General features: G+C 73.4%; 88 protein-coding genes, 1 tRNA gene, 1 pseudogene and 1 riboswitch. Of the genes and pseudogenes, 57 read left to right on the top strand and 33 right to left on the bottom strand.

Annotated features, from left to right (window positions below; genetic code table 11):
- The coding region (locus OEB99_RS07585; protein WP_263509403.1) for a TIGR03089 family protein at positions 1–530 on the bottom strand (530 nt) is incomplete at its 3' end.
- Positions 531–686: 156 nt separating this feature from the next.
- Here OEB99_RS07585 and OEB99_RS07580 point away from each other — a divergent pair.
- From OEB99_RS07580 to OEB99_RS07570, 3 genes are read left to right on the top strand one after another with little or no spacing between them, the layout of a single operon-like run.
- Positions 687–1010 (top strand): WhiB family transcriptional regulator, encoded by a 324-nt coding sequence (locus OEB99_RS07580; protein ID WP_263509402.1) that lies wholly within the window; start codon positions 687–689, stop codon positions 1008–1010.
- Between the two features lie 53 nt (positions 1011–1063).
- On the top strand, positions 1064–4357 hold the full coding sequence (locus tag OEB99_RS07575) for a glycosyltransferase (protein ID WP_263509401.1): 3294 nt from the start codon (positions 1064–1066) through the stop codon (positions 4355–4357).
- Positions 4354–5889 (top strand): DUF5719 family protein, encoded by a 1536-nt coding sequence (locus tag OEB99_RS07570; protein ID WP_263509400.1) that lies wholly within the window; start codon positions 4354–4356, stop codon positions 5887–5889. Before OEB99_RS07575 ends, OEB99_RS07570 begins: the two co-directional genes overlap by 4 nt.
- A gap of 3 nt (positions 5890–5892) precedes the next feature.
- Here OEB99_RS07570 and OEB99_RS07565 read toward each other — a convergent pair whose 3' ends face one another.
- Entirely contained in the window at positions 5893–6252 is a 360-nt protein-coding gene (locus tag OEB99_RS07565) for a metallopeptidase family protein (RefSeq protein ID WP_263509448.1), read from the bottom strand.
- 140 nt (positions 6253–6392) lie between these two features.
- Between OEB99_RS07565 and OEB99_RS07560 the strand changes: the two genes are divergently transcribed.
- The 6 genes from OEB99_RS07560 (at position 6393) to OEB99_RS07535 (ending at position 10438) form a co-directional block, all read left to right on the top strand.
- Positions 6393–6746, top strand: coding sequence for a DUF3499 domain-containing protein (locus tag OEB99_RS07560; protein ID WP_263509399.1), 354 nt, complete (start codon positions 6393–6395; stop codon positions 6744–6746).
- A 62-nt stretch (positions 6747–6808) separates the two neighbouring features.
- Positions 6809–6952: a hypothetical protein gene (locus tag OEB99_RS07555; protein WP_263509398.1), complete on the top strand. Its 144-nt coding sequence runs from the start codon at positions 6809–6811 to the stop codon at positions 6950–6952.
- A 74-nt stretch (positions 6953–7026) separates the two neighbouring features.
- Entirely contained in the window at positions 7027–8508 is a 1482-nt protein-coding gene (locus OEB99_RS07550) for a phosphomannomutase/phosphoglucomutase (RefSeq protein WP_263509397.1), read from the top strand.
- The gene (locus OEB99_RS07545) at positions 8505–8684 is read left to right on the top strand and encodes a Trm112 family protein (RefSeq protein WP_263509396.1); all 180 of its coding nucleotides are present in this window, start codon (positions 8505–8507) and stop codon (positions 8682–8684) included. Before OEB99_RS07550 ends, OEB99_RS07545 begins: the two co-directional genes overlap by 4 nt.
- Positions 8685–9605, top strand: a complete 921-nt coding sequence (locus OEB99_RS07540; protein WP_263509395.1) for a cation diffusion facilitator family transporter — start codon at positions 8685–8687, stop codon at positions 9603–9605.
- On the top strand, positions 9605–10438 hold the full coding sequence (locus tag OEB99_RS07535) for a M15 family metallopeptidase (protein WP_263509393.1): 834 nt from the start codon (positions 9605–9607) through the stop codon (positions 10436–10438). Before OEB99_RS07540 ends, OEB99_RS07535 begins: the two co-directional genes overlap by 1 nt.
- A 42-nt stretch (positions 10439–10480) precedes the next feature.
- On the opposite strand, the gene OEB99_RS07530 is transcribed toward OEB99_RS07535, so the two are convergent.
- Positions 10481–11296, bottom strand: coding sequence for an RDD family protein (locus OEB99_RS07530; protein WP_263509392.1), 816 nt, complete (start codon positions 11294–11296; stop codon positions 10481–10483).
- A 51-nt stretch (positions 11297–11347) separates the two neighbouring features.
- Here OEB99_RS07530 and OEB99_RS07525 point away from each other — a divergent pair, with 51 nt between their 5' ends.
- Positions 11348–12346, top strand: a complete 999-nt coding sequence (locus OEB99_RS07525) for a stage II sporulation protein M (RefSeq protein WP_263509391.1) — start codon at positions 11348–11350, stop codon at positions 12344–12346.
- Positions 12347–12357: 11 nt separating this feature from the next.
- On the opposite strand, the gene OEB99_RS07520 is transcribed toward OEB99_RS07525, so the two are convergent.
- The 5 genes from OEB99_RS07520 to OEB99_RS07500 all read right to left on the bottom strand — a co-directional run bounded on the left by OEB99_RS07520 (position 12358) and on the right by OEB99_RS07500 (position 18094).
- On the bottom strand, positions 12358–13650 hold the full coding sequence (locus OEB99_RS07520) for a DUF58 domain-containing protein (RefSeq protein ID WP_263509390.1): 1293 nt from the start codon (positions 13648–13650) through the stop codon (positions 12358–12360).
- A 2-nt stretch (positions 13651–13652) separates the two neighbouring features.
- Positions 13653–14690 (bottom strand): AAA family ATPase, encoded by a 1038-nt coding sequence (locus tag OEB99_RS07515; protein ID WP_263509389.1) that lies wholly within the window; start codon positions 14688–14690, stop codon positions 13653–13655.
- A gap of 137 nt (positions 14691–14827) precedes the next feature.
- Positions 14828–16015: a DUF4350 domain-containing protein gene (locus OEB99_RS07510; RefSeq protein WP_263509387.1), complete on the bottom strand. Its 1188-nt coding sequence runs from the start codon at positions 16013–16015 to the stop codon at positions 14828–14830.
- A complete protein-coding gene (locus OEB99_RS07505) occupies positions 16012–16674 on the bottom strand; it encodes a DUF4129 domain-containing protein (RefSeq protein WP_263509385.1) in 663 nt (220 codons plus the stop codon). Before OEB99_RS07505 ends, OEB99_RS07510 begins: the two co-directional genes overlap by 4 nt.
- 7 nt (positions 16675–16681) lie before the next feature.
- Positions 16682–18094, bottom strand: a complete 1413-nt coding sequence (locus OEB99_RS07500; protein ID WP_263509384.1) for a hypothetical protein — start codon at positions 18092–18094, stop codon at positions 16682–16684.
- A 113-nt stretch (positions 18095–18207) separates the two neighbouring features.
- Between OEB99_RS07500 and mtrA the strand changes: the two genes are divergently transcribed.
- The 9 genes and pseudogenes from mtrA (at position 18208) to OEB99_RS19775 (ending at position 29100) form a co-directional block, all read left to right on the top strand.
- Positions 18208–18891, top strand: a complete 684-nt coding sequence (gene mtrA / locus OEB99_RS07495) for an MtrAB system response regulator MtrA (protein WP_263509383.1) — start codon at positions 18208–18210, stop codon at positions 18889–18891.
- Positions 18888–20570: an MtrAB system histidine kinase MtrB gene (gene mtrB, locus OEB99_RS07490; protein WP_263509382.1), complete on the top strand. Its 1683-nt coding sequence runs from the start codon at positions 18888–18890 to the stop codon at positions 20568–20570. Before mtrA ends, mtrB begins: the two co-directional genes overlap by 4 nt.
- The gene (locus OEB99_RS07485) at positions 20567–22252 is read left to right on the top strand and encodes an LpqB family beta-propeller domain-containing protein (protein ID WP_263509381.1); all 1686 of its coding nucleotides are present in this window, start codon (positions 20567–20569) and stop codon (positions 22250–22252) included. Before mtrB ends, OEB99_RS07485 begins: the two co-directional genes overlap by 4 nt.
- Positions 22253–22313: 61 nt before the next feature.
- On the top strand, positions 22314–23060 hold the full coding sequence (locus OEB99_RS07480; protein ID WP_263509380.1) for a ComF family protein: 747 nt from the start codon (positions 22314–22316) through the stop codon (positions 23058–23060).
- A 205-nt stretch (positions 23061–23265) separates the two neighbouring features.
- The gene (gene hpf, locus OEB99_RS07475) at positions 23266–23892 is read left to right on the top strand and encodes a ribosome hibernation-promoting factor, HPF/YfiA family (RefSeq protein ID WP_263509379.1); all 627 of its coding nucleotides are present in this window, start codon (positions 23266–23268) and stop codon (positions 23890–23892) included.
- 81 nt (positions 23893–23973) lie between these two features.
- Positions 23974–25236, top strand: coding sequence for a winged helix-turn-helix domain-containing protein (locus tag OEB99_RS07470; RefSeq protein WP_263509378.1), 1263 nt, complete (start codon positions 23974–23976; stop codon positions 25234–25236).
- Positions 25233–26150, top strand: a complete 918-nt coding sequence (locus tag OEB99_RS07465) for a DMT family transporter (protein ID WP_263509377.1) — start codon at positions 25233–25235, stop codon at positions 26148–26150. The genes OEB99_RS07470 and OEB99_RS07465 overlap by 4 nt, the downstream gene beginning before the upstream one ends.
- Before the next feature lie 76 nt (positions 26151–26226).
- Positions 26227–28693: pseudogene (gene secA / locus OEB99_RS07460) on the top strand (preprotein translocase subunit SecA); the annotation flags it as partial.
- Positions 28684–29100: an SEC-C metal-binding domain-containing protein gene (locus OEB99_RS19775; protein ID WP_411910677.1), complete on the top strand. Its 417-nt coding sequence runs from the start codon at positions 28684–28686 to the stop codon at positions 29098–29100. The pseudogene secA and the gene OEB99_RS19775, both read left to right, overlap by 10 nt.
- Here OEB99_RS19775 and OEB99_RS07455 read toward each other — a convergent pair whose 3' ends face one another.
- The 3 genes from OEB99_RS07455 to dinB all read right to left on the bottom strand — a co-directional run bounded on the left by OEB99_RS07455 (position 29101) and on the right by dinB (position 31912).
- Positions 29101–29616 carry an Rv3235 family protein gene (locus OEB99_RS07455; RefSeq protein ID WP_263509375.1) on the bottom strand — a complete coding sequence of 172 codons (516 nt, stop codon included), beginning with the start codon at positions 29614–29616 and terminating at the stop codon, positions 29101–29103.
- Entirely contained in the window at positions 29613–30458 is an 846-nt protein-coding gene (locus OEB99_RS07450; RefSeq protein ID WP_263509373.1) for a LysM peptidoglycan-binding domain-containing protein, read from the bottom strand. The genes OEB99_RS07455 and OEB99_RS07450 overlap by 4 nt, the downstream gene beginning before the upstream one ends.
- Positions 30459–30658: 200 nt before the next feature.
- Positions 30659–31912, bottom strand: a complete 1254-nt coding sequence (gene dinB, locus OEB99_RS07445) for a DNA polymerase IV (RefSeq protein ID WP_263509372.1) — start codon at positions 31910–31912, stop codon at positions 30659–30661.
- A 76-nt stretch (positions 31913–31988) separates the two neighbouring features.
- On the opposite strand from dinB, the gene OEB99_RS07440 reads away from it, so the two are divergent.
- Positions 31989–32519, top strand: a complete 531-nt coding sequence (locus tag OEB99_RS07440; protein ID WP_263509370.1) for a hypothetical protein — start codon at positions 31989–31991, stop codon at positions 32517–32519.
- Between the two features lie 78 nt (positions 32520–32597).
- Here the strand turns inward: OEB99_RS07440 and OEB99_RS07435 are convergent, their stop codons facing one another.
- A complete protein-coding gene (locus OEB99_RS07435) occupies positions 32598–32903 on the bottom strand; it encodes a helix-turn-helix domain-containing protein (RefSeq protein WP_263509369.1) in 306 nt (101 codons plus the stop codon).
- Between the two features lie 109 nt (positions 32904–33012).
- Here OEB99_RS07435 and OEB99_RS07430 point away from each other — a divergent pair, with 109 nt between their 5' ends.
- From OEB99_RS07430 to OEB99_RS07420, 3 genes are read left to right on the top strand one after another with little or no spacing between them, the layout of a single operon-like run.
- Positions 33013–33657, top strand: a complete 645-nt coding sequence (locus OEB99_RS07430) for a hypothetical protein (protein ID WP_263509368.1) — start codon at positions 33013–33015, stop codon at positions 33655–33657.
- A 50-nt stretch (positions 33658–33707) separates the two neighbouring features.
- Positions 33708–34889 (top strand): CpaE/TadZ family protein, encoded by a 1182-nt coding sequence (locus tag OEB99_RS07425; protein ID WP_263509366.1) that lies wholly within the window; start codon positions 33708–33710, stop codon positions 34887–34889.
- A 4-nt stretch (positions 34890–34893) separates the two neighbouring features.
- Entirely contained in the window at positions 34894–35343 is a 450-nt protein-coding gene (locus tag OEB99_RS07420; protein ID WP_263509364.1) for a DUF6912 family protein, read from the top strand.
- Positions 35344–35347: 4 nt separating this feature from the next.
- Here the strand turns inward: OEB99_RS07420 and hisN are convergent, their stop codons facing one another.
- The 4 genes from hisN to OEB99_RS07400 form a co-directional block, all read right to left on the bottom strand.
- Complete coding sequence (gene hisN, locus OEB99_RS07415; protein WP_263509363.1) at positions 35348–36151, bottom strand: histidinol-phosphatase; 804 nt, start codon at positions 36149–36151, stop codon at positions 35348–35350.
- 9 nt (positions 36152–36160) lie between these two features.
- Positions 36161–37213: a ribosome small subunit-dependent GTPase A gene (gene rsgA, locus OEB99_RS07410; protein WP_263509362.1), complete on the bottom strand. Its 1053-nt coding sequence runs from the start codon at positions 37211–37213 to the stop codon at positions 36161–36163.
- A gap of 21 nt (positions 37214–37234) precedes the next feature.
- A complete protein-coding gene (gene aroA / locus OEB99_RS07405) occupies positions 37235–38527 on the bottom strand; it encodes a 3-phosphoshikimate 1-carboxyvinyltransferase (protein ID WP_263509361.1) in 1293 nt (430 codons plus the stop codon).
- Positions 38528–38596: 69 nt separating this feature from the next.
- Positions 38597–39160, bottom strand: coding sequence for a DoxX family protein (locus OEB99_RS07400; RefSeq protein ID WP_263509360.1), 564 nt, complete (start codon positions 39158–39160; stop codon positions 38597–38599).
- A 167-nt stretch (positions 39161–39327) separates the two neighbouring features.
- Here OEB99_RS07400 and OEB99_RS07395 point away from each other — a divergent pair, with 167 nt between their 5' ends.
- Positions 39328–39996: a sigma-70 family RNA polymerase sigma factor gene (locus tag OEB99_RS07395; RefSeq protein WP_411910676.1), complete on the top strand. Its 669-nt coding sequence runs from the start codon at positions 39328–39330 to the stop codon at positions 39994–39996.
- A complete protein-coding gene (rsrA, locus tag OEB99_RS07390; protein WP_263509358.1) occupies positions 39993–40244 on the top strand; it encodes a mycothiol system anti-sigma-R factor in 252 nt (83 codons plus the stop codon). Before OEB99_RS07395 ends, rsrA begins: the two co-directional genes overlap by 4 nt.
- Before the next feature lie 89 nt (positions 40245–40333).
- On the opposite strand, the gene OEB99_RS19770 is transcribed toward rsrA, so the two are convergent.
- Positions 40334–40408, bottom strand: coding sequence for a 50S ribosomal protein bL37 (locus OEB99_RS19770; protein WP_411910675.1), 75 nt, complete (start codon positions 40406–40408; stop codon positions 40334–40336).
- Between the two features lie 99 nt (positions 40409–40507).
- On the opposite strand from OEB99_RS19770, the gene OEB99_RS07385 reads away from it, so the two are divergent.
- The gene (locus OEB99_RS07385) at positions 40508–41596 is read left to right on the top strand and encodes a type IV pilus twitching motility protein PilT (RefSeq protein ID WP_263509356.1); all 1089 of its coding nucleotides are present in this window, start codon (positions 40508–40510) and stop codon (positions 41594–41596) included.
- A 1-nt stretch (position 41597) separates the two neighbouring features.
- On the opposite strand, the gene OEB99_RS07380 is transcribed toward OEB99_RS07385, so the two are convergent.
- Together OEB99_RS07380 and OEB99_RS07375 are read right to left on the bottom strand one after the other, a co-directional pair.
- Positions 41598–42227 carry a GDSL-type esterase/lipase family protein gene (locus OEB99_RS07380; protein WP_263509354.1) on the bottom strand — a complete coding sequence of 210 codons (630 nt, stop codon included), beginning with the start codon at positions 42225–42227 and terminating at the stop codon, positions 41598–41600.
- Between the two features lie 60 nt (positions 42228–42287).
- The gene (locus tag OEB99_RS07375) at positions 42288–42440 is read right to left on the bottom strand and encodes a hypothetical protein (RefSeq protein WP_263509352.1); all 153 of its coding nucleotides are present in this window, start codon (positions 42438–42440) and stop codon (positions 42288–42290) included.
- 93 nt (positions 42441–42533) lie between these two features.
- On the opposite strand from OEB99_RS07375, the gene OEB99_RS07370 reads away from it, so the two are divergent.
- Positions 42534–43511, top strand: a complete 978-nt coding sequence (locus tag OEB99_RS07370; protein ID WP_263509349.1) for a GlxA family transcriptional regulator — start codon at positions 42534–42536, stop codon at positions 43509–43511.
- Between the two features lie 4 nt (positions 43512–43515).
- On the opposite strand, the gene OEB99_RS07365 is transcribed toward OEB99_RS07370, so the two are convergent.
- From OEB99_RS07365 to OEB99_RS07345, 5 genes are all read right to left on the bottom strand, one after another.
- A complete protein-coding gene (locus tag OEB99_RS07365) occupies positions 43516–47436 on the bottom strand; it encodes a multifunctional oxoglutarate decarboxylase/oxoglutarate dehydrogenase thiamine pyrophosphate-binding subunit/dihydrolipoyllysine-residue succinyltransferase subunit (RefSeq protein ID WP_263509348.1) in 3921 nt (1306 codons plus the stop codon).
- A gap of 239 nt (positions 47437–47675) precedes the next feature.
- Complete coding sequence (locus OEB99_RS07360) at positions 47676–48491, bottom strand: ABC transporter permease (protein WP_263509346.1); 816 nt, start codon at positions 48489–48491, stop codon at positions 47676–47678.
- Positions 48488–49456 carry an ATP-binding cassette domain-containing protein gene (locus tag OEB99_RS07355; RefSeq protein ID WP_263509345.1) on the bottom strand — a complete coding sequence of 323 codons (969 nt, stop codon included), beginning with the start codon at positions 49454–49456 and terminating at the stop codon, positions 48488–48490. The genes OEB99_RS07360 and OEB99_RS07355 overlap by 4 nt, the downstream gene beginning before the upstream one ends.
- A gap of 62 nt (positions 49457–49518) precedes the next feature.
- Positions 49519–50586, bottom strand: a complete 1068-nt coding sequence (locus OEB99_RS07350; protein WP_263509344.1) for a HAMP domain-containing sensor histidine kinase — start codon at positions 50584–50586, stop codon at positions 49519–49521.
- 7 nt (positions 50587–50593) lie between these two features.
- Positions 50594–51313, bottom strand: coding sequence for a response regulator transcription factor (locus OEB99_RS07345; RefSeq protein WP_263509342.1), 720 nt, complete (start codon positions 51311–51313; stop codon positions 50594–50596).
- Between the two features lie 43 nt (positions 51314–51356).
- Between OEB99_RS07345 and OEB99_RS07340 the strand changes: the two genes are divergently transcribed.
- The 3 genes from OEB99_RS07340 (at position 51357) to OEB99_RS07330 (ending at position 54769) form a co-directional block, all read left to right on the top strand.
- Complete coding sequence (locus OEB99_RS07340; protein WP_411910668.1) at positions 51357–52697, top strand: hemolysin family protein; 1341 nt, start codon at positions 51357–51359, stop codon at positions 52695–52697.
- A complete protein-coding gene (locus OEB99_RS07335) occupies positions 52694–53755 on the top strand; it encodes a hemolysin family protein (protein WP_263509340.1) in 1062 nt (353 codons plus the stop codon). The genes OEB99_RS07340 and OEB99_RS07335 overlap by 4 nt, the downstream gene beginning before the upstream one ends.
- Positions 53756–54088: 333 nt before the next feature.
- Positions 54089–54769: a M15 family metallopeptidase gene (locus OEB99_RS07330; protein ID WP_263509339.1), complete on the top strand. Its 681-nt coding sequence runs from the start codon at positions 54089–54091 to the stop codon at positions 54767–54769.
- Positions 54770–54822: 53 nt separating this feature from the next.
- Here OEB99_RS07330 and OEB99_RS07325 read toward each other — a convergent pair whose 3' ends face one another.
- The 4 genes from OEB99_RS07325 to adhE all read right to left on the bottom strand — a co-directional run bounded on the left by OEB99_RS07325 (position 54823) and on the right by adhE (position 59819).
- Entirely contained in the window at positions 54823–55326 is a 504-nt protein-coding gene (locus tag OEB99_RS07325) for a hypothetical protein (RefSeq protein ID WP_263509337.1), read from the bottom strand.
- A 66-nt stretch (positions 55327–55392) separates the two neighbouring features.
- Entirely contained in the window at positions 55393–56313 is a 921-nt protein-coding gene (locus OEB99_RS07320) for an aldose 1-epimerase family protein (protein WP_263509335.1), read from the bottom strand.
- A gap of 122 nt (positions 56314–56435) precedes the next feature.
- A complete protein-coding gene (locus OEB99_RS07315; protein ID WP_263509333.1) occupies positions 56436–56852 on the bottom strand; it encodes a hypothetical protein in 417 nt (138 codons plus the stop codon).
- 252 nt (positions 56853–57104) lie between these two features.
- Positions 57105–59819, bottom strand: coding sequence for a bifunctional acetaldehyde-CoA/alcohol dehydrogenase (gene adhE / locus OEB99_RS07310; protein WP_411910667.1), 2715 nt, complete (start codon positions 59817–59819; stop codon positions 57105–57107).
- A 354-nt stretch (positions 59820–60173) separates the two neighbouring features.
- On the opposite strand from adhE, the gene OEB99_RS07305 reads away from it, so the two are divergent.
- Positions 60174–60605 carry an Hsp20/alpha crystallin family protein gene (locus tag OEB99_RS07305; RefSeq protein WP_411910674.1) on the top strand — a complete coding sequence of 144 codons (432 nt, stop codon included), beginning with the start codon at positions 60174–60176 and terminating at the stop codon, positions 60603–60605.
- 90 nt (positions 60606–60695) lie between these two features.
- Here OEB99_RS07305 and OEB99_RS07300 read toward each other — a convergent pair whose 3' ends face one another.
- Positions 60696–61874 (bottom strand): MalY/PatB family protein, encoded by a 1179-nt coding sequence (locus tag OEB99_RS07300; RefSeq protein ID WP_263509331.1) that lies wholly within the window; start codon positions 61872–61874, stop codon positions 60696–60698.
- A gap of 248 nt (positions 61875–62122) precedes the next feature.
- Positions 62123–62197, top strand: a riboswitch (cyclic di-GMP riboswitch).
- A gap of 18 nt (positions 62198–62215) precedes the next feature.
- Here OEB99_RS07300 and OEB99_RS07295 point away from each other — a divergent pair.
- Positions 62216–62446: a BldC family transcriptional regulator gene (locus OEB99_RS07295; protein WP_263509329.1), complete on the top strand. Its 231-nt coding sequence runs from the start codon at positions 62216–62218 to the stop codon at positions 62444–62446.
- A gap of 174 nt (positions 62447–62620) precedes the next feature.
- Here OEB99_RS07295 and OEB99_RS07290 read toward each other — a convergent pair whose 3' ends face one another.
- The gene (locus OEB99_RS07290; RefSeq protein ID WP_263509327.1) at positions 62621–64267 is read right to left on the bottom strand and encodes a GGDEF domain-containing protein; all 1647 of its coding nucleotides are present in this window, start codon (positions 64265–64267) and stop codon (positions 62621–62623) included.
- A 155-nt stretch (positions 64268–64422) separates the two neighbouring features.
- Positions 64423–65016 carry a DedA family protein gene (locus tag OEB99_RS07285; protein WP_263509325.1) on the bottom strand — a complete coding sequence of 198 codons (594 nt, stop codon included), beginning with the start codon at positions 65014–65016 and terminating at the stop codon, positions 64423–64425.
- 372 nt (positions 65017–65388) lie between these two features.
- Between OEB99_RS07285 and OEB99_RS07280 the strand changes: the two genes are divergently transcribed.
- Together OEB99_RS07280 and OEB99_RS07275 are read left to right on the top strand one after the other, a co-directional pair.
- Complete coding sequence (locus tag OEB99_RS07280) at positions 65389–66678, top strand: hypothetical protein (protein WP_263509323.1); 1290 nt, start codon at positions 65389–65391, stop codon at positions 66676–66678.
- On the top strand, positions 66678–67229 hold the full coding sequence (locus OEB99_RS07275) for a hypothetical protein (protein ID WP_263509322.1): 552 nt from the start codon (positions 66678–66680) through the stop codon (positions 67227–67229). Before OEB99_RS07280 ends, OEB99_RS07275 begins: the two co-directional genes overlap by 1 nt.
- Before the next feature lie 49 nt (positions 67230–67278).
- On the opposite strand, the gene OEB99_RS07270 is transcribed toward OEB99_RS07275, so the two are convergent.
- Together OEB99_RS07270 and OEB99_RS07265 are read right to left on the bottom strand one after the other, a co-directional pair.
- Positions 67279–67351, bottom strand: a tRNA-Arg gene (locus tag OEB99_RS07270).
- 103 nt (positions 67352–67454) lie between these two features.
- Positions 67455–68105 carry a FadR/GntR family transcriptional regulator gene (locus OEB99_RS07265; protein WP_263509320.1) on the bottom strand — a complete coding sequence of 217 codons (651 nt, stop codon included), beginning with the start codon at positions 68103–68105 and terminating at the stop codon, positions 67455–67457.
- Positions 68106–68277: 172 nt separating this feature from the next.
- On the opposite strand from OEB99_RS07265, the gene argS reads away from it, so the two are divergent.
- From argS to nucS, 23 genes are all read left to right on the top strand, one after another.
- A complete protein-coding gene (gene argS, locus OEB99_RS07260; protein WP_263509318.1) occupies positions 68278–69957 on the top strand; it encodes an arginine--tRNA ligase in 1680 nt (559 codons plus the stop codon).
- Positions 69954–71345: a diaminopimelate decarboxylase gene (gene lysA, locus OEB99_RS07255; RefSeq protein WP_411910666.1), complete on the top strand. Its 1392-nt coding sequence runs from the start codon at positions 69954–69956 to the stop codon at positions 71343–71345. The genes argS and lysA overlap by 4 nt, the downstream gene beginning before the upstream one ends.
- Positions 71346–71403: 58 nt before the next feature.
- Positions 71404–72459 carry an aminotransferase class V-fold PLP-dependent enzyme gene (locus tag OEB99_RS07250; protein ID WP_263509316.1) on the top strand — a complete coding sequence of 352 codons (1056 nt, stop codon included), beginning with the start codon at positions 71404–71406 and terminating at the stop codon, positions 72457–72459.
- A 114-nt stretch (positions 72460–72573) separates the two neighbouring features.
- A complete protein-coding gene (locus OEB99_RS07245; RefSeq protein ID WP_263509314.1) occupies positions 72574–73875 on the top strand; it encodes a homoserine dehydrogenase in 1302 nt (433 codons plus the stop codon).
- Positions 73876–74952: a threonine synthase gene (gene thrC, locus OEB99_RS07240; protein ID WP_263509312.1), complete on the top strand. Its 1077-nt coding sequence runs from the start codon at positions 73876–73878 to the stop codon at positions 74950–74952.
- Positions 74949–75875 (top strand): homoserine kinase, encoded by a 927-nt coding sequence (thrB, locus tag OEB99_RS07235; RefSeq protein WP_263509310.1) that lies wholly within the window; start codon positions 74949–74951, stop codon positions 75873–75875. Before thrC ends, thrB begins: the two co-directional genes overlap by 4 nt.
- Positions 75876–76126: 251 nt before the next feature.
- Positions 76127–78037, top strand: a complete 1911-nt coding sequence (gene rho / locus OEB99_RS07230; protein WP_263509308.1) for a transcription termination factor Rho — start codon at positions 76127–76129, stop codon at positions 78035–78037.
- A gap of 131 nt (positions 78038–78168) precedes the next feature.
- Positions 78169–78387, top strand: a complete 219-nt coding sequence (gene rpmE, locus OEB99_RS07225) for a 50S ribosomal protein L31 (protein WP_263509306.1) — start codon at positions 78169–78171, stop codon at positions 78385–78387.
- Between the two features lie 129 nt (positions 78388–78516).
- Positions 78517–79575: a peptide chain release factor 1 gene (gene prfA / locus OEB99_RS07220; RefSeq protein WP_263509444.1), complete on the top strand. Its 1059-nt coding sequence runs from the start codon at positions 78517–78519 to the stop codon at positions 79573–79575.
- 32 nt (positions 79576–79607) lie between these two features.
- Entirely contained in the window at positions 79608–80549 is a 942-nt protein-coding gene (gene prmC, locus OEB99_RS07215; protein ID WP_263509305.1) for a peptide chain release factor N(5)-glutamine methyltransferase, read from the top strand.
- A complete protein-coding gene (locus tag OEB99_RS07210) occupies positions 80549–81187 on the top strand; it encodes an L-threonylcarbamoyladenylate synthase (protein WP_263509443.1) in 639 nt (212 codons plus the stop codon). Before prmC ends, OEB99_RS07210 begins: the two co-directional genes overlap by 1 nt.
- Positions 81188–81206: 19 nt before the next feature.
- Positions 81207–82316 (top strand): MraY family glycosyltransferase, encoded by a 1110-nt coding sequence (locus tag OEB99_RS07205; protein ID WP_263509303.1) that lies wholly within the window; start codon positions 81207–81209, stop codon positions 82314–82316.
- A complete protein-coding gene (locus tag OEB99_RS07200; RefSeq protein ID WP_263509302.1) occupies positions 82313–82774 on the top strand; it encodes a Cg1360 family ATP-synthase-associated protein in 462 nt (153 codons plus the stop codon). The genes OEB99_RS07205 and OEB99_RS07200 overlap by 4 nt, the downstream gene beginning before the upstream one ends.
- Positions 82775–82917: 143 nt before the next feature.
- On the top strand, positions 82918–83772 hold the full coding sequence (gene atpB, locus OEB99_RS07195) for a F0F1 ATP synthase subunit A (protein WP_263509300.1): 855 nt from the start codon (positions 82918–82920) through the stop codon (positions 83770–83772).
- 69 nt (positions 83773–83841) lie between these two features.
- Entirely contained in the window at positions 83842–84072 is a 231-nt protein-coding gene (gene atpE, locus OEB99_RS07190) for a F0F1 ATP synthase subunit C (RefSeq protein WP_263509298.1), read from the top strand.
- A complete protein-coding gene (locus tag OEB99_RS07185) occupies positions 84072–84638 on the top strand; it encodes a F0F1 ATP synthase subunit B (protein ID WP_263509297.1) in 567 nt (188 codons plus the stop codon). Before atpE ends, OEB99_RS07185 begins: the two co-directional genes overlap by 1 nt.
- Positions 84638–85453, top strand: a complete 816-nt coding sequence (locus OEB99_RS07180) for a F0F1 ATP synthase subunit delta (RefSeq protein WP_263509295.1) — start codon at positions 84638–84640, stop codon at positions 85451–85453. The genes OEB99_RS07185 and OEB99_RS07180 overlap by 1 nt, the downstream gene beginning before the upstream one ends.
- A 71-nt stretch (positions 85454–85524) precedes the next feature.
- Positions 85525–87156 (top strand): F0F1 ATP synthase subunit alpha, encoded by a 1632-nt coding sequence (gene atpA, locus OEB99_RS07175; protein WP_263509293.1) that lies wholly within the window; start codon positions 85525–85527, stop codon positions 87154–87156.
- Between the two features lie 2 nt (positions 87157–87158).
- The gene (locus OEB99_RS07170; protein WP_263509292.1) at positions 87159–88052 is read left to right on the top strand and encodes a F0F1 ATP synthase subunit gamma; all 894 of its coding nucleotides are present in this window, start codon (positions 87159–87161) and stop codon (positions 88050–88052) included.
- 48 nt (positions 88053–88100) lie between these two features.
- Complete coding sequence (gene atpD, locus OEB99_RS07165) at positions 88101–89576, top strand: F0F1 ATP synthase subunit beta (protein WP_263509290.1); 1476 nt, start codon at positions 88101–88103, stop codon at positions 89574–89576.
- Positions 89576–89851, top strand: coding sequence for a F0F1 ATP synthase subunit epsilon (locus tag OEB99_RS07160; protein ID WP_263509288.1), 276 nt, complete (start codon positions 89576–89578; stop codon positions 89849–89851). Before atpD ends, OEB99_RS07160 begins: the two co-directional genes overlap by 1 nt.
- Positions 89852–89854: 3 nt before the next feature.
- Positions 89855–90277: a DUF2550 domain-containing protein gene (locus OEB99_RS07155; RefSeq protein ID WP_263509286.1), complete on the top strand. Its 423-nt coding sequence runs from the start codon at positions 89855–89857 to the stop codon at positions 90275–90277.
- Positions 90278–90973, top strand: coding sequence for an endonuclease NucS (nucS, locus tag OEB99_RS07150; RefSeq protein WP_263509285.1), 696 nt, complete (start codon positions 90278–90280; stop codon positions 90971–90973).
- Positions 90974–91073: the final 100 nt, after the last annotated feature.

The following is a 91073-nucleotide window of genomic DNA, read 5'->3' as shown; positions in this document are numbered from 1 at the left end:
GCGCACCGCCCCGCCGCCCGGGGGGGCGGGGGGGCGCTCCCCCCCCCCCAGTCGACCAGGTCGCCGTGCCGCACAGCACCGAACGCCGGGGCGTCCGACGGGACCGGCGGCCACGCGCCGGGTCGGTCGGGGTAGGTCATCACGGCGGCGTTCGCGTCGACCGCACCGGGCGGCACGGACCCGGCCGTGCGGGCGAGCGCGGGCAGTGCCACGACCACCAGGTCGGCCGTCCGGGGCCAGCGCTCGGGGTCGTCGGTGACGACGACGGCGTCGGGCGCGGGCTCGAGCACGGCGCCGGCCCGCAGCGCGGCCAGCGACCAGACGATCGCGCGCCAGTGCACCGGCAGGTCCACGACCACCCGGCGGCCCGGGGTGACGTCGAGCTCGTCGACCAGCAGATGCGTGGTCTTGGTCACCCAGTTGTCCAGGACGTGGCGGGACAGCTCGACCCGCTCGTCCTCGCAGTACCAGGTGAGCCTCGGCCGCCCATGGCCACCGAGGCGACTGAGCAGCGCGGGCAGGTCGGTCACGCGCACAGGGTATCGGGCGGAATTCACCCGGTCGGACCTGCCGGATTCGTCCCCTTTAGCACGGTCGGGCTTGACTGTGACGGATGACACGCGTGTAATTCCACTCATGGTGTTCCGTGCCGCAGCCGCGGCGCACCCTGCAGGAAGGCTGGACACATGTGGAACGTGCTCGATGACGACGCACCCTTCCCCAGTGACCTGAACCGACCCGCTGTCGCGCCGGTACTGCCCCTGTTCGGCGATGACGCACTGGACGAGACCGCGCTCAGCTGGCAGGAGCGTGCCCTCTGCGCCCAGACCGACCCCGAGGCATTCTTCCCGGAGAAGGGCGGATCGACGCGCGAGGCCAAGAAGGTGTGCACCGGGTGCGAGGTACGAGCCGAGTGCCTGGAGTACGCGCTCGCCAACGACGAGCGGTTCGGGATCTGGGGCGGCCTGTCCGAGCGTGAGCGGCGCAAGCTGAAGCGGCGGGTGGTCTGACCACCGTCGCGTCCGCCGTGGCCACGACGGCGGCCACGGGTGCGGGAGCCGCCATGACAGCAAGCCGTGACCCCGCCGCTCTGACGGCGGCGGCGGTCGTCGTGACGCACGGCGTCACGGGCTTCCTGGCGGAGACCCTCACCGCCCTCGCCGCGCAGGATCGCGCACCCGAGTCCGTCCTCGTGGTGGACGTGGCCGGGACGCCGGACGCCGTCACCGACGCCGTGGTCGACGCATGGCCCGAGGGACGGCGTCCCACGGTCGTCGACGCACCCGGCGCCCGGACGTTCGGCGAGGCGGTGCGCCGGGCGCTCGCCGCCGTCGACCTGGACGCCGGATGGCTGTGGCTCCTGCACGACGACTCCGCGCCCCGCCCGGAGGCGCTCGGTCGCCTGCTGCGCGCCGTCGAGATCGCCCCGTCGGTCGCGGTCGCGGGGTGCAAGCAGGTCGACTGGGACGACCCGGCGCGTCTGATCCAGGTCGGTCTGTCGACGTCCCGGTTCGGGCGACGGATGACCGGTCTGGACGACCACGAGGTCGACCAGGGTCAGCACGACGGTCGCGAGGACGTGCTCGCCGTGGGGCTGGCGGGTGCCCTCGTGCGTCGCGACGTGTGGGACGTGCTCGGTGGACCCGACCGCGCGCTCGGCCCCTACGGCGACGGGCTCGACCTGTGCCGGCGTGCCCGGCTCGCGGGGCACCGGGTCGTCGTGGTGCCCCGTGCCGAGGTCCGGCACGCGCAGGCCAGCCTCCGTGGCGCTGCGGTCCGGCCCGGCTGGGACGCGCGGCGCAGCGTGCAGGCCCGGCGCGAGGCCTTCCTGCACCAGCAGCTCGTGGGCGTCCCCGCGCTGCTGGTCCCGGTCGTGGCGCTGCTGGCGCTGGGGTCGTCCCTGGTCCGAGCCGGGATGCGGCTGACGACCAAGGAGCCGCACCTGGTGCTGGCCGAGCTCCTCGCGCCGTGGGTGGTTCTCGCCCGGCCCGGGCGCGTCCTCGTCGCGCGACGTCGTGCGGCGCGCGTGGCCGTGCAGCGCCGGTCCGCCCTGCGGCCGCTGCAGCGCGACACCCGCAGCGTGCTGCGGCAGGTTCGCGACCGCCGGCTCGCCGCGGCGGAGGCGCGACGCACCCGCAACGCGCCGAGCGAGCTCGAGCTGCGCGAGCTCGCCGCGCTGCGCACCCGGCGGCGTGCCGGGCTGGCCGTGGTCGTGCTGGCCGGGATCGCGCTCACGGTCCTCACGGTGGGTTCGGCGATCGGCGCGGTCCTGTCCGGCGCACGCCTGAGCGGCGGGACGCTCGCGTTCGGCGACGCCGGGCCGGGTGAGGTGTGGTCGGCGATCGGGTCCTGGTGGGTGCAGGCCGACCTGGGACACCCCGCCGCCCCGGACCCGCTGCTGACCGTGCTCGCCCCGGCGACGGCGCTGCTCGGGACGATCGGCGGGGCGTCCGCGCTCGTCGTGCTCGGGGCCTGGGTGCTCGCGGGGGTCGGGGCGTGGTTCGCGGCCGGCGCCGCGACGCGATCGGTCGTGGTGCGCCTGTGGGCCGCCGCCACCTGGACGGCCGCACCGGCGCTGCTGGTCGGGCTCGACCAGGTTCGGCTCGGCGGCCTGCTCACCCACGTCGCGCTGCCCTGGGTGCTCCTCGGGGTGGCCCGTGCGGTCGGGGTCGCGCGGGTCGACGCCGTGGCCTCCGGCCTGGTCGGCGCGCAGCACGTCAGCCGGGACGACACCGACGGCGGCGCGGACGACGAACCGCGGACGGGCGACGCGCCCGACGAGGCCGCAGAGACCGCCGAGACCGCGCTGGTGCAGGCCGGTCCTCGCAGCGACGGGACGGCCGAGCGGCCGGCACCGCAGCCGGTCGAGACCGCCGAGCCCTCGTTCGCGGCCGCTGCCGGCGCCGGACTCGCTGCCTGCGTGGCGACCGCGGGCACCCCCGCCCTGCTGCCCGTGCTCCTCGTCGCCCTGGTCGCCGTGGCGGTGCTGCGCCCGCGACGCCGGCTGTGGTGGGTCGCGGTCCCGCCGCTGGTGCTGAGCGGGCCGCTGCTGGTGTGGGTCGCCGTCGACCCGCAGCGCTGGCGCGCCCTGGTCGCCGCCCCCGGCCTCGCGGTACCCGCCGCCCCCGCCGTCGCGTGGCAGCAGGCGCTGGGCTGGCCGGTCCCGGTCGACACCGTGCCCCTGTGGGTCGCCCTGCTCCCCGGTGCGGTCCTCGCGGTCGTGGCGGTGCTCTCCCTCGCGATCCGACCGCCGGCGGTGCGGGCGGTCCGGCTCGGTTGGCTGGTCGCGGCCCTCGGCCTCGCCACGGCGATCGGCCTGGGTCACCTGGGCGTCGTCCTGGGCGACGGCCTGCTCGGGCCGACCTGGACGGGTGGTGCGGTCAGCACGGTGCTCGCGGGGCTGCTCGTCGCGGCGCTGGTCGGCGTCGGGCGCTTGCGCCAGGCGCTGACCAGGGTGGCCTTCGGCTGGCGGCACGTCGGCGCGGGCCTGCTCGCGGCGCTCGCGCTGGCCGCTCCGGTCGCCCTCCTCGGCACGTGGGTCGTACGCGCGTCGCACCCGAGCGCGCTCGAGGTGAGCGACACCGCCGTCGTGCCCGCGGTCGGGCTGCAGCTGCAGGCCTCGGACGATGCCGCACGCGTCCTCGAGCTCGTCCCGAGCGGTTCCGAGCTGCACGTCACGCTGCTGCGCGGCGACGGCGTCCAGCTGATCGACACCTCGCGAGCGGTCACGGGCACCGCGGTCACCGGCGACCCGCTCGCCCCGGAGCCTGCCGCGCCGGACGACGCCGAGACCGAGCTCGCCGATGCCGCCGCCGGGCTCACGGTCGGCGCGCAAGGGGTCGCCGACCAGCTGGCCGACCTCGCGGTGGGTGCCGTGCTCGTCCCGCCCTCGCAGGACCCGGCGCGGGCCGAGCTGGTCGGTCTGCTCGACGCGACCGACGGGCTCGAGCGGGTGACCGAGACCGAGGCCGGTGTGATCTGGCGGGTCGCGAGCGACGACCGGACCGTGGCGTGGGCCCGCGTGGTGCGCGGTTCGGCGGAGCAGTTCGGTGAGGTCCTGGAACCGGTCGCCTCGAGCGACGGGCGGATCGCGACCGAGCTCGACGCCGGGCCGTCGGACCGGCTCCTGGTGCTGGCCGAACGTGCCGACCCTGGGTGGCACGCCTGGCTCGACGGCGTACCGCTGCGCTCGGTGGAGACCGGGTGGCGCCAGGCGTTCGAGCTGGGCGGCGACAGCGGACGGCTCGTCGTCCGCCACGAGGAGACCGGTCAGCACGTGTGGCTGCTCGTGCAGCTCGTCGTGCTCGGTGCCACGGTGCTGCTCGCCGTCCCGACCCGCCGCAGGAGGACGCGATGAGACGCCTCGGCTCCGTGCTGATCAGGTTCGCCGGCGCGCTGCTGAGCGTCGGCCTGGTCGCCGGGCTCCTCGTGCTGCCCGGGTGGGGCCCGCTGCCGACCGCGGCGACCGAGCCGCTCGCCGTCGCGGTGCCGGCCGCCCCGACGGATCTGGTGTGCCCCGGCACCGCGCGGCTGCCCACCGAGCCCGAGGCGGGCGACGACGTGGCCTACGACCCGCAGTTCGACCCGGCGCCTGTCGACGCGGTCACCGGCCTCGTCGCGCTGAGCGTCGACCGACCGCAGGCGACCGCGGTCGAGGCCCAGGTCCGTTCGCTCGCCGATGGCACCGCGGTCGCCGACGTGGTCCCGGCGGCAGGCGGCGGGGCGACCGCCGTCTCGCCGGTCGACGCCGGCACCGTGGTCCACGCCGACGCTTCCGACGGCGGTCCGGCCTGGTTGGCCGGCAGCGTCGCCGTCACGACCACGGCGGGTGACCTGCGGGGGCTGGTCGCGGCGTCCTGCCGACCGGCGAGCACCGAGGCCTGGCTGGTCGGCGGGGCCACGACGCTCGGGTCGAGCGCGCGGCTGGTGCTGGCGAACCCGGGTCGTACGGCGGCTCAGGTGACCATCGAGCTGTGGGGCGCCGCGGGCCCGATCGACCTCACCGGGGCGGCGGAGTACCTCGTCCCGCCCGGCGCCGAGCGCGCCGTGCTGCTCGAGGGCACGGCGGCCGAGCAACCGCGCCTGGTGGTGCACGTGACGGCGTCCGGGGGCGCGGTCGCCGCGTACCTGCAGGACTCCGAGCTCCGAGGGCTCACCCCGGCCGGGGTCGACGACGTGGTGCCGGGGTCCGCGCCCGCCCTGGAGCAGGTGGTCCCCGGCGTCGCGGTGGCCGGGACGGACGCGGACGGCGCCGACCCCGGCATGCTGCGGTTGCTCGCCCCCGCGGAGTCCGGGACCGCCCACGTCCGGGTGCTCGGCCCCGACGGTGAGGTCGACCTGCCCGGCGCCACGGACCTCGAGCTGGACGCCGGAGCGGTGCTGGACGTGCCGCTGGACGGCCTCGCCGAGGGCACCTGGACGATCGTCGTGGACGCCGACGTCCCGGTGGTGGCCGGCGCGATGATCACGCGCGGCAGCGGTGTCGGCGCCGCCGAGGTCAACACCGGCCTGCCGCTCGACCGGGCCTGGGCGGCGGCCGTGGACCCGGCCGCGTCGCCGCTCGCGCTGCCCTCGGGCGCGTCCTGGGAGCTGTCGCTGGCCAACCCGGGCGACCAGGCCCAGCCGGCCGAGATCACGGTGCTCGACGACTCGGGTTCGGCGGTCGCCACGTCCGTCGTGGACGTCGCGGCAGGCAGCGCGCTCGCGCTGGTTCCCGCCGACCTCGACGTGCCGGACGGCGCCTCGGTCGCCGGCGTGGTCCTGCGGGGGGAGGGGGTGTCCTGGGCTGCGGTGCTCGAGGTGCCGGATCCCGCCGGGCCCCTCGTCGGCGTGCTCAGCCCGGTCGCGCCCCGTGAGCCGCGCGACGCGGTCGAGGTGCGGCTGGACTGAGGGTCACATCCGGTAGCCGGGGTCGATCTCGTCGGGGGAGCGGGCGAGCAGGTGAGCGACCTGCTCGACGACGACGTCGTGCACCAGCACGGCGAGGTCGGCCTCGTCGACCGCGCGGCTCTCGACCGGCCGGCGGTACACCACGATCCGGGCCGGCAGACCCGCGTCGGCGGGGAAGTACCGGCCCAGGGGCACACCGCCGTGCTCCCACGGCGCGGGCCGGGACGGCGGCACCTCTTCGACCGCGAACTCGGTGCCCTCGAGCTGGCGCGCCCAGCGCCGTTCGAGCCGTTCCACCGAGTCGAGCACCGCGTCGTCGAACCGTTCGGCACGGGTGCGGTGCGCAGGCAGGTCGGGCGGCAGCAGCAGACCGCGCGGGCCGCGTCCACGGCGGTCGCGGCGGCGGACCGGCGCCGGCCGACGGTGGATCCTCACCGCGCCAGCCTACGTCGCTCGGCGTGGGCTGCACCGGAGCGGTCGTCCGCGCCGGGTACCCTCATGGGGTGAGATCCGGACGCCAGTGCACGCGCAGCGCGTGCGGTCGTCCTGCGGTCGCGACCCTCACCTACGTCTACGCCGACTCCACAGCCGTGCTCGGCCCTCTCGCCCAGCTCGCCGAGCCGCACTCGTACGACCTGTGTGCCGAGCACGCGACGAGGCTGACCGCCCCGCGCGGGTGGGAGGTGGTCCGGGTCGCCCCGGAGTTCGTGCCGACCGGGCCGACCCCCGACGACCTGCTCGCCCTCGCCGACGCGGTCCGGGAAGCGGGCCGGCCGCGCGAGGAGGCCCCCGCGATCCAGCCGGACGCCCCGAGGCGCGGCCACCTGCGGGTGCTGCGCGGCGAGGGCGGATCGTGACCGGGGAGCCGAGCCCGGACCGCTGTCCGACCTGCGGGTCGGCCTCGTTGACGCGTCTGCCGATGGTCCTCACCGACGGCACGGACGTCCTGTTCGTGTCGTGCCAGGCCTGCGAGAACCGCCAGTGGCTGACCGAGCACGACGGCGGCTGGCAGGCGCTGCCGATCGACACCGTCCTGCAGCGCGCGACGCGCAAGACCACCTGAGCCACGCTCGGTGTGACCCGCCGCACGACGGACGAACGGGGCGCAACCGCCCCGCAACTGGCTACGCTGCCCCGGTGCGCGACATCGATCTGAGCTCCCTGGTCAAGGCCTACGACGTGCGTGGGGTGGTCCCGGACGACTGGGGCCCGGCCACGGCCGAGGCGCTCGGTGCGGCGTTCGCCGAGGTCGTCGTGCTTCCCGGGGCGCCGAACGGGCCGCTGTCCGCGCGGCGCAGCGTGGTGCTCGGCCGGGACATGCGTGAGTCGGGTCCGAGCCTGGTGGACGCGTTCGCCCGGGGCGTCACGAACCGCGGCGTGAACGTCGTCCGGATCGGGCAGTGCTCCACGGACGGGCTCTACCACGCCTCCGGCGTGCTCGACGTCCCCGGCGCGATGTTCACCGCGAGCCACAACCCGGCCAAGTACAACGGCATCAAGATGTGCCGGGCCGGTGCCCGGCCGGTCGGTGAGGCCACCGGCCTCGCCGAGGTCCGCTCGCTGGCCGAGCGCTACCTCGCGGAGGGCCTGCCGACCCCGGTCGAGGACCCTGGGGTGGTCTCCGACCGCGAGATGCTCGCGGACTACGCCCGCTTCCTGCGCTCGCTGGTGGACCTGAGCGCGATCCGTCCGCTCAAGGTCGTCGTGGACGCCGGCAACGGCATGGCCGGCCTGACCGTCCCGGCCGTGCTCGGGACGGAGGGCGGGCAGCCCGAGCTGCCGCTCGACGTCGTGCCGCTCTACTTCGAGCTGGACGGCTCGTTCCCGAACCACGAGGCCAACCCGCTCGAGCCGGAGAACCTGCGGGACCTGCAGGCCGCGGTCGTCGAGCACGGTGCGGACCTCGGCCTCGCGTTCGACGGCGACGCGGACCGCTGCTTCGTGGTGGACGAGACCGGCCGTGCGGTCAGCCCCTCCGCGATCACGGCGCTCGTGGGCCTGCGTGAGGTCGCCCGCGAGCGTTCCGAGGGCCGGACCCCGGTCGTGATCCACAACCTGATCACCTCACGTGCGGTCCCTGACCTGCTGACGTCGGCGGGCGCCACGACGGTGCGCACCCGGGTCGGCCACTCGTTCATCAAGGCCGAGATGGCCGAGCACACCGCGGTGTTCGGCGGCGAGCACAGCGCCCACTACTACTTCCGGGACTTCTTCTTCGCCGACACCGGCATGCTCGCGGCGATGCATGTGCTCGCGGCACTGGGCTCGGCGCGGGACGCGGCCGGAGACCCGGTCGCCCTGTCCGCGCTCGCGGAGGCCTACGAGCCGTACGTGGCGAGCGGGGAGATCAACTCCCGGGTCGCCGACGTGCCGGCAGCGCGCGCTCGCGTGATCGACGCGTACGTCACCGAGCAGGGAGCCGGGCCGGTCGACGTCGACGAGCTCGACGGCATCACGATCAGCCACTGGGACACCACCCCCCGCTGGTGGTTCAATCTCCGGGCGTCGAACACCGAGCCGCTGCTGCGGCTCAACGTCGAGGCCGAGGACGAGGACGTCATGGTCAAGGTTCGGGACGACGTCCTCGGGCTCGTGCGGGCGGAGGCCGGCCCGGCATGACCGAGCTGCCCGGCTGGGCCCGAGAGCTGCTGCGCTGCCCGGCCTGCCACGCCACCCTGGCCGACGCCGACGGGTCGCTCGCGTGCACCGGCTGCGCGCGGGTCTACCCCGTGCGGGACGGGGTGCCGGTGCTGCTGGTCGACGAGGCGGAGCCCGGGCCCACGGGCGAGGTCTGAGTGTCGACCTCGGGCGGCACCCGCGCGATCCTCGCGGCGCTCGCCGCGAACCTCGGGATCGCCGTGACGAAGTTCGTCGCGTTCCTGCTCACGGGGTCCTCGGCGATGCTGGCCGAGTCGGTGCACTCGGTCGCCGACTCGGGGAACCAGGTCCTGCTCATCGTCGGCGGCCGGCGCGCGTCGCGCCGGGCCGACACCGAGCACCCGTTCGGGTACGGCCAGGTCCGGTACTACTACGCGTTCCTCGTCGCGATCGTGCTCTTCACGCTCGGCGGGCTCTTCGCGCTGTTCGAGGCCTGGGAGAAGTTCCACGACCCGCACCCGATCGAGGGCCCGTGGTGGTGGGTGCCGCTCGCGGTGCTCGGCGCGGCGATCGTCATGGAGGGTCTGTCGCTGCGCACCGCGATGCGTGAGGCGACGCCGCACCGGGGTTCTCAGGGCTGGTGGCGGTTCATCCGGACGTCGCGCTCGCCGGAGCTGCCGGTCGTGCTCCTGGAGGACAGCGGGGCGATCGTCGGTCTGCTCTTCGCGCTCGTCGGTGTCTCGATGACCCTGGTGACCGGCGACGGGCGGTGGGACGCCGTGGGGTCCGCGGCGATCGGTCTGCTCCTCGTGGTGATCGCGGTGGTCCTCGCCCGGGAGACCCAGTCGCTGCTGCTCGGCGAGGCCGCGACGCCCGAGCACATCACCGCGATCCGCACCGCCCTGGTCGGTGATGGCGTGGACTCCGTGATCCACCTGCGCACGATGCACCTCGGTCCCGAGGAGCTGCTCGTCGCGGCCAAGATCGCGGTGCCGGCGGCCTCCACCGCAGCCGAGGTGGCCGACGCGATCGATGCCGCGGAGGCGCGTGTCCGGGCCGCGGTGCCGCTGTCCAGGCTCATCTACCTCGAACCGGACCTGCGACGCCGGACTCCCTGATGTCGCCGGTGCGGTGGGTCGCGGTGGTGGTGACGCTCGCGCTCGCGGGATGCACCTGGCCGGGCACTGCGTCCGTCGACTCATCCGCTCCGGCGAGCCCGGCGGGCTCGACCGGCGTGTCGCAGAGCACCGCCGTCACCGGCTCGGCCTCCGCGGCGGCGAGCCCGCGAGCGAGCGCGCAGGCGACGTCGCCGGCCGTGCCGCCCGCGAGCGGCACCGAGTGGGCAGGCGACGTGCCGCCGACCCGGCCGCGCGGCGCCGGTGCGACAGGTGCCTCGATCATCGAGATCGGCCCGGCCCTGGCCGCCCGGATGTCGTCGTCGTGGCGACCGGGGTGCCCGGTGCCGCTGGCGGACCTGCGCTACGTCCGGGTGCCGTACCTGGACCCGGACGGGCGGACGCGGGTCGGCGAGCTCGTGGTGCACGCCGACCAGGCGGAGGCGATCGCCGGGGTCTTCCTCGAGCTGTGGCGGATCGGGTACCCGATCGCGTCCATGCGGCTGGTGGACGACTTCGGCGGCTCGGACGACGCCTCGATGGCCGCCGACAACACCTCGGCGTTCAACTGCCGGCCGATCACGGGTGGCACCGCGTGGTCCGAGCACGCCTACGGGCGGGCGCTGGACCTCAACCCGGTCGAGAACCCGTACGTGCGTGGTCGGCACGTCGCGCCGGACGCGGGCTCGGCGTTCGTCGACCGTCCCGACGAGCCGATGGTGCTGCACGCCGGGGACCCGGTGGTCGAGGCGTTCGCCGCGGCCGGGTGGCTCTGGGGTGGGGAGTGGACCGGCGGCGTGCTCGACTACCAGCACTTCTCGGTGACGGGACGTTGACGGCCCCGCGGGGCGCCCACGGCCTGCGCTCCGCCGAGCCGCTCAGTACGGGTCGGGCACCCCGTGCGGGAGGCGGGCGACCTGCTGCTCCTCCGCGGCGGTGCGCGCCGCGACCCGGGACGCGTGGGCGAACTCCCGGTCCCGGCGCTCGGCGAGCACGGCTGCGATGAACCGCTCGGGGTGCGTGCCGAGCGGTGGCCCGGGGGCGACGTACTCCTCGACGCGGGCGGCGAGCTCGGTGCCCAGCGTCCGGCGGGAGGCCGGGTTGAGCTTCGTGGTCCGGCCGAGGAACTGCCGGGCGCTGAGTGCCAGACCGTCGGGCAGCCGTCGGATGTCGGCCGCGTGCGCCCACCGTGCGAGCTCGGGCGGCATCACGACCGGTGGGAGCGCCCGCTGCCCGCCGCGGATGCGCACGGCGTAGGTGCCGGCGAGCAGATCGCCGACCCGCTTGCCCTTGCGGTTCACCAGCGACGTGATGAGCGCGACCGAGCCCATCGTGATCCAGAGCTCGAAGACACCGACCAGGGCGCGGATGAGCGCGTGCCGGAAGCGGATCGGCCCGCCGTCGTCGCGAACGATCCGCAGCCCGACCGCGAGCTTGCCGAGCGACCTGCCGCGGCTGAGCGTCTCGACCGCGGTCGGCGCGCCGACCAGGAGCATGACGACGAGGACGAGCGACCAGGCGGTCGCTGCCGCCTGGTTCATGCCACCGCCCGCGGCGAACCCGACGATCACGACCACGAACCCGACCGTGAGGGTCACGGTGGCGTCGATCAGCGCGGCGAGGATCCTGGACGCGAACGACGCAGGTCTGGCGTCGAGCGCGACACCCTCGCCGATGAGGATCTCGTCCGACATGCTCCTCCTGACGTCGCGGTTGGGTCGCCTCGCTGTGGCAGGCTACCCGCCGTGGACCTCGACGCGTTCTCCGCCGTGCACGCAGCCAGCTGGCGACGCCTCGACGAGCTCGTTCGGCGCAAGCGGCGCACCGGCGCGGAGGCCGACGAGCTGGTCCGGCTCTACCAGGAGGTGGCGACGCACCTGTCGATGGTGCGCTCGGCCGCTCCCGACCCCGCGGTGATCTCGCGCCTGTCCGAGCTGCTCGGGCGGGCCCGGGCGGCGATCGCCGGGTCGCACGACCCGTCGTGGCGTGACGTCGGCCGGTTCTTCGTCGAGACCCTGCCGGCCGCGCTCTACCGGGTGCGGTGGTGGAGCATCGCGGTCACCGTCGCCTCGGTGGCGATCGCGGTCGTCGCGGGTGCGTGGTTCGTCAGCTCGCCCGAGGCACAGGCTGCAGCCGGCCCGCCGGGTGCGCTGCGCAGCTACGCCGAGCAGGCGTTCCAGAACTACTACGTGGAGTACGACGGCGCGAGCTTCGCGGCCATGGTGTGGACCAACAACGCCTGGATCGCGGCCACCTGCGTTGCCTTCGGCATCACGGGTCTGTGGCCGCTGTACGTGCTGTTCAACAACGCCGTCAACGTCGGTGTCGCGGGCGGCATCCTCGCGCTGCACGACGGCCTGCCGGTCTTCTTCCAGCTGATCCTGCCGCACGGGTTGCTGGAGCTCACCGCGGTGTTCGTCGCCGGGGGTACGGGACTGAAGCTCTTCTGGACGATGGTCGACCCCGGGGGCCGGCCGCGGTCGCGCGCCCTCGCCGAGGAGGGCCGAGCGCTGTTCACGGTCGCGATCGGGCTCGTCGCCGTGCTGGGTGTCTCGGGGCTGATCGAGGGCTTCGTGACGCCGTCCACGGTGCTGCCGTGGTGGCTGAAGATCGTCGTCGGGGTCGTCGCGTTCGGCCTCTTCTGGGCGTACGTGTGGATCGTGGGGCGCGCGGCCGTGCGGGCGGGTGCCACCGGCGACCTGCGCCGCGGCGAGGGCGCCGACCTCGTGCCGCTCGCCGCCTGACGCTCGAGGCGTCACAGGCGTCCGGCGGCCTTGAGCGCGAGGTAGGTGTCGGCGAGCCGCGGTGCGAGGTCGTCGGGGAGCGCGTCGACCACCTCGACGCCGTAGCGGCGCAGCCGGAGGGTCACGGCGGCCCGCTCGAGCTCGGTGCGCTCGGCAGCGGCGGCGTCGTAGACCTCGGCAGCGCTCCCGCGGCTCGTCGCGAGCTCGGCCACCTCGGGGTCGGCCACCGAGGCGAGCACGACCGTGTGGTCGTGCGCCAGGGGAGCGACCACCGGCAGGAGCCCGTGGCTCACGGCGGCCGGCTCGAGCGCGGTGAGCAGCACGACGAGCGAGCGCTGGGAGAGCCGCTGGTCGATCGCCGAGATCGTCGCCGGCCAGTCCATCTCGACGAGGGTCGGGTCCACCGGCGCGAGCGCGTCGGCCAGTGCGGGCAGCAGCCGAGGCCCGGCCGCGCGCGCGACCTGGGCCCGGACCCGCCGGTCGTGCGCGATGAGGTCGACGCGGTCGCCGGCGTGCGAGGCCAGTGCGGCGAGCAGGAGGGCGGCCTCGATCGCCGCGTCGACGCGCGGCAGCTCGCCGATCCGGGCTGCGGCCGTGCGTGAGGTGTCGAGCACGATGAGCACGCGGCGGTCGCGCTCGGGCCGCCAGGTCCGCACGACGACCTCGGAGCGGCGGGCCGTGGCGCGCCAGTCGATCGAGCGCACGTCGTCGCCGATCACGTACTCGCGCAGCGAGTCGAACTCGGTGCCCTGGCCGCGCACCTGGACCGCGGCCCGGCCGTCCATCTCACGCAGTCGTGCCAGCCGGCTCGGCAGGTGCCGGCGGGAGGCGAACTCGGGCAGGACGCGCAGCCGCCCGGGCACGTCGGCGGACAGCTGGCGGGCGGCCATGCCCATCGGGCCGAACGAGCGCACCGTGACCCGGTCGGCGGCGCGGTCCCCGCGTCGGGTCGGCAGCAGGGGGGTGACCAGGCGGGCCGACTCGCCGGCCGGCAGGCTCACCCGATGGCGGTTCGACGTCGCCCCGGCCGACGGTTGCCACGCGTCCCGGACGACGCCGCGCAGCCGTCGGGCGCCCGTGTTGGTCACCACCAGGCTCGAGCTCGTCGGCTGGGTCAGGCGGACCGAGGCCGGAACGGTGCGGCGCACGACGACGTCGCGGGGTGAGGCGGCCAGCGACAGGTCGACCAGCACCACCAGGAGCACGACGAGCGCCCAGCCGAGCACCACCGCGTACTGCGGGACGAGCAGCACCGGGATCGCACCGAGGGCCGCCAGGACGACGGCCCGCCAGGAGACCGCCATGCTCAGCGCGGCACCGGAACGGCGCCCAGCACGGTGTCCAGGACGCTCTCCGCGGTGACTCCCTCGAGCTCGGCCTCGGCGCGGAGCTGAACCCGGTGCCGCAGCGTCGGGTGGGCGAGCGCCTTGATGTCGTCCGGGGTGACGTAACCGCGGCCGGCGAGCCAGGCCCAGGCCCGAGCCGTCGCGAGCAGCGCGGTCGCCCCACGAGGCGAGACGCCGAGGGACAGCGACGGGGACGAGCGGGTGGCCCGGACCAGGTCCACGGCGTAGCCGAGGACCTCCGGTGCGACCTGCACGCGCGCGACCTCGTGGCGCGCGGCGGCGAGCTGGGCCGCGTCCGCGACCGGGCGCACGCCGGCTGCCGCGAGATCCCGCGGGTCGAAGCCCGTCGCGTGCCGGCGCAGCACCTCGATCTCGTGGTCGCGCTCGGGCAGCGGCAGGGTGAGCTTGAGCAGGAACCGGTCGAGCTGGGCCTCGGGCAGCGGGTAGGTGCCTTCGTACTCGACCGGGTTCTGGGTCGCGATCACCAGGAAGGGGTCGGGCAGCGGACGGGGCTGGCCGTCCACCGACACCTGACGCTCCTCCATCGCCTCGAGCAGCGACGCCTGGGTCTTCGGCGGCGTCCGGTTGATCTCGTCGGCGAGGAGCAGGTTGGTGAACACCGGACCTTCGCGGAACGAGAACTGCGCGGTGCGCGCGTCGTACACCAGCGAGCCGGTCACGTCACCGGGCATGAGGTCCGGGGTGAACTGCACGCGGGTGGTCTCCAGGTCGAGCGCCGCCGACAGCGTGCGGACCAGGAGCGTCTTGGCGACGCCCGGGACACCTTCGAGCAGCACGTGCCCGCGGCACAGCAGCGCGATGACCAGGCCGGTCACCGCCGCGTCCTGACCGACCACGGCCTTCGCCACCTCGGCGCGCAGCGCCCCGAGACCGGCGCGCAGCTCCGTGGACGGCGTGAACCCGGCGGGTGCCTGCGGTGCTGCGTGGACCGCGGCCGCCTGGGCGGGAGCCGTCGGCGCCGGTGCCTGCTGGGGCATCGACGGCTGCACGGGCTGCGGCGCCGTCTGCGGTGGCGCCGTCTGCGGTGCGGGTTGGGCTGTCGGCGGCTGGCCGGAGGGCGCGAGCGGGGCGGGTGTCCCGGCGCCGTCGCCGGCGGGCGGGGGAGGGTAGTCGGTCACGTGCGATGAACCTCGCTCTCGAGCTGGTCGAGCGCCCTGGTCAGCACCAGGAGCTCCGCGTCGTCGGACGGTGGTGGGCCGTACAGCAGGCCGGCGACGTCGTGGGTCGGACGACCCGTCGCGGAGGCCACGGCCTCGATCATGGTGGGGGCATCGGCGGAGGCCGGCAGGCCGAGCCTGACCGCCGTGCGTCGAGCCACGGCGGCCCGCAGGGCCGCGGCAGCGTGCCCGCGGCTGCGGGCCCGGCGGTAGAGCCGGCCCCGGCCCCGGGTCGTCTCGGCAGCGCGAACGGTGACCGGCAGCGGTTCGCTGACCACCCGACCCAGCGCGCGGCCGCGCCACACCGCGGCGACCAGCACCACGAGCCCGAGGAGCGCGGCGAACGGCCCCGCCCACGGCGGCAGGTTGGCGAAGCCCGTGGCGGACCCCTCGCTGGTCCCGGTGCCCAGCAGCGACGGACGGAACCAGATCAGGTGGTCGTGGTGCCCCAGCATCCGCAGACCGAGCGCCGCGTTGCCCTGCTCGGTCACCGACCCGTTCGTCAGGATCGTGCTGTCGGCGAGCACCCGGACGGTTCGGCCGCCGGCCTCGACCACGGCGTAGCCGCCGGTCTGCGGGTCGTTGGTGGCGGTGAAGCAGAGCTGACCCGACCCGCCCGTCAGGGTGACCGAGTACACCAGGTCGGACACCAGCTCCGCGGCGGTCGCGTCCGGGTCGTCGCAGTTGGCCGAGCGAAGCTGTGCGCTGGGCGCCCAGGTCTCCGCGACCTGCCCGTCGGTGAGGACGTCCAGGGCGTAGGAGTCGCCGTCGATGACCACGAGGTCGGCTCCGGTCCGGGCGAGCTGGTCGAGGTCGGCGTCGGTCAGCAGCAGCGAGCCGACGATCGCGAGGGTCGTGCCGGGCTGGGCGAGGGCGACGGCGTCGGCCGTGGTCTGCACCTCGTGCACGACGACACCCTGGTCGCCGAGCACCTGTGCGAGCGCGCGGACACCGGTGCTGCCCGGGTTGTCCACCGCGAGCGGCTCGCGCGACACCTGCGGCTGGATGAGGGCCGCGAGCAGGGCGGCGGTCAGCAGCAGCGCTCCGATCAGCACGGGCAGCCGCCAGCGACGCCAACGTCGTCCGGCGACGCTGCGTGGCGGCTCGCCGCCCAGCCGGACGGGCTCGGAGGTCGTCTGGCTCATCCGACGGCCGCCGGTTCGGGTGCCACGGGGCGGGTCCGGGTGACCGCCTGGTCGAGGTCGCGCATCCACGCCGCCGCGTCGGCGTCCGGCGTGAGGTCGCCGTAGCACACGTCGTCGAACAGCCGGCCCGCCGAGGTGAGATCGTCGGCCAGCGACGGAAACCGCTGCGACGCGACGGACGCGGCCTCGTCCGCGGTCCTGCCCGGCCGCGGGTCGAGCACGGCACGTTCCTCGAGCGAGCGCAGGATGGCCCGGAACCGGTCGAGGACCGCGTCGGCCCAGCGGCCCGCGGCTGCGTGCTTCTCGGCGTCGGCGCGCAGCTGGGCGGCCGTGCGGGTGTCGTCGACGAGCACCTCGTGCGAGACGCGGGCTGCTCGTCGGGCCCGCCGGATCGGGCCGGCCACGAGCAGCGCGATGACGACCACGACGGCGACGACCACGACCGTGACGAGCGCCGCGGCTCTCTGGTCGATGGCACCGAGGGCCTGCTGGGCCTGGCCGAGCTGCTCGAGGAGCCAGTCGAGGAAGCGCTGCAGGAGGCTGGGCTGCTCGTGGTAGATCGGGTCGAGGAGCTCGGCCTCCAGCCAGGCGCGAGCCTGGTCGGCGTCGGGATCCACCGGCACGTCGAGCAGCACGGCGGCGGCGACCGCGAACGTCACGCGCGCGTCACCCGACCTCTGCCGCGTGCCCGAGCTCGATGTCGAGCCCCTCGCGGCGCATCCGGACGTCGATGTAGAGCAGCGCCACGACGGGGGCGAGGAACGCCAGCGAGACGACCATGCCGAGCGCGTTCGCCGCGATCGTGACCACGACGTAGACGAACTCCGAGGCGCCCGTGGCCAGGATGAGGCCGGCCACCAGGCCGATCGGCGTGGCGATCAGCTGCTGGACGATGTACACGAGGAAGGAGGCGACGACGTAGATCCCGAGGATCCGCCAGAACGACCCCCGGCTGAGCTTCCAGCCGCGCACCACCGACGCCCACATGCCGCGGCCTTCGAGCACCAGGGCAGGCGGCACGAGCAGGGTGCGGATCGTGAACCAGACGGTGAGCGCGAGGCCGGCCAGGGCACCGAGGACCAGGAGCGCGACTCCCGCACCGGTCGTCCCGCCGGCCAGCAGCGCGATGCCGGGCAGCAGGATCAGCGCCCAGCCGAGGAGCTGGACGATGCCGACCACGATCAGGTACGGGATCAGCAGGAGCGCGCGCTTGCCGTACTGCGCCCAGACCTCGCCGACCGACACCCGCTGACCGATCACCGAACGGCTGACCGATGCCGTGAGGAGGCCGGTGAGCACCGTGGTCGCGACGAACTGGACGAGCAGCGCACCCGGCAGGGTCCCGACGCTCGCGCTGTAGACATCGACCAGCTGCCCCGTCTCGGTGGGGCTGGCCCCGAGCGTGCCGAAGACGTCGGTGAACCAGCCGCTCAGCCGCGGCATGACGGCGTAGGCGAGGGCGATGCCGAGCAGCGAGCCGATGGCGACCACGATCGCCGGCAGCCCGAACATGACGCGCGGGTTGTCCCGGACGGAGCGGAAGGCGCCGTCGAAGATCTCGCCGAAGCCGAGTGGCCGCAGCGGCACGATCCCGGGCTGGACCGGGGCGGGCTCGTAGCCGATCGGTTGGCCGTGCTGGGGCTGGCCGTACTGGGGCTGGCCGTACTGGGGCTGGCCGTACTGGGGCTGGCCGTACTGGGGCTGTCCGTACTGGGGTTGGCCGTACTGCGGCTGCCCATATCCCGGCGGCGCGGGCTGGGGCTGTCCGTACCCGGGCTGCCCGTACCCGGCTCCCCCCCACTGGCCCGGAGCCGGTTGCCCGTACTGGGGTTGGCCGTACTGCGGTCCGCCGTACTGAGGCTGTCCGTACTGGGGCTGTCCGTACTGGGGCTGTCCGTACTGCGGTTGGCCGTACTGCGGTTGGCCGTACTGCGGTTGCCCACCCTGGGGCTGAGCAGGCTGACCTGCGCCGTACCCCGGGACGCCCTGCGGCTGGCCCCAGCCCGTCGGGGCGGGCTGGGCAGGCTCGGCCGGGGCGCCCTCGGGCGTCGCGTCGCCGTTGCCCGGCTGCTCGCTCATCTGCTGTCCCCCTCGAGGTCGGAGCTGACCGGCGACCATCGTGCCACGCCTGGGAGGGTCAACTCCGGCGCCACGTGCACGCGGTGCCGCCAGGGGGGTGACACCATGGGTGCATGAAGGGACGCATTCTCGTGGTCGACGACGACGTCGCCCTGGCCGAGATGATCGGGATCGTGCTGCGCTCCGAGGGCTTCGAGCCGCAGTTCTGCGCACACGGCGACGAGGCCATGGACGCCTTCCGGGCCGGGCAGCCCGACCTCGTGCTGCTCGACCTCATGCTGCCGGGCAAGGACGGTACCGAGATCTGCCGGATGATCCGCGCCGAGTCCGGCGTGCCGATCGTCATGCTCACCGCCAAGAGCGACACGGTGGACGTCGTGCTGGGCCTGGAGTCCGGGGCGGACGACTACATCCCGAAGCCCTTCAAGCCCAAGGAGCTGATCGCGCGGGTGCGCGCGAGGCTGCGTCGCACCGATGAGCCGACCCCGGAGCACCTGACGATCGGCGACCTGGAGATCGACGTCACGGGGCACCGGGTCTCGCGAGACGGCGAGCTCATCCCGCTCACCCCGTTGGAGTTCGACCTGCTCGTCGCCCTCGCTCGCAAGCCCTGGCAGGTGTTCACCCGCGAGGTCCTGCTGGAGAAGGTCTGGGGCTACCGTCACGCGGCCGACACCCGGCTCGTCAACGTGCACGTCCAGCGGCTCCGCTCGAAGATCGAGCACGATCCCGAGCACCCGGAGATCGTCGTCACCGTCCGTGGCGTGGGCTACAAGGCGGGCGCGGAGCAGGCGTGAGCGGTGCGGTCCGGGCCGGCAGGTTCCGGCGCACCCTTCGCCTCGGTCGGCTCCGCACGGCGAGGTTCCTCTCGTCGGCGGTGTACCGCTGGCGCGCCTCGCTGCAGATCCGGGTCATCACCTCGACCCTGGTGGCCGGCACGGTCGCGCTGCTCGTTCTGGGTGGCTACCTGTCCGGCTGGATCCGGGACGGCCTCTTCGAGGAGCGCCTCGACCAGCTGCTCGAGGAGAGCGCACGGGCGACCCAGCAGGCGCAGTCCAACCTGTCCGCCACGTCCACGTCGACGCCGGCCGAGATCAGCGCCCTGCTGAGCGACCTGGTCCGCGCGCTCCAGGTGAGCGGGTCGGGCCAGCCCGAGGTCTTCCTGCGCCGGGTGCCCGGCGACTCGCCCATCCTGGTGACCGACCAGATCACCCAGCAGGCCTACCTGCCACTGATCACGCCCGAGCTGCGTGAGGCCGTGCGCTCCTCGGAGGAGCAACGCTGGATGTCGGTGGCCATCCCGCAGGAGGACGGCTCGGTCGAGCCGGGCCTGCTGGTGGGCTCGCTGGTCACCGTGCCGGCGGTCGGGCCGTACGAGCTGTACTTCCTGTACAGCCTGGAGCCCGAGCAGCGCACGCTGTCCTTCGTGCAGCAGGTCCTGGCCGCGGCCGCCGCCGGCCTGGTGGCGCTGATCGGGGGGATGACCTGGCTGGTCACGCGGCAGGCCGTGCAGCCGGTGCGCAGCGCCGCACGCGTCGCCGAGCGGTTCGCGGACGGGCACCTGTCCGAACGGATGATCGTCAAGGGCGTCGACGAGATGGCGACCCTGGCCCGGAGCTTCAACGACATGGCCGGCTCGCTGCAGGACCAGATCGCGCGGATGGAACAGCTGTCCCTGATGCAACGCCGGTTCGTGTCCGACGTCTCGCACGAGCTGCGCACGCCGCTGACCACGATCCGGATGGCGGCCGAGGTGCTGCTGGAGGCGCGCGACGAGCTGTCGATGGCCCCGGCCAGGTCCGCCGAGCTCCTGGGCACGCAGCTCGACCGGTTCGAGGACCTGCTCGCCGACCTGCTGGAGATCTCGCGGTTCGACGCGGGCGCGGCGATGCTCGACGCCGAGGCGGTCGACGTGCGGGACGTCGTCACCCTCGCGGTCGACCAGGCCGAGCCGCTCGCCGCCCGCAAGAGCGTCTGGCTGCACGTCGAGCTGCCCGCCGACCCGGTGGTCGCCGACGTCGACCCGCGCCGGGTCGAGCGGGTGCTGCGGAACCTGCTGGTCAACGCGATCGAGCACGCCGAGGCCAAGCCGGTCGAGGTGAAGCTCGCCGCGGACCGGCGGGCGCTCGCCGTGACGGTGCGTGACCACGGCGTGGGGATGACGCCGGAGGAGGCCGCGCACGTCTTCGACCGGTTCTGGCGAGCCGACCCGGCGCGCACCCGGACGACGGGTGGCACGGGTCTCGGCCTGGCGATCTCGATCGAGGACGCCCATCTGCACGGCGGGCGGCTCGAGGCGTGGGGCCGCCCGGGCGAGGGCGCGGTGTTCCGGTTGACGCTCCCGTTGCGTGCCGGGCTCCCGCTCGAGGGATCCCCGCTGCCGCTCGGCCCGGCCGCACCGACGGCCGAGGTCCGCCCGGCAGGCGCCGCCGACCCGACCGCCGTGCCCGATCTCGAGCCCTGGGAGACGGCATGACCAGGCTTCGCACCGTCGCGCTGGCGCTCGTGCTGGCGCTGCTGACCGGGTGCGCCACGATCCCGACCTCGGGCCCGATCGGCACGGGCGACGTGGCGCTGACCGAGCCCGGGCGTCCGATCCCGCTGGCGAACGACCCGCCGCAGGACGCCACGATCCAGGGGATCGTGCAGGGGTTCCTGGTCGCCGCGGCGGCCGGGCTCGCCGACCAGTTCGTCGTGGCGCGCAAGTACCTCACGGTCCAGGCGTCGACCGCCTGGGCCCCGGACGCGGGCGTCGTCGTCTACAACGCGCGCACGCAACCGGAGATCGCGGTGAACGAGGACGACGGCACGGCCGTCGTGACGATCCCGCTGCAGGGCACGCTGGACGAGAACGGCGTGTACACGGAGGCCCCACCGGAGGTCACCCAGGAGCTCGCTCTCGAGCTCACCAGGACGGCGGACAACCAGTGGCGGATCTCGTCCCTGCCGGACGGCGTCGCGATGTCGACCACCGACTTCGACCAGTTCTACCGGCAGATGCCGCTCTACTTCGCCAGCGCGGACGTCACCCACCTCGTGCCCGACCTGCGCTGGTTCCCGGTCAACGGCGCCGCCAACTACGCGGTCCGTGCGCTGCTCGCCGGGCCGTCGGCCTGGTTGCGCGACGCCGTCCAGACGGCCGCACCCGAGGGCACCCGGCTCGGTGCTGCGGGCGTGGTGGTCGCGGACGGCGTCGCGACGGTCGACCTGACCTCGGTGGCCGCCAACGCGTCCACCGAGCAGCGCTCGGTGCTGCTGGCCCAGCTCGGCGCGACCCTCGAACGGGCGCCTGGCGCGGCGGTGTCCGACGTCGAGGTGATCGCCGGCGGCGGCGAGCCGTGGACGACCACGCCGGCGGACCTGGTGCGCGATCCTCAGCCGGACACCGGGCCCTACCTGCTGGCGGCGGGTCAGCTGCAGGTCCTCGAGGACGGCGAGATCGTCCCGGTCGACGGGGTCGGCCGGCTCCCCGCGGATGCGAGCGACCCCGCGCTGTCGATGGACGGGACCGTCGTCGTCGCGCTGGCCGGTTCGAGCCGGCTGGTCTCCCTCACGGCGAGCGGGTCGGACCCGGCCACGCTGCTGAGCGGGACGGACCTCGTCTCGCCGTCGGTCGACCGGTTCGACTGGACATGGACCGCCGAGACCGACGCGGGTACCGACCTGCTGGCCGTCTCGCCGGACGGCGAGCGGGTCGCGGTCACCGGCGACTGGCTGACCGGCACCTCGGTGCGGTCGATCGCGGTGGCCCGGGACGGCAGCCGGATCGCCGTGGTGCACACCGGGGCCGGCGACCAGCGCGTCGTCATCGATGTCGCGGTGGTCCTCCGGGACGAGACGGGCCGGCCGCAGCGGCTCGGCGCCAGCATCCAGGTCGGGGCGTCGATCTCGGACGCGTCGCAGGTCGAGTGGGTGGACGAGTCGACGCTCGCGGTGCTCGGCCTGAGCGGATCGCTCGTCGTCCCCGCGGTCCACCTGGTGCCGGTGGGCGGCCAGTCGTCCGCGCTGCCGCTGGTCGACGGCACCCGCTCGGTCGCCGCCGGGCGGGGTGACCGGTCGATCTACCTCTCCGACGACGAGGGCAGCCTGCTGTGGCGGCAGGGCACCGCCTGGGTGCCGGTCGTGGCCGGCGTGCAGGACCCGGTCTTCCCGGGCTGAGCAGCGGGCAGGCCCTGGGGACGACGAGTCGGGCGGCCTCACGGCCCGGCAGGCTGTGGGCGTGGAGACCCGGGAGCTGCGCGGCGCGAGGCGCCGGGCCTCGGTGCTGGCCGCGGTGCAGGACGTGGTCGGGCTCGTGGTGCCGGTCTGCTGCGCGGGGTGCGGCGAGGCGGACGTGGCGTGGTGCGGGCGGTGCGCCGAGGCGCTGCAGGTCGTGGCCCGTCGCGAGGCCGACGTGCCACGGCTCGACCGGATGGACGGTGCCCCCGTGCTCCCGGTGTGGACCGCGGCCGCCTACGCGGGCCCGGTGCGTACGGCGATCCCGGCCTGGAAGGACGGCGGACGCGCGGACCTCACCCGGGTGATGGTCGACGCGGTGCGGTCCGCGGCCGAGGTGGTTGCCCGGGAGCTCGGGCCCGTGCGACCCGTGGTGGTCTCCGTGCCGACCGGCCGGGCGGCACGTCGGCGTCGCGGCGCCGACCTCGTGGGGCTGCTCGCCGACGGCGTCGCGGCCGAGCTCGGTGCCCGACGTGAGCGAGGTCTGCTCGCCAGGCGGGTCGGTGGGGACCAGGTCGGTCGCGGCGCGCGGGCACGCGGTGGTGTCGCCGCCGAGTACCGGTTGCGGCGTGCGGTCACGCCCGGCGCGGTGCACCTGCTGGTGGACGACGTGGTGACCACCGGCGCGACGCTCGCGGCCTGCACCGATGCGCTGACGGCGGGCGGCGCGTTGGTGATCGGTGCGATCGCGCTGGCGGCGACGCCGAGTATCACCCCCGTTGCGCTTCTCCCCGGCCGATCGGGGATATAACGTCGGTACATGGAGCTGTACCGCAGACCGGCTCAGGGGGCCCGGTGCGGGGCCGCACCGCTCCAGGTGCGCAGCTCACGGCCACCGATGCCCCTGCCGGGCCGCAGGCCGCGTGACGGGAGGTGGTGCTCGCCGACCGCCCCGTGAGGGTGTTCCCGTCGTCCACCGGGTGGTCCTGCGCCACCCTCGCTCAGGAGGTTGCACCATGGAGATCGCCGTCGTCGGGCGTCACGTCGAGGTCCCGGACCGCTTCCGGCGTCACGTCGAGGACAAGCTGGAGAAGGTCTCCCAGCTCGCCCCCAGGGCGCAGCGCGTCGACGTCGAGATCACCCATGAACGGAACCCGCGCCAGTCCGAGACTAGTGAGCGGGTCGAGCTCACCGTCCGGGGCAAGGGGCCCGTGGTCAGGGCCGAGGCGAGTGCCGACGACCCCTACGCCGCGCTGGACCTGGCGACCACGAAGCTGATGGAGCGCCTGAGGCGCTCGCGCGACCGCCGCAAGGACCACCACAAGAACGCCCCCGTCCCGGTACCGACCGAGCCCGAGCCGGTCGAGTCCGACGAGTCCGACGAGCTCGTGACGGTCGCCGAGGACGGCACCGTCGAGACCCTCTGGGGCGACTCGCCGGTCGTGATCCGCGAGAAGCTGCACCGGGCCCAGCCGATGTCGCTCGACGACGCGCTGTACGAGATGGAGATGGTCGGGCACGACTTCTTCCTCTTCGTCGACGCCGAGACGAACCTTCCCTCGGTGGCCTACCGGCGCCGCGGGTGGAGCTACGGCGTGATCCGGCTGGACGCACCGGTGAGTGCGCCGGCGGCAGCCGTCTGAGCCCGCTCGTCAGCTGAGCCTCGATCACGGGGCACCGTCGCCGCACGGCCGCGTGTCGGTGGCCCGCGCAAGGATGGCCGGGTGACCGCGGAGCTCAGCCTGTCCCAGGCGCGCCGCGTCGCGCTCCGGGCTCAGGGCCTCGACGCCCCGCGCCCGGCCGCCGGCCCGGTCGGCCTGCGCCGGCTGATGTCGGTGGTCGATCGGCTCGGGCTGCTCCAGATCGACTCGGTCTCGGTGCTCGCCCGGGCACACCTCGTGCCGGTGTTCTCCCGGCTCGGGCCCTATGACACGTCGCTGCTGGACCGGGCGGCCGGGCGCCGGCCGCGGCGGCTCACCGAGGCCTGGGCGCACGAGGCGTCGCTCGTCCCGCCCAGCACCTGGCGCCTGCTCGGGTTCGACCGCCGGTCCTGGCGCGACCGGATGTGGTCGAAGCCGGACGGCTTCGTGCACACCCACGCCGCCGAGCTCGACGAGGTGCGGCGGATCGTGCGGGACGAGGGCCCGGTCACGGCGCGCCAGGTCCACGAGCACTTCGCGCACACGCACCCGCACGCGGGCGGCGGCTGGTGGGACTGGTCGGTGGCCAAGGAAGCCCTCGAACGGCTCTTCTTCGTCGGCGAGCTGGCGATCGCCGGCCGCACCACGACGTTCGAGCGCCGCTACGACCTGGTCGAGCGGGTGCTGCCGGGCGAGGTGCTCGCCGCGCCGGAGCCGGACGAGGCGGACGCGGTGCGCTCGCTCGTCGCGATCGCGGCTCGGGCGCACGGTGTCGCGACCGTCGGGTGCCTGGCCGACTACTTCCGGATGTCCGTGGCGCGTGCCAAGCAGGCCGCCGACGAGCTGGTCGAGGCGGGCGAGCTCGAGCCGGTCGAGGTACCCGGCTGGCGGCGGCCCGCCTACCTGCACCGCGCGGCCACGGTGCCCCGACGCGCCACCGGGCGAGCCTTGCTGTCCCCGTTCGACCCGTTGGTCTTCGAACGCCGCCGGCTCGAGGAGCTGTTCGGCACGCGGTACCGGATCGAGATCTACACGCCGGCGGCGAAACGGGTGCACGGGTACTACGTGCTGCCGTTCCTGCTCGGTGAACGGATCGCGGCCAGGGTCGATCTCAAGGCCGACCGCAGCCGCGGCACGCTCCAGGTCCGGGCGGCCCACCACGAGCAGCACGGCGATCGACGCGCACCGCCGCGCGAGTCGATCGCCGTGGAGCTGGCCGCGGAGCTCGACCTGATGGCCGACTGGCTCGGTCTGGGGGAGGTCGCCGTGGTTCCCGAGGCGTTCGGCGATCTCACGGTGGACCTCGCCGCCGCGATCCGCCCGCGAACCTCTACGCTCCGCGCGTGACGCACCCTCGCCCGCGCGACCTCGCACTCGTGGTCGCGGCCGGCGTGCTCTGGGGTACGGGGGGCCTCAGCGGCGCCGCGTTGGCGAACCAAGGTCTCGGACCGCTCTCGGTCGGGACGTACCGTCTCGGGGTCGGCGGCGTGCTGCTGCTCGTCGGCCTCGCCGTGGCCGGGAGGCTGCACCGCGTCCCGCTGACCCGGCCTGCGCTCGTCCGGATCGCGGTGACCGGCGCGCTCGCGGCCGTGTACCAGGCGGCCTACTTCGCGGCGGTCTCGCTCGGTTCGGTGAGCGTGGCGACGCTGGTCGCCCTCGGCGCCTCACCGGTGATGGTCGCCGGGCTCACGGCGGCGCTCGACCGCACCGCGCCGCCGCCGCGCGTCGTGGTCGCCATCGGGCTCGCGCTCGGGGGTCTGGTCCTCCTGCTCGGGGCGCCTGCGGGGGGTTCCGAGCCGCTGCTGGGCGCGTTGCTGGCCCTGGTGCCCGGCGCTGCGTTCGCCGTGCTGACCGTCGTGAACCGGACGCCGGCCACGGGCCTGGGCGCGCTGGAGCTCACCGGGGTCTCGTTCACGTTCGGTGCCGTGCTGCTCGCACCGTTCGCGATCGTGGTCGGCGGGGGCTGGCGACCGGCCGGAGGGGTCGGCGTCGCGCTGCTCGTCTGGCTCGGACTGGGGCCCACGGCCATGGCTTACAGCGCGTACTTCTCCGGGTTGCGCACCGTGCCCAGCACGACGGCGAGCCTCATCGTCCTGCTCGAGCCGCTCACCGCGACGGTCGGCGCGGCGTTGCTGCTGGGCGAGCGGATGACACCGCTCGGGTTGCTCGGCGGCGCGCTGCTGGTGGCGGGCATCCTCGTCGGGCGAGTTGCGCCTACCATGGCCGTTGGTCCGCGGCGGCCCACCTTCGGGCGGCTGTGACCTCGTCGCGCGCCGACCGGCGCACGACGCCACCGACCATGGAGCGAGCGTGGCAGTCCTCGACAGGATCCTTCGGATGGGCGAGGGGCGCGTCATCAAGCGTCTCTCCGGGATCGCCGACCAGGTCAACGCCCTCGAGGACGGTTTCGTCGCACTGAGCGACGCCGAGCTCCGCGAGGAGACCGACCGGTTCCGTGCCCGGCTCGCCGACGGCGAGACCCTCGACGACATCCTGCCCGAGGCGTTCGCCGCGGTGCGTGAGGCCGCCAAGCGCACGCTCGGCCAGCGACACTTCGACGTGCAGATCATGGGCGGTGCCGCGCTGCACCAGGGCAACATCGCCGAGATGAAGACCGGTGAGGGCAAGACTCTCGTCGCGACGCTTCCCTCGTACCTCAACGCCCTCACCGGCAACGGCGTGCACGTCGTCACGGTGAACGACTACCTGGCCGGGTACCAGTCGGACCTGATGGGCCGCGTTCACCGGTTCCTCGGCCTGACGACCGGGTGCATCCTGGTCGGGCAGACGCCCGAGGAGCGTCGGGAGCAGTACGCCGCGGACGTCACCTACGGGACCAACAACGAGTTCGGCTTCGACTACCTGCGCGACAACATGGCGTGGCGACCCGAGGACCTCGTCCAGCGTGGGCACCACTTCGCGATCGTCGACGAGGTGGACTCGATCCTCATCGACGAGGCCCGTACCCCGCTGATCATCTCCGGGCCGGCCTCGGGTGACGCCAACAAGTGGTACTCGGAGTTCGCGAAGCTCGTCCTGCGGCTCAAGCGCGAGGACGACTACGAGGTCGACGAGAAGAAGCGCACCGTCGGCGTGCTGGAGGGCGGGATCGAGAAGGTCGAGGACTACCTCGGCATCGACAACCTCTACGAGTCGCTCAACACGCCGCTGATCGGCTTCCTGAACAACGCGATCAAGGCCAAGGAGCTGTTCACCCGCGACAAGGACTACGTCGTGATGGGCGGCGAGGTGCTGATCGTCGACGAGCACACCGGCCGCATGCTCCCCGGCCGCCGCTACAACGAGGGGATGCACCAGGCCATCGAGGCCAAGGAAGGCGTGCAGATCAAGGCGGAGAACCAGACCCTCGCCACGATCACCCTGCAGAACTTCTTCCGGCTCTACGACAAGCTCGCCGGGATGACCGGTACCGCCCAGACCGAGGCGGCCGAGCTGATGAGCACCTACAAGCTCGGCGTCGTGCCGATCCCGACCAACCTGCCGATGATCCGCAAGGACCAGCCGGACCTGGTCTACAAGAACGAGGACGCGAAGTTCGTCGCGGTGGTCACCGACATCGTCGAGCGGCACGCGGCCGGACAGCCCGTCCTGGTCGGCACCGTGAGCGTCGAGAAGTCCGAGCACCTGTCCAAGCTGCTCCGCAAGCAGGGTGTGCCGCACGACGTGCTGAACGCGAAGCAGCACGCCCGTGAGGCGGCGATCGTCGCGCAGGCCGGCCGCAAGGGTGCCGTGACGGTCGCGACCAACATGGCGGGTCGAGGGACCGACATCATGCTCGGCGGCAACGCGGAGTTCATGGCCGTCGAGGAGATGTCGCGCCGTGGCCTGGACCCGGCCGAGAACCCCGAGGACTACGAGGACCTGTGGCCGCAGGTCCTTGCCGACACCCAGCGTTCGGTGGCTGCGGAGCACGACGACGTGCTGGGGCTGGGCGGGCTGTACGTGCTCGGCACCGAGCGGCACGAGTCGCGCCGGATCGACAACCAGCTGCGCGGTCGCTCGGGCCGCCAGGGCGACCCGGGGGAGTCGCGGTTCTACCTGTCGATGACCGACGACCTCATGCGGCTGTTCAACTCCGGCCTGGCCGAGTCGATGATGAACCGCGCGGGCTTCCCGGACGACCTGCCCATCGAGTCCAAGATGGTCACGCGTGGCATCCAGAGCGCGCAGAGCCAGGTCGAGGCGCGCAACTTCGAGATCCGCAAGAACGTCCTGAAGTACGACGACGTGATGTCCCGCCAGCGCGAGGTGATCTACGACCAGCGTCGCCGGGTGCTCGAGGGGGAGGACCTGCACGAGCAGGTGCAGCACTTCGTGCACGACGTGATCAGCGGCTACGTCGCCGTGGCGACGGCCGAGGGCACCCCCGAGGGCTGGGACCTGGAGGCGCTCTGGACCGCGCTGCGGGCCGTGTACCCGGTCTCCCTCGAGGTGGACGAGGTCGTCGAGGAGGCCGGTTCGTTGGCCCGCCTGACCTCGGAGATGCTCGTCGAGGAGCTCGTCTCGGACGCGCGCGTCGCCTACGCCGCCCGTGAGGAGCAGCTGGGCTCGGACAACATGCGCACGCTCGAGCGGCGCGTGGTGCTGTCGGTGCTGGACCGCAAGTGGCGCGAGCACCTGTACGAGATGGACTACCTCAAGGAGGGCATCGGGCTGCGGGCGATGGCGCAGCGCGACCCGCTCGTGGAGTACCAGCGAGAGGGCTTCCAGCTCTTCGAGGCGATGTCCGAGGCCATCAAGGAGGAGTCGGTCAGCTACCTGTTCAACCTCGAGGTGAAGGTCGCCTCGCCGGACGAGTCCGGGGAGGGCGCCGGCGAGGGCGCCGCCGGTCCGCAGATCACCGCGGCCTCGGCGGCAGCGACCGCAGCCGCCGCACCCGCGGCGCTCGCCGGTGCGGGCAGCGACACCGGGGACAAGGGTGGCGACGGGCAGGCAGCGCCGCCGCGCCGGGCGCGCAAGGCGACCCCGACGCTCATCGCGCAGGGCCTGGAGGGTCCGGAGCGGCGCGTCCCGCTGTCGTACTCCGCGCCGAGCGTGGACGGTGACACGACGCCGGCGGTGTCGGCCGAGCCCGGGGCGAAGGCTCCGGAGAAGGACGGGATCACCTATCCCGGAACGCCCCGCAACGCCCAGTGCCCGTGCGGCTCGGGCAAGAAGTACAAGGTCTGCCACGGCAAGAACGAGGCCTGATCAACCGATCTGCAGCACCGTGACCCGCCAGGCCCGGCGGTGCACCTCGAGCCGTGCCGCCGCGGCCCGGACCCGCTCTCCGTCGTGCAGCACGACGGTCGCCTCGGCGACCCGTGGTGAGAGCCGCGCGACCCGGGTGGACCGGACCGTCGCGCGACGCCGGTGCCGCGGCGGCTGGAGCGGTGCGCGTGCGCTGAGCTGCTCGTAGACCTGGGGTGTCACCCAGCGAGTCAGCTGGACCAGCGGTCGGCTGCCGGACAGCGCCTCGACCGCGGCGAGGACGACGGCGCCTGCCAGCGGTGTCGGGTCGGCGGGCGCGGTGGACGGGGCCTGCGCGCCCGGCACCGCCCACGGCTCGTCGACCGGCGGCGCGAGCACCGAGCGCGTCACCGGGTGGCGCAGCACGATCTCTCGGGGATCCGGCCCGGCCCCTCGTGGCTCGGCGATCGGCGGCAGGAGCAGTCGCGGCCGGACCGGTGCCGGCGGGCGGCGGCGCGCCACGGCGACGGCGGTCACGGGGTCGTCTCCGGGACCACGAGCACCTGGCCCGGGAGCAGCAGGTCGGGATCCGAACCGATGACCTCACGGTTCGCGGCGTACCAGGCCGGCCAGGCACGGGCCACCTCGGCATCCGTCGGCGCACCGGGAAGATGGGCGGCCGCGAGAGCCCAGAGCGAGTCGCCGTGCCGCACCACGACGGTGTCGGCGCCGGGGGAGGTGGCCGATCCGGCCGACGCGGCGCTCGCGGCTGGCCCGGCATCGGACGTGGCCGGCCGGGTGGCGGACTCGCCCGCGGAGGCCGTCTCGGCGTCGGCTCTCGCGGGCTCGCCCGGCGTTGCGACGGCGACCTCCGCCGCAACGGGCTGACCGGCCCCGGTCAGGTCGAGGGCGCCCACGGCGCCGGCGACGGTCGACGCAGCGTCGTCCTCGGCGGCGGGCGTCGGCGAGGCGGTCTCGGTGACCTGCCAGCCGAGCGACGGCGCCGGCTCGGCAGCGGCCGCGGGTAGCGCACCTGCGCTGAGGCCCAGACCCAGGCCCAGGGCGATCGCCCGGCGCAGTGCCCCGGGCGTCAGGCGCACCGCCAGGGCCTCGACGGCGCGCCAGGTGTGCCCGGCAGCGCGACCGCACCCGGCGACGGCCAGCAGCCCGCAGCCGACCGTCAGCACACCTGCGGCGATCGCACCGACCGCCAGCGCCGCGGCGGCCACGAGATCGTCGACCGTCACGGCGCCGAGCCCTGAGGACCAGGCGAGCGATCCGAGCCAGCGCGTGGTGATCCCGAGCACGACCGCGAGCGCGATGGCGCGGACCGTGAGCCAAGACGAGGCTTTGATCTCGTTTGATCTCGTTTGATGCATGCAGGGTAGGTTAGCGAGATCTTGATCGGTTCGGTGTGGTTGTGGACCACGAGTGTGCGGCCTGGGAGCCGTCGGGCGTCGAAGTGGCGCGCCGTCGTCGCACACCGTGCCCTGCACGGGCTTCGCGCTCGGGCCGGTTCTCGGGCCTCCTGCTCGGTCGTCGTGCTCGGATCTGCTCAGACCTCGTGCTCAGGTGTCGGTCAGACCTCGTGCTCGGCCAGCTCGCGGAACTCCTCCGGCACGAGGGCGTCGCGGCCGAGCACCGCGGGCGCGTACCCGACGGCGTCGCGGCCGAACCTCGCGCGGATGGCGTCGACCGATGCGTCCACGGCGCTGCGGGCAGCCCCGACCGACGACCCGGGGCGCCACGGGTCGGCGGGGCCGAGGTCGAGCTCGAGCTGGAGGTCTCGCTGCTCGGCGAGGTGCGAGACCCCGATCGACAACAGGGTGATCTCGGGTTCGCCGGTGCCGTCGATCGCGGCCCACGCCAGTCGCTCGGCCACCTCGGTCAGCGTGAGCGTCGCGGAGATCGGCGAGGCGAGGGTGAGCGACCGCGTGACCGAGCGGAGCCCGGCGAAGCGGACCCGTACGGTCACGGTGCGTCCGGCCCGACCCGCCTCTCGAAGTCGTCGCGCGACGCGGTCCGCGAGGTGGGTGAGCACGGCCCGGACCAGCTCCGGCGTCGGGGTCCGCCGACCCAGGGCCGACTGGGCGCTCACCGAGTGCGCCCGCGGCCGGCCGGTGACCCGGCGCGGGTCCTCGTCGTTGGCGCGCGCGTGGAGCGTGTGGCCCGAGGCGTGGCCGAGGATCCGCTGGAGGATCGGCGACGGAGTCTGCGCGAGCTGGCCGATGGTGCGGATCCCGCGCGCGGCGAGCCGCTCCTGCGTGACCGGCCCGACGCCCCAGATCAGGCCGACCGGGAGGGGGTCGAGGAAGGCGCGCTCGCCACCGAGCGGCACCACGACGAGCCCGTCGGGCTTCGCGACCTGCGAGGCGATCTTCGCGAGGTGCTTGGTCCGGGCGGCGCCCACCGAGATCGGCAGGCCCACCTCCTGCCGGACGCGGCGCCGGATCAGCGCGCCGATCGCGGCCGCGTCGCCGAACAGGTGCGTGGCGCCCGACACGTCGCAGAACGCCTCGTCGATCGAGATCCGCTCGACCAGGGGTGTCACGTCCGCGAGCACCGCCATCACACGGTCCGCGATCTCGGCGTAGCGGTGGAAGCTGCCGCCGACGAACACGAGCCCCGGGCACAGCTCGGCCGCCCGGCTGCCCGGCATGCCGCCGCTGACGCCGTAGGCCTTGGCCTCGTACGAGGCGGCGAGCACCACGCCGCCACGCGGGCTGCCTCCGACGGCGATCGGGCGTCCGCGCAGCACCGGGTCGAGCAGCTGCTCGACGGAGGCGTAGAACGCGTCGAGGTCGGCATGCAGGATCGTCGGGCCGTCAGCCACGATCCGAGCCTATCGAACATGTGTTCGAGTCGCGAGGGCCGGCCGAGACCCGGGCCGGAACCTCTACGGTGGTCCGATGCGCTGGGACGACCTCTTCGCCGACCTCGAGGGACGGCTCGATGCCGCCGAGATGCAGGAGCGCGCGGACGAGATCGCCGAGCGCACCCGCGCCGAGCGGGCCGGGGTCGCGCTCGCCGACCGGATCCGTGCCCATCGTGGTCCGGTCGACCTGGTGCTGCGCGACGGGCACCGGGTCTCGGGCGAGATCGCCGACGCCGCACCCGAGTGGGCGCTGCTGGCGGACGGCCCGCGCGAGCACCTCGTGCCGTTGACGGCGGTGGCCGTGCTCGGCGGCCTCACCGACAGCGCGGCCGCGGACGCGGGCCTCGTGCTGTCCAGGCTCCGCCTCGGCCACGCGTTGCGAGGCGTGGCGCAGGATCGAAGCCTGGTCCGCGCGCGGGTCGCGGGTCACGAGCTGGTCGGGCGGGTCGACGCGGTCGGCGTCGACCATCTCGACCTCGCCGAGGTCGCGCCGGACACGCTGCGGCCGACCGGGAGGCGGCGCGCCGTCGCGTTCGTCGCGCTCGACCTGGTGACCCGCGTCTGATCCGGGCGTGACGGGACCCGTTGATCCTCGGGCCGCACGGACCCGGGCGGGTCGCGCGGCCCGGGCCGGCCCGCCCCGTCAGGTGGTCGCGGCTCCACCGGGAGGGGGATCGAGCCGCTCGTCCGCGGGGGGCTGCTTGCCCGTCGTGCGGTCCACCGATCGCCGGTCGTCCTCGTCGGCGAGCTCGCGCGCGATCCGCTCGCGGGTCTCGGCGTACATCCGCTGGATGTACGCCTCCAGCTCGGTGTCCTCGACCCGCCACTGGTTGCGCCCGCCGACCTGGATCCCGCGCAGGTCACCGGAGTTGACCAGGGCGTAGGCCTGCGACATCGAGATGTTCAGTACCTCGCACACGTCGGTGAGCTTGAGGAAGCGGGCAGGCACGGCGCCAGTCTGGCACGTGGACGCCACCCGAACGTGTTGTCCACAGTGCGCCACGCGCCGGTTCCCCGCCCGGCATGATGGGGCGGCACGTCGATCTTCAGGGGGCAGGATGACGACATTGGTGAGCCCACCCGCGCTCAGGCTCCGCCGGCCGGGTTGGCGCGACCCGAGGCTGCTCACCGGCCTCGTACTGGTCGGGTTGTCGGTCGCGATCGGCGTCGGGGCGGTGAGCGCCGCGGGCCGGACCGTGCCGGTGCTGGCGACGACCGAGCCGTTGGTGCCCGGTGCCGCGCTCGACCCGGACTCGTTGGTGGTCCGCGACGTGCAGCTGTCCGAGTCCGCGGGGGCCTATCTGCGGCGGGACAGCGATCTCCTCGACCAGGACCTCGTCGTGGTGCGCACCGTCGGTGCCGGAGAGCTCGTCCCGGTGGCCGCGGTGGCCGGGGCCGCGGCGCTCGACCTGCGCTCGGTCGCCGTGGTCCCGTCCGGGGCGCTGTCCGCGGACGTCGTGCCGGGCGCTGCGGTGGACCTGTGGTTCGTGCCCGATCCCGACTCCGGGCAGCCACCCGAACAGCTCGCGGCCGACCTGACGGTCGCCGAGGTGAGCGACGGCGGCGGTGCATTGAGCATGACCGGCGCAGCGAGCGTGCACGTGCTCGTCCCGCTCGACCAGCTCGCCGGGGTGCTCGGCGCGCTCACCGGCGACGGGTCGGTCGAGGTGGTTCCGGTCACGGGCACGGTGCCCGGCCGGTGAGTCTCATCAGCACCGCACTGTGTGCCGTCCGGGGCGCTCAGGAGTCGGCGGTGGTCAGAGCCCTCGCCGGTGAGCCGACGCTCGAGGTGAGCCGACGGTGTGCCGACCTCGCCGAGCTGCTCGCATCGGCCGCGGCCGGGCTGGGGGACGTCGCGGTGGTCTCGGCCGACCTCGCCGGGCTGGACCGGGAGTCCGTCCGGCACCTGCACGGCTCCCAGTGCTGGGTGGTCGGCCTCGCCGACCCCGAGGCGGGGTGGTCGGTCGAACGAACCGAACGCCTCGGCGTGGACGCCGTCGCGCCCGTGGGCGAGCCGTCCGAGGCTCTCGCCGCCGTCCGGGGTGTGCTCGCCCGCGGGACGCGACCCGGCCAGCCGGCGGACCGGCCCGCCGAACCGGAACCCGCCGTGGCCGAGCCGGCGCCACGCACCGGGAGGCTGGTCGCGGTGTGGGGGCCGACCGGGGCGCCGGGACGTACCACGGTTGCGCTGGGTCTCGCCGAGGCCCTCGCCGAGCACGACTGCCTGCTGGTGGACGCCGACACCTACGGCGGAACCGTGGCCCCGATGCTCGGGCTGCTCGACGAGGCCCCGGGCGTCGCTGCGGCGTGCCGCGCCGCGGCCACCGGGCGCCTGGATCCGGCCGCGCTCGCCGCCCTCACGCCTCAGCTGGCGCCCGGGCTGCGGGTCCTGACCGGGATCAGCCGGCCCGAGCGCTGGACCGAGCTGCCGCCCGCGCACCTCGAGGAGGTCTGGGCCGCCGCTCGCGGCCTCGCCACCTGGACGGTCGTCGACTGCGGTTTCGGTCTCGAGCGCGACGAGGCCCTCAGCTACGACACGCGTGCCCCGCAGCGCAACGGCGCGACGCTCTCGGCACTCGCGGCCGCGGACGTGGTCGTCGCGGTCGGCGCCGCGGACCCGATCGGCATGCAGCGCCTGGTCCGCGGGCTGATGGACCTGGACGACCTCGAGCTGCCGGGCAGCCGAGTCGTCGCGGTCGGGCGGGTCCGGGCCTCGGTCGCCGGCTCGCGGCCCGCGGGGGCCATCCGGCACGCCCTCGCCCGGTACGCCGGCGTCGCCGACGCGCACCTGCTGGCCTGGGACCCGGCCGCCTGCGACGCCGCGGTGCTCGCGGGCCGCCTGCTCGGCGAGGTGGGTGCCGGACCCCTGCACCGAGACCTCGTCGCCCTCGCCGGTGCGGTGCGTTCCGCGGTGGGGGCTCGAGCGGCACACTGAGACCGTGCGCATCTACCTGCCCTCGTCCTTGGCCGAGCTCGCGGACCCGGACGGGCTCTCGCCGCGTGTCGTGCACGCCGTGACACCGGCGCTGCGTGCGGCGCTGCCCGACGAGGACGAGGAGGGCCTGGAGTTCTCCGCTCAGCTGCTCGCCGCCGACGACAGCCTCGAGCGACTCGCGGACGCGCCGCCACGCCGCGTCGTCGTGGCGGCTGACGTGCCCGAGGACGCCGTCGCTCCGCTCGCCGACGACGACGCGGTCCCGAGTGCGGTGCAGCTGGTGACAGCCGTCGCCTGGGACGACGTGGCGTGCGCGCACGTCGACGAGCCCGGGGCCGCGGCCGAGGTCACCGCGGCGCTCGCCGGTGACGACGACGCGGCGGAGCGACTCGTCGAGCGCGACCTGCTCTGGTACGACGTGAGCGAGCTCGCGGCGCTGGCGCGGCAGGCCTGAGCGCTCAGATCGACGGCTGGAGCAGGTCGACCACCTGCTGGTGCAGCCGGCCGTTGGTGGCCACCGCGTTGCCGCCGAACGGACCGGGCTCGCCCTCCAGCGAGGTGAACATCCCGCCGGCCTCGGTGACGATCGGCACGAGGGCCGCCATGTCGTGCAGCGCGAGCTCGGGCTCGGTCGCGATCTCGACAGCGCCCTCGGCGACCAGGCAGTAGGACCAGAAGTCCCCGTACGCCCGGGTGCGCCAGACCGTCCGGGCCAGGTGCAGGAAGCCCGGCAGCCGTCCGGTGGCCTCCCAGCCCGAGAGCGAGGAGTACGACAGCGACGCGTCGACCAGGTCGTTCACGCGCGACACGTGCACCTGGGTCGCCGAGGCGAGCGACCGCCCGGTCCAGGCGCCGGCGCCCTTGGCCGCCCACCACCGCCGGCCCAGCGCGGGTGCGCTCACCACGCCGAGCACCGGCTCGCCGTCGTCCAGCAGGGCGAGCAGCGTCGCCCACACCGGCACCCCGCGCACGAAGTTCTTGGTCCCGTCGATCGGGTCGACGACCCACTGCCGCGAGCCGGTGCCGGTGCGACCCATCTCCTCCCCGATGACCGCGTCGCGGGGCCGCGCGCGGGCGAGCTGGGCGCGCACGACCCCCTCGGCGTTCCGGTCGGCATCGGTGACCGGCGTGGTGTCCGGCTTGGACTCGACGACGAGGTCCTGAGCCTTGAAGCGGGACATCGTCAGGCCGTCCACCTGGTCGGCGATGACGTGCGCGAGTCGCAGGTCGTCGTCGTAGCGCGTGGACCGGGGGGCGCTCATGCCAGCACGCTAGCGTGCCGGCTCGTTCTCGCCCGCGCGGGACGCCAGGAGTCGCCGAAGTGAGTCGAGTCGTTCGGTCCGCGCGGTGCGATCGGCGTCCTCGGCCTCGTCGACCCAGTCGTCCAGCGCGCAGTCCGGTGCGTCCGCGGCATGCGTGCAGCCGCGTGGGCATCGTTCCTCGGCGATCGCGGCCAGGTCCTCGAACGCGGCGAGGATCCGGTCGGGGTCGACGTGAGCGAGGCCGAACGACCGCACGCCCGGGGTGTCGATGACCCAGCCCTCGGGTGTGCCGTCGCCGTCCCGCAGCCGCAGCGCCACGGCCGAGGACGACGTGTGCCGGCCGCGACCGGTCACGTCGTTGACCGAGCCCGTGGCCCGCGCGGCCTCCGGCACCAGGGCGTTCACCAGGGTCGACTTGCCCACCCCGGAGTGCCCGACCAGCACCGAGGTGCGCCCGCGCAGCCTGGTGCGCACGTCGTCCAGGCCCTCGACCCGTTCGCGACCGTCGCTCTCGTCGCGGCCCACGACGACGGTCTGGACGCCGAGCGGCGCGTACATCGCGACCAGGGCGGCAGGGTCGGCCAGGTCGGACTTGGTCAGGCAGAGCAGGACGTCCATGCCCGCGTCGTACGCCGCCACGACGCACCGGTCGATCAGCCGGGTACGCGGGGGCGGGTCCGCGAGCGCCGTCACGACGACGAGCTGGTCGGCGTTGGCGACGATCACGCGCTCCACCGGGTCGGTGTCGTCCGCGGTGCGGCGCAGCACCGTGCGCCGGTCGGCGATCCGGACGATCCGGGCCAGCGAACCCTCCCGGCCCGTGGTGTCACCCACCACGTCCACCTCGTCGCCGGGCACCACGCGGGTGCGACCGAGCTCGCGTGCCTTCATCGCGAGCACCTCGACCTCGGCGTCGAGCATGAGCAGCGTGTAGCGACCGCGGTCGACACCGGTGACCAGGGCTCGCTCCGCATCGGCGTGCTCGGGGCGTTGCTTGGTGCGTGGCCTGGAGCCGCGTCCCGGGCGGACCCGGACGTCGCTCTCGTCGTAGTGGCGCCTCACCGGCTCACCGCCCGCGGCTGCTCATGGTGTCCCGGCGTGACGGCCCAGCATGGCGTCCCACATCCCGGTGAACCCCGGCAGGGTCTTGCGCGTGGTCTCGACGTCCACGACCTCGACCCCGGGGACGCGCAGCCCGACGAGGGCACCCGTCGTCGCCATCCGGTGGTCGTGGTACGTCTGCCAGGTCCCGCCACGCAGCGCGCGGGGCGTGATCACCAGGCCGTCGGCGGTCTGCTCGGCCTGGCCACCGAGCCGGGTCAGCTCGGTGGCGAGCGCCGCGAGCCGGTCCGTCTCGTGCCCGCGCATGTGCGCGATGCCGCGCAGCCGGCTCGGCCCGTCCGCGAGGAGCGCGAGGCCCGCGACCGTCGGGGCCAGCTCGCTCGCGTCGTGCAGGTCGACGTCGAGGCCGTGCACGGCGCCGGTCCCCGACACCGCGAGGACGTCGCCGTCCCGGTCGACGCGCCCGCCCATCCGGGTCAGCAGGTCCGGGAGCAGGGCGCCGGGTTGCGTCGTCTCGGTGGGCCAACCCGGCACCCGGACCGTGCCACCTGCGACCAGCGCGGCCGCGAGGAACGGTGCGGCGTTGGAGAGGTCGGGCTCGATCCGGACGTCGCGGGCGGCGATCGGACCGGGGGCGACGTGCCAGATGAACGGCCGGGAGTCGTCCACCTGCACACCCGACTCGCGGAGCACCGCAACGGTCATCTCGATGTGCGGCAGGCTCGGCAGGCTCGCCCCCGTGTGCCGGAGCAGCAGCCCGCCCGGGAGTCGTGGGGCGGAGAGCAGCAGCCCGGAGACGAACTGCGACGAAGCGCTCGCGTCCAGGTCGACGCTGCCGCCGCGGGCCGGGCCGCGCACCGTGAAGGGCAGCGTCCCGCGGCCGTCGTCGTCGACCCGGACGTCGAGCGCCCGCAGGGCGGTCAGGACCGGGGCCATCGGCCGGACCCGCGCCTGTGCGTCCCCGTCGAACAGCACCGGCCCGCGGCCGAGCGCCGCGACCGGCGGCAGGAACCGCATCACGGTCCCGGCGAGCCCGCAGTCCACGCGCACCGGCTCGGCCGGTGCGCCGTCGCCCGCGCCGGTCCGGATCGGGGTGACCTCCCAGCGGCTGCCGTCCGCGCGCACCTCGGCGCCGAGCGCGCGCAGCGCACCGGCCATCAGCTCGGTGTCACGCGAGGCGAGTGCGCCGTGCAGCACGCCGGGGCCGTCGGCCAGCGCGGCGAGGACCAGGTACCGGTTGGTCAGCGACTTGGAGCCGGGCACCTCGACGGTGGCGTCGAGCGGCTGCGGGGCCACGGGCGCTGACCAGGTCATGCGCGCAGGGTACCGAGCCGACGGGGCTGTGGCGCTGAGGTGACCGCGTCGGGGTGGTGCAGCAGGGTCTCAGGCGGAGCGCCTGGCCGCCGCGACGGCGTCCTTCGCCTCGCGGCGCGCGGTGGCGATCGCGTCCTTCGCGTCGCGCTGGGCGTCCGCGACGACCCGCTGCGCGTCACGCACGATCGCGCGGTCGACCTTGGCGTGCTCGATGCGCCATGCCATCGACGGGCGGCCTTCGTGGTCGATCCCGGCCAGCAGCGCGCCGCCGAGCATCGACACCGAGCGCCAGAACGCGCCCTTGTCCGCGCCGGCGGCCTTGGCGGCGGGGCCGATCGGCGCGTTCGCGAGCACGAGCGGGGCGGTCAGCCCGGCCAGCGCGAGCGCCGCGGAGCGCGGTGCCTTGCCGATCGCGAGCAGGGCTGCGGCGATCGCCATCGCTCCGCCGTGGGCCCGGACCACCCAGGTGAGCGTGCGGTCGTCCGGTGCGTCGGGGAGCCCGAGCCGGTCCTGCACGGCGCCCCACGTCGCGCGGACCCGGGTGGCGTGGTCGGCAGGCTTGCGCGCCGCCTGCCAGCCCTCGACGGCGAACCAGGTGGCGAATGCTGACCTGGCGACCCGGCGGATGAGCATGCGTGTGCCTCCCTCACGTGGTGTGCCCACGCTAACGCGTCGATCGGGCTCCAGCACGAGAACCGGACCAGATCCGGACCGGATCCGCACGAGGGTCGCGCCCGGCCGGCGCGAGAGCCCCGGGAATGCCGGGGGCGCGCGCAGGTGTTGTGCTGCTCGTGAGTGTGATGTGTGCCCCGCCGCGTGCGGGGACCTGGACCGGTCTAGGCTCGTGGCCGATGACCGAGGAGACCAGCCGCGCACCCGTGGACGAGGCCGCAGCCGAGCGAGCCGCCCGCTTCGAGGCGGAGGCGCTCGTCTACGTCGACCAGCTCTACTCCGCCGCGCTCCGGATGACGCGCAACCCGACCGACGCCGAGGACCTGGTCCAGGAGACGATCGCCAAGGCCTTCGCCGCGTTCCACCAGTACAGGCCGGGCACCAACCTGAAGGCCTGGCTCTACCGGATCCTGACGAACACCTTCATCAACACCTATCGCAAGAAGCAGCGCGAGCCGCAGGAGTCCTCCGGCGAGGAGATCGAGGACTGGCAGATCGCGCGCGCCGCTTCGCACACGTCCACGGGCCTGCGCTCGGCCGAGGCGGAGGCGCTCGACGCCCTGCCGGACTCCGACGTCAAGGAGGCTCTGGCGGCGATCGGGGAGGACTTCCGGATGGCTGTCTACCTGGCCGACGTCGAAGGGTTCTCCTACAAGGAGATCGCCGAGATCATGGGCACGCCGATCGGCACCGTGATGTCGCGGCTGCACCGGGGGCGCCACCAGCTGCGGGAGCTGCTCACCGACTACGCGCGCGAGCGTGGTCTGGTCCCGGCCGCCGAGGGAGGCAGGTCGTGAGCGACGAGGTGAACTGCGCGGAGGCGCTCGCCAAGCTGTTCGACTTCCTCGACGCGGAGATCTCCGAGCTCGACGGGGATCGCATCCGCGCGCACCTGGCGGACTGTGACGGCTGCCTGCACGAGTACGACATCGAGGACCATCTCAAGGCGTTGGTCCGGCGCTCCTGCAAGGAGGCCGCTCCGGCCGAGCTGCACGTGCGGATCCGCCAGCAGCTCACCGTGCTGCGCACCCGCCTGGAGCCCTGACGCGGTCCTGGACCGACGGTGTGAACCCGCGGTCCTGACCGACCGGTGAGACGCGAACGGGCGACGGGATGATCCCGTCGCCCGTCAGCTCAGGCGTTCGGACGCCTGCCGTGGTTCGCGGCGTTGCCCTTGCGGCCCCGACGCTTGCGGCCTCGCTTGCTCATGGTGGCTCCCTTCGAAGCGGCGTCCATGGTCCCACACCCGGCGGGATGCTACGACCACGGATCCTCAAGTCGCGGCGTGCCGCTTCCGATGTGTGGAGCGTGACCGCGAAGCCTCAGTCCGTGATCCCGCTGCTGCACGCCCTGGTCTCCAGCGGCGGCTCCGACCTGCACTGCAAGGTGGGTTCCCCGCCCCGGCTGCGGGTCGACGGCCGCCTGCGCCGGCTCCAGGTGCCCGAGCTGCACCCCGACGACACCGCGGCGATGGTGGCCGAGGTGATGCCGGCAGCGCTGGTCGACGAGTTCGCCCAGACGCACGAGGCGGACTTCGCGTACTCGCTGTCCGGCGTCGGCCGGTTCCGGGTGAACGCCTACCAGGCCCGGGGCACGGCCGGCCTGGTGTTCCGGCGCGTCGCGGTCGGGTCGCAGACCCTGGTCGAGCTCGGGATCCCGGAGGTGGTCGGCGAGCTTGCCCTCGAACCTCGCGGTCTGGTGCTCGTCACGGGGCCGACCGGCTCCGGCAAGACGACGACGCTGGCCTCGTTGGTGGACCTCGTGAACACCTACAAGGAGGTCAACATCGTCACGATCGAGGACCCGATCGAGATCCTGCACTCGGACAAGAAGGCGATCGTGTCGCAGCGCGAGGTGCGCTACGACACCGCAGACTTCACGGTCGCGCTGCGCGCCGCGATGCGGCAGGACCCGGACGTGATCCTGGTCGGTGAGATGCGTGACACGGAGACGGTGCGTGCGGCCCTGTCGGCCGCCGAGACCGGTCACCTCGTGATGTCGACGCTGCACACGATCGACGCCCAGGAGACGGTCAACCGCATCGTCGACTTCTTCCCGCCGCACGAGCAGAAGCAGATCCGTGCAGCGCTCGCGCAGTCGCTGCGCGGCATCGTCTCCCAGCGGCTGGTGCGCCGTGCCGACGGCGCGGGGCGGGTCGCGGCGGTCGAGGTGATGGTGAACACCGGCCGGACGGCCGAGGCGATCGTGGAGCCCGCCGACAACCCGCCGATCGTCGACCTGATCGCCGAGGGTGAGTACTCCAAGATGCAGACCTTCGACCAGCACCTGTTCGCGCTGGTCCGCGACGGCGTCGTGACCTACGACGACGCCTGCTCGATCGCGACCAACCCGCACGACCTCACCGTGACGTTGCGTGGGGCGGGCGTCGAGCTCTGACTCAGACGTCGTCGGGCAGGCCGAGCCACCGGGACCAGCCGGTGTGCAGCACGAGCCACGCCATCAGGCCGTAGCCGACCTGGCCGGGCGTCGCTCCGTCGCCGTCCGCCATGTCGGCCAGCCACTGGTCGTGCTGGGCCAGTGGCCCGTAGGTCTCGACGTAGGGCACGCGTCGCCGCCCGGACACGTCGGCGAACGCGGAGGACAGCTCGGCCTGCGCGTCGGGGTCGGCGAGCGTGGTGGGCGGCGGGCCGACCACGAAGCAGGCGATCCGTCGTTGGTCGGCCACGTCGAGGATGTTGGCCAGGTTGAGCCGGCTGCGGGCCAGGGAGACGCCACCGGCGAGGTCGGCGCGACCGAGCGCGACCACCATGAGGTGACCGTGCTCCGGCTCGGGGGTCAGCAGGCGGGGCGTGACCTCGTGCTCCCAGCGCTGCGCGAGCGATGTGGTGGTCTCACCGGGGACCGCGAGGGTGAGGAAGGTCGGCCGCGGTTCCTCGGGGGTGCGTGCCGCGACCCGGCCGACCCAGCCGAGCCCCCGCGGGTCGCCCGCGCCGGCGACCAGCTCGTCGCCGACGACCACGATGCGTCGCGCGCCGTCCACCGTGCCCTCCTCGTCCGGACCCCGCACGGAGCCCCGTCCAGTCTGGCGGACGGGGGGTCGCCGGGGCGGGACCGACGCGCGGCGTGCTCAGCGCGGCGGGAGGCCGGTGAGCCGGTCGTCCCAGGCCGGGTGGGAGCGCGGCGGCGTGTGCCCCCGGCCGTCGGCCTGGATCACGCGGGCCAGCGCGACGGTGAGGGCGATCAGGAGCAGCAGGGCCAGGATGGCGAAGGTCATGGTCATGGCAGATATCGTGCGTTGAGCAAGATTCCGCCACCAGTGGCAGAAGAGACATGCTGCGTCGATTTTCCGCCACAACTGTGCCAGGATCGGCCCATGCTCCGATCCGTCGCCGTCCTGGTCCTGCCGAACGTCGCACCGTTCGAGCTGGGGGTCGCCTGCGAGGTCTTCGGGATCGACCGCAGCGACACCGACGGGCCGTCGTTCGACTTCCGGCTCGTCACACCGCGGCCCGGGCCGGTGCCGACCAAGCTCGGCTTCGACGTCGTGGTGCGGGACGGCCTGGCGGCGGCGGCGGGGGTGGACCTCGTGTTGGTCCCCGCCTACGGCCCGGACACGCCCCTGGATCCCGAGGTCGTGGAGCTGCTCAGGTCCACGCACGCGCGCGGCGCCTGGCTGCTGAGCGTGTGCAGCGGCGCCTTCGCCCTCGCGCGGGCCGGCCTGCTGGACGGGCGGCGGTGCACGACGCACTGGATGTACAGCGACACGCTCGCCCGCGACTACCCGCGGGCTGAGGTCGACCCGGGTGTGCTCTACGTCGAGGACGACCGGGTCGTGACGAGCGCGGGCACCGCGGCCGGCGTGGACGCCTGCCTGCACCTGGTGCGGCGCGAGCTCGGCGCAGCGGCGGCCTCGGCCATCGCACGCCGGATGGTCGTCCCCCCGCACCGGGACGGTGGACAGGCACAGTTCATCGACGTGCCCGTGCCACGCTGCACCGGGCCGCTGGCCGACGTGCTCGCCTGGGCGGAGGTGAACCTCGACGACGAGCTCTCCGTGCCGCGCCTGGCCGCGCGCGCACACATGTCGGAGCGAACCTTCGCCCGGCGGTTCCGCGCCGAGGTCGGCACCACGCCCGCCGCCTGGGTGAACCGGTTGCGCCTGCGCCGGGCGCAGGAGCTCCTCGAGCGCACCGACCTCGCCGTGGAGGACATCGCGCACCGGTCCGGCTTCGGTGGCGCGGCCGCGCTGCGGCACCACTTCGCCGCCGAGCTGGGCACCAGCCCGCAGGCCTACCGCCGCACCTTCTGCGGTGCGGAGTGCGCCGAGGAGGACGAACCCGCGTCCGCCTGACGGCTCAGCGGGCGAACGCCTGCTCGACGATCGCCCGCTGCTCCGCGGCGTGCACCTTGGCCGACCCGGCGGCCGGCGAGGCCGAGCCGGGCCGCGAGACCCGTCGCACGTCGCGGTTCAGGGACCGCGGCAGACGCACCTTGATGAACGACCAGGCGCCCTGGTTCGACGGCTCCTCCTGGACCCAGACCAGCTCGGCGTCGCCGTACCCGGCGATCGCCTCGGCGATCGCCGCGCGGTCCAGCGGGTACAGCTGCTCGAGCCGGATGATCGCGGTGCGGGTGTCGCCGATCTTCTCGCGGTGGGCCAGCAGGTCCCAGTACACCTTCCCGGTGCACATCAGGACGCGGTCCACCGCGGCGTCGGCGGGCAGCCGCTCCTCGGGGATCACCGTGCGGAAGGTGCCGGTGGCGAAGTCCGCCACGGCCGACGTCGCGGCCTTGAGCCGCAGCATCGACTTCGGCGTGAACACCACGAGCGGGCGCCGCGGCCGCTGGTACGCCTGCCGCCGCAGCAGGTGGAAGTACGACGCCGGTGTGGTCGGCATCGCGACCGTGAGGTTCTGCTCGGCGGACATCTGCAGGTAGCGCTCGATCCGGGCCGACGAGTGGTCCGGGCCTTGACCCTCGAAGCCGTGCGGCAGGAGCAGCACGACCGAGGAGCGCTGACCCCACTTCTGCTCGGCCGACGAGATGAACTCGTCGATGATCGTCTGGGCGCCGTTCGCGAAGTCGCCGAACTGTGCCTCCCACAGCACGAGCGCGTCGGGCCGCTCGATCGAGTACCCGTACTCGAAGCCCATCGCGGCGAACTCGGACAGGGACGAGTCGTACACCCAGAACTTGCCCTGGTCCGCGGACAGGTAGAGCAGCGGGGTCCACTCGGCGCCGGTCTTGCGGTCGTGCAGCACGGCGTGGCGCTGGACGAACGTGCCGCGCCGGCTGTCCTGCCCGGCCAGGCGCACCGGGGTGCCCTCGACGAGCAGCGAGCCGAACGCGAGCAGCTCGCCGAAGCCCCAGTCGACACCGCCCTCGCGGGACATCTGCTCGCGCGTCTCGAGCAGCTTGACCAGCTTCGGGTGCACCGTGAAGCCCTCCGGCGGGCGCACCTGCGCACGGCCGATCCGGGCGAGCACGGCGGGGTCGACGGCGGTCTGCCAGCCGACCATGGTGCCGGCGTCCTCGAGCTGGGCCTCGGGCCGCTCCAGGCCGGCGACCGGCTCGCTCTCCGGGGCGGGGGTGTAGACCTCGCGGGTCTCGGCGAAGACCCGCTCGAGCTCGCCCTGGTAGTGCGCGAGCGCCTCGGCCGCCTGGTCGACCGTGATGTCGCCCCGGCTGACCAGCGACTCGGTGTAGATCTTGCGGGCCGAGCGCTTGGCCTCGATGAGGTTGTACATCAGCGGCTGGGTCATCGACGGGTCGTCGCCCTCGTTGTGGCCGCGTCGGCGGTAGCAGATCATGTCGATGATCACGTCGCGGTCGAACTGCTCGCGGAAGTCGAACGCGAGCTCGGCGACCGCGACACAGGCCTCCGGGTCGTCCCCGTTGACGTGGAAGATCGGCACCTGCAGGCCCTTGCCGATGTCCGTGCAGTAGGTCGTCGAGCGCGACGACGACGGTCCGGTCGTGAAGCCCACCTGGTTGTTCACGATGACGTGGACCGTGCCGCCGGTGCGGTAGCCGCGCAGCTGCGCGAGGTTCAGCGTCTCGTACACCACGCCCTGGCCGGCGAACGCCGCGTCGCCGTGGATCAGCACCGGGAGCACCGAGAAGCCGTCGCCGCCGAGGTCGATCCGGTCCTGCTTGGCGCGCACGATGCCCTCGAGCACCGGGTTGACGGCCTCGAGGTGGGACGGGTTCGCGGCGAGGTACACGCTGGTCGTCGCGCCGGACTCGGCGGTGAACACGCCCTCGGTGCCGAGGTGGTACTTGACGTCGCCCGAGCCCTGCACCGAGCGCGGGTCGGCGTTGCCCTGGAACTCCGCGAAGATCTGCGAGATCGACTTGCCGGCGAGGTTCGCCAGGACGTTGAGCCGGCCGCGGTGCGACATGCCGATCGCGACCTCGTCCAGGCCGTTCTCGGCCGCCCGTGACAGGACGGCGTCGAGCAGCGGGATGAGCGACTCGCCGCCCTCGAGCGAGAAGCGCTTCTGCCCGACGTACTTGGTCTGCAGGAACGTCTCGAACGCCTCGGCCGCGTTGAGCCGGCGCAGGATCCGCAGCTGGTCCTCGCGCGGCGTGCGTGCGTAGCCCGCCTCGAGCCGCTCCTGCAGCCAGCGCCGCTGCCGGGGGTCCTGCAGGTGCATGTACTCGGCGCCCACGCTGCGGCAGTACGAGTCGCGCAGCAGCCCGAGGATGTCGCGCAGCGTCGCCTTGGGCTTGCCCGTGAAGCCCGCGGTCGGGAAGACCCGGTCGAGGTCCCACAGGGTCAGGCCGTGGTTCTGGATGTCCAGGTCCGGGTGGCGGCGCTGGCGGTAGGCCAGCGGGTCCGTCTCGGCCATCAGGTGGCCGCGCGAGCGGTAGGCGTGGATCAGCTCGGCGATCCGGGCCGGCTTCGCCAGCTCCGCGTCGATGTCGACCGTGTTGTCGCGCACCCAGCGCACCGGCTCGTACGGCACCCGCAGGGCCGCGAAGACGCGGTCGTAGAAGCCGCCCTCGCCGAGCAGCTTCGCGCCGATCACCCGCAGGAAGTCACCGGACTGGGCGCCCTGGATGATCCGGTGGTCGTAGGTCGAGGTGAGGGTGAGGACCTTGGAGACGCCGAGCCGCGCGAGCTGCTCGTCGGAGGCGCCCTGGAACTCCGCGGGGTAGTCCATCGCACCGACCCCGACGATCGTGCCCTGCCCCTGCATCAGGCGTGGCACCGAGTGCACGGTGCCGATGGTGCCGGGGTTGGTCAGGCTGATCGTCGTGCCGGCGAAGTCGTCCGGCGTGAGCTTCGCGTTGCGGGCCCGCCGGACGATGTCCTCGTAGGCGGCGACGAACTGGTCGAAGTCGAGGGCGTCGGCACCCTTGATGTTCGGCACCAGGAGCTGCCGGGTGCCGTCCGGCTTCGCGAGGTCGATCGCGAGGCCGAAGTTGACGGTGCCGGGGTCGACGACGGCCGGCTTGCCCTCCTGCGGCGCGTAGCCGAAGTTCATCTGCGGGACCTCGGCGAGCGCCTCGACGATCGCGTACCCGATCAGGTGGGTGAACGACACCTTGCCGCCGCGGGTGCGGCTGAGGTGGTTGTTGATCACGGTCCGGTTGTCGACGAGCAGCTTCGCCGGAACGGCGCGCACCGAGGTCGCGGTCGGGACCTCGAGGCTCGACTCCATGTTCGCGACGACCCTCGCCGCCGGGCCGCGGAGTCGCTCGACGGTCGGCTCGGGCTTGGCGCCCGGGTGCTCGAGGCGGGAGGCCGGCGGGTTCGCGTAGGCGGCGGTCGCCGGGACCGCGCTCGCGATGGGGCCGGTGAGGGCCGGCACGTCCGGCTGTCGCGGCGTCGTCGGCACCGCCTGACCGGGCGCGCGCTCGGCGCGCGGCTCGGGTTCGGGTGCCGTGTCGGCGGGCGTCGTGGCGGGCCTGGTGGAGGCCGTCGCGGGTGCGGCCGTGGCCGCCGTCGCCGTCGCCGGCCCGGTGGCCGGTGCCGGGGGAGCGGCGGGCGCGGGGGCCTGCGCGCGGACCGTGCCGTCGGGCGAACCTGCCCCGGCCGCGGGGGTCGCGGGAGCGGCCGCGTCGCCGTTGCCCCGTTCCACGGTCGCCGTGTCGCGCGCGGGGTCCGCGGTGGTCGTCGCACCGCGTGGCGTGTAGTCCTCGAAGAAGTCCCACCAGGCCGGGTCGACCGAGTCCCGGTCGGCCTTGTACTGCTCGTAGAGCTCGTCCACGAGCCACTGGTTCGCGCCGAACGCCGCCCGCATGGCGTCGCTGCCTGTCTGCTGGGACACCGAGTGCCTCTTCCACCCCGGACCTTCGACCGTTGCCACGGCCGTCTTTGCCGTCTCAGCCTAGGCCACGGGCGACGCCGTCGCCCGCTCGACGACGCGTGCCGTCCGGCTCGCGAGAGCGGGCCCCGCAATGCCCCCTGACCTGGCAACACGCTGGCAAAGGTGGGCCGGTCCAGGCCAAGTCCGAGGCCGCGAACGGCAATGCCCGCACCGCGCCGATCATGAGCGCGGACGAGCGTTCACGTGACGTCGCGGCGCAGCGTGGTCACGCGGCCGATCACGGCGAGCAGCAGACCGTAGCCGAGCAGGACGAGCAGGCCCTGCCACCAGGCGAGCAGATCACCGGCGCCGAGCGAGCTGTACAGGCTCGCCCCGGTGATCGCCTCGCCCGCCGCTCCGGGCAGGAAGCGCGCGATCCCGGACGTCGGCTCGTTCACCGCGAGCAGCATCCGCAGCAGCGGCTCCACGAACTGCGTGAAGGCGAGCAGCACCACGACCGCGCCGACCTGGCTCGGCACCGCCGCGCCGAAGCCGACACCCACGGCGGTCCAGACGGTCAGGGCCAGCACCGTCAGGCCGAGGGTGCGCAGCACCTCCGGGTCCGTGAGCAGGGTCGGCTCGCCCCGCAGGGCGAGGACGGCCGCGCCACCCAGCACGGTGCTGGCCGCGCCCGCGAGCCCGAACAGGACGCCGACCGGCACCGTCGCGAGCGCCTTGGCGCCGAGCACGAGCGTCCTTCGTGGCTCGGCGAGGAACGTGGGCGTGAGGGTCAGGTGCCGGAACTCGCCGGTCACCGACAGGGCGCCGACCACGACCGGGAACACGTAGCCGAGGGCGGCGGACAACGAGTACACGGTGCGGGCGACGTCGGCGGGGTCGAGCTCCGGTGCCGGGGAAGCCCCGGGCATGCCCGTGCTCGCCGCGCCCGGGGCGCTGAGCACGTAGCCCATCGTCGCGCCGAGGAACGCCATGTAGCCGGCCATGACGAGCAGCAGCACCCACCACAGGCGGGTCGTGACGAGCTTGCGGTACTCGGTGCGCAGGGCCGCGATCATGCCGCCACCTCGCCCGAGCCCTCGGCCCGGTGGCGTCCGCCGCCGCTGCCGTTCGCCCCGCTACCGGTGAGGTTCAGGAACACGTCCTCCAGGCCGACGTCACGCGGGCTCAGCTCGTGCAGCTCGAGCCCGGCGGCGAACGCGGCCGCGCCGACCTCCGCGCCGTCCACGTCGGTGAGCATGACGGCGTCCGGTCGATCGGGCACCGGCTCGGCGGCCAGCGGCCAGTGCTCCGCGACCAGCCGGTCCAGTCCGGCGCGGTCGGGCGAGGCGACCAGGACGCGCCGTCCCGCCAGCTCGGCCAGGCCCGCCATGTCGGAGGCGTGCACGAGCCGGCCGCGAGCGATGATCACCACGTCGTCGACGGTCTGCTGGACCTCGGAGAGCACGTGGCTGGAGACCAGCACGGTCCTGCCCTGCCCCGCGAGGTGGCGCAGGAAGCCGCGCAGCCAGGCGATGCCCTCGGGGTCCAGGCCGTTGGCCGGCTCGTCGAGCAGCAGCACACCGGGGTCGCCGAGCAACGTCGCGGCGAGTCCGAGCCGCTGGCGCATCCCCATCGAGAAGCCGCCGGCCCGGCGGTTCGCGACCGGCGAGAGCCCGACGATCTCGAGGACCTCGTCGCACCGGGAGTCCGGCACCCCGACCTGCGGCGCGTAGACCCGCAGGTGGTCCCGGGCCGAGCGTCCGGGGTGGAAGCTGGACGCCTCGAGCGCCGCGCCGACCAGCCGACCCGGGTGGTCGAGCTCTGAATAGCGCTGGCCGCCGATCGTGGCCGTGCCCGAGGTCGGGGCCACCAGGCCGAGCAGCGTGCGCAGGGTCGTGGTCTTGCCGGCGCCGTTCGGTCCGAGGAACCCGGTGACCCGGCCGGGGTGGACGGTGAACGAGAGATCGTCCACCGCTCGCACCGGGCCGAACGTCTTGACCAGGTGATCGACCCGCACGACTCGTGCGTCGCTGTCACTCACGCGCTCACGGTAGCGACCGCGGGGCCGACCCGGGGCGTGAATTCCGGGTCACCGACCCGTGGTCAGCCCCTCGACCGGAGCGCCACCTCGGCGGGCAGGCGCACCCGCATGTCGCACCCGCGCGCGGAGTCCGCCACCTCGATGGTGCCGCCGTGCAGCGTCACGGCCCAGCGAGCGATCGCGAGGCCGAGCCCCGTCCCGCCGGTGCTGATCTGACCGGTGATCGCCGGCACGTTGCCCCGCGTGAACCGCTCGAAGACCCTCGTGCGGTCCTCCTTCGGGATGCCGGGACCCTGGTCGATCACGTCGAGCACGACGTCGCGGCCCTCCCTGGCCCCCATCACCCGCACCACGCCGCCGCGGGGGGAGTGCCGGACGGCGTTCTGCAGCAGGTTCGCCAGGACCTGGTGCAGGCGCTGGGAGTCCGCGGGGACCGCGAGGTCCGCGGGCTCGACGTCCACCTCGAAGGTGAGGCCCTTGCTCGGTGCGACCAGCCGCGCGGCCGCGACGGCCTCGTCGCACAGCGTGGCGACCTCGACCGGCGCGATGTCGAGCGCCACGGCACCCGCCTCGAGCCTCGACAGGTCGAGCAGGTCGGTGACCAGCCGGCCGAGACGCTCGGTCTGGGCCAGCGCCGCGTTCAGGGTCTCGGGATCGGCCGGGCTCACGCCGTCCACCATGTTCTCCAGCTGGGCCTGCAGCGCCGCCACCGGCGTGCGCAGCTCGTGCGAGACGTTGGCGACCAGCTCACGGCGCAGCGTGTCGGCCTGCTCGAGGTCCTCGGCCATGGTGTTGAACGCGCGCGCGAGCTGGCCCACCTCGTCGCGGCTGGACTGGGTGACCCGACGCGAGTAGTCACCCGCCGCCATGGCCCGAGCCGCCGCGGTCATCTCGCGCAGCGGCGAGGTCATGCCCCGGGCCAGGATCTGCACCGCGACGAGGGACACGAGCACCGCGAGCGGCAGCGTCCAGCGCGGCCCGAGGAAGTTGCGCAGCCCGATCCAGGTGACCAGCACGCCGAGCGTCACGGTGGCAGTGACCAGCACCCCGAGCTTGATCTTGATCGAGGAGAACGGGTCCAGCGGGCGCACGTCGAGCCGTCCGCGTCCGTGCCGCGGCGCGTTCACCATCTCCTGCTCACTCCCCGGCAGGTTCGAACGCGTACCCGACGCCGTGGACGGTCCGGATCAGGTCCGCTCCGAGCTTGCGCCGCAGGGCCTTGACGTGCGAGTCGACCGTGCGGGTGCCGCTCGCGTCGACCCAGTCCCACACGTCGGCGAGCAGCTTCTCGCGGGTCAGCACCGTGCGCGGCGTGGCGGCCAGCGTGACCAGCAGGTCGAACTCGGTGGGCGTGAGGTGGACCGGGACACCGTCGCGGGAGACCCGGCGCTGCGCGCGGTCGATCACCACGTCACCGAGCTGCTGCGGCGGCAGCGCGGTGGTCGTGCTGGCCAGCTGGGAGGCGCGGTCCACCCGGCGCAGCAGCGCCTTGGTCCGCGCCACGAGCTCGCGCATCGAGAACGGCTTGGTGAGGTAGTCGTCGGCCCCGACCCCGAGCCCGACCAGCATGTCCGTCTCGTCGTCCCGCGCGGTGAGCATGATGACCGGCACGGGTCGCTCGGCCTGCACCCGGCGGCACACCTCGAGGCCGTCCATGCCGGGCAGCATCACGTCCAGCACGATGAGGTCGGGCTGGAGCCGGGCCGCGTCGGCCACGCCGGTCGGGCCGTCCGCGGCGACCTCGACCTGCCAGCCCTCGGCGCGCATCCGGTGCGCGACAGCGGTGGAGATTGCGGGCTCGTCCTCGACGACGAGCACGAGGGGAACCGAGCGGCTCCCTGCGACGTTGCCATCCATGCGCTCAGGGTGTCACACCCGGTTATGCTCACCCCACGACGACTTGCTGGAGGCCCGCCACGTGCTGAGCGAGTGGCTCCTGGTGCTGCTCGGGGTGATCCTCACCGTGGGCACCGCCATCTTCGTGGCCGCGGAGTTCGCCCTGGTCACGCTCGACCCCGGCGTCGTCGACCACGAGCTCGAGGAGAAGCAGGACCGGCCGGGGCTCAAGGTGCGGCGCGCACTGCAGACGCTGTCCACCCAGCTGTCCGGCGCACAGGTCGGCATCACCGCGACCACGATCCTGCTCGGCTACACCACGCAGCCGGCGCTCGCGCGGCTGCTGGAGAGCGTGTTCGGCGGGTTCAGCGCCGCGGTCGCGGCCGGGCTGGCCGCGACGCTCGCGCTGGTCCTGGTGAACGGCTTCTCGATGCTGTTCGGCGAGCTCGTGCCGAAGAACCTCGCGCTGTCGGTCCCGATGGCGACCGCCCGGACGGTCGCGCCGGCCCAGCTGGCGTTCACGGCGGCGCTGCGCCCGGTGATCGCGGTGCTCAACGGCACCGCGAACACCGTCTTGCGGCGCTTCGGCGTCGAGCCGCGCGAGGAGCTCTCGGGCGGTCGGTCGCCGATGGAGCTCGTGGCGCTGGTGCGCAGGTCCGCCGAGGTCGGGACGCTCGACGAGGGCACGGCCGAGCTGATCGCCAACTCGATCGAGCTGGACACCCTCACTGCCGTGGACGTGATGACCGACCGGACCCGGATGGCGGTGGTCGAGCGCGACGACAGCGCTGCGGACGTGGTCGAGGCGGCCCGGCGCACCGGGCACTCCCGCTTCCCGGTGATCGACGGCTCGCGGGACGACGTGGTGGGCCTCGTGCACCTGCGTCGCGCCGTCGCGGTGCCCTACGACCGGCGTGCCGACGTCCCGGCGGCGGCGCTGATGGACCCGGCCCCGCGGGTGCCCGAGACGGTGCGGCTCGGGCCGCTGCTCGTCGAGCTGCGCGAGCACGGCATGCAGATGGCCGTGGTGGTGGACGAGTACGGCGGCACGGCGGGCGTCGTGACCCTCGAGGACGTCGTGGAGGAGATCGTCGGCGAGGTCGTCGACGAGCACGACCCGGCGCGGGCCGGCGTGTACCGGCTCGGCGCGGGCTGGTCGGTGCCGGGCCTGCTGCGCCCCGACGAGCTCGCCGAGGAGGTCGGGGTCACGCTGCCGGAGGACGCGGCCTACGAGACCCTCGGCGGGCTCGTGATGGCGCGGCTCGGCCGGATCCCGTCGACCGGGGACACCCTCGACATCGACGGCGTGCGGCTCACCGTGCAGCAGATGGACGGTCGACGGGTCGCCCGGCTCAGCGTCCGCGACGAGCGTCCCGCACCGTCCGACGACGGGGGGATGCCGTGAGCACCGGAGTCGCCCTCGCCCTCGGTGTCGCGCTGCTCCTGGGGAACGCGTTCTTCGTCGGCGCGGAGTTCGCGATCATCTCGGCGCGCCGCAGCGCGATCGAGCCGCTCGCCCGCGCCGGTTCGCGCCGGGCCCGTGTGGTGCTCTGGGCGATGGAGCACGTGTCGCTGATGCTCGCCTGTGCCCAGCTCGGCATCACCGTGTGCTCGACGTCGCTCGGTGTCGTGGCCGAGCCCGCGATCGCCCACGCGATCGAGGACCCGCTGACCGCGATCGGCCTGCCGATCGCGGCGGTGCACACGGTTGCGTTCCTGGTCGCCCTGTCGATCGTCGTGTACCTGCACGTGGTCTTCGGCGAGATGGTCCCGAAGAACCTCGCGGTCGCGGGTCCGGACCGGGCGGTGCTGTGGTTCGGACCGCCGCTGGTCGGGATCGCGCGCGTGGTGCGGCCGGTCATCGTCGCGCTCAACTGGCTCGCGAACCACCTGCTGCGCCAGTTCGGCGTCGAGCCGAAGGACGAGGTCGCCTCCGCGTTCACCGCCGAGGAGGTCCACTCGATCGTGGAGCGTTCGCAGGCCGAAGGCCTGCTCGACGACGCGCACGGTCTGCTCACCGGCGCCATCGAGTTCTCCGACCGGACGGCGGCGGACGTCATGGTCCCGATCGGTGGGCTGGTCGCGGTCGGCCCGGGCGCGACGGCCGCCGACGTCGAACGTGAGGTCGCGCACACCGGGTTCAGCCGGTACCCGGTCACCGACGCGGCGGGCGAGCCGGTCGGCTACCTGCACCTCAAGGACGTGCTGTACGCCGGAGCGGAGGATCGTGAGCAGCCGATCCCGACGTGGCGGGTCCGCGACCTCGCGAGGGTCGCGCCCGGCGACGAGGTCGAGGATGCGCTCGCGGCGATGCAGCGCTCCGGGTCGCACCTCGCGCGGGTGGTCGACGACGCCGGGACGACGCTCGGCGTGGTGTTCCTCGAGGACATCCTCGAGGAGCTGGTCGGCGAGGTGCGCGACGCGATGCAGCGTGGCCGGCTGGGCCGACCGACGGAGTCTTGAAACGTTTGGGCCGTTCGGCCCTGGCCGCGGTCCGTGGCTCTTGATCAGGGACGTGTGACCCGTGTCGTCCCAGGAAATGTGACGAATGCGACGTCGCCCGTGCTTGGTTGGTGAGACATCGACCCGTTACTGTTTCGTAATCACCCGGCCGGCCCCCCAACCGTGAGTCGCCATGGCCGTCGGGACACGACGACGACACGGTGAGACGGAGACCAGGTGAAGCACGGGCAGTCCCCCTCGGACGCTCCTGCCTCCCGTCGTGATCTCCACCCCCGCCCCGAGCGGCGGTCGCGTCGCACGCTCCTGCCGCACTGGGCACCTCGGGTGGCCGTCGTGGGCGCTCTCGCAGGTGCCACCATCGGTGTCCCGGTAGCCGGGGCCCTCGCGCCGACGCCGGTCGGTGCCGTGGTCGGCGTCGTCGCGTCCGACGCGCCCGCCACCGCGCAGATCCTCGAGGCCTCCGTGTCCGCCCAGGCCGAGACCCCGACGACGGTCCTGGCGCCCGTCACCGGCGCGCTCCGGGACGCGGACGCCGTGAGCCGATCGCTGGACCGCGACCCGCTCCCGGACTGCAACGGCGTGGTCGAGCTGACGTCGGGCAACGGGCAGATCCCCGCGAAGGACCTCTGCACGCTGTGGGACGGCACCAACATGCTTCGCGGCGACGCCGCCGTGGCGCTCACCGAGCTGAACCAGAACTTCAAGGCCGCGCTCGGTCACGACCTGTGCATCACGGACTCGTACCGCACCCTCGCGGTCCAGCGGCGGCTCGCCTACACCAAGCCCGGTCTGGCCGCGACGCCCGGTACCTCCAACCACGGCTGGGGCCTGGCTATCGACCTGTGCGGTACCGAGACCCACAACTCCACGGTCATGGCCTGGCTGAGCGAGAACGGGCCGACCTTCGGCTGGGACAACCCGGCGTGGGCACGTCCGGGCGGTTCCGGCGCCTACGAGCCGTGGCACTGGGAGTACGTGCCGGGCACCACCAAGATGGGCACCAACTGGGACTGAGCGCCTGAGCGCTCCCGTCGCGACCCGATCGCGATACCCCGTGAACCCGACGGTCAGGCTCCCGGCGACTCGACCGGACCGGTGACCAGGGCCCGGATCACGCGCCCCGCATTGACGAGCACCCCGATCGCAGACCCGACCACCGCGATCCACAGCACGAACCGCGCGAGGGTCGCCCACGAGGTCCCGTCCTCGAACGCGAACGGGAACACGGTGAGGATGCGCACCGCTGCGGCGAGGCCGACCGCGGACGTCACGGTCTCGCCGAGCGCACGCAGCCAGCGCGGATCGGCCAGGATCCAGACGACGTTCACCGCGATCGACGTCCACAGCTGCGCCTCGACCGCCGGGAGCACCTCGGTGGTCGCCTCGGTGAGGAAGGGCACCGCCTGCCAGCCCGGCCAGACGACGATCAGGCCCAGCATCACGAGGTTCACCGCGATCGCGACGACGTACCCGAACCGCCGGGCGGCGGGCGAGGGCCGGCGTGTACGTCGCTCGGCGGCCGACCCGGACGCAGGCTCGCCGGGGGAGTGGGGTTCGTGCGCCGCCACCATCTCGACCTCCCTGCTCGAGCTCGGTGCTCGAACCTCGTGCCCGAACCTCGTGCTCGCCCTCTCCTGCTACAGCAGCGTCATGCCCCAGGTGACCTCGTGGCTCGCGCCCGGCTCGAGACGCACCAGGCGCTCGCCGGTGCGGAAGGCGTCCGCGACACAGCTCTGGGGCTCGGCGGCCATGCCGGTGCGCCGCCACGCGACCAGGTCCAGGTGGTTGCCGGAGCAGACCTGCCAGGTGTCCATCGACTCGTCCATCCACACGGCCGCGGTGCGCCCGTCGGCCCCGGTCAGGCGCGCCCATGAGAGGCCGTCGGCGTCGCGGCGGACGTCGACGTAGGCGTCGTCGAGATCGAGCTCGTCGGCAGCGCGTGCCGTGCGGAGGTCGTACCGGCCCGCGGCCGGCTCCGTGCCGGTCGGCAGCAGCCGCTCGTCGGTGGTCACCCGGGTCTCCGCGTCGAGGCTGAACGTGCACTCGTCGAGCGAGCCCGCTCCGGGCGACAGCCACGGGTGGAAGCCGATCCCGTACGGCGCCGCCGTCCGGCCGAGGTTCGTCGCGCGTGCCTGGACGTGCAGACCGGCCGCGGTCAGCCGGTAGGTGACGGCGACGAGCAGGTCGAACGGGTATCCGCTGCTCGGTGCCGTCCGCACCTCGAGCGTCACGTGGGACTCCGAGCGCTCGGTCACGGTCCAGCGCTGCCACATCACCAGGCCGTGCAGCGCCGTCATCCGCCCCGGTTCGCTGATGTCGAGCTGGTGCTCGGTCCCGTCGAAGGCGTACCGCCCGTCGCGGATCCGGTTCGGCCACGGTGCGAGCACTGCGCCGTTGCTGACCGGAGCGGGCTCGTCCGCGTCGAACGGGGTGATCACGGCTCGCCCGTCCACCGTGTAGCTGCGGACCTTCGCGCCGACGTCGGTGACGATCGCCGTCTGGTCGTCGAGGGTGAGCTCGAGCTGGATGCCGGACAGCGGAGCGGTGTCGTGGGTCACGGCCTCACGCTACCGGCGCGGCGGTGCCGGCGGCCGGGACCCGGTCCGGACCCGCGCGACGGGCCCGGAGCCCCGCCGGCGGGGCTACCGGAGTGCCGGCGCCGGGCCGGCGTGGGCCGAGCTCAGGAGTCGAGCTTCGCGGCCAGGTCGTCGAGCTGGCCCGACAGGGTGTGCAGCACGTCCGCGACCTGACTCGGCGCGTTCTCCGCGGCCTGGTCGACCGCGGTCTTCGCCTGGTCGAGTGCGGCGCGCGCGTTCGTGACGGCCTCGTCGCCGGCGGCCTGACCGTCCTCGGCGACCTGGTTGGCCGTGGCGATCGCGTCGTTCGCCTGGGCGACCGCGTCCTTGACCTGCTGGCTGGTCTCGCCGACCTGATCGATCGCCGTCTGGGCGTTCTGGGCCGCCTCTCGCGCCGAGCTCACGCCGTCCTGCACCGCCGAGCTGAGGCTCGCCCAGTCCACCGACCCACCGTCGGCGCAGCCGCCGAGCAGACCGGCGAGACCCGCGGCCACGGCCACGGCGACGAGACGACGAGACATGCTTCCTCCAGGTTCCGGGGGGTCCAGTGTCGCAAATCCCGGCGGTGGTTCGTGCATGCCACGGTGCCCGACGACGACCGGGCCCGACGACGACCGGGCCCGACGACGACCGGGCCCGACGACGACGGTGCCCCGCCCAGGATGTGGGCGGGGCACCGACCGAGCGCCGGCCGGGATGGGCAGCCGGTCTCGAGGTGGCGGCGATGCGTGGTGCCGCCGGGTCGGCGGGCCGCGACGGACCCGCCGGGGCCGTCACGTCGCGGGCACGACCTCCGCCGCCGCACGCTCGGCGCGGACCTCGGCGAGCGACGTGCCGTAGTACGCGGCCGCCATCAGGTCCTTCATGTCGTCGAGCATCGGCATGCGCGGGTTCGCCGGCGCGCACTGGTCCTCGTAGGACCGCATCGCGAGGTCGTCGAGCTTGCCGATGAAGGCCTGCTCGGACACGCCCTGCGCCGCGAACGACGCCGGGATGCCGACCTTGACCCGCAGGTCCTCGATCGCCTTGGCGTAGGACTCGACGCCCTCCTCCGGGGTCGAGGCCGGCAGACCGAGGTGCTTGGCGATCTGCTGGAACCGCTCCGGGGCGACGTAGTGCTCGTACTTCGGCCAGCTGGTGAGCTTGGTCGGCACGGTGCCGTTGTAGCGGATCACGTGCGGCAGCAGCGTGGCGTTGGTCCGCCCGTGCACCAGGTGGAAGGTCGAGCCGATGGTGTGCGCCATCGCGTGCACGATGCCGAGGAACGCGTTGCCGAACGCCATGCCGGCGATGGTGCCCGCGTTGTGCATCTTCTCCCGCGCGGTCACCGCGGTCTCGCCGCCGACCACCGACTCCTCGAGGTTCTCGAAGATCAGCTTGATGGCGTGCAGCGCCATGCCGTCGGTGAAGTCGTTGGCGTAGACGCTGACGTAGGCCTCGGTGGCGTGGGTCAGGGCGTCGAAGCCGGAGTCGGCGGCCAGGAAGCCAGGCATCTTGCCGGTCAGCGCCGGGTCGACGATGGCCACGGTCGGGGTCAGCGCGTAGTCCGCGAGCGGGTACTTCACGCCCGTCTCCTGATCGGTGATCACCGCGAACGGGGTGACCTCCGCGCCGGTGCCCGAGGTGGTCGGGATGCAGACCAGCTTCGCCTTCTCACCCAGGGTCGGGAACTTGAAGGCGCGCTTGCGGACGTCGAAGAACTTCTCGCGCATGTCCGCGAAGACGATCTCCGGGTGCTCGTAGCGCAGCCACATCACCTTGGAGGCGTCCATCGGCGAGCCGCCGCCGAGCGCGATGATCGTGTCCGGGCCGAAGTCCCGCATGATCTCGGTGTTCCGGTCGACCGTCGCGATCGAGGGCTCGGGCTCGGTGTTGTCGATGATCTGCAGCGCGACCTGGTTGGGCCGGCGGTTCAGCACGTCGATGATCCGGTCGACGAAGCCGAGCTTGGTCATCGTCGCGTCGGTGACGATCGTCACCCGGTTCACGTCGGGCATGTCCTCGAGGTAGCGGATCGCGTTCGGCTCGAAGTAGGTCTTCGCCGGCACCTTGAACCACTGCAGGTTGTTGTTGCGCCGGCCGATCCGCTTGATGTTCACCAGGTTGACCGCCGAGACGTTGTTGGAGACCGAGTTCGCGCCGTAGGAGCCGCAGCCCAGGGTCAGCGACGGGATGAAGGCGTTGTAGATGTCGCCGATGCCGCCGTGCGAGGACGGGGAGTTCCAGATCACCCGGATCGCCTTGACGCGGCTGCCGAACTCCTCGGCCAGCTCGTTGTCCTCCGTGTGGATCGCGGCCGAGTGGCCCAGGCCGTCGAACTCGACCATCTGCTCGGCGAGGCGCAGACCGTGCTCGCGGCTCTCCGCGCGCAGCACCGCCAGGACCGGCGCGAGCTTCTCGCGGGTCAGCGGCTCGGCCGGGCCGACCTCGCTGACCTCGGCCATCAGGATCGAGGTGTCGGCGGGCACGGTGAAGCCGGCCAGCTCCGCGATCCGGACCGGGGACTGCCCGACGATCGAGGCGTTCAGCTTCGCACCGGCGCAGTTCGCGTCACCGGCCTCGACGCCGAAGATGAGCTGCTCGAGCTTGGCCTTCTCCTCGGCGTTGCAGCGGTAGGCGTGCAGCGTCGCGAACTCGGCCATCGCGGCGTCGTAGATCTCGGTGTCGAGGATCGCTGCCTGCTCCGAGGCGCAGACCATGCCGTTGTCGAAGCACTTGGACATCACGATGTCGTTGATCGCGCGCTTGAGCTTCGCGGACTTCTCCACGTAGGCGGGCACGTTGCCGGCGCCGACGCCGAGCGCGGGCTTGCCGCACGAGTACGCCGCCTTCACCATCGCGTTGCCGCCGGTCGCCAGGATCAGCGCGACGCCCGGGTGGTTCATCAGCGTGTTGGTCGCCTCGATGGACGGCTGCTCGACCCACTGGATGCAGTGCTCCGGGGCGCCGGCCGCGACCGCCGCGTCGCGGACGATCCGGGCCGCGGCCACCGAGGACTCCTGGGCGGAGGGGTGGAACGCGAAGATGATCGGGTTGCGGGTCTTCAGCGCGATGAGCGACTTGAAGATCGCGGTCGAGGTGGGGTTCGTCACCGGCGTGACACCGCAGACGACGCCGACCGGCTCGGCGATCTCGACGATGCCCTTGAGGTCGTCGCGGCCGACGATGCCGACGGTCTTGAGCTCGGCCATCGAGTTCGTCACGTGCTCGCACGCGAAGATGTTCTTGACTGCCTTGTCCTCGAACACACCGCGCTTGGTCTCGGCCACCGCGAGCTTCGCGAGCTGACCGTGCTGGTTGAGCGCGGCGACCGACGCCTTCTTCACGATGTGGTCGACGTCGGCCTGGGTGAAGGTCGCGTAGGCGGCGAGCGCCTTGGTGGCGCCGGCGACGAGCTGGTCGATCGCGGACGCGGTGGTGGTGGTCGACGCCGCCGGCGGCGTGGTCGCCGCGGCCTTCGTCGTGGCACGTGCAGGACGAGTGCTCACTGGGTCTCCCCGGTCGATTCGGACTGTTTCCGGATCACCGTTGACCCGTCTACGACGCTAGGTGAGTTGACGCGGCGCGTGCTGTGCCAAAGGTCCTCCGGTTCCACCGAAACCGGGGGACGGAGGTCCCGAACAATGTGGTGACATGCGTGTGACACCCCAGGTCGGGCAGCTTCTCACGCCGTCCGCGAACAGTTGGCACTCGCCGTCCCTGAGCGCTAGCACTCCGTCGGCGAGAGTGCTAATACTGGTCCTGTGAGTAGCAGTCGGCCGGGGCCGGTGCCCCGGTCGGCACGCCTGAGCCCCGGAGGGTCCGGGGCCGCCTGTGAGGAGGTGGCGAGCGTGGCTACCCGGATGTTCCCCTTGACCGATCCGAGCCGGCTGCTGGACGAGATGTTCGGCACCGTGCGAGAGACCCCCAGCGTGGCGACCATGCCGATGGACCTCTACCGGACCGGTGACCACTTCGTGCTCAACGTCGACCTGCCCGGCGTGGACCCCGGCTCGATCGACGTGTCCGTCGAGGACCGCACGCTGACCATTCGCGCCCAGCGCAGCGCCCGCACCGAGGCCGAGGTGCAGTGGCTCGCGCACGAGCGGCCCACCGGCACCTACGTGCGTCAGCTCACGCTGGGCCGCGGCCTCGCGCTGGACACCGTCGAGGCCAGCTACTCCGACGGGGTGCTGACCCTGACCATCCCGGTCGCGGAGGAGGCCAAGCCGCGCAAGATCGAGATCCAGCACTCGGCGCAGCCCACCACGATCACGTCCGAGGCCTCGCACTGAGGTCCGACGGCGCGCCCGGGGGCTGACTGCTCGCTCCCGGTCGCGCACCGCCCACGAGGGCCGGTCCCACCCCGGCCCTCGTGGGTTCTCTCAGCCCGCGAGCGCCGCCGCGATGCGTCGGGCGGCCTGCTCGACCAGGGGAGCGGGCATCGCGAGGTTGAGCCGCACCCACCCGTGCCCGACCTCGCCGCACTTCGCTCCGTCGACGACCGTCACCCCGCTGGCCGCTCGCAGCCAGGCGCCCAGCTCTCCCGGCGGCAGCTCCCGGGCGTCGGCCGGCAGGGCGGCGCGCAGGTCGAGCCACGCGAGATAGGTGCCCTCGGGCTCGCGGTAGCCGACCGCCGGCGCCGCTGCGGCGAGGACCTGGCCGAGCAGGGCGCCGTTGGCCTCGACGTAGCCGCACAGCTGCTCCAGCCACGGCTCGCCGTGCTCGTACCCCGCGACCGTCGCCACCGCGCCGAGCGTGGACGCGCCCTCGGCCGTGTCGCCTCCCGCGTCCCACCGGTCACGTGCCTCGGGGTCGCCGATCAGCACCTGCGCGCACTTGAGGCCGGCCACGTTCCAGGCCTTCGACGCCGCGGTCGCGGTGATCGTGTGCCGGCGGGCCGCCGCGGACGCGGTGGCGTACGGGACGTGCCGGCGCCCGCCGTGCACCAGCGGGGCATGGACCTCGTCGGCGAACACCCACGCGTCGTGCTCGGCCACCACCTCGGACAGGGCGCGCAGCTCGTCGGTCGTGTACACCCGGCCCGTCGGGTTGTGCGGGTTGACCAGCACCACCAGGCCCGCGCCGGACGCGAGCGCTGCCTCGATCCCCTCGAGATCGAGCTCGGCGCGGCCGCCGGACCCGGCGACCATCGGCACCTGGATGGCGTCGTGCCCCCACCCGGCCGGCTCGCTGACGAACGGCATGTACGCGGGGGTGGGCAGGGCGACCGGCGCGCCGGGCGCAACGAGGCGGTCGAGCGTGAGCCGCATCGCGGTGACGACGTCGGCGACGATGCGGACCTCCGCCGCGGTCACGTCGGCCCCGTAGCGGCGCGCGTAGAGCTCCGCGCACGACCGGGCCACCCCGGAGCGCAGCGCGGGTGGAAGGTACCCGGTGAGTCCCAGGTCGACCGCCTCGTGCAGCGCGCGGGTCACGGCCGGCGCCGTGCCGAGGTCCGACTCCGCGACCCACGCCGCGATCTCGCCGCGCGTCGCGGTCCACTTGAGGCTCCCGCGGGCTCGCAGCACCGCCGGGTCGTCCGCCAACCAGAGCTCCGTCATGGCCGTCAGTCTGCCCGGTGCCGGACGGTCGGGACGCACGGCCCGGTGGACGCAGAGGGGCCGGCAAGGGGAGGTCGCAGAGGGGCCGGCCGAGGGGTCGGCAGGGGGATCGGCAGCGCCGCCGAGGCTCGAGCCCACCGCCCAGGTGCGCCTGCGTTCACGCAATCGGGTGAATCCGGGCGCAGAACAACGGAAACGTTCTGAACCGGCTTGCCCGGATCGCCCCGGTCGGGACACACTTGACCTGTCAGCGACAAAGGCAAACCCACCGCGAGGTGGGGACGCAAAGTCACGGGACCCACGTGGTCGGCCGGACTGCCGAACGACGAAGGAGAAGTGCCATGGCGCACACGACCATTCCTGCCCCCCGCCAGAACGCCTCGCGCGGCGCGTTGCTCACGCCGTCGGAGGTTGCGAGCCTCTTCCGGGTCGACCCGAAGACCGTGACCCGGTGGGCCAAGGCGGGCAAGCTCTCTGCGATCCGGACGCTCGGCGGCCACCGCCGCTACTCCGAGGCCGAGGTCCGCATGCTGCTCGCCGGCGTGCCGACCCCTCGCAACGAGACGCACTGAGGCCGTCCGCCCGGATCGGGCGGACCCACCTGCCGGTACCACTCGACGCCCGGGCGGCCCCGGGGCTCTGCGCCCCGGGCCACCCGGGCGCCGTCGTGCGTGCGGGCGGCGCGTGCGGCCGCGTGCAGCGGTCGCGCGAACGAGTCGCGAGCGGCAGTGCTGGGCGCCGCGACGTCAGCCCTGCATCACACGGTTGCGCCCGGCGTCCTTCGCGGCGTAGAGCGCCGCGTCGGCCCGAGCGACGAGCTCGGCGGGCTGCACCGGGCCCGTCGACGTCACCACGCCGATGCTCACGGTGACCCGGCCCTCGGGGACCGCGAACGGCCACATCAGCTGCTCCACGCCGCGGCGCACCCGGTCCGCCACCATCAGTGCCGCCTCGGTGTCCGCACCGGGCAGCACCAGGGCGAACTCCTCCCCGCCGTAGCGGGCCGGGAGGTCGCCGTGCCGGACCGCACCGCGCAATGACTGGGCGATCTGGATGAGCACCCGGTCGCCGGCCTGGTGGGACAGCGTGTCGTTGATCCGCTTGAAGCGGTCCACGTCGACCAGGCAGATCGAGACGGGTCGGTCCGGTGCGGGTGCCAGCGTCTCGAGGGCGAGATCGAGTGCGCGTCGGTTGGCCAGCCCGGTGAGCGGGTCGTGCTCGGCCTCCCACGCGAGCTCGGCGTTGCGCTGCTCGAGCGCGGCCGCCCGGCGGCGTTCGCGATCGGCGCTGCGCCGGGCGCGCTCGGTGTCCAGCCGCGCCGAGATGACCGTGCCGCGTCGCTCGGCGGACTGGCGGGAGCGTCGTTGCAGGGACTCGGTGAGGTCGGTCAGCGCCTGGACGGCCGAGGCGAGGTCGCCGGTCGAGGTGAGGGACTCGGCGAGCAGCCTGAGCAGCGCCTCGCGCTCGCGTGGCCGGTCGATCGACGCGCACTTGGCGAGCCCCGCGCGGGCCTCGGTGACGGCATCGGCCGCCGCGCCCGACTTCACCAGGCGGGTGGCGCGCTGGCGGTGCAGGACCAGGCACCGCCCCGGCACCGGGAAGCGGCTGAGGAAGGACGCCGCCGACTCGAGGGCCTGGTCGAGGTCCGCCTGCGGGCCGTCGCAGGCGAGCAGGGCGTCCACCAGCGCGAGGCGGGCGTCGACCGAGAGCTCGGCGAGCCCCGCCGCGTCGGCCTCCTGGACGGCGAGCCGGGCGGCCGCGAGGGCCTGCCGCGCCGCCGCGGCCGCGCCCGGGGAGTTCTGGACGGCGAGCTCGCCGCTGGTGGCGAGATAGGTGATCGCGAGGCTGACCTGGGCGCTCACCGCACCGTCCCGGTCACGGCAGGAGATCCAGAGCCGGCGAGCGGTGCCGAGCGTCGACGCGGCCCGGGCGGAGAACCCGGGGATCGCGGCGAAGGCCCGGCCGAGCAGGGTCATGGCCTGTGCGAGCGCCGCCGTGTCGCCGGCACCGCGGCAGATCTCGACGGCGGACTCGAGCAGGTCGATCGTGGTCTCGTCGTCTCCGGCGCCCTGGTGCACGAGGGCGCGGGTCTGCAGGCTCCGGGCACGCCACACCGGCTCGTCGAGGGCGTCCGCGAGCTCGTCCGCCCGGTCGCAGAGCTGCAGCGCCTCGTCGTCCGTGCCGCTCAGCCGCGCTGCTGCGGCCAGGTAGTAGCTCGCGACCAGCTCGGCGAGGGCGTCACCGTTGGTCGCCGCGTCGGCTGCCGCTCGACGGGCCTCCTCGGCGCACGCGACGGGGCTGATGTGCAGCTGCGTCTCGAGCTCGTCGGCGAGCCGCTCGGCGGTGGAGACCGGTGACTCCGGTCCGGCCTGCAGCACGTCGGGTGCCGGCACGGTTCCTCCCTCCACTGTCCCTGGGTCCCCCATCGGCGCCGACGAGTCCTGGCTGAGCGGTCACGGGGGTCCGGTCGAGCTCACTCCGGGCACACCGGGCAGAACGCGCGAATGCCGCACGCGGAGCTGCCGAGCACCGCGCCGTGGCGTGCCGGTCACCGTGGGACGCGGCGCTCCGACCGGGCGAACACGGCATCGAGGACGAGGCCGATGAGCAGACCCGCGACCACACCCACGGCGACCGCGGCGACCGGGTGCCCGCGGTACCAGGTGCCCGCACCGATGCCGATCGCAGCGGAGTACAGAGCCCAGACGGTCGACCCGATCGCGGCCACCCCGGCGAACCGGCGCAGTGGGTAGCCGAGGGCGCCGGCCGCCGCGTTGATCGCGACCCGCGCTGCCGGGATGAACCGACCGGCGAGCAGGAACGTCCGGCCCCGGGTGCGCAGGGACCGCTCCGCCCACTCGAGCATCCGGGCGCCGCGTCCGGCGCGCAGCAGCGGGATCCGGTGCACGTCCACCCGGGTGCCGATGCCGTAGGCGACCAGGTCGCCGAGGAACGCGCCGACGATCGCCACGGCCAGCAGGGGCACCAGGTCCGGGTTGCCGCTCGCGACCGCGAGCGACGCCAGGCCGAGCAGTGCCACCTCGCTCGGCACCGGAGGGAAGAAGCCGTCGAGCAGTGCGAAGAGCAGCATCCCGGGGTAGACCCAGGGCGAGTCGGCGAGGGTGAGGAGCCAGGCTTCCATCCGGGCCGGCCTCCTCCTGGTTCGGTGTGCGTCCGGCACCGTGGCGCCGAGGCGCCCGCGGTCGATCGGGTCGGCGCCCGGTCCGGGGCCGCGGCACGGTCGTCGGAGCATCCTGGTCCGGGGAGCCGGCCCGGGGCAACAACGCGAGCGGGCCGCGGGGCCGGCGCAGGGGTCGTCGCGTTGCGAACGCGGGCTCCAATGCCGGTGCCGCGGGCGACCCGCGAGCGGCGTGCATTGCGCCGGTCGGAATCATTGTCCGGTCACCTTGTTGCTGCTAGCGTGCCGTCACGCCCGCAGCGTCGGGCGATTCGCGCAGGGGGCGTGAGTGCGATCGACCCCTGCGTCCGTGCATACAGGCAGGGGGCCGAGCACATGGGGCGGATTCGTGCGATCTCCGTCGAGATTGCAGTTCTGGGAATAATTGTCTCGTCGGCGGTGCCGGCCGCAGCAGCGCCGACGATCGGGACCGTGCCGCGGTCGCCGGTGGCCGTGTCCGGGACCGTTCAGCGCGACGGCCGCGGCGTGCCTGCGGACGTCGTCGTCGTCGCCTGGCCCGACCAGGAGTTCTTGGCCGACCTGGCCGACGGCGAGCGGGTCCCGCTGGTGACGGTCGCCCTGGCCAGGGCCTCGGGCAACGGGAGCTTCGTCGCACGGGTCGACCCGGCGGCGCTCCCTGCCGAGTACGTCGCGGCGGACGGCCAGGTGAACCTCGAGGTCACGGCTGCCGACGCAGCGTCACAGATGACCTGGAACGTCTCGGTGCGCGCCGACGCGACCTCGAGCGGGGCCACGGCGTGGCACTCGGCCAAGGTGGATGCCGCGCCCGCGGGCGCTGAGCCTCTCGGGGCCGCGGCCGTCGCGACGAGCTCCGCCCCGCGCATGGTGTTCGATCTCGGCACCGGCGTCGTCCTGGACTCGACGACCCCGCTCGACTCCTTCATCGACGTGGCGGGACAACCGCTCACGGAGGCGGAGGCCCGCGACTCGCTCACGACGGGCGTCGTCGGGCGCGACCGTCGCACGGACCTGGCCGTGCGTGCCGGTGCCGATGCGGTCGCCTCGGGGGTCGTCGTCCCGATGGAGCCCATCTGCGACGTCGTCGCGGTGGGCTGGGTCTACGGCGTCACGGAGTACTTCACGCACGTGCAGGGCGCCTCGTTCGCCAATGTCAAGGTCACGCAGGGGTACGAGTCGAGCCACACGCTCGGGATCGCTTACTCCGGTGCCGGCGGCGGTGGCACGTGGACCGCCGGCGGGTCCCAGACGATCAAGCTCGGTGCATCCGGGACGTCGCCCGCCTACACGGACGCGCGGCGCATGGCGAACAAGGTGAACTACCGCAAGTATCAGAATACGTGCACGGGGCAGATAACGCTCCGCCCTGCGAGCATCCACACCATTCTCAGCAACCAGACGTACACCACTCGGCGCACCTATTCGTATGCCTGCGTGTCATATAAGGCGGGGCAGACGTTCACGAAGACGAGGGGCACCAATCTGACCGTTTCCGGCGGGGTCAAGCTGCCGAACATCTCGGTGAATGCTCAGTCGGGATTCAACAGCCTCTCGAGCGCCACGTGGACGTGGACCAAGAGCGGGAAGCTGTGTGCCAACTCGAACCTGGGTACCGCAACCGCCACCGGTGTCGGGACGATGTACTAGTGACTCTTCGGGTGCCGGGTGGACGAGCCGTCTGGTGGATCGCGACGGTCCTGCTCGTGTCGGCCTGCGGCGCCTCCCCGCACGGGGAGGTCCGCTGGCCGCACGGTGCCGGCGACTGGAGCGGCGTCGGCACCGACGACGTCGCGCCCGGTGACCCGGTCACCCTCGGGGGGCTGGTGCTCTGTGTCGACGGAGCGCAGACCGGTGAGGTCCTCGCTGTGCGAGCGCCCGAAGGGTCCGCCGTCGATGTCACGGCGTTCACCACCCGACCTCAGGACCGGTACGAGATGTACGGAGGAGACCGGATCGCCCTCGAGGACACCGGCATCCCTACCGGTGTCGGGGCCGTCAGCACGCCGTGCGGGGCTGAGCTCGGGACCGAGCTGATCGTGGAGGTCCGCAGCGACGGCGCCGCCGTCGCCCGCGCCGGGATGCTGCTGGTCGACTATCGCGTCGGCTCCGCGCGCGGGACGACGGAGGTCGGGTTCGGAGTGGCTCTGTGCGCGCCCGGTGTCACACCGTGCGTGGCCGAGCCGCCCGACGCCGGCTGAGCCGGGTGCGCGCGCCGCGGGCGCAGGCATCACTGCAGGTCAGCCAGGGTGCCCGAGATAGGATTCGAACCTACGACCTTCTGCTCCGGAGGCAGACGCTCTATCCACTGAGCTACTCGGGCGCGGTGCAGAACACTACCGCACGTGACGGCCCGCGGTCGCACCGGGGTGCGTCGATCCGGTGCCGGGGAAGCGATGCGGCCGTCGGCGGGCCCGTGCCCGACCTCAGTACTCGCCGATGAGCGCGGTCAGGTACTGGTCGATCTCGCGCATCGCGGCCGTGGCGTCACCCTCGGCGATCGCCTCGACCAGGCAGTTGTGCGAGTCGTCGTCGTGCGCCGGGTGCTCGAAGTTGAACCGGATGTTCTCGCTGATCGCGTCCTGGAGGTTCTCGTACAGCGCGACCAGCACCGGGTTGTGCGAGGACTCCGCGATGAGCCGGTGCAGCTCGAGATCCGCGGCCACCATCTCGTCCAGCTCGCCCGACGCGTAGGCCTGTGCGCGGGTGTCGCGCAGCGCACGCAGCTGGCTGACCTGGCTCGGGGTGCGGCGCACGGCAGCGAGCCGGGCCACCTCCACCTCGAGGGCGCGGCGGACCTCGAGCACGTCGCGCTGGTGCGCGCCGGCGATCTCGCGGCCCATGGCGTTGCCGAGCTCCGAGTCGGAGATCACGTACGTGCCCGAACCCTGGCGGCGCTCGAGCATGCCGGCGTGCACCAGGGACTGGACGGCCTCGCGAACCGTGTTCCGGCCCACGCCGATGAGCTCGGCGAGCTCGGGCTCGGCGGGGATCCTGGTCCCGATGGCCCAGGTCCCCGAGGTGATCTGGTGGCGCAACCGGCCGACGGCCTGGTCGATGAGGTTCGTGCGTCGCATCCCGACTCCGCGGTGAGGTGGTGGGATGAGTGAACACCCACCGGGGCGTCGAGTGCACGTTTCGGTGCCGCGCGGCGTCCGATCCGGGGCTCGCGCGGGGGCGTCGGAGGGGCCCGCGGGCCCGGTCGACCGGCCGCTCCGGGCTCCGTCCGTCCGCCGATAGGATCGGCCGGTGACCCCTGCCGAGCTGTCTGCCGCGCTGCGTGCCGTCCTGCTGTCCGCCCAGGCGGACGGCGTCCTCGCCCTGGCCGCCGACCAGGTGCCGGAGACCGTCACGGTGGAGCGCCCGCGTCAGCGCGAGCACGGCGACTGGGCGTCCAACGTCGCGCTCCAGCTCGCGAAGAAGGCCGGCGTGGCCCCGCGCGACCTCGCCCAGGCCGTCGCCGAGCGGCTGTCCACCGTGCCCGGGGTGGCCCAGGTGGACGTCGCCGGCCCGGGCTTCCTCAACATCACGCTCGACGCCGCGGCGGCCGGCGAGCTCGCCCGGACCGTCGTCGAGGCCGGCGAGGAGTACGGACGAAGCCAGGCGAACGCGGGCGAGCGGATCAACCTCGAGTTCGTCTCCGCCAACCCGACCGGCCCGCTGCACATCGGCGGGGTGCGCTGGGCCGCGGTCGGCGACGCGCTGGCCCGCGTGCTCGAGGCCAGCGGCGCCCAGGTGGCCCGTGAGTACTACTTCAACGACCACGGGTCGCAGATCGATCGCTTCGCGCGCTCGCTGCTGGCCCGGGCCCGTGGCCAGGAGGCTCCCGAGGACGGCTACGGCGGCGCGTACATCGGCGAGATCGCCGAGCGGGTCCGCGCGGACGCGGTGGCGGCGGGGGAGCCGGACCCGGTGACGCTGTCCGACGCGCCTGCCCAGGAGGTGTTCCGGGCGCGTGGCGTCGAGCTGATGTTCGCCGAGATCAAGCAGTCGCTGCACGACTTCCGGGTCGACTTCGACGTGTACTTCCACGAGGAGTCGCTGCACTCGTCCGGTGCCGTCGAGCACGCCATCGCGCGCCTGCGCGAGCTCGGCCACGTCTACGAGGCCGACGGCGCCACGTGGCTTCGGACCACGGAGTTCGGTGACGACAAGGATCGCGTGATCATCCGGTCCGACGGCATGCCCGCCTACATCGCCGGGGACCTGGCCTACTACCTCGACAAGCGCGAGCGCGGCTTCGACCGGGCGATCATCATGCTGGGCGCCGACCACCACGGCTACATCGGCCGGATGATGGCGATGTGCTCGGCCTTCGGTGACACGCCGTGGGTCAACCTCGAGATCCTGATCGGTCAGCTGGTCAACCTGGTCTCCGGCGGTGAGCCGGTGCGGATGTCCAAGCGCGCCGGGACCGTGGTCACGATCGACGACCTGGTCGACGCGGTCGGGGTGGACGCCGCGCGGTACGCGCTGGCCCGCTCCTCGGCGGACTCCGCGATCGACCTCGACCTCGACCTGCTCGCGCGGGCGACCAACGAGAACCCGGTCTTCTACGTGCAGTACGCGCACGCCCGGACGGCCAACGTGGCGCGCAACGCCGGCGCGCTGAACGTGCGCCGCGAGGACGCGTTCGACCCGGCGCTGCTCGACCACCCGAGCGAGGCCGTCCTGCTCGGCCAGCTCGCCGAGCTGCCGCGCGTGGTCGCCCAGGCCGCCGAGCTGCGCGAGCCGCACCGCGTCGCGCGGTACCTCGAGGAGCTCGCCAGCGCGTACCACAAGTGGTACGACCAGTGCCGCGTCACGCCGATGGGCGACGAGCCCGTGACCGACACCCACCGCACCCGGCTGTGGCTCAACGACGCGACGCGCCAGGTGCTCGCGAACGGACTGGGTCTGCTCGGGGTGAGCGCGCCGGAGCGGATGTGAGCACGGACGTGGGGTCCGGGACCGGCGACGGGTCCACGGTGCCCGGTGGCCTGTGGCCGGCGTCGGCGCGGATCGGCGCGGACGGGGCGATGAGCGTCGGGGGCGTCGACCTCCGCACCCTTGCCGGACAGGTCGGGACGCCGGTGTACGTGCTCGACGAGGCGGATCTCCGGGCCCGTGCCCGCGCGACCCGCGAGGCGTGGACCGCGGCGTTCGCGCCGGAGGGCGCCGGCGTGCACGTCTACTACGCGGGCAAGGCGTTCCTGTCCGTCGCGGTCGCTCGGTGGGTGCATGCCGAGGGCCTGCGGATCGACGTCGCGACCGGTGGCGAGCTCGCGGTCGCGCTCCGCGCCGGCGTGCCGGGGACGGACCTCGCGCTGCACGGCAACAACAAGTCCGACGCCGAGCTGGTCGCCGCGCGGGACGCCGGAGTCGGCCGCGTCGTGATCGACTCGCTCGTCGAGATCGACCGGGTGGCCGAGGTCGCGGCCGCGGGGTGGGGTGGCGAACCGGGCCGCCGCGCACCGGTGATGCTCCGGGTGACCACGGGTGTGCACGCCGGTGGCCACGAGTACATCTCGACCGCGCACGAGGACCAGAAGTTCGGCCTCTCGGTGTCCGGCGGCCAGGCCCTCGCGGGGCTGGAGGCGATCCTGGCGCGCCCCGAGCTCGAGCTGCGCGGGATCCACTCGCACATCGGTTCGCAGATCCTCGACCCGGCGGGCTTCGCGGTCGCGGCGCACACCGTCCTGGCCCTGCGCGCCGAGCTCGAGGCCCGGACCGGGGTGCTCGTGCCCGAGGTGGACCTGGGCGGGGGCTTCGGGGTGGGTTACCTGCCCGGCGAGGTGGCCCTGGACCCCGAGCGGATCGCGAAGGACGTCGTGGCGGCGGTCACCGACGCCTGCACCGAGCTCGGCACGCCCGTGCCGCACGTGTCGATCGAGCCGGGCCGCTCGATCGCGGGACCGAGCACCCTCACGCTCTACACGGTCGGGACGGTCAAGCCGGTCACCACCGACTCCGGCCTGGTGCGGACCTACGTGTCGGTCGACGGGGGGATGAGCGACAACCTGCGCCCCGCGCTGTACGGCGCGAGGTACCACGCGGCCCTCGTCTCGCGGCACAGCGACGCGGCTCCGGTCCCGGCCAGGGTGGTCGGCAAGCACTGCGAGAGCGGCGACATCGTGGTCCACGACGCCGAGCTGCCCGGCGACCTGGCTGCCGGTGACCTGCTGGCGGTTCCGGTGACCGGCGCGTACGGCCGGTCGATGGCGTCCAACTACAACCTCGTGCCGCGTCCCGGCGTGGTCGCCGTGCGTGACGGGGAGTGGCGGTTCCTGGTGCGTCGCGAGACGGTCGAGGACCTGCTCGCGCTCGACCTCGGCTGAACGCATCTCGGGCCCTTCGGGTCGTGCCGGGGCCCCGCTCGTGCGGCAGGCTGGGTCCGTGGACCTGCGCTCGCACTGGGACCCCGTCCCCGGCTACCTCGACGCCGCCAGCATGGGGCTGCCGCCGCACGAGGTCCTCGATGCGATGGCGCGGGATCTCGAGACGTGGCGTTGCGGCAAGGCTCACCCGACCGACTACGACGCCGTGGTGAACCGGGCTCGGAGCGCGTTCGCCCGGGTGGTCAACGTCGGGGTCGAGCGGGTCGCGGTCGGGCCGCAGGTGTCGGTGCTGGTGGGCCTCGTCGCCGCGAACCTGCCGCCGGGTGCGCGGGTCGTGGTCCCGACCGGCGAGTTCACGTCGGTGACCTACCCGTTCCTCGTGCAGACCCAGACCGATCGGGACATCACCGTCGAGCACGTACCGTTGGCGCGCCTGGCCGACGCGGTGCAGCCCGGGGTGGACGTCGTTGCGTTCTCGCTGGCGCAGTCGTGCGACGGTGAGCTGGTCGACGTCGAGGCGATCCGTGCGGCCGCCTCGGACGCGCACGCGATCGTGGTGGCCGACCTGACCCAGGCGGTCGGCTGGCTGCCGGTGGACGCCGGGTTGTTCGACGTCACCGTGACCGGCGCCTACAAGTGGCTGTGCGCGCCTCGTGGCTCCGCCTTCCTCACGGTCGCCCCGGCCGTCGCCGACCGGCTCCGGCCGATGTGCGCCGGCTGGTACGCGGGGGAGAGCGTCTGGGCCTCGGTGTACGGGCCCGGCATGTCACTGGCGTCGGACGCGCGGCGGTTCGACACGTCGCCGGCGTGGCCGGTGTGGGTCGGCACCGCCCCCGCGGTGGAGCTGTTCGCGTCCTGGCTCGCCGACCGCGAGACCGCCGCGGTGGTGGCGACGCACGGCGCGCGGCTCGCCGATCGGGTGCGCACGGCGCTGGACCTCGAACCGGTCGGCCGTCCCGTCGTCGCGCTGCCCGACCCGGACGGCTCGCGGCGCGCCGCCCTGGAGTCGTCGGGGTGCCGGGTGGCGGGCCGGGCCGGCCGTGTGCGGCTGGCGTTCCACCTCTGGAACGACGACGCCGACGCCGAGCGAGCGGTGCGTGCCCTGACCCGGTGACCGGTCATGGCCTGATCAGCCGGCCGGGACCCGCCAGGTGGTCGCTCGGTCCGCCCGCAGGCCTCGGCCCGTATCCTGGGCCCCGCTCGGTGGCAGAGATGAGGTGAGCGGGCGGTGACAGTCCGGGTGGCCGTGCTCGGCTGCGGCGTGGTCGGCACCGAGGTGGTGCGACTGCTGCGCACCCAGTCCGAGGACCTCGCGGCGCGCGCGGGCGCTCCGCTGGAGCTCGTCGGCGTCGCGGTGCGCGACCTGACCGTGCCGCGCGATCCCGTGGTCGACCCGGAGCTGCTGACCACCGACGCCGCGGCGCTGGTCGACGACGCCGACGTGGTCGTCGAGCTCATGGGCGGGCTCGAGCCGGCCCGGAGCCTGCTGCTGCGGGCGATCGGGCGCGGTGCGGCGGTGGTCACCGCGAACAAGGCGCTGCTCGGTGCGGACGGCCCGACGCTCTACGTCGCGGCCGACGAGGCCGGGGTCGACCTCTACTTCGAGGCCGCGGTCGCCGGGGCGATCCCGCTGGTCCGTCCGGTGCGGGAGTCGCTCGCGGGCGACCGGGTCACGCGGGTGCTCGGCATCGTCAACGGCACCACGAACTTCGTGCTCGACCAGATGGCGACCACCGGGGCGGACCTCGACCTCGCCGTGAAGCACGCTCAGCAGCTGGGCTACGCCGAGGCCGACCCGACCGCGGACGTCGAGGGCTACGACGCGGCGGCGAAGGCGGCCATCCTGGCGTCGCTGGCCTTCCACACCCGGGTCTCGGTGGACCAGGTGCACCGTGAAGGCATCACGTCGATCACCGCGGACGACGTCGCGTGGGCCGCGGAGACGGGCTACGCGGTGAAGCTGCTGGCGGTCGCCGAGCAGGTCGGTGCCGGGGACGACCACCCGGCCGGTGTCGTGGTGCGGGTGCATCCGGCCCTGGTGCCGGTCGGTCACCCGCTCGCCGGCGTGCGGCAGGCGTTCAACGCGGTGTTCGTCGAGGCTGAGGCCGCGGGCGAGCTGATGTTCTACGGACGCGGCGCAGGCGGTCGGCCGACCGCGAGTGCCGTGCTCGGCGACCTGGTCACGGTCGCGCGGCACCGGGTGCGGGGCGGTCGCGGCCCGATCGAGTCGAGCTATGCCGAGCTCCCGGTGCTCGACATCGCGGCGGCGCAGACCCGCTACCAGGTCCGGCTGCGGGTGGCCGACCGGCCGGGCGTGCTCGCCGCGGTCGCGGCGGCGTTCGCGCGGCACGGCGTGTCGATCGAGGCCGTGCGTCAGTCCGGCGCGAGCAGCGAGGACGGGATCGCCGCGGACCTGCTCGTCGTCACCCACGTCGCGCCGGAGGGCGCGCTCGCCGCGACGGTCGCCGACCTCGCCGGCCTGGACGTCGTGGACACCGTGGTGTCCGTGCTGCGAGTCGAAGGAGCCTAGGTGGCCTACCAGTGGCGCGGCGTGATCGCCGAGTACGCCGATCGTCTGCCCGAGCACGTCCGGACGCACGTCGTCACCCTCGGTGAGGGCGGTACGCCGCTGGTCGACGCGCGAGCGCTGTCGGAGCGGGTCGGCGCGACGGTGCTGCTCAAGGTCGAGGGTCAGAACCCGACCGGGTCGTTCAAGGACCGCGGGATGACGACCGCGATCTCGGCGGCCGCGAACCACGGCGCGAGGGCCGTGATCTGCGCGTCGACCGGCAACACGTCCGCGTCTGCCGCGGCGTACGCGGCGGCCGCCGGGATGACCTGTGCGGTGCTCGTCCCGGACGGCAAGATCGCGATGGGCAAGCTGTCCCAGGCGGTGGCGCACGGAGCGCTGCTGCTCCAGGTGGACGGGAACTTCGACGACTGCCTGGTCGCGGCGCGCAAGGTCGCCGAGGCGTTCCCGGTCGAGCTGGTGAACTCGGTGAACCCGGATCGGATCCAGGGCCAGAAGACGGCGTCGTTCGAGATCGTCGACCGGCTCGGGGACGCGCCCGACATCCACGTCCTGCCGGTCGGGAACGCCGGCAACATCACCGCGTACTGGAAGGGCTTCACCGAGTACGCCGCGGACGGACCTGCGACCCGCACCCCGGCGATGTGGGGCTTCCAGGCGGCCGGTGCCGCACCGATCGTGCTCGGCCACCCGGTGACCGAGCCGGAGACGATCGCGACCGCGATCCGGATCGGGAACCCGGCGTCCTGGACGCAGGCGGTCGCGGCGCGCGACGAGTCCGGTGGACTGATCGAGGCCGTCACCGACGAGCAGATCCTGGCGGCGCACCGGTTCCTGTCCCGCGAGGTCGGGGTGTTCGTCGAGCCCGCCTCGGCGTCCGGCGTCGCCGGCCTGCTGATGCTCGCCGAGCAGGGACGCGTGCCCGCCGGCGCGACGATCACGGTGACCGTCACGGGCCACGGGCTCAAGGACCCTCAGTGGGCGTTGCGCACACCGGACGGGAGCGAGGTCCGGCCGGCACGGGTGAGTCCCGACGTGATGTCGATCGTCGACGCGCTCGGGCTGGACCAGCGATGAGGCTCGAGGCGGACCACGTGCGGGTCCGGGTCCCTGCGACCAGCGCGAACCTGGGCCCCGGCTTCGACGCGATGGGCCTGGCGCTGGGCCACCACGACGAGGTGGAGGTCTGGGCGCTGGGGTCCGCCGACGTCTCGGTGGAGGTGACCGGCGAGGGCGAAGGTGAGCTGCCGACCGGTGAGGACCACCTCGTCGTGCGTGCCATCCGGGCGGCGCTGGACGAGGTGGGTGCCCCCCAGACGGGTCTGCGCCTGCGGTGCACGAACACCATCCCGCACGGTCGGGGGATGGGCTCGTCCGCGGCCGCCGTCGTGGCCGGCATCCTGGCGGCGCGCATGATGATCTCCGAGCCGGAGGCGCTGTACAACACCCGCGCGTTCAAGATCGCCTCGGAGTTCGAGGGACACCCGGACAACGCCGCACCCGCCATCCTGGGTGGTGCGACGATCTCGTGGACCAGCCCGGACGGACCGCACGCGACTCAGCTGCCGGTGCACGAGGACATCACTCCGGTGGTCCTGGTCCCGCGCTCGCGGCTCGCGACCGTCACCGCGCGAGGGGTGCTGCCGGCCACCGTGCCGCACACCGACGCGGCCTTCACCGCCGGGCGCTCGGCGCTCCTCGTCCAGGCGCTCTGCCACCGTCCGAACCTGCTGTTCGAGGCCACCGAAGAGCGTCTGCACCAGGCGTACCGCGCCGAGGTGATGCCCGAGACTTGGCGTCTGGTGACCGCTCTGCGCGAGGTCGGCCAGGCGGCCGTCGTCTCGGGCGCGGGCCCGTCGGTGCTCGTGCTGGAGCGCGCGTCCGACGGCGACCGTGGCTTCCAGGCCCGCGAGCAGGTGCTCGGCGGGCTCGGGGTCCGTGACGAGTGGCGCGTGCTCGCGCCCGGTCTTGCCGGAGGGGCGCTGGCCGAGCGCTTGTGAGCCGCCGCGACACACGGTCGGGTGAATTCGGCCGGTGGCGCGAGGCGGGGTGGTGCCGGTGCTATCCTGAGGCCACCCCCCGGGATCCTGACGCGCTGTCAACCAGCCGATCCGGTGGGTACCCGCCACCCCCGGTCCGTTCGTCGCGGAGCGCGGTCGGTCGGCGCGGGACGTACCGATCAATCCATCGGACGTGACGATGCGGCACACCCACGTACGTGAAAGCCGCCGACGAGGGGGAAGGATCCTTCGTGTCAGAGACCATCCAGGCCGAGCGGAGCCGTTCCGGCGCGCTGTCCACCCTGCGCCTGCCCGAGCTCCAGGCTCTCGCCGCCGAGATCGGCCTGCCGGGCGCGTCAGGGATGCGCAAGCCCGAGCTCGTGGCGGCCATCCGGGAGCACCGCGGCGGTTCGCGCGCGACGAACGGCTCCGGCCGGTCGCGCTCCGCGGCCAAGGCCGACGCTCCCGCCGCTGAGCAGAGCGCTCCGGCGCCCGCTCGCGAGGTGCAGGACAAGGCCCCGGCGCGCGCCGCCCGGGCCGAGAAGGGCGGCGACAAGCCGCCGCGAGCTGAGCGGACCAACGACCAGCGGACCAGCGACCAGCGGGGCGAGGACCAGCGGGCCGAGGGCGCGCGTGAGCCGCGTCGCCAGCGTCGGCGCGAGGAGCCGACGCGACGCGACGAGACGCTCGGCATCGAGCTGCCGACGCGCTCGGAGGCCGACCGTGACCGCGCTGCCCGCGCGGCGGACGCCGCACGCGGGGTGACCGACGGCGGCCGCGGCGAGAGCGACGAGCGCGACAGCCGCCGCCAGGCCGCACGAAGCGACAACCGGAGCGACAACCGCCCCGAGAGCCGCCCCGAGAACCGGGCCGAGAACCGGAACGACGACGACGGCCAGGGCGGGCGCCGCCGCCGGGGCCGGTACCGCGACCGCAACAAGCGCCGCGGTCGCACCGGCGGCCCGGGCGACCTGGTCACCTACGAAGAGGTCGAGCTGCGCGAGGACGACGTGCTCGTCCCGGTCGCGGGCATCCTCGACATCAAGGACAACTACGCATTCGTGCGGACCTCGGGCTACCTGCCCGGCGAGAACGACGTGTACGTCTCGATGAACCAGGTCCGCAAGCAGGGTCTGCGCAAGGGCGACGCGATCGTCGGTGCGGTGCGCCAGCCGCGCGAGGGCGACCCCCAGCCCCAGGGACGCAACGCCAAGGTGAACGCCCTGGTGCGCCTGGACCAGGTCAACGGGATGAGCCCGGACGAGGCGCGCAACCGCGCCGACTTCGGCAAGCTCACGCCGCTGTACCCGCAGGAGCGCCTGCGCCTGGAGACCACGCCGCAGGTGCTGACCACCCGGGTCATCGACCTCGTCGCGCCGATCGGCAAGGGCCAGCGCGGGCTGATCGTCTCGCCGCCGAAGGCCGGCAAGACCCTCGTGCTGCAGGCGATCGCGAACGCGATCACCACCAACAACCCCGAGGTCCACCTCATGGTCGTGCTCGTCGACGAGCGGCCCGAGGAGGTCACCGACATGCAGCGCACGGTCAAGGGAGAGGTCATCGCCTCGACCTTCGACCGGCCCGCCGACGACCACACGACGGTCGCCGAGCTCGCGATCGAGCGTGCCAAGCGTCTGGTGGAGCTGGGTCAGGACGTCGTCGTGCTGCTCGACTCGATCACGCGTCTGGGCCGGGCCTACAACATCGCGGCGCCGGCCAGCGGCCGGATCCTGTCCGGTGGTGTCGACTCCTCGGCGCTCTACCCGCCCAAGCGGTTCTTCGGCGCGGCGCGCAACATCGAGCACGGCGGCTCGCTGACCATCCTCGCCACGGCACTGGTGGAGACCGGGTCGAAGGCCGACGAGGTGATCTTCGAGGAGTTCAAGGGCACCGGCAACATGGAGCTCAAGCTCTCCCGGCAGCTGGCCGACAAGCGGATCTTCCCGGCCGTGGACGTCGACGCCTCGGGCACGCGCCGCGAGGAGGTCCTCATCGCGGCCGACGAGCTCAAGATCAACTGGAAGCTGCGCCGGGTGCTCTCCGCCCTGGACCAGCAGCAGGCGATCGAGCTCCTGCTGTCCAAGCTGCGCGAGACCCAGTCGAACGTCGAGTTCCTGCTCCAGGTGCAGAAGACCACCCCCGGCGCCCCCGGCACCGACTGAGACCCGACCACCCCGGGAACAACGACCCCGGTTCGGACGTTGTGCCCGAGCCATGGCAGACTGTCCCCTTGGCTTCCGGTTCACGTGGGCAACCGCCCGCGACCCGGAGGCGCCCTGATGAGGAGAGATCCGTGAAGAAGGACATCCACCCGGACTACGTGCTGACCGAGGTGACCTGCACCTGCGGCAACACGTTCACCACCCGGAGCACCGCGAAGTCCGGCCAGATCCACGCCGACGTGTGCTCCGCCTGCCACCCGTTCTACACGGGCAAGCAGAAGATCCTCGACACCGGTGGCCGCGTGGCCCGGTTCGAGGCGCGGTACGGCAAGAAGACCGCCGCCAAGTAGCTCTCCGGACGCCGGCGGGCCCGGCCACCTGCGCGGTGGCGGCCCGTCGGCGTCTGCCATGTCAGGGGAGCGGAGCGGACGGGAGGCGTCGTGAGCGAGGAGTTCGACCCGAGCGGCGCCCTCGCGCCGATGCTCGCCGAGCACGCCGACCTCGAGGCGCAGCTCGCCGACCCCGCGCTGCACGCGGACGCCGGACGGGCCCGCCGGGTCGCGCGACGCTACGCCGAGCTGCGTCGCGTGGTCGGGGCGTACCAGGAGTGGTCCGCCGCTCGTGGGGACGCCGTCGCCGCGGCCGAGCTGGCCGCCGAGGACCCGTCCTTCGCCGACGAGGCCGCGGAGCTCGCCGAGGCGCGGGACACCGCGGCGGAGGCGTTGCGTCGCGTGCTCGTGCCGCGCGACCCCGACGACGGCCGCGACGTGCTGCTCGAGATCAAGGCGGGTGAGGGCGGCGAGGAGTCCGCACTCTTCGCGGGGGACCTGCTGCGCATGTACCAGCGCTATGCGGACCGCAAGGGGTGGACGACCCAGCTCCTGGACCTGACCGAGTCGGACCTCGGCGGGGTCAAGGACGCGACGCTCGCGGTGAAGGCGCGCGAGGTGCCCGAGTCCGGCGAGGGCGTCTGGGCCCACCTGAAGTACGAGGGTGGCGTGCACCGCGTGCAGCGCGTGCCGGTCACCGAGTCCGCCGGCCGGATCCACACGTCGGCTGCCGGCGTGTTGGTGCTCCCGGAGGCCGACGACGCGACCGAGGTCGAGATCGACCCGGCCGAGCTGCGGATCGACGTGTACCGGTCCTCGGGACCCGGCGGGCAGAGCGTCAACACGACGGACTCTGCGGTGCGCATCACGCACCTGCCCACCGGTCTGGTGGTGTCCTGCCAGAACGAGAAGTCGCAGCTGCAGAACAAGGAGCAGGCGATGCGGATCCTGCGCGCGCGGCTGCTCGCCGCCCGCCAGGAGGCAGCGGACGCCGAGGCTGCGGCCGCTCGTCGGTCGCAGGTGCGCACCGTCGACCGCTCGGAGCGGATCCGCACCTACAACTTCCCCGAGAACCGGGTCGCCGACCATCGCACGGGCTACAAGGCGTACAACCTCGACCAGGTGCTCGCCGGCGACCTCGAGCCCGTCGTGCGCTCCGCGATCGACGCTGACGAGGCTGCCCGGCTCGCCGCGGCGGCCCGGGGCTGAGCGTGACCCACCGATCCGACGGAGCCGACGCCGTGCGTGCCCCCGTGCCCGAGCCGGTGCCCGACCCCGGGTCGGATCGTGCGCCGGATCCGGTCCGTGGCGCGCCGACGGCGGCGGCACACCTGCGGGCCGTGCGCACGCTGCTGGCCGGGGCGGGCGTGCCGTCGCCCGACGCGGACGCGCGGGTGCTGCTCGCGCACGTGCTCGACCGGCCGACCCTGCCGTACCCGCTGCCCGAGTCGCTCACCGCGAGCCAGGTGGCCGAGCTCGCCGCGGTGACCGACCGGCGGGTGCGCCGCGAGCCGCTGCAGCACATCGTCGGCCACGCGCCGTTCCGTCACCTCACGCTCCGGGTCGCGCCCGGGGTCTTCGTGCCGCGTCCGGAGACCGAGAGCGTCGCCCAGGTCGCCGTGGACGACGCGCTCGCCCGGGGCGCGGCCGGTCGGGACGCGCTCGTGGTGGACCTGTGCTGCGGTGCCGGCGGCATCGCCCTCGCCGTGGCGACCGAGGTGCCCGGCTCGCGCGTGGTGGCCGTCGACCTCTCGGCCGACGCCGTCGACCTGACCCGGAGCAACGCCGCCGCGGTCGGTGCGGGGCACGTGCAGGTGCTCGGCGGCGACGTCCGGGACCCCGGGCTGCTCGCCGAGCTCGTGGGGGAGGTCGACGTCGTCGTGTCGAACCCCCCGTACATCCCGCCCGACCGGGTGCCGCTCGAGCCGGAGGTGCGTGACCACGACCCCGACCTCGCGCTGTACGGGGGCGGTGCGGACGGGCTCGACGTGCCGCGGGCCGTCGTCGAGCGTGCGGCGGCCCTGCTCCGGCCCGGCGGGTTGTTCGTGATGGAGCACGCCGAGGTGCAGGCGGACGCCGTCCGAGCCCTCGTGGCGGCGACCGGTGCCTTCACGGACGTGGCGACGCGCGCCGACCTGGCGGGCCGGGACCGGATGGTCACCGCCCGTAGACTCGCGGCGTGATGAGGGACTGCACCGACCCGGCCACGTGGGGCCCGGCGCTCGACGAGGCGGTGCACGCCCTGGGCCGCGGCGGCCTCGTGGTGCTGCCGACCGACACCGTCTACGGCATCGCCGCCGATGCCTTCGACGCGCGGGCGGTCGCCTCGTTGCTCGCAGCCAAGGGCCGCGGCCGGCAGATGCCGCCGCCGGTGCTGGTGCCTGCCGTGCCGACGCTCGACGGCCTGTGCACCGACGTGCCGGACGCCGCCCGGGCGCTGGTCGAGGCGTTCTGGCCGGGCGGTCTGACCGTGATCCTGCGCGCGCAGCCCTCGCTGACCTGGGACCTCGGCGAGACCCGCGGCACGGTCGCGGTGCGGATGCCGGACCACCAGGCCGCCCTGGCGCTGCTGGCCCGGACCGGCCCGCTCGCGGTCTCGTCGGCGAACCGCACCGGCAACCCGGCGGCGCTCACCGCGGCAGATGCCGCGGAACAGCTCGGGGACGTGGTGAGCGTGTACCTCGACGCGGGCGCCGCGCCCGGCGGGGTCGCGTCGTCGATCGTCGACGCGACCGACGGTCTGCGGCTCGTGCGCGCCGGTGCGATCGGGCTCGACCGGCTGCGCGAGGTCGCGGACGTGACCGAGGCGGAGGCGTCGTGACCGCTGCGGGGGCGCGCGGATGAGGGTCTACCTGCTGCTGGTGCTGGTGGCCGCGGCCGGCGCCTGGCTCAGCACGCCCCTGGTGCGCGTCCTGGCGGTGCGCAGCGGGGCGATCACCGCGGTGCGCGACCGCGACGTGCACACCGAGCCGATCCCGCGGATGGGCGGCGTCGCGATGCTGATCGGCCTCGCGCTCGCGTTGCTGGTCGGCTCCCGGATCCCGTTCCTCGCGCAGGCGTTCTCCTCGCCCACGGCCTGGGGTGTGCTCGGTGCGGCGACCCTGGTCACGCTGCTCGGGGTGGCCGACGACATCTGGGAGCTCGACTGGCTCACCAAGCTCGCCGGGCAGTCGCTGGCGGCGGGGCTGATGGCGTGGTGGGGCGGCGTGCAGCTGTACGCGTTGCCCACCGGCCACTCGCTGACCATCACGTCCAGCCGGCTGTCGCTCGCGGTGACCGTGCTCGTGGTCGTGGTGGCGATCAACGCGGTGAACTTCGTCGACGGCCTGGACGGGCTCGCGGCCGGGGTCGCCGCGATCGGTGGCAGCGCGTTCCTGCTCTACACGTACCTGCTGACCCGGAACATCTCGACCGACTACGCCAACATCGCGAGCGTGATCATCGCCGTGCTGGTCGGGGCGTGCGTCGGGTTCCTGCCGCACAACGTCAACCCGGCGCGGATCTTCATGGGCGACTCCGGGTCGATGCTGATCGGCCTGACCTTCGCGGCGGCGGGCATCGTGGTGACCGGTCAGATCGACGCGGTCACGCTCGACTCCCGCCAGACGGTGCCGGCGTTCCTGCCGCTCCTGCTGCCGGTCGCGGTGCTCCTGCTGCCGCTGCTCGACATGGGCCTGGCCGTCGTGCGGCGGATGGGTCGCGGCAAGTCGCCGTTCCACCCCGACCGGCTGCACCTGCACCACCGGATGCTGCAGATCGGCCACTCGCAGCGTCGGGCCGTGGCGATCCTCTACCTGTGGACGGCGCTGTTCGCGTTCGGCGCGGCCTCCCTGGTGGTGTGGTCCGCGAGACAGACGCTCGTGTTCCTCGGCATCGGCTCGGTGGTCGCGCTCCTGCTCACCCTGGGCCCGCTGCGCGGCCGGGTCCGTCGCCAGGAAGGATCAGCATGACCTCCCAGACCCCGTACACGGCGGGCGAGCCGAGCGTGGCCGACCAGGTGCGCGCCGTGCTGCGCCGTGCGCTGCGCCACCTGCTCTGGCTGCTCGCCGGCCTGACCGTGGTCGGCTCGCTCGTGGGGTGGCTCACCGCGGGCGCCGCGGGCGTGTGGGGCGCCTTGATCGGCGTCGGCATCGCCCTGGTGTTCTCCGGCACGACGGTGCTGTCCAACCTGCGCACCGCGGACGCCTCGGTCGCGGTCACGGGTGCCGTGATCCTCGGCGCCTGGTTGGTGAAGATCGTCGTGGTGATCGCGGTGCTGGCGCTGCTGCAGGACCAGACCTTCTACGACCGGAACATGCTCGCGCTGACGCTCGTGGTGGGGGTCCTCGGCTCGGTCTACCTGGACTACCTCGCGGTCACCAAGTCGCGGATGCCGTACGTCCAGCCCACCCCGCCGTCGCAGGACTGAGGGCAGCCCGGCGGGCCCGGGAAGCGGGTCGGCACGCATGCTGACCGGCGTGTGGACGGGCCGCTCCGGGTTCGTCGGGCAGCCGCCCTCATGGGTTAGGATTCCTGCGACGTCACGGTCCGTCGCGGTGCCGCCAGGCACTGGTGCGCGGTCCACTCCGACTCACGACCACCCGGGAGAGCGCCCTGTCCACCGTCGCGACGATTCTTCCGCTCGCCGCCTCCGGTGATGACAGCGGCTTCCACGCCCCGTCGATCGCCGAGTTCTTCCCCGACCCGATCTTCTTCGCCGGGACGCCGTTCGAGATCAACCGGATCATCCTGGTGCGGCTGTTCACGACGGTCGTCCTGGTCACGATCTTCGTGATCGGTGCCCGTCGGGCCAAGGTCGTGCCGGGTCGGTTCCAGAACGTCCTGGAGATGGGGCTGGACTTCGTCCGGGTCAACATCGCGGAGGAGATCCTCGGTCACAACGCGCGGCGGTTCGTGCCGCTGCTCACCACGATCTTCTTCTCGATCCTGTTCTTCAACATCACCGGCGTGATCCCGTTCCTGAACATCGCCACGACGGCGCTCATCGGGATGCCGATCGTGCTCGCGCTGTGGGTCTACGTGACCTACCTGTGGGCCGGTGTGAGCAAGTTCGGCGTCGGTGGCTACCTCAAGAACAGCCTCTTCCCGCCGGGCCTGCCGGCGTTCCTCTACGTGCTGGTGACGCCGATCGAGGCGCTCCAGGTGTTCCTGTTCCGGCCGGCCACCCTGGCGCTCCGACTCACCGCCAACATGATCTCCGGGCACCTGATCCTGGTGCTCTGCTTCTCGGCGACGCAGTTCTTCCTCTTCGAGGCGGGCGGCGCACTCAAGGCCGCCTCGCTGCTGTCGCTGGGTGCCGGGATCGCGTTCACGCTGTTCGAGATCCTGGTGGCCGCCCTGCAGGCCTACATCTTCACCCTCCTGTCCGCCGCGTACCTCAACATGGCGGTCGAGGAGGAGCACTGATCGACCGACCGTCCGCCACCGGCGGGCGCCGACCGACGCCCCCCGGGGCGCCAGATGAAAGGAATCCTCGTGGACCACACCACGCTCGCCGAGGTCAGCGGCAACGTCGCGACCATCGGTTACGGCCTCGGCACCCTCGGCCCGGGTATCGGTCTGGGCATCCTCATCGGCAAGGCGCTGGAGGGCATCGCCCGCCAGCCTGAGGTCGCCGGCCAGCTGCGCACGACGATGTTCATCGGTGTGGCGTTCGTCGAGGTGCTCGCGCTGCTGGGTCTGGTCACGGGCTTCCTGTTCCGGTGATGACGCCCCTGGCCACGCTCGTCTTCGCGGCCGCGGAGAGCGAGGAAACCGTCAACCCGCTGCTCCCGGCGCCGGCCGACCTCGTCTGGTCGCTCGTCGTCGCGGTGATCATCGGTGTGGCGTTCTACCGGTACGTGCTGCCGCGGTTCACCGAGGTGCTCGACGAGCGGACCGCGAAGATCGAGGGCGGCATGGCGAAGGCCGAGCAGGCCCAGGCCGAGGCGGCCGCAGCGCTCGCGGAGTACCGCCAGCAGCTCGCCGACGCCCGCGCCGAGGCGGCTCGGATCCGGGAGGACGCACGCTCCGAGGGCCAGCAGATCGTGGTCGAGGCGAAGTCCAAGGCCTCCGACGACGCATCGCGTGTCCTGGAGAACGCCCAGCGTCAGGTCGAGGCCGAGCGCACGCAGGCTGCGGTCGCGCTGCGGGCCGAGGTCGGCGCACTCGCCACCGAGCTCGCGTCGCGGATCATCGGTGAGTCGCTCGCCGACGAGGCCCGTCAGTCGCGCGTGATCGACCGGTTCCTCGACGAGATCGAGGCATCGGCCGCCGCCGGCAAGGAGGCGTGATGCGCGGGACCAGTGCTGCCTCGCTCGAGGCGGTGCGCGTGGGCTTCGAGGCCTCGCTGCGTGCCGCCGGTGAGCAGTCCGTCGTGCTCGCCGACCAGCTGTACGCGGTCGTCGACGCACTGCTGTCCTCGGCGTCGCTGCGCCGCGCGCTCAGCGACCCGTCGCGGGCGGCGCAGGACAAGGCTGCCCTGGTCCGTCAGCTCCTCGAGGGCAAGGCCGAGCCCGCGGTGGTCGACGTGATGGTCGACTTCGCCGGGGCTCGCTGGTCCGACGACGACGACCTCGTCGACGGCGTGGAGGAGTTCGCCGCGCACGCGGTGCTGGCGGCCGCCGAGGCACGTGGCGTGCTGCCCGAGGTCGAGGACGAGCTGTTCCGGATCGACCGGATGCTGATCGGTCAGCGTGAGGTCCGGCGGGCGCTCGTGGACCGCACCGCCTCGCGCGAGGCCCGGGCCACACTCGCCCGGACGCTGCTCGAGGGCAAGGCGCAGCCGGAGACGGTCCAGCTCGTGGCGCGAGGCGCCTACGAGCCGCGCGGACGCACGATGTCGGCGATGCTCGGCCGGATGGGCCGGCTCGCGGCCCGGCGCCGTCACCTGCTGGTCGCCACGGTGACCGCAGCGGCGCCGCTCAGCCCGGCCCAGGCCGAGCGGCTCGAGGCGATGCTCGAGAAGACCTACGGCCGGCCGGTCCGGCTCGCGGTCGCGGTCGACCCCCAGGTGCTCGGGGGCGTGAGGGTGAAGATCGGCGCGCAGGTGGTGGACGCCACCGTCGAGGGCCGGCTGGACGACGTTCGACGCAAGCTTGCCGGCTGAGCCGGCGTTCCGGGCCACTGCGGCCCGGGCAGGAGGACCGCACGTGGTCCACGAGGAGGAGACGACAGACCATGGCTGAGCTGACGATCAAGCCCGAGGAGATCCGGGCTGCGCTGGACAGCTTCGTGGCCTCGTACACACCCACCGGTGCGGTGCGCGAGGAGGTGGGCCGGGTCACCCTGGCCGCCGACGGCATCGCCCAGGTCGAGGGCCTGCCCGGAGCGATGGCGAACGAGCTGCTCGAGTTCGAGGACGGCACCCTCGGGCTCGCGCTGAACCTCGACGTGCGCGAGATCGGTGTCGTGGTGCTCGGTGAGTTCACCGGCATCGAGGAGGGCCAGATCGTGCGGCGCACCGGCGAGGTGCTCTCGGTGCCGGTCGGCGACGGGTACATGGGTCGTGTGGTCGACCCGCTCGGCAAGCCGATCGACGGCCTCGGGGAGATCGAGACCGAGGGCCGTCGCGCGCTCGAGCTGCAGGCCCCCGGCGTGATGGCCCGCAAGAGCGTCCACGAGCCGCTGCAGACCGGCCTCAAGGCGATCGACGCGATGATCCCGATCGGTCGTGGTCAGCGTCAGCTGATCATCGGCGACCGACAGACCGGCAAGACCGCGATCGCGATCGACACGATCATCAACCAGAAGGCCAACTGGGACTCCGGCGACCCGACCAAGCAGGTCCGCTGCATCTATGTCGCGATCGGCCAGAAGGGCTCCACGATCGCGTCGGTCCGCGGCGCCCTCGAGGAGGCCGGCGCGCTCGAGTACACGACGATCGTCGCGGCCCCGGCGTCCGACCCGGCCGGCTACAAGTACCTCGCGCCGTACACCGGCTCGGCCATCGGCCAGCACTGGATGTACGCCGGCAAGCACGTCCTGATCGTCTTCGACGACCTGTCCAAGCAGGCCGAGGCGTACCGCGCGGTCTCGCTGCTGCTGCGCCGGCCGCCGGGTCGCGAGGCCTACCCCGGCGACGTGTTCTACCTGCACTCCCGCCTGCTCGAGCGCTGCGCCAAGCTGAGCGACGCGCTCGGCGCCGGGTCGATGACCGGTCTCCCGATGATCGAGACGAAGGCCAACGACGTGTCGGCCTACATCCCGACGAACGTCATCTCGATCACCGACGGCCAGATCTTCCTGCAGTCCGACCTGTTCAACGCCGACCAGCGTCCCGCGGTCGACGTCGGCATCTCGGTGTCCCGCGTCGGCGGCGCTGCGCAGGTCAAGGCCATGAAGCAGGTGGCCGGCACGCTGAAGATCGACCTGGCGCAGTACCGCTCGCTCGAGGCGTTCGCGATGTTCGCCTCCGACCTCGACGCCGCGTCGCGGCAGCAGCTGACCCGAGGCGCGCGCCTCATGGAGCTGCTCAAGCAGCCGCAGTACACGCCGTACCCGGTCGAGGACCAGGTCGCGTCGATCTGGGCCGGCACCAAGGGCAAGCTCGACGCCGTGCCGCTCGGCGAGGTCCGTCGGTTCGAGCAGGAGATGCTCGAGCACCTGCGTCGGCACTCCGACGTGCTCGGCACGATCGCGACGACCGGCAAGCTCGACGAGGACACCGAGGCCGCGCTGGAGAAGGCGATCGACGAGTTCGCGGCCGGCTTCGTGGTGAGCGAGGACGTCGCCGACGTGGAGGTGCCCGCCGCGGGCGAGGCCGAGGCGGACGTCGCCCAGGAGCAGATCGTCAAGCAGAAGCGGGGCTGAGCGTGGGGGGTCAGCAGCGCGTCTACCGGCAGCGGATCCGGTCGACACAGTCGCTGAAGAAGATCTTCCGTGCGATGGAGCTCATCGCCGCCTCCCGGATCGGCAAGGCGCGCGAGCGGGTCTCCTCCGCGGGCCCGTACGCCCGTGCGGTCACCCGCGCGGTCTCGGCCGTGGCGACGCACGCAGGCGTCGACCACCCGCTGACCACCGAGCGCCCGGACGCCAAGCGCGTCGCGGTGCTCGTGATCGGTGCCGACCGCGGCATGGCCGGGGCGTACACGGCGTCGGTGCTGCGCGAGTCCGAGCGGCTGGTGGGGCGCCTCGCCGAGGACGGCAAGGAGGCGGTGCTCTACGTCGTCGGGCGCCGTGCCGCGTCGTACTTCACGTTCCGGGACCGCGAGATGGCGAAGACCTGGACCGGTGAGTCCGACGCGCCGTCCCGTGAGCTGACCGCGGAGATCGCCGGCACGCTGCTCGAGGCGTTCCTGACCCCGGAGGCGAACGGCGGCGTCGGCGAGCTGCACATCGTGTACACGCAGTTCGTCAACATGGTGACCCAGACCCCGCAGATCCTGCGGATGCTGCCGCTCGAGGTCGTCGAGGCCGCTGCGGACGAGACCCATGAGGCGCTCCCGCTGTACGACTACGAACCGTCGCCCGAGGTGGTGCTCGACGCGCTGCTGCCGCGCTACGTGCAGAGCCGGATCCGGTCCTGCCTGCTCCAGGCCGCCGCGTCGGAGCTCGCGGCGCGGCAGCGCGCGATGCACACTGCGACGGACAACGCCGAGGACCTCATCCGCACCTACACCCGGCTGGCGAACCAGGCTCGCCAGTCCGAGATCACCCAGGAGATCAGCGAGATCGTGTCCGGCGCCGACGCGCTGGCCGCCTCCTAGGCCTCACCCAGAGCCCACACCGACCTGACACCACCGGAAGGCAGAACCATGACAGCGACCACCACGGCGAAGGCCGGCCAGGAGTCGGCCCCGGTCACCGGCCGCGTCGCCCGGGTGATCGGCCCGGTCGTCGACGTCGAGTTCCCGGCGGACGCGATCCCCGAGATCTACAACGCGCTCACCGTCGAGATCGACCTGTCCGCGCAGGGCGAGGGCGAGTCGGTCGTCGAGATGACCCTCGAGGTCGCCCAGCACCTGGGTGACTCCATGGTCCGGACGATCGCCCTCAAGCCCACCGACGGCCTGGTGCGCGGCGCGATCGTGACCGACACCGGCAACCCGATCAGCGTGCCGGTCGGGGACGTCACCAAGGGCCACGTCTTCAACGTGACCGGCGAGGTGCTCAACCTGACCGAGGGCGAGAAGCTCGAGGTCACCGAGCGCTGGCCGATCCACCGGGTGCCGCCGGCCTTCGACCAGCTCGAGTCCAAGACCGAGATGTTCGAGACCGGCATCAAGGTCATCGACCTGCTCACGCCGTACGTGCAGGGCGGGAAGATCGGCCTGTTCGGCGGCGCCGGCGTCGGCAAGACCGTGCTGATCCAGGAGATGATCTACCGCGTCGCCAACAACCACAACGGTGTGTCGGTGTTCGCGGGTGTCGGCGAGCGCACGCGTGAGGGCAACGACCTCATCGACGAGATGACCGAGTCGGGCGTCATCAAGCAGACCGCGCTCGTGTTCGGCCAGATGGACGAGCCGCCGGGCACGCGTCTGCGGGTCGCACTGTCCGGCCTGACGATGGCGGAGTACTTCCGCGACGTGCAGAAGCAGGACGTGCTGCTCTTCATCGACAACATCTTCCGGTTCACCCAGGCCGGCTCGGAGGTCTCCACGCTGCTCGGCCGCATGCCGTCCGCGGTGGGCTACCAGCCGAACCTCGCCGACGAGATGGGCCAGCTCCAGGAGCGGATCACCTCGACCCGCGGCCACTCGATCACCTCGATGCAGGCGATCTACGTGCCCGCGGACGACTACACCGACCCGGCGCCGGCGACCACGTTCGCCCACCTGGACGCGACCACCGAGCTCTCGCGTGAGATCGCCTCGCGCGGTCTGTACCCCGCGGTGGACCCGCTGACCTCGACCTCGCGGATCCTCGACCCGCGGTACGTGGGCAAGGACCACTACGAGACGGCGGTCCGGGTCAAGCAGATCCTGCAGCGGAACAAGGAGCTCCAGGACATCATCGCCATCCTCGGCGTCGACGAGCTGTCCGAGGAGGACAAGATCGTCGTGGCCCGCGCGCGGCGGATCCAGCAGTTCCTGTCGCAGAACACCTACATGGCGACCCAGTTCACCGGTGTGCCGGGCTCGACCGTGCCGCTCACCGAGACCATCGAGGCGTTCTCCAAGATCGCCGACGGTGAGTTCGACCACGTCGCCGAGCAGGCGTTCTTCAACATCGGCGGTCTGGAGGACCTCGAGCGCAACTGGGACCGGATCCGCAAGGAGCTCGGCTAGTGGCGAACCTCGAGGTCGAGCTGGTCGCCTCGGACCGCGTCGTGTGGTCCGGGGAGGCGACCATGGTGAGCGCTCCGGCGGCGGAGGGTGACGTCGGCATCCTGGTCGGCCATGCCCCGCTGCTGTCGGTGCTGCGCCCCGGCACGGTGCGCGTCCGCGGCATGGACGGCTCGGTGCTCACCGCGCACATCGACGCGGGGTTCCTGTCGGTCGACGCCAACCAGGTGACCGTGGTGGTGGACTCGGCCGAAGTCCTCGAGGGCTCGCGGGGCTAGCGCGTGCACGAGCCGGTCGCCGTCGTGGTGCTGAGCCTCGCGCTCATCGCCGTGGTCGTCCTGACCGGCCTGCTGATGTCCCGTCGCCGCACGCTCGCCCGCCGGGTCGGCTCGTTCATCTGCGTGTGGAGCCCGAGCAAGGTCCCGGCGGCCCGTGCACCTGGGATCGCGCAGTACGCGACCGGGCGGTTGGAGTGGTGGCGCCTCGTGTCGCTGTCGCCGCGGCCCTCGGAGACCTGGGATCGTGATCGGCTCGAGCTGATCGAGTGGGAGGAGCTGGACGAGGTGGACGCGATGGGGCGCTCGCTCGTGGTGACCCAGTGTCGTCACGGCGAGGAGTCGTTCGCGCTCACGATGTCCTCGGCCGCCTACGCGGGTCTGGTGTCCTGGCTCGAGTCCCGGCCCCGACGAGCTCGGGCGCTCTGAGTGCGGCTGCTCGTCGCGCGGTGTGCCGCGCGCTACACCGGTCGTCTGTCGGCGCACCTGCCGCTCGCGACCCGGCTCGTCGTCGTCAAGGCCGACGGCAGCGTGCTGCTGCACTCCGACGGCGGTTCCTACAAGCCGCTGAACTGGATGAGCCCGCCGTGCACCACCACGGTCGTCGCCCCCGACGACGACGCGGCGGAGCGCGGGGTCGCCGAGGTCTGGGTGGTGCAGCACACGAAGTCCGACGACCGCCTCGAGATCGAGGTGCACGAGGTCCTGCACGACACGAGCCACGACCTCGGCGTGGACCCCGGGCTGGTCAAGGACGGCGTCGAGGCCCATCTCCAGACGCTGCTGGCCGAGCAGATCCACCTGCTCGGCGATGGGCACATCCTGGTCCGCCGGGAGTTCCCGACCGCGATCGGGCCGGTGGACATCCTGGCGCGTGACCCGGCCGGCGGCACGGTCGCCGTCGAGATCAAGCGGCGTGGCGACATCGACGGTGTCGAGCAGCTGACGCGCTACCTGGAGCTGCTCGGCCGCGACCCGCTGCTCGCCCCGGTGCGCGGGGTCTTCGCCGCGCAGGAGATCAAGCCGCAGGCGCGCGTCCTGGCCACCGACCGCGGCATCGCCTGCCTGGTCCTGGACTATGACGCGATGCGTGGCGTCGACGACGTGGACTCGCGGCTCTTCTAGCGGTACCTGCGCCGTTACCCCGAACCGGGGGAGGTGCTCGCCGGGCGTCCCCCGCGAGCACCCACGCCTGGGTGCCGCCCGCCGCGCGGCCGGGCCACGG

Origin of the sequence: Actinotalea endophytica (assembly GCF_025717005.1) — a bacterium.
In the GTDB taxonomy this organism is placed as follows: domain Bacteria; phylum Actinomycetota; class Actinomycetes; order Actinomycetales; family Cellulomonadaceae; genus Actinotalea.
This window is presented reverse-complemented; position numbering and strand designations above follow the sequence as displayed.

Bases quoted from the DNA above. Each gene is read 5' to 3' on its own strand.
- mtrA (WP_263509383.1), top strand. From the start codon at position 18,208: ATGAAGGGACGCATTCTCGTGGTCGACGACGACGTCGCCCTGGCCGAG.
- OEB99_RS07500 (WP_263509384.1), bottom strand. From the start codon at position 18,094: ATGAGCGAGCAGCCGGGCAACGGCGACGCGACGCCCGAGGGCGCCCCG.
- OEB99_RS07350 (WP_263509344.1), bottom strand. From the start codon at position 50,586: ATGGTGAACGCGCCGCGGCACGGACGCGGACGGCTCGACGTGCGCCCG.
- OEB99_RS07295 (WP_263509329.1), top strand. From the start codon at position 62,216: ATGGCGCACACGACCATTCCTGCCCCCCGCCAGAACGCCTCGCGCGGC.
- OEB99_RS07315 (WP_263509333.1), bottom strand. From the start codon at position 56,852: ATGTCTCGTCGTCTCGTCGCCGTGGCCGTGGCCGCGGGTCTCGCCGGT.
- OEB99_RS07185 (WP_263509297.1), top strand. From the start codon at position 84,072: ATGACGCCCCTGGCCACGCTCGTCTTCGCGGCCGCGGAGAGCGAGGAA.
- atpD (WP_263509290.1), top strand. From the start codon at position 88,101: ATGACAGCGACCACCACGGCGAAGGCCGGCCAGGAGTCGGCCCCGGTC.
- OEB99_RS07510 (WP_263509387.1), bottom strand. From the start codon at position 16,015: ATGAGCCAGACGACCTCCGAGCCCGTCCGGCTGGGCGGCGAGCCGCCA.
- OEB99_RS07450 (WP_263509373.1), bottom strand. From the start codon at position 30,458: ATGCATCAAACGAGATCAAACGAGATCAAAGCCTCGTCTTGGCTCACG.
- OEB99_RS07395 (WP_411910676.1), top strand. From the start codon at position 39,328: ATGTGTGCCCCGCCGCGTGCGGGGACCTGGACCGGTCTAGGCTCGTGG.
- OEB99_RS07440 (WP_263509370.1), top strand. From the start codon at position 31,989: ATGCGCTGGGACGACCTCTTCGCCGACCTCGAGGGACGGCTCGATGCC.
- OEB99_RS07345 (WP_263509342.1), bottom strand. From the start codon at position 51,313: ATGGATGGCAACGTCGCAGGGAGCCGCTCGGTTCCCCTCGTGCTCGTC.
- OEB99_RS07485 (WP_263509381.1), top strand. From the start codon at position 20,567: ATGACCAGGCTTCGCACCGTCGCGCTGGCGCTCGTGCTGGCGCTGCTG.
- OEB99_RS07280 (WP_263509323.1), top strand. From the start codon at position 65,389: ATGGGGCGGATTCGTGCGATCTCCGTCGAGATTGCAGTTCTGGGAATA.
- hpf (WP_263509379.1), top strand. From the start codon at position 23,266: ATGGAGATCGCCGTCGTCGGGCGTCACGTCGAGGTCCCGGACCGCTTC.
- OEB99_RS07285 (WP_263509325.1), bottom strand. From the start codon at position 65,016: ATGGAAGCCTGGCTCCTCACCCTCGCCGACTCGCCCTGGGTCTACCCC.
- OEB99_RS07305 (WP_411910674.1), top strand. From the start codon at position 60,174: ATGTTCCCCTTGACCGATCCGAGCCGGCTGCTGGACGAGATGTTCGGC.
- atpA (WP_263509293.1), top strand. From the start codon at position 85,525: ATGGCTGAGCTGACGATCAAGCCCGAGGAGATCCGGGCTGCGCTGGAC.
- OEB99_RS07555 (WP_263509398.1), top strand. From the start codon at position 6,809: ATGGTCCTCACCGACGGCACGGACGTCCTGTTCGTGTCGTGCCAGGCC.
- OEB99_RS07325 (WP_263509337.1), bottom strand. From the start codon at position 55,326: ATGGTGGCGGCGCACGAACCCCACTCCCCCGGCGAGCCTGCGTCCGGG.
- OEB99_RS07430 (WP_263509368.1), top strand. From the start codon at position 33,013: ATGACGACATTGGTGAGCCCACCCGCGCTCAGGCTCCGCCGGCCGGGT.
- hisN (WP_263509363.1), bottom strand. From the start codon at position 36,151: ATGAGCGCCCCCCGGTCCACGCGCTACGACGACGACCTGCGACTCGCG.
- OEB99_RS07360 (WP_263509346.1), bottom strand. From the start codon at position 48,491: ATGATCGCGGCCCTGCGCACCGAGTACCGCAAGCTCGTCACGACCCGC.
- prfA (WP_263509444.1), top strand. From the start codon at position 78,517: ATGCTCGCCGAGCACGCCGACCTCGAGGCGCAGCTCGCCGACCCCGCG.
- OEB99_RS07375 (WP_263509352.1), bottom strand. From the start codon at position 42,440: ATGACCATGACCTTCGCCATCCTGGCCCTGCTGCTCCTGATCGCCCTC.
- OEB99_RS07535 (WP_263509393.1), top strand. From the start codon at position 9,605: ATGTCGCCGGTGCGGTGGGTCGCGGTGGTGGTGACGCTCGCGCTCGCG.
- thrB (WP_263509310.1), top strand. From the start codon at position 74,949: ATGAGGCTCGAGGCGGACCACGTGCGGGTCCGGGTCCCTGCGACCAGC.
- OEB99_RS07580 (WP_263509402.1), top strand. From the start codon at position 687: ATGTGGAACGTGCTCGATGACGACGCACCCTTCCCCAGTGACCTGAAC.
- OEB99_RS07205 (WP_263509303.1), top strand. From the start codon at position 81,207: ATGAGGGTCTACCTGCTGCTGGTGCTGGTGGCCGCGGCCGGCGCCTGG.
- OEB99_RS07530 (WP_263509392.1), bottom strand. From the start codon at position 11,296: ATGTCGGACGAGATCCTCATCGGCGAGGGTGTCGCGCTCGACGCCAGA.
- OEB99_RS07180 (WP_263509295.1), top strand. From the start codon at position 84,638: ATGCGCGGGACCAGTGCTGCCTCGCTCGAGGCGGTGCGCGTGGGCTTC.
- aroA (WP_263509361.1), bottom strand. From the start codon at position 38,527: ATGACCTGGTCAGCGCCCGTGGCCCCGCAGCCGCTCGACGCCACCGTC.
- OEB99_RS07515 (WP_263509389.1), bottom strand. From the start codon at position 14,690: ATGCCCCAGCAGGCACCGGCGCCGACGGCTCCCGCCCAGGCGGCCGCG.
- OEB99_RS07570 (WP_263509400.1), top strand. From the start codon at position 4,354: ATGAGACGCCTCGGCTCCGTGCTGATCAGGTTCGCCGGCGCGCTGCTG.
- OEB99_RS07265 (WP_263509320.1), bottom strand. From the start codon at position 68,105: ATGCGACGCACGAACCTCATCGACCAGGCCGTCGGCCGGTTGCGCCAC.
- OEB99_RS07545 (WP_263509396.1), top strand. From the start codon at position 8,505: ATGACCGAGCTGCCCGGCTGGGCCCGAGAGCTGCTGCGCTGCCCGGCC.
- OEB99_RS07210 (WP_263509443.1), top strand. From the start codon at position 80,549: ATGAGGGACTGCACCGACCCGGCCACGTGGGGCCCGGCGCTCGACGAG.
- OEB99_RS07370 (WP_263509349.1), top strand. From the start codon at position 42,534: ATGCTCCGATCCGTCGCCGTCCTGGTCCTGCCGAACGTCGCACCGTTC.
- OEB99_RS07520 (WP_263509390.1), bottom strand. From the start codon at position 13,650: ATGGCGGTCTCCTGGCGGGCCGTCGTCCTGGCGGCCCTCGGTGCGATC.
- OEB99_RS07575 (WP_263509401.1), top strand. From the start codon at position 1,064: ATGACAGCAAGCCGTGACCCCGCCGCTCTGACGGCGGCGGCGGTCGTC.
- OEB99_RS07400 (WP_263509360.1), bottom strand. From the start codon at position 39,160: ATGCTCATCCGCCGGGTCGCCAGGTCAGCATTCGCCACCTGGTTCGCC.
- OEB99_RS07300 (WP_263509331.1), bottom strand. From the start codon at position 61,874: ATGACGGAGCTCTGGTTGGCGGACGACCCGGCGGTGCTGCGAGCCCGC.
- OEB99_RS07200 (WP_263509302.1), top strand. From the start codon at position 82,313: ATGACCTCCCAGACCCCGTACACGGCGGGCGAGCCGAGCGTGGCCGAC.